98 protein-coding genes and 1 pseudogene (1 of these 99 running past the window's edge) are annotated in these 115343 nt (G+C 60.9%); 37 read left to right on the top strand and 62 right to left on the bottom strand.

Going from position 1 to position 115343, the window contains the following annotated elements:
• On the top strand, positions 1-1542 hold the 3' portion of the coding sequence (gene paaZ / locus L6963_RS09460) for a phenylacetic acid degradation bifunctional protein PaaZ (protein ID WP_237207456.1). Its footprint begins 540 nt before the window's first position; the window shows 1542 of its 2082 coding nt (coding positions 541-2082); the start codon falls outside the window, past its left edge; its stop codon occupies positions 1540-1542.
• Here paaZ and L6963_RS09455 read toward each other — a convergent pair.
• The 8 genes from L6963_RS09455 to L6963_RS09420 form a co-directional block, all read right to left on the bottom strand.
• On the bottom strand, positions 1539-2231 hold the full coding sequence (locus L6963_RS09455) for an MOSC domain-containing protein (protein ID WP_237207455.1): 693 nt from the start codon (positions 2229-2231) through the stop codon (positions 1539-1541). The genes paaZ and L6963_RS09455 overlap by 4 nt on opposite strands.
• Before the next feature lie 25 nt (positions 2232-2256).
• The gene (locus L6963_RS09450) at positions 2257-2871 is read right to left on the bottom strand and encodes a TetR/AcrR family transcriptional regulator (RefSeq protein WP_237186730.1); all 615 of its coding nucleotides are present in this window, start codon (positions 2869-2871) and stop codon (positions 2257-2259) included.
• An 84-nt stretch (positions 2872-2955) separates the two neighbouring features.
• Positions 2956-4329, bottom strand: coding sequence for a phenylacetate--CoA ligase family protein (locus L6963_RS09445; protein ID WP_237207454.1), 1374 nt, complete (start codon positions 4327-4329; stop codon positions 2956-2958).
• Positions 4326-4757 (bottom strand): PaaI family thioesterase, encoded by a 432-nt coding sequence (locus L6963_RS09440; RefSeq protein WP_237207453.1) that lies wholly within the window; start codon positions 4755-4757, stop codon positions 4326-4328. Before L6963_RS09440 ends, L6963_RS09445 begins: the two co-directional genes overlap by 4 nt.
• A gap of 83 nt (positions 4758-4840) precedes the next feature.
• Complete coding sequence (locus tag L6963_RS09435) at positions 4841-5620, bottom strand: enoyl-CoA hydratase (RefSeq protein WP_237205187.1); 780 nt, start codon at positions 5618-5620, stop codon at positions 4841-4843.
• Between the two features lie 25 nt (positions 5621-5645).
• Complete coding sequence (gene mmsB, locus L6963_RS09430; protein ID WP_237207452.1) at positions 5646-6575, bottom strand: 3-hydroxyisobutyrate dehydrogenase; 930 nt, start codon at positions 6573-6575, stop codon at positions 5646-5648.
• A 54-nt stretch (positions 6576-6629) separates the two neighbouring features.
• Positions 6630-7391, bottom strand: coding sequence for an SDR family oxidoreductase (locus L6963_RS09425; protein ID WP_237207451.1), 762 nt, complete (start codon positions 7389-7391; stop codon positions 6630-6632).
• A 31-nt stretch (positions 7392-7422) separates the two neighbouring features.
• Entirely contained in the window at positions 7423-8628 is a 1206-nt protein-coding gene (locus L6963_RS09420) for an acyl-CoA dehydrogenase family protein (RefSeq protein WP_237198308.1), read from the bottom strand.
• 288 nt (positions 8629-8916) lie between these two features.
• Here L6963_RS09420 and L6963_RS09415 point away from each other — a divergent pair, with 288 nt between their 5' ends.
• Positions 8917-10686, top strand: coding sequence for an AMP-binding protein (locus L6963_RS09415; RefSeq protein ID WP_237207450.1), 1770 nt, complete (start codon positions 8917-8919; stop codon positions 10684-10686).
• 107 nt (positions 10687-10793) lie between these two features.
• On the opposite strand, the gene L6963_RS09410 is transcribed toward L6963_RS09415, so the two are convergent.
• Both L6963_RS09410 and L6963_RS09405 read right to left on the bottom strand, forming a co-directional pair.
• Positions 10794-11879, bottom strand: coding sequence for an enoyl-CoA hydratase/isomerase family protein (locus tag L6963_RS09410; protein ID WP_237207449.1), 1086 nt, complete (start codon positions 11877-11879; stop codon positions 10794-10796).
• 12 nt (positions 11880-11891) lie between these two features.
• On the bottom strand, positions 11892-13391 hold the full coding sequence (locus tag L6963_RS09405; protein WP_237207448.1) for a CoA-acylating methylmalonate-semialdehyde dehydrogenase: 1500 nt from the start codon (positions 13389-13391) through the stop codon (positions 11892-11894).
• A gap of 202 nt (positions 13392-13593) precedes the next feature.
• On the opposite strand from L6963_RS09405, the gene paaA reads away from it, so the two are divergent.
• The 7 genes from paaA (at position 13594) to L6963_RS09370 (ending at position 19750) form a co-directional block, all read left to right on the top strand.
• The gene (gene paaA, locus L6963_RS09400; protein ID WP_237207447.1) at positions 13594-14616 is read left to right on the top strand and encodes a 1,2-phenylacetyl-CoA epoxidase subunit PaaA; all 1023 of its coding nucleotides are present in this window, start codon (positions 13594-13596) and stop codon (positions 14614-14616) included.
• Between the two features lie 2 nt (positions 14617-14618).
• On the top strand, positions 14619-14930 hold the full coding sequence (paaB, locus tag L6963_RS09395) for a 1,2-phenylacetyl-CoA epoxidase subunit PaaB (protein WP_135013116.1): 312 nt from the start codon (positions 14619-14621) through the stop codon (positions 14928-14930).
• A complete protein-coding gene (gene paaC / locus L6963_RS09390; RefSeq protein WP_237207446.1) occupies positions 14927-15754 on the top strand; it encodes a 1,2-phenylacetyl-CoA epoxidase subunit PaaC in 828 nt (275 codons plus the stop codon). The genes paaB and paaC overlap by 4 nt, the downstream gene beginning before the upstream one ends.
• A gap of 210 nt (positions 15755-15964) precedes the next feature.
• Positions 15965-16426 (top strand): 1,2-phenylacetyl-CoA epoxidase subunit PaaD, encoded by a 462-nt coding sequence (gene paaD, locus L6963_RS09385; protein WP_237241435.1) that lies wholly within the window; start codon positions 15965-15967, stop codon positions 16424-16426.
• A 16-nt stretch (positions 16427-16442) separates the two neighbouring features.
• Positions 16443-17594, top strand: coding sequence for a 1,2-phenylacetyl-CoA epoxidase subunit PaaE (gene paaE / locus L6963_RS09380; RefSeq protein WP_237207445.1), 1152 nt, complete (start codon positions 16443-16445; stop codon positions 17592-17594).
• A gap of 13 nt (positions 17595-17607) precedes the next feature.
• Positions 17608-18378 carry an enoyl-CoA hydratase/isomerase family protein gene (locus L6963_RS09375; RefSeq protein WP_237207444.1) on the top strand — a complete coding sequence of 257 codons (771 nt, stop codon included), beginning with the start codon at positions 17608-17610 and terminating at the stop codon, positions 18376-18378.
• Between the two features lie 301 nt (positions 18379-18679).
• Positions 18680-19750 carry an S-layer homology domain-containing protein gene (locus L6963_RS09370; protein WP_237207443.1) on the top strand — a complete coding sequence of 357 codons (1071 nt, stop codon included), beginning with the start codon at positions 18680-18682 and terminating at the stop codon, positions 19748-19750.
• Positions 19751-19940: 190 nt separating this feature from the next.
• On the opposite strand, the gene L6963_RS09365 is transcribed toward L6963_RS09370, so the two are convergent.
• The 6 genes from L6963_RS09365 to L6963_RS09340 all read right to left on the bottom strand — a co-directional run bounded on the left by L6963_RS09365 (position 19941) and on the right by L6963_RS09340 (position 26516).
• The gene (locus L6963_RS09365; RefSeq protein WP_237207442.1) at positions 19941-20747 is read right to left on the bottom strand and encodes an HpcH/HpaI aldolase family protein; all 807 of its coding nucleotides are present in this window, start codon (positions 20745-20747) and stop codon (positions 19941-19943) included.
• On the bottom strand, positions 20732-21517 hold the full coding sequence (gene hpaH / locus L6963_RS09360) for a 2-oxo-hept-4-ene-1,7-dioate hydratase (protein ID WP_237186708.1): 786 nt from the start codon (positions 21515-21517) through the stop codon (positions 20732-20734). Before hpaH ends, L6963_RS09365 begins: the two co-directional genes overlap by 16 nt.
• 9 nt (positions 21518-21526) lie before the next feature.
• Entirely contained in the window at positions 21527-22633 is a 1107-nt protein-coding gene (gene hpaD / locus L6963_RS09355) for a 3,4-dihydroxyphenylacetate 2,3-dioxygenase (RefSeq protein WP_237207441.1), read from the bottom strand.
• 77 nt (positions 22634-22710) lie between these two features.
• Positions 22711-24228: a 5-carboxymethyl-2-hydroxymuconate semialdehyde dehydrogenase gene (gene hpaE / locus L6963_RS09350; protein WP_237207440.1), complete on the bottom strand. Its 1518-nt coding sequence runs from the start codon at positions 24226-24228 to the stop codon at positions 22711-22713.
• A 46-nt stretch (positions 24229-24274) separates the two neighbouring features.
• Complete coding sequence (locus L6963_RS09345) at positions 24275-24949, bottom strand: GntR family transcriptional regulator (RefSeq protein WP_237207495.1); 675 nt, start codon at positions 24947-24949, stop codon at positions 24275-24277.
• Between the two features lie 46 nt (positions 24950-24995).
• Complete coding sequence (locus L6963_RS09340) at positions 24996-26516, bottom strand: fumarylacetoacetate hydrolase family protein (RefSeq protein ID WP_237207439.1); 1521 nt, start codon at positions 26514-26516, stop codon at positions 24996-24998.
• Positions 26517-26750: 234 nt separating this feature from the next.
• On the opposite strand from L6963_RS09340, the gene L6963_RS09335 reads away from it, so the two are divergent.
• Positions 26751-28646 (top strand): FAD-binding monooxygenase, encoded by a 1896-nt coding sequence (locus L6963_RS09335; RefSeq protein WP_237207438.1) that lies wholly within the window; start codon positions 26751-26753, stop codon positions 28644-28646.
• A 128-nt stretch (positions 28647-28774) separates the two neighbouring features.
• On the opposite strand, the gene L6963_RS09330 is transcribed toward L6963_RS09335, so the two are convergent.
• The 4 genes from L6963_RS09330 to L6963_RS09315 form a co-directional block, all read right to left on the bottom strand.
• Positions 28775-29170 (bottom strand): hypothetical protein, encoded by a 396-nt coding sequence (locus L6963_RS09330; protein WP_237186692.1) that lies wholly within the window; start codon positions 29168-29170, stop codon positions 28775-28777.
• Positions 29171-29238: 68 nt separating this feature from the next.
• Positions 29239-29889 (bottom strand): hypothetical protein, encoded by a 651-nt coding sequence (locus tag L6963_RS09325; protein ID WP_237207437.1) that lies wholly within the window; start codon positions 29887-29889, stop codon positions 29239-29241.
• Between the two features lie 58 nt (positions 29890-29947).
• On the bottom strand, positions 29948-31474 hold the full coding sequence (locus L6963_RS09320) for a PLP-dependent aminotransferase family protein (RefSeq protein WP_272878941.1): 1527 nt from the start codon (positions 31472-31474) through the stop codon (positions 29948-29950).
• A gap of 274 nt (positions 31475-31748) precedes the next feature.
• A complete protein-coding gene (locus tag L6963_RS09315; RefSeq protein ID WP_237207436.1) occupies positions 31749-33200 on the bottom strand; it encodes a glycoside hydrolase family 16 protein in 1452 nt (483 codons plus the stop codon).
• A 536-nt stretch (positions 33201-33736) separates the two neighbouring features.
• On the opposite strand from L6963_RS09315, the gene pdxS reads away from it, so the two are divergent.
• Together pdxS and pdxT are read left to right on the top strand one after the other, a co-directional pair.
• Positions 33737-34654, top strand: a complete 918-nt coding sequence (gene pdxS, locus L6963_RS09310) for a pyridoxal 5'-phosphate synthase lyase subunit PdxS (RefSeq protein WP_185173864.1) — start codon at positions 33737-33739, stop codon at positions 34652-34654.
• Positions 34654-35289 carry a pyridoxal 5'-phosphate synthase glutaminase subunit PdxT gene (gene pdxT / locus L6963_RS09305; RefSeq protein WP_237207435.1) on the top strand — a complete coding sequence of 212 codons (636 nt, stop codon included), beginning with the start codon at positions 34654-34656 and terminating at the stop codon, positions 35287-35289. Before pdxS ends, pdxT begins: the two co-directional genes overlap by 1 nt.
• A 104-nt stretch (positions 35290-35393) precedes the next feature.
• On the opposite strand, the gene L6963_RS09300 is transcribed toward pdxT, so the two are convergent.
• From L6963_RS09300 to L6963_RS09290, 3 genes are all read right to left on the bottom strand, one after another.
• Complete coding sequence (locus tag L6963_RS09300) at positions 35394-36407, bottom strand: TPM domain-containing protein (protein WP_237207434.1); 1014 nt, start codon at positions 36405-36407, stop codon at positions 35394-35396.
• A gap of 445 nt (positions 36408-36852) precedes the next feature.
• The gene (locus tag L6963_RS09295) at positions 36853-37314 is read right to left on the bottom strand and encodes a helix-turn-helix domain-containing protein (protein WP_237207433.1); all 462 of its coding nucleotides are present in this window, start codon (positions 37312-37314) and stop codon (positions 36853-36855) included.
• A gap of 118 nt (positions 37315-37432) precedes the next feature.
• Entirely contained in the window at positions 37433-38917 is a 1485-nt protein-coding gene (locus tag L6963_RS09290) for a phospholipase D-like domain-containing protein (protein ID WP_237207432.1), read from the bottom strand.
• A 113-nt stretch (positions 38918-39030) separates the two neighbouring features.
• Here L6963_RS09290 and L6963_RS09285 point away from each other — a divergent pair, with 113 nt between their 5' ends.
• Both L6963_RS09285 and L6963_RS09280 read left to right on the top strand, forming a co-directional pair.
• Positions 39031-39639 (top strand): TetR/AcrR family transcriptional regulator, encoded by a 609-nt coding sequence (locus L6963_RS09285; RefSeq protein WP_237207431.1) that lies wholly within the window; start codon positions 39031-39033, stop codon positions 39637-39639.
• Positions 39640-39691: 52 nt separating this feature from the next.
• Positions 39692-42277 carry a YhgE/Pip domain-containing protein gene (locus L6963_RS09280; RefSeq protein WP_237207430.1) on the top strand — a complete coding sequence of 862 codons (2586 nt, stop codon included), beginning with the start codon at positions 39692-39694 and terminating at the stop codon, positions 42275-42277.
• A gap of 109 nt (positions 42278-42386) precedes the next feature.
• Here L6963_RS09280 and L6963_RS09275 read toward each other — a convergent pair whose 3' ends face one another.
• Positions 42387-42860: a nucleotidyltransferase family protein gene (locus tag L6963_RS09275; protein ID WP_237207429.1), complete on the bottom strand. Its 474-nt coding sequence runs from the start codon at positions 42858-42860 to the stop codon at positions 42387-42389.
• Positions 42861-43012: 152 nt separating this feature from the next.
• Between L6963_RS09275 and L6963_RS09270 the strand changes: the two genes are divergently transcribed.
• The 4 genes from L6963_RS09270 (at position 43013) to L6963_RS09255 (ending at position 48872) form a co-directional block, all read left to right on the top strand.
• The gene (locus tag L6963_RS09270) at positions 43013-43480 is read left to right on the top strand and encodes a YbjN domain-containing protein (RefSeq protein ID WP_237207428.1); all 468 of its coding nucleotides are present in this window, start codon (positions 43013-43015) and stop codon (positions 43478-43480) included.
• 2 nt (positions 43481-43482) lie between these two features.
• Positions 43483-45315 carry an HSP90 family protein gene (locus L6963_RS09265; protein WP_237207427.1) on the top strand — a complete coding sequence of 611 codons (1833 nt, stop codon included), beginning with the start codon at positions 43483-43485 and terminating at the stop codon, positions 45313-45315.
• A 27-nt stretch (positions 45316-45342) separates the two neighbouring features.
• Positions 45343-47226 carry a hypothetical protein gene (locus tag L6963_RS09260; protein ID WP_237207426.1) on the top strand — a complete coding sequence of 628 codons (1884 nt, stop codon included), beginning with the start codon at positions 45343-45345 and terminating at the stop codon, positions 47224-47226.
• Between the two features lie 329 nt (positions 47227-47555).
• Positions 47556-48872, top strand: coding sequence for a hypothetical protein (locus L6963_RS09255; protein ID WP_237207425.1), 1317 nt, complete (start codon positions 47556-47558; stop codon positions 48870-48872).
• On the opposite strand, the gene L6963_RS09250 is transcribed toward L6963_RS09255, so the two are convergent.
• The 5 genes from L6963_RS09250 to L6963_RS09230 form a co-directional block, all read right to left on the bottom strand.
• A complete protein-coding gene (locus tag L6963_RS09250; protein ID WP_237207424.1) occupies positions 48869-50329 on the bottom strand; it encodes an MATE family efflux transporter in 1461 nt (486 codons plus the stop codon). The two genes, L6963_RS09255 and L6963_RS09250, sit on opposite strands and share 4 nt — an antisense overlap.
• Before the next feature lie 94 nt (positions 50330-50423).
• Complete coding sequence (locus tag L6963_RS09245) at positions 50424-51263, bottom strand: shikimate 5-dehydrogenase (protein ID WP_237207423.1); 840 nt, start codon at positions 51261-51263, stop codon at positions 50424-50426.
• A 186-nt stretch (positions 51264-51449) separates the two neighbouring features.
• A complete protein-coding gene (locus L6963_RS09240) occupies positions 51450-51962 on the bottom strand; it encodes a GNAT family N-acetyltransferase (RefSeq protein ID WP_237207422.1) in 513 nt (170 codons plus the stop codon).
• Positions 51963-52052: 90 nt separating this feature from the next.
• Positions 52053-52574: a GNAT family N-acetyltransferase gene (locus tag L6963_RS09235; RefSeq protein WP_237207421.1), complete on the bottom strand. Its 522-nt coding sequence runs from the start codon at positions 52572-52574 to the stop codon at positions 52053-52055.
• Positions 52575-52576: 2 nt separating this feature from the next.
• Positions 52577-52984, bottom strand: a complete 408-nt coding sequence (locus L6963_RS09230) for an RNA-binding S4 domain-containing protein (protein WP_237186591.1) — start codon at positions 52982-52984, stop codon at positions 52577-52579.
• A gap of 147 nt (positions 52985-53131) precedes the next feature.
• Here L6963_RS09230 and L6963_RS09225 point away from each other — a divergent pair, with 147 nt between their 5' ends.
• On the top strand, positions 53132-54082 hold the full coding sequence (locus L6963_RS09225; RefSeq protein ID WP_237207420.1) for a sucrase ferredoxin: 951 nt from the start codon (positions 53132-53134) through the stop codon (positions 54080-54082).
• Positions 54083-54185: 103 nt separating this feature from the next.
• Here L6963_RS09225 and L6963_RS09220 read toward each other — a convergent pair whose 3' ends face one another.
• Together L6963_RS09220 and L6963_RS09215 are read right to left on the bottom strand one after the other, a co-directional pair.
• Positions 54186-54932: a VIT1/CCC1 transporter family protein gene (locus L6963_RS09220; RefSeq protein ID WP_423816792.1), complete on the bottom strand. Its 747-nt coding sequence runs from the start codon at positions 54930-54932 to the stop codon at positions 54186-54188.
• 99 nt (positions 54933-55031) lie between these two features.
• Entirely contained in the window at positions 55032-56021 is a 990-nt protein-coding gene (locus tag L6963_RS09215; protein ID WP_237207419.1) for an alpha/beta hydrolase, read from the bottom strand.
• 129 nt (positions 56022-56150) lie between these two features.
• Between L6963_RS09215 and L6963_RS09210 the strand changes: the two genes are divergently transcribed.
• Positions 56151-57806 (top strand): alpha-keto acid decarboxylase family protein, encoded by a 1656-nt coding sequence (locus L6963_RS09210; RefSeq protein WP_237207418.1) that lies wholly within the window; start codon positions 56151-56153, stop codon positions 57804-57806.
• 22 nt (positions 57807-57828) lie between these two features.
• On the opposite strand, the gene L6963_RS09205 is transcribed toward L6963_RS09210, so the two are convergent.
• Positions 57829-59217, bottom strand: coding sequence for an MBL fold metallo-hydrolase (locus L6963_RS09205; RefSeq protein WP_237207417.1), 1389 nt, complete (start codon positions 59215-59217; stop codon positions 57829-57831).
• 128 nt (positions 59218-59345) lie between these two features.
• On the opposite strand from L6963_RS09205, the gene L6963_RS09200 reads away from it, so the two are divergent.
• The gene (locus tag L6963_RS09200; protein ID WP_237207416.1) at positions 59346-59603 is read left to right on the top strand and encodes a metal-sensitive transcriptional regulator; all 258 of its coding nucleotides are present in this window, start codon (positions 59346-59348) and stop codon (positions 59601-59603) included.
• A 111-nt stretch (positions 59604-59714) separates the two neighbouring features.
• Here the strand turns inward: L6963_RS09200 and L6963_RS09195 are convergent, their stop codons facing one another.
• From L6963_RS09195 to L6963_RS09170, 6 genes are all read right to left on the bottom strand, one after another.
• Positions 59715-60317, bottom strand: coding sequence for a rhodanese-like domain-containing protein (locus L6963_RS09195; RefSeq protein WP_237196072.1), 603 nt, complete (start codon positions 60315-60317; stop codon positions 59715-59717).
• Between the two features lie 13 nt (positions 60318-60330).
• The gene (locus L6963_RS09190) at positions 60331-61107 is read right to left on the bottom strand and encodes a sulfite exporter TauE/SafE family protein (protein WP_237207415.1); all 777 of its coding nucleotides are present in this window, start codon (positions 61105-61107) and stop codon (positions 60331-60333) included.
• A gap of 203 nt (positions 61108-61310) precedes the next feature.
• Positions 61311-62687, bottom strand: coding sequence for an NAD-dependent succinate-semialdehyde dehydrogenase (locus L6963_RS09185; protein ID WP_237207414.1), 1377 nt, complete (start codon positions 62685-62687; stop codon positions 61311-61313).
• A 331-nt stretch (positions 62688-63018) separates the two neighbouring features.
• Positions 63019-64365 carry a 4-aminobutyrate--2-oxoglutarate transaminase gene (gene gabT, locus L6963_RS09180; protein WP_237207413.1) on the bottom strand — a complete coding sequence of 449 codons (1347 nt, stop codon included), beginning with the start codon at positions 64363-64365 and terminating at the stop codon, positions 63019-63021.
• Positions 64366-64475: 110 nt separating this feature from the next.
• On the bottom strand, positions 64476-65963 hold the full coding sequence (locus L6963_RS09175) for an NAD-dependent succinate-semialdehyde dehydrogenase (protein WP_237207412.1): 1488 nt from the start codon (positions 65961-65963) through the stop codon (positions 64476-64478).
• A gap of 272 nt (positions 65964-66235) precedes the next feature.
• Positions 66236-66742, bottom strand: a complete 507-nt coding sequence (locus L6963_RS09170; RefSeq protein WP_237196063.1) for a hypothetical protein — start codon at positions 66740-66742, stop codon at positions 66236-66238.
• 305 nt (positions 66743-67047) lie between these two features.
• On the opposite strand from L6963_RS09170, the gene L6963_RS09165 reads away from it, so the two are divergent.
• The 3 genes from L6963_RS09165 (at position 67048) to L6963_RS09155 (ending at position 70001) form a co-directional block, all read left to right on the top strand.
• Positions 67048-68778, top strand: coding sequence for a hypothetical protein (locus tag L6963_RS09165; RefSeq protein ID WP_237207411.1), 1731 nt, complete (start codon positions 67048-67050; stop codon positions 68776-68778).
• 128 nt (positions 68779-68906) lie between these two features.
• Positions 68907-69503 carry an arsenic metallochaperone ArsD family protein gene (locus L6963_RS09160; protein ID WP_237207410.1) on the top strand — a complete coding sequence of 199 codons (597 nt, stop codon included), beginning with the start codon at positions 68907-68909 and terminating at the stop codon, positions 69501-69503.
• 36 nt (positions 69504-69539) lie between these two features.
• The gene (locus L6963_RS09155) at positions 69540-70001 is read left to right on the top strand and encodes a GyrI-like domain-containing protein (protein ID WP_237207409.1); all 462 of its coding nucleotides are present in this window, start codon (positions 69540-69542) and stop codon (positions 69999-70001) included.
• Here L6963_RS09155 and L6963_RS09150 read toward each other — a convergent pair.
• From L6963_RS09150 to L6963_RS09140, 3 genes are all read right to left on the bottom strand, one after another.
• Entirely contained in the window at positions 69998-71203 is a 1206-nt protein-coding gene (locus L6963_RS09150) for a type II toxin-antitoxin system HipA family toxin (RefSeq protein ID WP_237196055.1), read from the bottom strand. The genes L6963_RS09155 and L6963_RS09150 overlap by 4 nt on opposite strands.
• Positions 71200-71391: a helix-turn-helix transcriptional regulator gene (locus tag L6963_RS09145; protein ID WP_237196053.1), complete on the bottom strand. Its 192-nt coding sequence runs from the start codon at positions 71389-71391 to the stop codon at positions 71200-71202. The genes L6963_RS09150 and L6963_RS09145 overlap by 4 nt, the downstream gene beginning before the upstream one ends.
• A 218-nt stretch (positions 71392-71609) precedes the next feature.
• Complete coding sequence (locus L6963_RS09140; protein WP_237207408.1) at positions 71610-76511, bottom strand: NAD-glutamate dehydrogenase; 4902 nt, start codon at positions 76509-76511, stop codon at positions 71610-71612.
• 257 nt (positions 76512-76768) lie between these two features.
• On the opposite strand from L6963_RS09140, the gene L6963_RS09135 reads away from it, so the two are divergent.
• Positions 76769-79045, top strand: coding sequence for an NAD-glutamate dehydrogenase domain-containing protein (locus L6963_RS09135; RefSeq protein WP_237207407.1), 2277 nt, complete (start codon positions 76769-76771; stop codon positions 79043-79045).
• A gap of 124 nt (positions 79046-79169) precedes the next feature.
• Here L6963_RS09135 and L6963_RS09130 read toward each other — a convergent pair whose 3' ends face one another.
• Both L6963_RS09130 and L6963_RS09125 read right to left on the bottom strand, forming a co-directional pair.
• Entirely contained in the window at positions 79170-80492 is a 1323-nt protein-coding gene (locus L6963_RS09130; protein WP_237207406.1) for an MFS transporter, read from the bottom strand.
• 134 nt (positions 80493-80626) lie between these two features.
• Complete coding sequence (locus L6963_RS09125) at positions 80627-82792, bottom strand: acyltransferase family protein (RefSeq protein WP_272878940.1); 2166 nt, start codon at positions 82790-82792, stop codon at positions 80627-80629.
• A 286-nt stretch (positions 82793-83078) separates the two neighbouring features.
• Between L6963_RS09125 and L6963_RS09120 the strand changes: the two genes are divergently transcribed.
• Complete coding sequence (locus L6963_RS09120; RefSeq protein WP_237207405.1) at positions 83079-84371, top strand: hypothetical protein; 1293 nt, start codon at positions 83079-83081, stop codon at positions 84369-84371.
• 44 nt (positions 84372-84415) lie between these two features.
• Here L6963_RS09120 and L6963_RS09115 read toward each other — a convergent pair whose 3' ends face one another.
• From L6963_RS09115 to L6963_RS09095, 5 genes are all read right to left on the bottom strand, one after another.
• Positions 84416-85264, bottom strand: coding sequence for a glycosyltransferase (locus L6963_RS09115; protein ID WP_237198259.1), 849 nt, complete (start codon positions 85262-85264; stop codon positions 84416-84418).
• Positions 85264-86382: a glycosyltransferase family 4 protein gene (locus tag L6963_RS09110; protein WP_237207404.1), complete on the bottom strand. Its 1119-nt coding sequence runs from the start codon at positions 86380-86382 to the stop codon at positions 85264-85266. The genes L6963_RS09115 and L6963_RS09110 overlap by 1 nt, the downstream gene beginning before the upstream one ends.
• 10 nt (positions 86383-86392) lie before the next feature.
• Positions 86393-86788, bottom strand: a complete 396-nt coding sequence (locus tag L6963_RS09105) for a DUF2304 domain-containing protein (RefSeq protein ID WP_237207403.1) — start codon at positions 86786-86788, stop codon at positions 86393-86395.
• 3 nt (positions 86789-86791) lie between these two features.
• A complete protein-coding gene (locus tag L6963_RS09100) occupies positions 86792-87535 on the bottom strand; it encodes a glycosyltransferase family 2 protein (protein WP_237207402.1) in 744 nt (247 codons plus the stop codon).
• A gap of 123 nt (positions 87536-87658) precedes the next feature.
• Positions 87659-89689: a DUF6541 family protein gene (locus L6963_RS09095; protein ID WP_237207401.1), complete on the bottom strand. Its 2031-nt coding sequence runs from the start codon at positions 89687-89689 to the stop codon at positions 87659-87661.
• 294 nt (positions 89690-89983) lie between these two features.
• Between L6963_RS09095 and L6963_RS09090 the strand changes: the two genes are divergently transcribed.
• Complete coding sequence (locus tag L6963_RS09090) at positions 89984-91651, top strand: alpha-keto acid decarboxylase family protein (protein WP_237207400.1); 1668 nt, start codon at positions 89984-89986, stop codon at positions 91649-91651.
• 85 nt (positions 91652-91736) lie between these two features.
• On the opposite strand, the gene L6963_RS09085 is transcribed toward L6963_RS09090, so the two are convergent.
• Both L6963_RS09085 and L6963_RS09080 read right to left on the bottom strand, forming a co-directional pair.
• A complete protein-coding gene (locus tag L6963_RS09085) occupies positions 91737-93143 on the bottom strand; it encodes a GntP family permease (RefSeq protein ID WP_237207399.1) in 1407 nt (468 codons plus the stop codon).
• Between the two features lie 26 nt (positions 93144-93169).
• The gene (locus L6963_RS09080; RefSeq protein ID WP_336603543.1) at positions 93170-93682 is read right to left on the bottom strand and encodes a gluconokinase; all 513 of its coding nucleotides are present in this window, start codon (positions 93680-93682) and stop codon (positions 93170-93172) included.
• Between the two features lie 346 nt (positions 93683-94028).
• Between L6963_RS09080 and L6963_RS09075 the strand changes: the two genes are divergently transcribed.
• The 3 genes from L6963_RS09075 to L6963_RS09065 are packed head-to-tail and all read left to right on the top strand — an operon-like array spanning position 94029 to position 97548.
• On the top strand, positions 94029-94550 hold the full coding sequence (locus L6963_RS09075) for a flavin reductase family protein (protein ID WP_185173806.1): 522 nt from the start codon (positions 94029-94031) through the stop codon (positions 94548-94550).
• 39 nt (positions 94551-94589) lie between these two features.
• Positions 94590-96188: an acetylornithine deacetylase gene (locus L6963_RS09070; RefSeq protein ID WP_237207397.1), complete on the top strand. Its 1599-nt coding sequence runs from the start codon at positions 94590-94592 to the stop codon at positions 96186-96188.
• 34 nt (positions 96189-96222) lie between these two features.
• Complete coding sequence (locus L6963_RS09065) at positions 96223-97548, top strand: hypothetical protein (protein ID WP_237207396.1); 1326 nt, start codon at positions 96223-96225, stop codon at positions 97546-97548.
• Between the two features lie 4 nt (positions 97549-97552).
• On the opposite strand, the gene L6963_RS09060 is transcribed toward L6963_RS09065, so the two are convergent.
• From L6963_RS09060 to brnQ, 6 genes and pseudogenes are all read right to left on the bottom strand, one after another.
• A complete protein-coding gene (locus tag L6963_RS09060) occupies positions 97553-98515 on the bottom strand; it encodes an MIP/aquaporin family protein (protein ID WP_272878961.1) in 963 nt (320 codons plus the stop codon).
• Between the two features lie 267 nt (positions 98516-98782).
• A complete protein-coding gene (locus tag L6963_RS09055; RefSeq protein ID WP_237207395.1) occupies positions 98783-99406 on the bottom strand; it encodes a VanZ family protein in 624 nt (207 codons plus the stop codon).
• 90 nt (positions 99407-99496) lie between these two features.
• On the bottom strand, positions 99497-99898 hold the full coding sequence (locus L6963_RS09050; protein WP_237207394.1) for a fluoride efflux transporter FluC: 402 nt from the start codon (positions 99896-99898) through the stop codon (positions 99497-99499).
• Between the two features lie 3 nt (positions 99899-99901).
• Complete coding sequence (locus L6963_RS09045; protein ID WP_237207393.1) at positions 99902-100354, bottom strand: fluoride efflux transporter FluC; 453 nt, start codon at positions 100352-100354, stop codon at positions 99902-99904.
• Positions 100355-100411: 57 nt separating this feature from the next.
• Positions 100412-100670: pseudogene (locus L6963_RS09040) on the bottom strand (response regulator); the annotation flags it as partial.
• Positions 100671-101149: 479 nt separating this feature from the next.
• Entirely contained in the window at positions 101150-102487 is a 1338-nt protein-coding gene (brnQ, locus tag L6963_RS09035; protein ID WP_237207392.1) for a branched-chain amino acid transport system II carrier protein, read from the bottom strand.
• A 155-nt stretch (positions 102488-102642) separates the two neighbouring features.
• Here brnQ and L6963_RS09030 point away from each other — a divergent pair, with 155 nt between their 5' ends.
• Complete coding sequence (locus L6963_RS09030) at positions 102643-103494, top strand: PRD domain-containing protein (protein ID WP_237207391.1); 852 nt, start codon at positions 102643-102645, stop codon at positions 103492-103494.
• Between the two features lie 14 nt (positions 103495-103508).
• Here L6963_RS09030 and L6963_RS09025 read toward each other — a convergent pair whose 3' ends face one another.
• A complete protein-coding gene (locus L6963_RS09025; RefSeq protein WP_237207390.1) occupies positions 103509-104834 on the bottom strand; it encodes a hypothetical protein in 1326 nt (441 codons plus the stop codon).
• Between the two features lie 211 nt (positions 104835-105045).
• Between L6963_RS09025 and L6963_RS09020 the strand changes: the two genes are divergently transcribed.
• The 3 genes from L6963_RS09020 (at position 105046) to L6963_RS09010 (ending at position 107687) form a co-directional block, all read left to right on the top strand.
• Positions 105046-106131 carry an LLM class flavin-dependent oxidoreductase gene (locus tag L6963_RS09020; protein WP_237207389.1) on the top strand — a complete coding sequence of 362 codons (1086 nt, stop codon included), beginning with the start codon at positions 105046-105048 and terminating at the stop codon, positions 106129-106131.
• Positions 106132-106143: 12 nt separating this feature from the next.
• Positions 106144-106911 (top strand): CE1759 family FMN reductase, encoded by a 768-nt coding sequence (locus tag L6963_RS09015; protein WP_237207388.1) that lies wholly within the window; start codon positions 106144-106146, stop codon positions 106909-106911.
• 266 nt (positions 106912-107177) lie between these two features.
• Positions 107178-107687, top strand: a complete 510-nt coding sequence (locus tag L6963_RS09010) for a MarR family winged helix-turn-helix transcriptional regulator (protein WP_237207387.1) — start codon at positions 107178-107180, stop codon at positions 107685-107687.
• An 85-nt stretch (positions 107688-107772) separates the two neighbouring features.
• Here the strand turns inward: L6963_RS09010 and L6963_RS09005 are convergent, their stop codons facing one another.
• The 5 genes from L6963_RS09005 to L6963_RS08985 form a co-directional block, all read right to left on the bottom strand.
• Complete coding sequence (locus L6963_RS09005) at positions 107773-108009, bottom strand: hypothetical protein (RefSeq protein ID WP_237205136.1); 237 nt, start codon at positions 108007-108009, stop codon at positions 107773-107775.
• Between the two features lie 19 nt (positions 108010-108028).
• Positions 108029-108421 (bottom strand): hypothetical protein, encoded by a 393-nt coding sequence (locus tag L6963_RS09000; RefSeq protein ID WP_237207386.1) that lies wholly within the window; start codon positions 108419-108421, stop codon positions 108029-108031.
• Positions 108422-108614: 193 nt separating this feature from the next.
• Positions 108615-110384, bottom strand: coding sequence for a cation:proton antiporter (locus tag L6963_RS08995; RefSeq protein WP_237207385.1), 1770 nt, complete (start codon positions 110382-110384; stop codon positions 108615-108617).
• A gap of 103 nt (positions 110385-110487) precedes the next feature.
• Entirely contained in the window at positions 110488-111726 is a 1239-nt protein-coding gene (gene bioB, locus L6963_RS08990; protein WP_237207384.1) for a biotin synthase BioB, read from the bottom strand.
• Between the two features lie 146 nt (positions 111727-111872).
• Positions 111873-112574: a hypothetical protein gene (locus tag L6963_RS08985; protein ID WP_237207383.1), complete on the bottom strand. Its 702-nt coding sequence runs from the start codon at positions 112572-112574 to the stop codon at positions 111873-111875.
• Between the two features lie 81 nt (positions 112575-112655).
• Here L6963_RS08985 and L6963_RS11815 point away from each other — a divergent pair, with 81 nt between their 5' ends.
• The 3 genes from L6963_RS11815 to L6963_RS08970 all read left to right on the top strand — a co-directional run bounded on the left by L6963_RS11815 (position 112656) and on the right by L6963_RS08970 (position 115002).
• Positions 112656-113198, top strand: a complete 543-nt coding sequence (locus L6963_RS11815) for a TetR/AcrR family transcriptional regulator (protein WP_272878960.1) — start codon at positions 112656-112658, stop codon at positions 113196-113198.
• A 37-nt stretch (positions 113199-113235) separates the two neighbouring features.
• Entirely contained in the window at positions 113236-114609 is a 1374-nt protein-coding gene (locus L6963_RS08975; RefSeq protein WP_237207382.1) for a galactokinase, read from the top strand.
• 162 nt (positions 114610-114771) lie between these two features.
• On the top strand, positions 114772-115002 hold the full coding sequence (locus L6963_RS08970) for a CsbD family protein (protein WP_237198233.1): 231 nt from the start codon (positions 114772-114774) through the stop codon (positions 115000-115002).
• The last annotated feature ends 341 nt before the right edge of the window (positions 115003-115343 follow it).

Raw genomic sequence — 115343 nt, 5'->3', positions numbered from 1 at the left:
GGTATGCCCACTATCGTCAAGCCCGCTACTCCCACCGGCTACGTCGCCGAGGCGACCGTGCGTCTCATGTTGGATTCGGGTCTGCTGCCCGAGGGCGCCTTACAGCTGATTTCTGGCTCTGCCCGCGACCTGCTGGACTACCTGGACTACCGCGACCATGTAGCCTTTACCGGTTCGGCTGCCACCGCCCGCGCCCTGCGTCAGCACCCCAGCGTGCAGACCAAGGGCCTGCACTTTACCGCCGAAACTGACTCCCTGAACGCCGCTATTCTGGGCCCGGACGCCACCGCTGACACCCCCGAGTTTGAGGCCTTTATCAAGTCGGTCATGGTGGAGATTACCGCTAAGGCGGGCCAGAAGTGTACCGCTATCCGCCGCGTCCTGGTACCTGCCGGACGCTCCGCTGAGGTCGCCCAGGCCCTGGCGGGCAAGATTTCCGGACGGGTGGTGGTTGGCGACCCGCGCGAGGAGGGAGTGACCATGGGTTCACTGGCCTCCCCCGAGCAGAAGACCGAGGTTGAAAAGGCTGTGACCCGCCTGGTTGAGGCTGGCGGCACGATTGCCTTCCGCGGCGAGGCCCCCGAGGGCCCCTCTTTCTACCCGGTCACGGTGCTGACCTTTGAGGACGCCCGCACCCCCGAGGTTCATTCCGTTGAGGCTTTCGGCCCAGTGACCTCCGTACTGGAGTACACCGACCTGGCCGAAGCCGTTGAACTGACTGCCCTGGGCGAGGGCTCCCTGGTGGCTACGGTCTGCACCCACGATGACGCCACCGCCACCCAGCTGGCCCTGGGCATTGCCGCCCACCACGGCCGCGTCCTGGTGCTGGACCGCGAGGACGCCAAGACCTCAACCGGCCACGGCTCCCCCGTGCCCCACCTGGTACACGGTGGCCCCGGCCGTGCCGGTGGCGGTGAGGAGCTCGGTGGTGTGCGCGCCGTGAAGCACTACATGCAGCGCACCGCCATTCAGGGCTCCCCCAATAAGCTCACTGCCCTGACCGGGGTGTGGCACCCCGGGGCGGACGCCGCAACCGTCACCCGCGCCCAGGTAGAGTCGGGCGAGGGCGTGCACCCCTTCCGCAAGTCCCTGGCCGAGCTGGCCATCGGCGACCAGTTCGCTTCTGACCTGCGCGAGGTGAAACTGCAGGACATCACTGATTTCGCCCATGAGACCGGGGATATGTTCTACGCCCACACCGATGAGGAGGCTGCGGCAGCTAACCCCTTCTTCCCCCGTCGTGTGGCCCACGGCTACCTGTTGGTCTCGTGGGCTGCCGGGCTCTTCGTTGATCCAGCCCCGGGCCCGGTGCTGGCTAACTACGGCCTGGAGAACCTGCGCTTTATCACCCCGGTTACCTACGATGATTCGATTCGCGTGACGCTGACCGCTAAGAAGATTACCCCGCGCGTAACCGACGAGTACGGCGAGGTCACCTGGGACGCGGTGCTGCACAACCAGAAGGACGAAATCGTGGCCACCTACGATGTGCTGACACTGGTGGCCAAGACCTGGCCTATGGCCGAGGCTGACGCCAGCTAGCGCCCCAGCTTAGCCAGTAGCCGGTCGTGGTAGAAAGGCGGGTAGCAGCCTGCTTCTACCACGGCCTGCATGGAGGCACGATCACCCATAGCGGCCGCAAAGGCCTGCCCCATAGTCACCCCGTGGTCGGGGGCAGGCAGAAAAGTAATAGCATCCCCGGCTGTGATGGTGCCGGGGTGGATAACACGCAAGTAGGCACCGGCGTCCTGACGCTCAGTAAAGGTCTTTACCCAGCCTTTGTGGCCCAGCCAGTCGGCAAAGGTGCGGCAGGGCTGGCGCGGCACCGACACCTCAAGCACGGCCGTACCCACCGCCAGGCGCTGGTTGATAAGAACCCGGCTCCAGGTAATACCCTCGGTAGTTAGGTTCTCACCGAACTGCCCGTCAGCCAAGGGAGCACCTAAGCGCTCGGCCCAGTAATCCAATTCTTCCCGGGCAAAGGCATAGACCGCCTTGTCAGCACCGCCGTGGTGTTTGGCGTCCCCCACAAAATCCCCGCTCACGCCGGAGCCGTTGCCATAGCCGGGTGCCGGGGCAAAAACCTCCAGCGAAGCTACCGGCTGCTTATTGATACCGGTAGTGCCCCTACCGGTCGGGCTGGGCATTTCTGCCCCGCGATTGGTGGAGCGGACGCGCGCCCCCGCCGGGCTTAGGCCAGGAAAGGTAGGTGCGGAGTGGGTTTCAGTCATAAGTCTACGATACCCTGCACCACCTCTAGGGGCGGGGGCCTGCCGCAATCCCCCGAAAGGCCATATCAACGACCGTATCGGCCAGGGCCTCCACGTCGCCGCCGCGGGCTGGGTCGTACCAGACCGCCAGGGAGTTAATCATGCCGAAAATCAGGCGGGCCAGGGTGCGGGCGTCCGCGCTCTGCCGCACCTGCCCAGCCTGCTGGGCAGCATCCACCAAGGCCGCCAGGCGGCCGGTCAAGGCCCGGCGCTTATCGAGAGCAGCCTGCTGAGCCGGGGAATTACCGCGCAAACGCAGCAGCAGGGTCACATAGGGCAGGTGCTCAGCCAGCACAAACACGGTCTGGCGCACCACGAATTCAAGCCGCTCGCGGGCGTCCGCCTCTAAACTCTCGCCAGCCTCAAACACCTCGTCAAGGGCGTCGAGGGCACGGTCGAGGGCGATGCGTAAAATCTCTTCCTTGCTGGCCACGTGGTGGTAGATAGCACTCTTGGTCAGCCCCAGGCGCTTGGCGAGCATGTCCATGCTGGTGGCGTCGTAGCCGTGCTCGTTGAAGACCTCTACGGCCAGGCGCAGTACCTCTTGGCGGTCATAGCCGGGGCGACCGCGCTTGGCGGGCTGGGACTGGCGAGTGCTCACAGCATCTTCCTCTCACACACGGGTAGGGAGCCCCCGCACGGGAGCTCCCTACATGCTAACAAACCTGCCCGCAGGCGAGTAGGTTTATTCGTTGCCCTTGGGCTTGTTGCGGTAGTCGTAGATACGGCGAATCTTGCCGACGGAGCGGGGCAGGACGTCCGGGTCCAGTACCTCGATACGGCAGGTGGAGCCGATCTTGGTCTTGATGTCGTGTAGCAGGCGCTTACCGGCTTCTTCGGCGGCTTCTAGGGTGAACTCTTCGCGGCGTTCGATGCGCACGGTCATTTCGTCCATGCGGCCGGGGCGGGTCAGTTCCAGGGCGAAGTGGGGCGACAGCTCGGGCTGCTGCAGGGCCAGCTCTTCAACCTGGGAGGGGAAGAGGTTGACGCCACGCAGGATAATCATATCGTCGCTTCGGCCGGTAATACGGCCCAGACGGCGGTGGCCGGGGCGGGCGGTACCGGGCAGCAGGCGGGTCAGGTCGTGGGTGCGGTAGCGGATGATGGGCAGGGCTTCCTTGGTCAGGGAGGTAAAGACCAGTTCGCCGGGGCGGCCCAGATCGAGCACGGTATCGTCGAAGGGGTCGATAATTTCGGGACGGAAGTGGTCTTCCCAGATGTGGGAGCCGTCCTGGGATTCAAAGGATTCACCGGCCACACCGGGGCCCATAACCTCAGACAGACCGTAGATATCGCAGGCCTTGAGGGTGCCGAAGGTGAGCTCGATTTCGCGGCGCATTTCTTCGGTCCAGGGCTCGGCCCCTAGCACAGCTGTTTTGAGGGAGGTTTCTTTGGGGTCGATGCCCAGCTTGCGGAAGGCGTCGGCGATGGTTAGCAGGTAGGTGGGGGTGGAGAGAATCGCGTCGGGCTCAAAGTCACGGATGAGCTGCACCTGTTTTTCGGTCTGGCCGCCAGACATGGGAATGACAGCCGCGCCCAGGCGTTCAGCACCGTAGTGGGCGCCCAAGCCGCCGGTGAAGAGGCCGTAGCCGTAGGCGTTATGCACCTTGTAGCCGGGCTTGATACCTGAGAAGCGGAAGCAGCGGGCAACCAGGGCGCTCCAGGTGGCGATATCGTTTTCGGTATAGCCCACGACGGTGGGCTGGCCGGTGGTACCGGAGGACGCGTGGATGCGGCGGACGTCGCTCATGGGTACGGCAAAGGCCTTGAAGGGGTAGGCCTTACGCAGGAATTCTTTGTCGGTGTAGGGAAAGAGCTTGAGGTCGTCGAGCTCCTTGAAGTCACCGGGGTGCACGCCGTGCTCATCGTAGAGTTCCTTGTAGGCGGGCACGTTTTCGTAGGCGTAGTGCAGGGTCCAGCGCAGGCGCTCGAACTGGAGGGCCTCAATCTGGTCGCGACTCATCAGCTCCTCGGGGTCGGGAGCGCCGGGGTCAGTGGCTCGGGGGGCCGGGGTGTAGGGGTTTTCTACGCTGCAAGAGGGGGCCTTGTAGGTGCTCATGCCTGCTGTCCTTCCGTGGCTGTTGGGGGCTTGATGGAGCGGCCACGACCGCGGAACTCGGCGATGAGTTTATCTCCGCAGGTGACGGTCACATCAACGATGCTGTTGCGCCCATACTGTGCTGTGAGGTTCGCTTCAGCCCGGAGGGTTTGCCCTTCGTAGGCTGAGGCGATGTAGTTAACGTCAACGCCTGCCCCCACAGTGATGCTCTGGGCGTAGAGCTCAGGGTCACTGTGGTTGCAGGCGAGGGCGAAGGCGGTGTCTGCAAAGGCGAAGGTCATACCACCGTGGATGATGCCGAAGCCATTGACCATCTCATGCTTGATATCCATTTCAATGACGGCGTGGCCCAGCCGGGCGGTGAGCACGCGGATGCCCATCCAGTCGCTGGCGTGATCGCGTTCAAGCATGGGGTGGGTTGCGCTCACTCTGCCTCCAAAGTATTTAGTGACCGTTTGGTCAGTTATTCACTCACCCCAACTGTGTCACATTTTGGTGAGACACGCAACACTTAGCGGTGCTTAAAATCTGCCTCCCGCTTCTCCACGAAAGCAGCCATGCCCTCTTTCTGATCCTCGGTTGCAAAAAGAGCGTGGAAGGTGCGGCGCTCAAACTGGATACCCTGGGCCAGGGTGGTCTCAAAAGCGGCATTAACGGCCTCCTTGCAGACCTGGGCCACGAACTTTGACTTAGAGGCGATAGTTTCTGCCATCTCTAGGGCAGTGGGAAGGACGTCAGCGTCCTGCTCCACCAGGCGGGAGACCAGCCCCGCCCGTTCAGCCTCGTCCGCTCCCATAAAGCGCCCGGTCAGGCAGAGGTCCATGGCCTTGGCCTTGCCGACAGCGCGGGTCAGGCGCTGGGAGCCACCCATACCGGGAATGACCCCCAGGTTAATTTCGGGCTGGCCAAACTTGGTGGAAGGCCCAGCCACTAGCATGTCAGCCATCATGGCCAACTCGCAGCCACCACCCAGGGCATAGCCGTTCACGGCAGCCACGATGGGGGTGCGCAGGCGGGTGAGGTTATCCCAGTGGGCAAACCAGTCGGCTGCGTACATGCTGGCGTAGGTCTGGGACGACATTTCCTTAATGTCTGCCCCGGCGGCAAACGCTTTTTCGCTACCGGTGAGGACGATGGCCCCCACCTCGGGTGAGCGGTCGAAGTCGGTTGCGGCGGCAACAACCTCGCGCATGGTGGCATCGTTGAGGGCGTTCAGAGCCTTGGGGCGGTTGAGAGTAATCAGCCCAACCCGTCCGCGGGTTTCAACCAGAATATTCTCGTAAGTGGTCACGGTGTTCCTCCTTGCTGTGGGCGGGCTAGATGCCTGAGACGGGCGAGCCGTCGGCCTCACGAATAGCGTTGATGACGTCTGAGAAGTCCTTGGTGCCGCGCCCTTCTTCTACCAGGTGAGTATAGATATCTGCGGCGTGCTTGCCGAGTTCACCGTTGACCCCTGCGGTGTCGAGGGCGGCGACAGCTAGCCCCATGTCTTTGCTCATCAGGGCGGTGGCAAAGCCCGGTTCGTAGTCCCGGTTGGCGGGCGACCCGGGCACGGGGCCGGGTACCGGGCAGTTGACGTTGACCGCCCAGCAGTAGCCGGACGAAGTTGAGATAACGTCATAGAGCACCTGGGCGTCCAACCCCAGACGCTCACCCAATACAAAGGCTTCTGAAGCGCCCACCATGGTGATGCCCAGCAGCATGTTGTTGCAGATTTTGGCGGCCTGGCCGGTGCTATTGGTACCGCAGTGCACCACCTTCTTGCCCATCACCTCAAGCAGGGGGCGTACCTGCTCTACGTCCGCCTCAGTGCCACCCACCATGAAGGTGAGGGTGCCCTGCTCGGCCCCCACCATACCGCCGGAGACCGGGGCATCGACGGCCCGCATACCGGCCTGCACAGCTAAGTCGGCTGCCTGGCGGGCGTGCTCCACCTCGATGGTGGAGCAGTCCACGAAGAGGGTGCCGGGCTTAGCTGCAGCCAGCAGACCTCCCTGCCCCTCGCGTCCGCCGTAGGCTCCCAGAACGTGCTGGCCAGCGGGCAGCATGGTGATGACGATATCGGCCTGAGCTGCGGCTTCTTCACCGCTGGCAGCGACCTGGATTCCGCGGGCACGGGCGGCATCGAGCGCTGCGGGCACCAGGTCGAAGCCGTGCACGGTGTAGCCTGCAGAAACCAGGTTGGCTGCCATGTAGCCGCCCATGTGCCCCAGGCCGATAAAAGCGATAGTGGGTGTGGTGGTCATCTTCTTCTCCCTTATAAGGTGGGCTATTCTGTTTCGTCGGTTCCGGGGTGAGGCCTAGCGGGGGGCCATGCGCAGGGCGCCGTCCATGCGGATAGTTTCGCCGTTGATGTAGTCGTGCTCGGCGATGAAGACCGCTAGGTCGGCGTATTCGGCAGGAGCTGCAAGGCGCTGCGGAAAAGGCACGTTTTTAGCCAGCTCTTCACGGAACTCTTCGGTGATACCGGCCATGAGCGGGGTATCAACAATGCCCGGGGCAATGGTGTTCACGCGGATTCCCGAGCTGGCCAGGTCACGAGCGGCAGGCAGAGTGAGAGCAACGACCCCACCCTTAGAGGCCGCGTAGGCTATCTGACCAATCTGCCCCTCATAGGCGGCGATAGAGGCGGTGTTGATAATGACGCCCCGCCCGGCTGTGCCTTTCACCGGCTCCTGGGTGGCCATCAGGGCTGCCCCGGCTGTGAGCACATTGAACGTGCCATTGAGGTTAATGCTGACGGTTTTAGCGAAGAGGGCAGGGTCGTGCGGCCCCCTTTTGGAGAGGACGCGGGCCCCCGGGGCGATACCGGCGCAGTTGACTACGGTACGCAGGGGGCGCTCGTCCTGCCCCACCTGCTCGAAGGCAGCTTCAACGGCAGCGTAGTCGGTGACGTCGCCGGGCAGGAAGGTAACGCCATCAACCTCCCCGGCCTTCTCGATACCGGCGGGAAGGTCGAGGCCGTAGACGTGCACGCCGCGGGCAACCAGAGCGCGGGCGGTTGCTGCTCCGATACCCGAGGCTGCGCCCGTGACCAGGGCGGTGGTGTTGGTGAGATCCATGGTGCTCTCTTTCAGGTGGGAGGTGAGGGGTTTAGACGAAGGCTGAGTAGCCGGTCAGGGCCCGGCCCACGATAAGGGAGTTGATTTCGTAGGTGCCCTCGTAGGTGTAGAGGATTTCGGCGTCCCCAAAGAACTTGGCCATCTCGTAGTCGGTGGTCATGCCGTTGCCGCCCTGGATTTCCCGGCCCAGCCAGGCGCTCTGCCGGGCCAGCTTGGTGGTGGTGGCCTTGGCCATGGCGGCGTGAACCATGTCGAGGGTTCCGTTTTCTTGCATGCGGGCGCAGTTCATCATGAGCCCCAGGGCCGCCTGGGTGTTGCTCATAATTTCTGCGATGTTCTTCTGGATGAGCTGGAACTTAGCCAGGGGCTTGCCGAACTGCTGGCGGGTGATGGCGTAGTCGCGGGCGATATCGAAGATACCCAGCTGAATACCGTAGCCCTGCCAGCCCACCCAGGCGCGGGAGTTGCGCAGCATCTCGTTGGCGGCGTCGAAGTTGACGGCACCGGGCAGGTGGGCACTAGCGGGCACCTTCACGTCGGTGAGGGTGATGTGGGCGTTCTGCATGACGCGCAGGCCAATCTTGTTGCGAATCTTCTCGGCCTCATAGCCGGGGGCGTCGGTGGGTACGATGAAGGCCTTAATCTGCTGGTCGGCGGTATCACGGGCCCAGACCAGGGCGAAGTCGGCGATGGTACCCATGCCAATCCAGCGTTTTTCGCCGTTGATGACCCAGTTTTCGCCGTCAAAGGTGGCACTGGTTTCGAGGCCGCCAGCGATATCGGAGCCGTGGTCGGGCTCGGTCAGGGCAAAGGCACCGGTGAGTTCAAAGCTTTCGAGTTTCGAGAGCATCTCGGCTTTCTGCTCGTTGGAGCCGAGAATGTTGATCATACCGAGCACCAGCTCGTTGTGAATACCGACCAGGGCTGAGAGCGAGACATCTACCCGGGTTACTTCTGCGTAGACCAGGCCGCGGAAGAGCCAGGAGGTGCCGCTGGTTTCAAGGCGGGCCAGGCCCACTTCAGCCATGCCTTCAAGCAGATGCAGGGGGAATTCTTCGGTGTTCCAGTAGTCAACGATTTGGGGGCGTACTTCTTCTTGCAGGTAGGTGCGGATGCGCAAGAACCACTCTTTTTCGTGGTCGGGTAGCAGGTTGAGGACGCCGAAGGGGTCGATGTCGGGGAAGGGCAGGGGCTTTTCGGGTGGGTTTTTGACCATTCCGCGGATGTGGGTGTTCATAGGGTAGCTCTCCTGTGCAACGTCGTCGTGTGCAACTCACGGGCGGGGTTCACCCGCGCTTCTTGTGTGAGTCAAGCCATATTTAGCTCTGAATGTACTCCACCTTGGGGGCCGCCGGGTAGCTTTTGGGGGAATTAATTGGTTCGTTACGCGCAGACAGGCTCACTGTCGTTGATTTTTCCACAGGGTCTTGGCAGGGGCGCCACCCCTCCCCTATAGTGACTCACAGCACCCAATCGTGACCCATGCCACTATTTTTGTGTGGTTTATTGCCGAAAGAGGTTACTCATGAGCGTTACCGAAGAGTTCCGCACCATTCGCGATCAGCTTGTTGCCCTGCGCGAGGACTATGCCGCCGCGCGCGAACAGTTCACCTGGCCCCGGTTTGAGCATTTCAACTTCGCCCTCGACTGGTTTGATCAGGTAGCTGCTAGCGAGGAACGCAAGGACGCCCCCGCCCTGATTATCGCGGAGCAGGACGGTTCCAGCGTGAGCGTGAGCTATGCAGAAATGTCTCAGCGGTCATCGCAGGTGGCTAACTGGCTACGGTCGGTAGGCGTGAAACGCGGCGACCGTGTGATTCTCATGCTGGGCAACCAGGTAGAGCTCTGGGAGCTTATGCTCGCCGGCATTAAGCTGGGCGTTATTCTCATGCCCTCCACCGAGATGCTTGAGCCGGTTGACCTCGACGAACGCATCAGCCGTGGCACGGTCGAATGGGTCATTACCAACAGCAAGAACGTGCCCAAATTCGAGCGAGTTGAGGGCAACTTCACCGTGATCGAAACAGACGGTAAGACCGAGGGGGCCCTGACCAAGCACCCCCACCTGAACTACCTGGATGCGGCGTCCGCTCCCACCGATTTCACCCCGGATGCCCCCACCCGGGGCGACGAGCCCCTGCTCTGGTACTTCACCTCGGGCACCACCTCACGGGCCAAGATGGTGGAGCACACCCACACCTCCTACCCGGTGGGCCACCTTTCGACCATGTACTGGATTGGTATGGGCCCCGGTGACGTGCACCTGAATGTGGCTTCACCCGGCTGGGCCAAGCACGCCTGGTCCAACATTTTCACCCCCTGGATTGCTGAGGCAACCGTCTTTATCTACAACTACTCCCGTTTCGACGCTGCCGCCCTCATGCAGAACATGGAGAAGTTCGGGGTCACCAGCTTCTGCGCCCCGCCCACCGTCTGGCGCATGCTCATTCAGGCTGACCTGAGCCAGCTGGCAACCCCGCCCACCAAGGTCGTTGCTGCAGGTGAACCGCTGAACCCCGAAGTAATTTCCAAGGTGAAAACCGCCTGGGGTGTGGATATTCGAGACGGCTTTGGGCAGACCGAGTCCACCGTGCAGATTGCCAATACACCCGGCCAGCCCATCAAGATTGGTGCTATGGGCAAGCCCCTGCCCGGCTACGACATTGTGCTGATTGACCCGGCTACCGATGAGATTTCTGAAACCGAGGGTGAGATTTGCATCCGCCTGGGCGATGCCCGCCCACTGGGCCTCATGACCCAGTACAAGGGGGACCCCGAAAAAACCGAGGACACCATGCGCGGGGGCTTCTACCACACCGGCGATATTGCCGAGCGGGACGAGAACGGGGTGCTCACCTATGTAGGCCGTGCCGACGACGTCTTCAAGGCCTCCGACTACAAGCTCTCCCCCTTTGAGCTGGAGTCCGTGGTCATTGAGCACCCGGCTGTGGCTGAGGCTGCGGTGGTTCCCTCACCCGACGAGATCCGCCTGGCTGTGCCCAAGGCCTACATTGTGCTGGCCGCTGGGCACGAGCCAACGGCTGAGACCGCGAAGGATATTCTCAAGTACGCCCGCGACCACCTGGCCGCCTATAAGCGGGTGCGCCGCATCGAGTTCTACGAGCTACCCAAGACCATTTCGGGCAAGATTCGCCGCGTGGAACTGCGGGCCCGTGAGAACGAGTTCCACGGCCGCCACGGCGAGAAGACCGCCGCGGCCCTGGCCGCTCGCACCACTACCGAGGGCTACGGCCACGAGTTCGCCGACGCGGACTTCCCAGACCTCAAAGGCTAGGCGAGCTATCTTTCTCTACAACGAATGTGACTCATATTCCCAAGCGGGCGTTAAAACAACACCCTTTCGGGAATATGAGTCACATTCGTGGTGGGGTGACTGCATCTTTAGGCTAGGCCCAGTTCCCCCGCCTCCGTGGGGGTGAAGAAGGCCAGGACGTCCTCGCGCGAGACCTCAGCCAGGCTGGCAGGGGACCACTGCGGGTTGCGATCCTTATCCACCACCTGGGCCCGGATACCCTCCCGCATATCGTGATGAGCCAGGGCGTTACAGGAGGTCACAAAGTCCTGATTCAGGGTCTCAGCCAGGCTCTGCTCACCGGCCCGGCGCACAGCTTCCAGAGCCACCTTCATACCGGTCGGCCCGTTCTTCTGCAGAGCCGCCAGAACCGTACCGGCGAACTCGGCGCCGCCTGCCCCCGAATCAGCCACCGCCTGGACCTTCTCAAGGATTTCCTCAACGGTATCAGCGGCAAAAGCACCCTCAACCCAGTGGGCGTTCTCCACGAGCTGGGAGGCAGGTGCATCAGCCGCAAAGCCCTCAATGACGCGGGTGACGGCGTCCGCCCCCTCAACATTCTCAAGGGCAGCGACCAGGTCATCGAGCTTCTCAGACGGCACGAAATAATCAGCCATGCCAACGACGAGCGCGTCCGCCCCGGTCACATGCAGGCCGGTGACGGCCATGAGGGTGCCCAGGTTCTGCGGGGCGCGGGCCAGGATGTTGAGGCCCCCCACGTCGGGGCAGAAGCCGATGACGGTTTCGGGCATACCGGTGCGGGTGCGTTCGGTGACGATGCGGTGGGAGCTATGGGCTGAGACGCCCACGCCGCCACCCAGCACCAGGCCGTCCATGAGGGAGATGAAGGGCTTGGGGTAGCGGGCGATGCGCAGGTCGAGGGTGTATTCCACTCGGAAGAAGTCCACGCCCTGATCCGGGTTTTCGCCGGTGGCCTTGTAGAGGGCCACCACGTCACCACCCGCACAAAGACCCCGTTCACCGGCGCCGCGCAGCAGCACGGCGGTGATGCCGGCGTCCTGTTCGAAGTCGTCCAGGGCTGCATTCATCAGCTCCATCATCTCGGCGTTGAGGGCGTTGACCGCGCGCGGGCGGTTAAGGGTGATAACCCCCAGGCTGCCGCGTTTTTCGGTCAGGACGCTCTCGGTCGGCTGGGTGCCGGGCGTATCGGTCACGGTGGGCCTCCTTTAGTTGCCGGTGGGCATGACGAAGCTGGCGCCCTCTTTAATACCGGAGGGCCAGCGGGATGTTACCGTCTTGGTCTTGGTATAGAAGCGGAAGGCGTCGGGCCCGTGCTGGTTGAGGTCGCCGAAGCCGGAGGCCTTCCAGCCGCCGAAGGTGTAGTAGGCGATCGGCACGGGGATCGGCACATTCACACCTACCATACCCACATCGACGCGGCGGGCGAATTCGCGGGCGGTATCGCCGTCGCGGGTGTAGATAGCTACGCCGTTGCCGAACTCGTGGTTAGTGGGCAGGGCCAGGGCTTCTTCGAAGTCATCAACGCGCACTACCGACAGCACAGGACCGAAGATTTCTTCGCGATAGATAGACATATCGGTGGTGACCTTATCGAAGAGGGTAGCACCGACGTAGTAGCCGCCCTCGTGGCCTTCGACCTTGACTCCGCGGCCGTCCACCAGGAGCTTAGCGCCCTCCTTCTCACCGGCGGCGATGTAGCCCTCGATGCGTTCCAGGGCGCTGGCGGCTACCACGGGGCCGAAGTCAGCCTCGGGGTCAAGGGCGTGACCGACCTTGAGGGTCTTAGTGCGCTCGACCAGTTTTTCGACCAGGGCGTCGGCGGTTGCCTGGCCGACGGGAACGGCCACCGAGATAGCCATGCAGCGTTCACCGGCAGAGCCGAAGGCTGCACCGATCAGGGCATCGGCTGCCTGGTCGAGGTCGGCGTCGGGCATGATGATCAGGTGGTTCTTGGCACCGCCGAAGCACTGGGCGCGCTTGCCGGTGCGGGCTGCGTGCTCGTAGATGCTCTGGGCGATGGGGGTGGAGCCCACGAAGCCAACAGCCTTAATACGGGGGTCATCGAGCAGGGTGTCAACGGCCTCCTTATCGCCGTTGACCACGTTGAAGATGCCGTCGGGCAGGCCGGCCTCGGTCCAGAGCTCAGCCAGGCGCAGGGGCACGGAGGGGTCACGCTCTGAGGGCTTGAGGACGAAGGCGTTACCAGCTGCGATCGCAGGGCCGCACTTCCAAAGGGGAATCATGGCCGGGAAGTTAAAGGGGGTGATACCAGCGACCACACCCAGGGGCTGACGCATGGAGTACACGTCGATGCCGGTGCCTACGGAGTCGGAGTATTCGCCCTTGAGTAGGTGGGGGGCGGCGGTGGCAAATTCGACGACGTCAAGGCCGCGCTGGATATCGCCGTGGGCGTCGGCTACGGTCTTGCCATGTTCGAGCGAAAGCATCTCGGCCAGTTCGTCGGCATTCTGGTTGACCAGGTCCACGAAGCGGTGCAGAATACGGGCGCGCTTCTGGGGGTTGGTAGCAGCCCACTTGGCCTGGGCTTCTGCGGCGTTGGCGATAACATCGCGCACCTCATCAGCGGACGCCAGGGGCACCTGGGCCTGCACCTGGCCGGTGCTGGGGTTGTAGACATCGGCGAAACGACCTGAGGTTCCGGGGCGATGGGCGCCGCCGACGTAGTGGGTTAACTGCTTCGTCATCGAAGCCTCCTTCCGTGAGGGCGCACAGATTTCTGTGCATCAGCTCACACGATACAGAAAAAATAGACGGGTGCATAGAGGCCAATCCCAAGATTACGCTTGACCGTGATGTGCCCAAGACTATATTCTGAACGAACGGTCAGTAATTAGTGCAGATGGGGCTGCCTCGCCCCGAGCAGCCCGCACCCGCAAGGAGCCAGACATGACTTCAACGACGAAGAACCCCGACCTCTCCCCCGTCGCCGACGCCCCCGCCCAGGCGGGCAAAAACGTCCTCAACGAAGAAGCCGAGCAGGCCTACTTCGACAAGCTCATCGCCGACGACTCCCGCGTCGAACCCCGCGACTGGATGCCCGAAAAGTACCGCAAGACCCTCACCCGCCAGGTCTCCCAGCACGCCCACTCCGAAATCATCGGTATGCAGCCCGAAGCCAACTGGATTACCCGCGCCCCCTCCCTCAAGCGCAAGGCCATTCTCATGGCTAAGGTACAGGACGAAGCCGGCCACGGCCTCTACCTCTACTCCGCCGCCGAAACCCTCGGCACCCCCCGCCACATCCTCAACGAGCAGTTGCTCGAAGGCCGCGCTAAGTATTCCTCTATCTTTAACTACCCCGCCCGCACCTGGGCAGATATGGGCGCTATCGGCTGGCTGGTCGACGGGGCCGCTATCTGCAACCAGGTGCCCCTCTGCCGCGCCTCCTACGGCCCCTACGGCCGCGCCATGGTTCGTATCTGCAAGGAAGAATCCTTCCACCAGCGCCAGGGCTGGGAAATCCTCTACGAACTCTCCCACGGCACCCCTGCCCAGAAGAAAATGGCCCAGGACGCCGTCAACCGCTTCTACGGCCCCGCCCTACAGATGTTTGGCCCGCCGGACGCCGACTCCCCCAACTCCCAGCAGTCCATGGCCTGGAACATCAAGCGCTTCTCCAACGATGAGCTGCGCCAGCGCTTCATCGACATGCTAGTCCCCCAGGCAGAAGCCCTCGGCCTCACCCTGCCCGACCCCGACCTCAAATGGAACGAAGAACGCGGCCACTACGACTACGGGCCCCTGGACTGGGACGAGTTCAACTCCGTCATCTCTGGTAACGGCCCCTGCAACGTCCAGCGCATGCAGCGCCGCCGTGCCGCCCACGAAGAAGGCGCCTGGGTGCGCGAAGCCGCCGCCGAATACGCCCGCAAAACCGCAGAACAGCACTCCGAACTGCTAGGAGCCTAACCATGACCGAGAACATCGCCCACCTACCCGAATCCAACGAATGGCCCCTCTGGGAGGTCTTCGTCCGGTCCTCCCGCGGCCTCTCCCACGTACACGCAGGCTCCCTGCACGCCCCCGACGCCACCATGGCCCTGCGCAACGCCCGCGACCTCTACACCCGCCGCAACGAGGGCACCAGCGTCTGGGTTGTACCCGCCGAAGCTATCCTGGCATCCGACCCCGACTCCAAGGGCGGCTTCTTTGAATCATCCCAGGGCAAGAGCTACCGCCACGCCACCTACTACACCAAGAGCGAAGGGGTAAAGCACCTATGAGTTACGCATCCTTCGAATCAGCGACCCGCCACAGCGAGGGCGAATCCATCGTCGCCGAAGATATCGCAGCTTCCGGTGTGCAGGCCAGCGAAGAGGTAGCCCGCTACGCCCTGGCCCTGGGCGACGATGCCCTCATGCTGGGCCAGCGCCTGGCCCACTGGATTTCCCGGGCCCCCGAACTCGAAGAAGACATCGCCCTGGGCAACATCGCCCTCGACCTGATCGGCCACGCCCGCTTCTTCCTCACCTACGCGGGTACCGCCTGGGGTAAGACCGAGGACGATCTGGCCTACTTCCGCGACGAAGAAGAGTTCCGCTCAGCCCGTCTGGCAGAACAAGAAAACGGTGATTTTGGGCAGACCATCGCCCGCCAGCTCATCTTCAGCTACTACCAGTACGAGCTCTACTCAGCCCTGGTGAAGTCTGAAGACCCCACCCTGGCCGCCATCGCAGCCAAGGCCCTCAAAGAGGTCGCCTACCACCAGGACCACGCCACCGCCTGGGCTCTGCGACTGGGCATCGGCACCGAAGAATCTAACCGCCGCATGCAAGAGGGCCTCTACTACATGTGGCCCTACATCGACGAACTCTTCTACGACTTCGAGGACGCCGCAGCCCTCCCCGGAGTGGCCGTCCTGCCCTCCACCCTGCGCGAGAACTTCGAAAAGCGCCTGCACGCCATCATCGAAGAAGCCCAGCTGAAGGTACCCGACGTGCCCCAGGCCCGCGGCGGCGACCGCTCCGGCCAGTTCTCCGAAGCCCGCGGCCATATCCTCACCGAACTTCAGGTCCTCGCTCGCGCCCACCCCGGCGCCACCTGGTAGTTCCCAGCCGGCCCAGCACAAGGAGGTGCACCCGTGAACACCCGCAGCGAGCGTCCGCCCCGCCATTGCTCAGACAGCAGCGCCCTGACCAGCGAGCAGGCCAGCGCCGGAGTCGATTTCAGCTTCGGCTTCGACACCGACTCCGGCTACACCGCCCCCGCCCTAGAAACCGAGAGCTCCGTACCTGCCCCCGAGGGGTCGGACGCCGCCCTGTGGGAACTTGCCGCCCGAGTCGCCGACCCCGAAATTCCCGTTCTTTCCATTGCTGACCTTGGGATTCTTCGGGCCACCCGCTACGAGGGCGACCAGCCGGTTGTAGTTATTACCCCCACCTACTCCGGCTGCCCGGCCATGGACGCCATTACCACCAACGTCCGCCGGGTCTTCACCGACCACGGCTACCCGGCCCCGCGCGTCGAAACGGTGCTCTCCCCCGCCTGGAGCACCGACTGGATGAGCGAGGCCGGCAAGGCTCGCCTTGCCGAGTACGGCATCGCCCCGCCCACCGGCACAGCTGCCGCGGGCCCCGTGAGCCTGGGTCTGGCCGTCAAGTGCCCCCGCTGCCACTCCCTGGCCACCCGCGAACTCACCCGCTTCGGCTCCACCTCCTGCAAGGCCCTCTACCAGTGCCAGGCCTGCTCCGAGCCCTTCGACTACTTCAAGATTCACTAGACCCGAGGAAGACGCCATGACCGACACCAGCACCCGCCGCCGCGCCACCTTTAACACGCTGACCGTGGCGGGCGTCCGCAAACTCACCAAAGACTCAGTCGAAGTCACCTTCGCCGTGCCCGACGAGCTCGCTGCCGACTACGACTACCTGCCGGGCCAGTACGTCGCCCTGCGCGCCCAGATTGACGGGCAGGAAGTCCGCCGTTCCTACTCCATCTGCGCCGAACCCACCCCCGGCGAAATCCGCGTCGCCATCAAGCGCGACTTCGGTGGCCTCTTCTCCAACTGGGCCAACGACACCCTCAAACCCGGCTACCAGATCGACGTCATGAACCCCCAGGGTGCCTTCGTCTCCAAGAGCACCATCACCAGTCTGAATAACCCCGAAAAAATTGCTGAGGACGCCGCAGCAGCAGGTCGCGAGCACATGGTCGCCTTCGCCGCCGGTTCGGGTATCACCCCCATCATCGCCATCGCCCGCACCGTGCTCAAGGCCAGCCCCACCAGCACCTTTGACCTGGTCTACGCCAACAAGTCGGCCATGGACGTCATGTTCGCCGAAGAAATCGGCGACCTCAAGGACCGCTACCCCACCCGCTTCGCCGTGCACCACGTGCTCTCCCGCGAACAGCGCATCAACCCGCTCATGAGCGGCCGCATCGACGACGAGAAGCTCAACGCCATCTTGGACCACGTCATTCAGGTGGACAAGGCCGACGAGTGGTTCCTCTGCGGCCCCTTTGAACTGGTGCAGCTCTGCCGCGACACCCTCGCCGAGCGCGGTGTGCGCGAGGACGACGTCCGCTTCGAACTCTTCACCACCGGCAAGCCCGAAACCCCCGCAGGCCAGCAGGGCCGGGCCGTGGAAGCTGACCCGTCTGGTGCCAACTACACTATTTCCTTCAACCTGGACGGCACCTCCTCCTCCGTTGAATCCCCTATCTCTGCCAACGAAACCATCCTCAACGCCGCCCTGCGCGTACGCGCCGACGTGCCCTTCGCCTGCGCCGGTGGCGTCTGCGGAACCTGCCGCGCCAAAGTGGTTTCGGGTGGCGTCAAAATGGAGGAAAACTACGCCCTGGAAAAGGACGAGGTCGATGCCGGCTACATTCTCACCTGCCAGACCCGCCCCTGCTCCGACGCCGTAACCGTGGACTTCGACGCCTAGGAGGGGAAGAACCTTGATTGATCTGACCATTGAGGGCGCTGTCGCCGAGGTGGTGCTGAACGCCCCCGAAAAAATGAACGCCGTCAACGAGGCCGCCCTGGCCGAGCTCTCTGCCGCCTACGACGAGGCAGCTGCGGCGGGCGTCCGCGCCCTGCTTCTGCGCGGGGAGGGGCGCGGTTTCTGCGCCGGGCGCGATATCGCCGGTCTGGTACCTGCCGAGGACGACGCCTACGCCTACCTGGCCGGTCAGGTAACCCCGCTGCTGAAGAAGATGAGCGCCTTCCCTGCCCCGACCTTTGCGGCGGTGCAGGGTCCCTGCCTGGGTGTTGGGCTGGGTCTGGCTATTGCGACGGACGTGGTCTATGTGGCTGAGAACGCCAAGATTGGCTCCCCCTTTGCCAACCTGGGCGCCACCCTGGATTCTGGTGGGCACGCCCTCTTTGTGGAGCGGCTGGGTGCCCACCGGGCCCTGGACCTGATTTATACGGCTGATCTGATTTCTGGGGCTGAGGCGGTGGCTGCTGGGCTCTTTAGCCGGGCTGTTCCTGCTGAGGAGCTCCTAGACTTTACCCGCGAGAAGGTGGCCAAGGTGGCCGCCGGGGCGACCGGGGCTTTTGTTGCTTCGAAGCAGTTGGTGGCCCAGGTGCGAGACGCCCGGGTGGGCCTCTGGGAGTCTGTTGAAGCTGAGAACAAGGCCCAGGGGGAGCTGTGCTCCTCTGCGGACTATGCCGAAGGCTTCGCCGCTTTCACAGAGAAGCGGACGCCGGTGTTTCGGGGTAGGTAAGCGTCTGGAACGCGAAATGCGGGGTTTCCTTCTAACTGCGGTTCTTTCTGCTGCATCTCGAAGGAAACCCCGCATTTCGTGCGTCTGGGAGGTGGCATAAAAAGAAGGGGCATGGATAAAGGTAAAAGCGCTCCATCACCCAGCATCAAAGGGCTAGTAACCAGCATAAGCAAGGTAAATCCATATTTATCCCCCAGTATTTACTCAGCTTAAGGCCTCCACCTCGATAGAATGTAACCAGGCACACGGTACCGTCTGGCGCCCCTGCCTTTATTACTCACACCATTTCGTGGAGGTTCCCATGACACAACTGAATCGTCGTCATTTACTGACCATCGGCTTAGCCGGTGGCACCCTGGCAACCGCAAACGCATTAGTTAATGCCCCTGCAGCCCATGCTTCTTCCTACTTCGAAGACGTTCCCAGCACTCACCCCTTCCGTCGAGAGATTGATTGGATGTATTCCAATCGAATTTCAACAGGCTGGACTGATCCCGCCCGCAGGTATAGACACTACTACCGACCTTATGAGAACGTAGCCCGCGATGCCATGGCAGCCTTCCTCTACCGACTTTCCGGCAGCCCTGCCTACACGCCACCGACGCGTTCCCCCTTCCGTGATGTCCGTCCCGGTGATCAGTTCTATAAAGAAATGTGTTGGCTCCGTCAGACCGGTATCACTACTGGCTGGCCTGACGGTACTTTCCGCCCTCTGTGGTCCATTAACCGTGACGCCATGGCAGCCTTCCTCTACCGCCTGGCCGGTAGCCCCCGATACACCCCCTACAAGCGCTCACCTTTCCGAGATGTTCCAGCAAACTCCCAGTTCTATAAAGAGATTTGCTGGATGAGAGACACCGGTATCTCTACCGGTTATGACGATGGTACCTACCGTCCGTTAGAACCCGTTAAGCGTGACGCTATGGCCGCTTTCCTCTACCGTTACAGCGAGAATCATAACGTTTTGTGGCCGTGGAAGATTACCTATAGAGATGTTGACGGTAGCTCCACTTCCTTTAGGACTATTGTTACCAGCGGCGGGTACACCTATCGTGACTCACCTTACCTGCATATGAGTGTTGGTAACACCAGGACGGCCTCTTTTAAGGTGCCTAAGAATGCAGGTGTCTTCACTTGTGGCCTGGGGTTAGATGTCGACGAAAACGCTATCTTTGATGTCAAAATTATGGTTGATGGACGTGAAGTTTTTAAACGTACCGTTAACCATGGCAACAACGTCCCTGTGAACGTTAACGTCCGTGGGAAGTCTTCGGTGCACGTTGTTGCCACAGCTACCCGCAAGATTAACACTTCAAGCTACAACGGGTGGGGTAGCCTCGTCATGGGCAATGCCGCTTTCGATCGTGAATAGTAAGAAGGCGTGTTCAGGGTGAACATCAAACCAAGTAGTTGCTAGCTACTTGTGAAATGTGGAACCCTATCAGCTCTATAAAATGCGGGGTTTCTTTCGAACTGCGGTTCTTCCTACCGCATCTCGAAGGAAACCCCGCATTTCGTGTGCCTGGGAGGTGGCATCAGGGGCAGGACGCTGAGGCGCGGCCCTAGTAGCCCACATCGGCGGAGCCGGGGGTGGCGTCCTGAATGAAGCGGGCGGCCAGCTTCTTAGACTCCAGGGCCAGGAGCTGCACGTCGGCGGCCACCAGAATAAAATCAGCACCGGCAGCCAGGTAGTCCTCAGCCTGCGCCGGGTCAAAGGCATTCACGCCCACCTTCACCCCGGCGGCGCTAGCTACCTCAATCACCCGCTTCACAGCATCCACCACCTGCGGATGATTCTGCTGGCCCAACAACCCCATAGAGGCCGCCAAATCTGAGGGGCCAACAAAAACCCCAGCCAGGCCGTCCACCGCGCAAATCTCCTCAGCATTAGCCACGGCCGCCGCAGACTCAATCTGCACAAAAAGCGAAATGTACTTCTCAGCCTCGGTCAGGTAGCCAGGCACCCCGCCCCAACGGGCTGAACGGGATAGGGCAGAGCCCACCCCTCGCACCCCCGCCGGAGGATAACGGGTAGCAGCGACCGCGTCCTGGGCCATCTGGGCGGTATCGACCATGGGAATGAGCAGGTTCTGGGCACCGGCGTCCAAGAACTGCTTAACAGCGACAACGTCCAGGGAGGGCAGGCGCACCATGGTCTGAACCGGGTAGGCGGCCGTCACCTGCAGGAGCTGCTGCACCGTCTCAAGGCTGGCAACCCCGTGCTCCCCGTCAATGAGTAGCCAGTCCAGGCCGGAACCGGCGCAGATTTCAGCGGCCACCGGTGAACCTGAGCAGACCCACATGCCCACTGCGGGGCGTCCGAGGGTGTGCAGGTGCTGGCCGAAGGGCTTATCTAGACGAAGCGACATGTTACTGCCCCTAAGTCCCCGTAGTCGGCGTGGACGGTATCACCCGGGTGCACCCACATGGGCTTGGTGAAAGAACCGGCCAGAATAATCTCACCGGCTGTGAGGGAATCCCCGTGGGCAGCCAGCTTGTTGGCCAGCCAGGCAACACCGTTGGCCGGGTGGTTCAGGACGGCGGCGGCTACCCCGGTATCTTCAATCTGCTCGTTGCGGTAGAGCAGGGCTGAAACCCAGCGCAGGTCAATAGAGGCCGGGTCAACCGGGTTGCCCCCATAGACCATGGCACCCAGGGCAGCGTTATCGCTGATGGTGTCGACGATGGTGCGGCCCTCCATCTCAATGCGGGAGCTCAGAATCTCTAGGGCTGGAACCACATATTCGGTGGCCCGCAGCACGTCGAAAATGGTGACGTTGGGGCCGGTCAGGTCGTCCTTGAGCACGAAAGCCAGCTCAACCTCAATACGCACGTTGGAGTACTGGGAGTGCTCAATGACCGAGCCGTTTTCGTAAACCTGGTCGGCGAAGATCGCCCCGTAGTCGGGCTCGGTAATGCCGGTGGCCTCTTGCATGACTTTGGAGGTCAGCCCGATTTTGCGGCCGATAAGGCGGCGGCCAGCGGCCTCACCCCGGGCCCGCCACATGTTCTGCACCGCGTAGGAGTCCTCAACGGTCATGTCGGGGTAGGTGGCGGTCAGGCGCGGAATCATGGTGCGATTGGCCTCGGCCTCGGCCAGGTCATCGGCAATTTTGGTGAGCTGTTCTTTGGTGAGCATAGAAAACCCCTACAGCTGGTGCCCCAGCTTGTATTCGCCCTTCTTCCAGTCGGGCATGTCTTCTTCGCCGGCGCGGGTGTAGGAGAAGCCGTCGGCGCCGATGGTCTGTTCCATTTCGGAGTCGTCGGTGCGTTCAACCAGGGGCACGAGGTTGCCGTCGAGGTCGAGCACGCGGGAGGCGTCAGTGTACCAGGAGGGGACGACGGGGGTGCCCCACCAGTCGCGGCGCTGGTTGTCGTGGACATCCCAGGTGACGCGGGGGTTGTCGGGGTCGCCGGTGTAGTAGTCCTGGGTGTAGATTTCGACGCGGTGGCCGTCGGGGTCGCGTAGGTAGAGGTAGTAGGCGTTGGAGACGCCGTGGCGGCCGGGGCCGCGTTCGATGTGGTCGGAGAGACGCAGGGCGCCGAGCTTGTCGCAGATGGCGATGATGTTGTGCTTTTCGTGGGTGGCAAAGGCGACGTGGTGCATGCGGGGGCCGTCGCCGCCGGTCATGGCGGTGTCGTGGACGGTGGGCTTGCGGCGCATCCAGGCGGCGTAGGAAGTGCCGGCTTCGTCCTGGATGTCTTCGGTGACGCGGAAGCCCAGGTCTTCCATGTATTCGATGGCTTTGGGGACGTCGGGGGTGACCTGGTTGAAGTGGTCGAGACGGACGAGGGCGCCGGGGGTGTGGAGTTCGTAGCGCCAGGCCAGGCGTTCGACGTGCTCCACCTCGTAGAAGAATTCGTAGGGGAAGCCGAGGGGGTCGAGCACGCGCACGGAGTCGCCGAGGCCCTTGACGAAGCCGTCCTTCTTGCGGCGCACCTCGCAGCCGCGGGCGGTGTAGAACTTTTCTGCCTTATCGAGGTCTTCGGGGGTGCGGACGCGGTAGGAGAAGGCCGCCACAGCCGGAACGTCTCCCTTGCGCAGGATCAGGTTGTGGTGGATGAACTCTTCGAGGGAGCGCAGGTAGATGGTGTTCTCGTCTTCTTCGGTGACGACGAGGCCGAGCACGTCGACGTAGAAATTGCGGGAGCGTTCGAGGTCGGTGACAACCAGTTCCATGGAGGCGCAGCGGACGATGTCGGGTGCGTTCTGGTCGGGCACGATGACGGGGTAGTCAACAAAGGTAGGTGACATGGTTTTGCTTTCTTGGGTGGGGCGGTCGCCGGGAGGCTACGGTGCCTACCCAGCGTCCGCGGGTGTGTGGTGGGGTTTTAGTCGGCCTTGCCAAAGACGGGGTTGTGGACTTCGCCGAGGTTGATGTGGACGGCTTGCTGGTCGGTGTAGAAGTCGATGGAGCGGTAGCCGCCTTCGTGGCCGAGACCGGAGGCTTTGACGCCACCGAAGGGGGTTCGGAGGTCGCGGACGTTGTTGGAGTTGAGCCAGACCATGCCTGCTTCGACGGCCTGGGAGAAGTTGTGGGCGCGTTGCAGGTTGGAGGTCCAGATGTAGGCGGCGAGGCCGTACTTGGTGTTGTTGGCGAGTTCTAGGGCTTCTTCGTCGGTGTCGAAGGGGGTGATAGCGACGACGGGGCCGAAGATTTCTTCCTGGAAGATTCGGGCGTCGGGGGCGACGTCGGCGAAGACGGTGGGGAGGACGAAGTTGCCTTCGGGGAAGTCGGCGGGGCGTTCGCCTCCGGCGACGAGGCGGGCTTCGGTCTTACCGATTTCTACGTAGGACATGACCTTGTCGTAGTGTTCGGGGTGGACCAGGGCGCCGACTTCGGTGGCGGGGTCTGAGGGCAGGCCGACCTTGACGCGCTTGGCCTGGGCAGCATAGCGTTCGACGAATTCGTCGTAAATGCTGCGCTGGACCAGAATACGGGAGCCTGCGGTGCAGCGTTCGCCGTTGAGGGAGAAGACGCCGAAGATGGTGGCGTTGATGGCGGTTTCGAGGTCGGCGTCTTCAAAGACGACGGCCGGGGACTTGCCGCCCAGTTCCATGGAGAGGCCCTTGAGGTAGGGGGCTGCGTTGGCGAAGATGATTTGGCCGGTCTTGGATTCGCCGGTGAAGGAGATGAGGGGGACGTCGGGGTGCTTGACCAGGGCGTCGCCTGCGGTTTCACCGAAGCCGTTGACCAGGTTGAAGACGCCTGCGGGTAGGCCTGCTTCTTCGAAGATGCCGGCCCAGAGGGAGGCGGAAAGGGGGGTGAACTCAGCAGGCTTGAGGACGACGGTGTTGCCGGTTGCCAGGGCGGGGGCCAGCTTCCAGGATTCCAGCATGAAGGGGGTGTTCCAGGGGGTGATGAGGCCGGCGACGCCGATGGGCTTGCGGTTGACGTAGTTGACCTGGCGACCGGGGACCTTGAAGGCGTCGTCGGTCTGGGCGACGATGAGGTCGGCAAAGAAGCGGAAGTTTTCGGCGGCGCGACGGGCCTGGCCCTTGGCCTGGGTGATGGGCAGGCCGGAGTCGAAGGATTCCATCTGGGCAAGGGCGTCCTCGCGGGATTCGACGATGTCGGCAATCTTCATGAGCACGCGGGCGCGTTCGCGGGGAAGCATGCGGGGCCAGGGGCCTTCGGTGAAGGCGGTGCGGGCGGCGGCGACGGCAGCCTCAATGTCTTCCTTCTTGCCTGAGGCAGCCTGGATGTAGGGCTGGTTGGTGACGGGGTCGAGCACGTCGAAGGTTTCGCCGTCGATGGAGTCGACGAACTGGCCGTTGATGTAGTGCTGGATGCGCTCGGGGAGGCCGGCGGGCTTGGCGGGTGAGGGGGTGGTTTCAGTGGTGCTCACAGGTAACTCCTTTGTGTGGTGTGAGGGGCGGACGCCGGTGGGCTGGTTATACCGGCTCGGGGATGGTGCTGAGGTAGCTGGTGAGGGTCGCTTGGCGATGTTCTCTCACGGCCTGTTCAATGGCCTGGGCTGACTCGCCACGGTCGATGAGGTCAATGATTCGTTCGTGTTCTGCCACCGATTCGGCAGCTCGGCCGGGCACAAAAGAGAAGGTTGATTCGCGTAGGTTACCCAGGCGGTCCCACTCGCTGCCAACAAGATCGACAAGGTGCTGGTTGGGGCAGCGGTGGGTGAGAATCTGGTGAAAGCGGTGGTTGAGGTCGGTGAAGGTTTTGGGGTCAAAATCTTCAAGGAGGGTAGCAAGCTGGTGGTTGTAGTCGCGGGCAGCGGCGATATCTTCGGCGGTGAGGTGGGGTAAGGACAGGGCGGTAGCTGCTCCTTCCAAAATGCCAAGGGTTTGCATGCTCTCCACGTAGGCGGAGCTATCAACCATGGCGACCCTGGCACCTACGTTCCGTTCGAAGGTGACCAGGCCTTCTGCTTCAAGCTGGCGGATAGCCTCTCGCACAGGAACCACCGACATATCAAGTTCCCGGCCGATAGAGGCCAGCACCAGGCGGTGGCCTGCGGCAAAATCGCCGTTCACGATTTTTTCGCGCACCCAGGTGTAGGCAGTCTCGGCTTTAGATAGACCCTTCTCGTAGTTGAGGGTCACCTGCATGGGCTGCCCGGGGTAGAGATCGATGTTCACGGTGGTTCCTAGCGGGTTAGGGCTGAGCGGGTGGGTTCTGGGCCAGCCAGTCTTTGTACTTTTCTTTCCAGGCGCCGGTGGGTGGGAAGAGCCCGTCCACAGGGTGACCGGCTGCGACCTGTTCGGCGACCCAGGCGTCCTCCTGTTCTTTTTCGAAGGCGGCTTGGGCAACTTCGGCGGCGAGGGCCGGGGGGATGACGATGGCGCCGTCATCATCGCCAACGATGATATCGCCAGGCAGGACGGTGGCGTTTCCACAGGCCACAGCGACATCGACTTCCCAGGGCACATGCTTGCGCCCGAGGACGGCCGGGTGGGGGCCCTGGGTAAAGACGGGCAGGCCGATTTCTTTGACAGCCGCGTAGTCGCGCACCCCGCCGTCGGTGATGACGCCGGCGGCCCCGCGTCCTTTCGCCCTCAGTGCCAGGATGTCGCCCAGGGTGCCGGAGCCGGACTCCCCGCGGGCCTCAATGACGATAATTTCTCCTTCGGCCACCTCGTCAAAGCAGCGTTTTTGGGCGTTGTAGCCACCGCCGTGGGCCTTAAAGAGGTCTTCGCGGTTGGGCACAAAGCGCAGGGTTTTGGCGGTGCCGACAATTTTGGTGCCGGGGGTCTGGGGGTAGACGCCCTCAATAACGACGTTGTTGAGACCGCGAGCGCGGAGCTGGGCCGATAGACCGGCAGTGGGTACGGCCTGCAGGAGGCGGCGGAGTTCGGGGGGCAGAGCGGACGCGGCCTGCAAGTTTTCTTGTTCTTCCAGCGGGGGGAGCCCGGCAGCTTCGCGGGAGCCCCAGGCCTCTTCGGTCTGCTTTTCGTCAACGGCGGGTAGAGTGCCGATGGTCTCGTTGAAGTCGCCTCGACCTGCGATAACGGGGGTAACGAGACGGCCCGAGGTGGGGGCTTCGGGGGCGGTGGGGGCGTCTACTTCCACTTCGACGACGTCACCGGGGACGATGACGGAGGAGCCTGCGGGGGTGCCGGTCAGGATGACGTCGCCGGTTTCGAGGGTCATGTGCTGGGAGAGGTCAGCGACGAACCGGGAGAGGGGGAAGATCATGTTGGCTGGGGCAGTGTCGTCCTGCTGTACGAGTTCGCCGTTAACCCAGGTGCGGATGCGAAGCTGGTCTTCTGAAACCGCGCGGGCATCAATCAGGTGAGGGCCAAGAGGGGTGTAGCCGTCACGCCCCTTGGAGCGCAGGTTGGAGCCCTTATCGGCGGGCCGGTAATCGTAAATCCCCAGGTCGTTAGCGGCGGTCACGTAGGCTACATGATTCCAGGCTTCTTCGGGAGGAACGTGACGGGCGGGGGTACCAATGACCAGGGCAATTTCTCCCTCAAAGGCAAGGAGTTCGGTACCCTCCGGGCGTTCAACGGGGGCACCGGAGCCGGCCAGGGAGCTGGTGGGCTTGAAGAAGTAGGAGGGTTGAGACGGACGACGCCCGCGCTGGGCTGCGCGCGATTCGTAGGCTACGTGCACGGCGATAATCTTGCCGGGTGTGACGGGAAGGGAATCTCGGTTGGAGGGGGTAGCAGTCATGGAGTCTCCTCGTTGAGCTCTATCAACCTTGTCTGAAATCGTATATCATTTTCACACACTAGCAAGTAACTCACATCACAGCAAGGGGGTTTTACAAAAGCCTTACAGCTACCCCGCGATAGATTTCAGACAACCCTTGCCGCCCCTGCTGCACATCGTATATGATTCAGAGCAAGTGTTACCCATCACATCTTTGCTGGGGTGCAGCGCCGCACCCACTCCCTAAGGAGCACCATGCATTTCCACCACAACGGCTATATTTCCCGCGACCCACGCCTTGAAGACCCAGCAGGCTACGGCATTAACCGCGCAGATGAACTACCCGAGACCATGGACGTCCTCATCGTCGGATCCGGCCCCGCTGGCATGATTGCCGCCGCCCAGCTCTCCCAGTTCCCCCACATCAACACCCGCATCATCGAACGCAGGGCAGGCCGCCTCGAACTCGGCCAAGCCGACGGAATCCAGGCCCGTAGCGTCGAAACCTTCCAGGCCTTCCGCTTTGCCGAAGAAGTAATCCGCGAGGCCTACCACATCACCGAAACTAGCTTCTGGAAACCTGACCCTGCCAACCCCGACAACATCGTCCGCACCACCCGCACCCCCGACGACCCCCACAACATCAGCGAATTCCCCCACCTGATCATCAACCAGGCCCGCATTCTCGACTACTTCGCCGACTTCGCCCGCAATTCCCCCGGCAAAATCACCCCCGATTACGGCATTGAGTTTCTCGGGCTCACCATTGAAGAAGACCACGACTACCCCGTGAAAGTCACCGTCCGCCATACAACCGGCGAACACTACGGCGAAGAACGCACCGTCCGCGCCAAGTACGTCATCGGCTGCGACGGGGCCCGCTCCGGCGTCCGCAAGTCCATTGGCCGCACCCTCTCAGGCGACGCCGCCAACCACGCCTGGGGCGTCATGGACGTCGTCGTCAATACAGACTTCCCCGACTGGCGCATGAAGTGCGCTATCACCTCTACCAAGGGTTCTATCCTGCATATCCCTCGCGAAGGCGGCCACCTGGCCCGCGTCTACGTCGACCTGGGCGAAGTGCCCCTTGACGACAACCACGCCGTGCGATCAACCCCCATCGAAGACATCATCGACCGGGCCAATGCCATCTACCACCCCTACTCCATCGACGTGAAACACGTCGCCTGGCACTCGGTCTACGAAGTGGGCCACCGTCTCACCGACCACTTCGACGACATCGATACCTGTGACCGCGGCACCCGCACCCCCCGCGTCTTCATCACCGGCGACGCCTGCCACACCCACTCAGCCAAGGCAGGCCAGGGCATGAACGTCTCCATGCAGGACGGCTTCAACATCGCCTGGAAGCTTGGCCATGTGCTCTCAGGACGCGCCCCCGAAGCCCTGCTCGACACCTACTCCGGCGAACGTCAGGAAATCGCCCAGAACCTGATTGACTTCGATAAAGAGTGGTCCACCCTCATGGCCACCAAACCCGAGGACCTACCCAGCCCCGAATATCTTGAAGAGTTCTACGTGAAAACCGCCGAGTTCCCGGCCGGTTTCATGACCGAGTACAAGCCTTCCCTCATCACCGGCGGTACCGAGCACCAGCACCTGGCTGAGGGCTTCCCCGTGGGCAAGCGGTTCCGTTCAGCCCGTGTGAACCGCCGCGAGAACGCCTACCCCCGCCACCTGGGGCATGAGGCTATGGCCGACGGACGCTACCGCCTCTACGTTTTTGCGGACGCCGCCCACCCCGCGTCCGCTGACTCTAAGGTGCGGGCCCTGAGCGACTTCTTGACCCAGGACGCCACCTCCCCCTTCGTGCGCTACCGGGCTGAGGGTGTTGACTTTGATGCCCTGATTGAGCCGGTGGTGGTTTACCAGCAGAACTACACCGATTTTGAGGTCACAGACGTACCGGCGGCCTTCCGGCCCCTGGTGGGCACCTATCAGCTTGAGTACTGGGAGAACATCTACTGCGCCCTACCCGATGAAGATATCTTCGAGGAGCGCCAACTCTCCCGCGACGGCGTGATGGTGGTGGTCCGCCCCGACCAATATGTAGGCGCAGTTCTGCCCCTGGCCGATCATGCGGCTCTGGCCGCCTACTTCGACGGGGTCTTCATCGCCCCCGAGATTTAGGGGTGCCCCGAAGGCTAGGGAACCCCGAGGTTTAGGACGCCCGGCGCCTCAGAGCCTTATCCATAAAAGGGCCGGGGCAGGCACCACCACTGGTACCTGCCCCGGCCCTTCTGCCTTGCGGAACAGACTTACTGCTGGCCGTCCTGGGCAGCGTTCGCCTCGTCAATGCGCTTGGCCAAGCGCTCCTTTTCCTCAGCCTCACGGCGCTTGGTTTCAGCTTCACGGCGGGCCTTAGCCTCCGCGTATAGCTTGGCGGAGGACCGGTTGATGCCGGTACCCTCCCCCAGCTCGGGGTCGTTAGGACGTTCCACCAAAATCAGGGTTGCACACATGACCAGGGTGACCACGAAAACAGCACCCGCAACAGTCAGAGCCAAGACCACGTTCGGGGTGTTATTTGTACCGCCAGTTGCAAAAACCACGATGCCTAAGAAAGCCACCAGAGCCAAGACCGCCGCAATAATCAGCGGACCGCGCACCTGCGCCTTAAACCCACGATTGGGTGATTCACTCTTCTGAGCCAAGACCATTCCTCCTGAAAACAAACTCTCCACCAGTCTACGGGGTGAGCGCCACTTTTGCCCGACAGCTCCTAGCCGCGACGGGCGTCCGCACGCAGGGTCAGAGCCCCAACTACCAAGAAAATACCGGCCACCAGGGCGCCGCCACCGGCGGTACCCATAATGGCCTTATCGCCAATCTCAGAAACCACGGGCAGAGCAGCAGCTGAAAGCGTCACGATAGTTCCCTCTAGCTGCCAGTCGCGGGCCGCGGGGTTGCTGGCTTTAGTGCGCATACCGGCAAGTAGCTTGAGCACACCGGTCAAACCCAACACACAGGCGGCGATGAGGGTCAGCCAGAACTCCCCGCGGGGGGCCACAAAAGCTAGCACACCACCGGCGGCCTGCACCAGGGCAATAGAGGTAAAGGCCTGGGCGGTGCCGGAATCACCCACGCGGCGCAGGGTTTGCGCCGTCAGATAGGACGCCCCCGCATAGCCCAGCATATAGAGCCCCAACATGACGGTAATGACGCCCAGGGTCGGCTGCTGCCAAAAGACCGTGGTAAGACCAAAAGCTAGAAACACTAGAGCGTGCACCAAGGTGGGACCTGTCAGGGCAGCAGCAAGTGCCGGATCAGCCGGACGCTTGGGGGCAGCCTGCTGACCGGTGCTAGCCGGGTGAGGGGTGGAGGGCTTGGAATCGGATTGCTGGAAATCGGAGTGCTGAGAATCAAAAGTCACCCCACCAGTCTAACCAGCCAAGCTGACCGCCGCTGAGCTACCGGCAGCCTGTTACGCACTACTGGCCTGTTGGGGCACCTCCATCGAAAGAGTAGCCCTCAAGCACCTGCCGCAGACGCGCCAGACCCAGAGCCAGCTTACGGTCACTGACCGCACCAAAACCTAGAACCAACCCATAGAGGCCTTCACCGGTTTCTGCCCGGGCTGACCAGTAGTCCCCCAGCGGGGCCACCAGTACACCGGTTGAATGGGCAGTGGCAACCAGGTCCTGCTCAAGGCTTGTGCCCCGGGCAGGGTCGGCACCGGGGAGATAAATCACTGCATGCAGGCCTCCGTCCATGGGCAATACCTGCGGACCGGCTAGACCCTCCAAGGCTGTGAGCACTTGCTCCCGGCGTCCGCGGTAAACCCGACGCATACGCGCCGTATGGCGGCGCACTCCGCCTGCGGCAAGAAAGGCGGCCAGGGCGTCCTGCACTACCGAGGAGACCGGATTACCCAGGTCAGCACGCAATTCCAGCAGGTCTGCCTGTAGGTGTCGCGGGGCCACCACATAGCCCAGGTTGAGGCCGGGTGCCAGCATCTTGGCAAAGGATCCGAGAGTTACCACCCGGTCAGATGCCCACCGGGCCGGATGCGCTTCGGCCCCACCTGGCAGAGGTGAGCGGTCAAGAGAAGCTAGAGCCGGCAGGGGGTCGCCCACATAGCGCAGCTCAGAATCGTAGTCGTCTTCAACCAGCAGGGCGTCGTGGGTGCGCGCCCAGGCCAGCAGTTCCAGGCGGCGCGCCAGCGGCATGGAAGCTCCCAGAGGGTACTGGTGGCTAGGAGCTATCAGGACGAAGTCGGGCCGGTTAGGCCCCGTAGGCAGGTGGGCAGGGTTGAGCCCCTGTTCATCAACCTCGATAGGTAGGATTTCGTGACCAAAGGCCAGAGGAATGCGATGCAGGGAGGGGTAGCCGGGGTTCTCCACCGCAATACGAAGCGGACGGTTGCGCACCCTGCGCCGCAGGGCGGTAAGAATCAGTCGGAAGCCATCACGGGCACCGGCAGTTACCAAGAGGTCATCGGGGGTGCGTAGCACCGATCGCATGAGTCTCAGGTGCTCAGCCAGCTGCACCCTCAGCTCGTAGGACCCCGCCGGCGGGTGCGCAGTACCCGGATTGGCAGCGGCCTGCCGCCAGGCAGCCCGCCAGGTGGAGCTTGCCACCAGAGAGGTATCGGGACTACCGGGGCGAAGGTCGATGAGGTCACGGTTAGCCGTGTCAGCAGGAGAGGTGATCGGCACCCTCCTGTGCGCGGACGTCCGCCCCATTTCTCCGCTCCCAGCAGGGGGCTGGACGGGACCCGCTCCTCCCACGGAGGCGGGAACCCCAGGAAACTGCGGGGCACTCAGAGTGAGGTTTCCAGCCACGCGGGTGCCGCCGCGTCCGCTGGTTAAATAGCCCTCACCCACCAGTTGCTCATACGCAAAAACAACCGTTCCACGTGAAACATTCAGGCGCTCAGCCAGCGCGCGAGTAGAAGGCATCGGGTCCCCCGCCACCAGAAAACCACCCAGCACCAGAGCCCGAATCTGCTCAGCCACCTGCGACGGCAAAGAACCCGGCGCCGACCGCGACACGCTCACCGGCAACTGATCAAACCGCGAATACCCCGCCACGCCACACTCCCCTCACATCAAAGCCGCGCTCCCCCGATATTAACCCACCGGCGTCCGTACCCCACGACAAATGTCCACCACGAAAAATGCCCGCCGCGAAGCACACGCGGCGGGCATCTATCCCAAACATAACGAAAAGGGGCACCGGGCTGCTGGCGCCGGTACCCCTCTCGCATCAGATTCTTCCCAGGGAATCTGACTAGCCTACGTACTCCCAAACGCGTACGTAGTCAACCTCGATTGCGCAATCCGCGGTGGTCTCAGCGAGGCCACCCCAGTAGGCATTGCCTGCCTGCATGCACAAACGGATGTTGAACTTCTCACCAGCAGGCAGTGCGGCCTGGTAGCGAGGATCCTCTGACGAGACGAACAGGTATTCAACCCCGTCAAAGAAGAACTTGATACCGGCAGGAGTCTTCTCAACTGCCCAGGTGTGGTATTCATCGGCAAGGTTCTGGCCCAGTACGGGAATCAGGGCGTTCTTCTTAGCCTTGTTACCCTGCTGCTGGCCGTAGTGCACAGTGCCCTCGGAACGGTTGGAGATATCAACCTTCTGCTTGCCGGAAGCGTAGCCGTAGGACTCGGAGATGTCGATTTCACCGAGCAGAGCGGTGTTGTTGGGGCGCATCCAGATGCCGCCCCAGGCGCCGATGTGGGTGGGGTTTGAGGCGGGCTGCTTAGCGCGGTATTCCAGGCGGAAGCTCTCAGCGGAGAACTTGCCCATGGTGTCGATGTAGCCGGTGGCCCATTCGCGCAGCTTGCCGTCCTTGTAGGTGACGGGGGTAGCCAGCTTCTTCAGCCAGATCTTGGTGGAGGAGTCACCCATGGTGACGGCTTCCTTGAGGTTGACGCCGGAGTCGTAGCCTACGTAGGACTTATCGCGCACGCGCCACTTAGCGCCGTCGATCGCGCCGTTGTTGAAGTCATCTTCGAAGATGAGCTTGCCCCAGCCAGTAGCGGTCAGAGCGCCGCGGTGCTCGCCCCAGTTATCTGCCTTGGACTTCTCAACCTTGACCAGGTGGGTGGAGGGGACGGTGCGGCCTGCGTAGGCGCTGATACCGGTGCCAGTACCCTGGGGGGTTGCGTGGAAGGGGACCTGGTCGTCGTTGCATACCAGGTTCTCAACGGCCTGGCCGTTGATGATGACCTGAGCAACCAGACGGGTTGCGCGGACAGACAGAGCCAGCTCGTAGGAGAAAGCTGAGGTGGGGGCAGCGGTTGCAAGAACCTTCTGACCGAGTACAACGGTGCGGTGGTTGATCACACGCTCGATATGCAGGGTCATAGTGCCGCTGTGGGCGATGGAGAGCATCGCGGTGTAGTAGTCACGACCGGTGCTGTTGCGTCGTGCGATGACGCGGGTGTAAATGGTACCTGCTGCAGGACGCGAGGTGGTGTAGGTTGCTTCCACCAGGGCGTCTGAGTGCTTGGTGCCTACGGTAGTGAAGGCACGAGCGTCGGTGAATGCCTGAGCGAAGGGGGAGGTGTAGTTGATGTCTGCCAGGGGGGTAAAGCGCAGGACGCCTGATTTCAGGCCTTCACCGTTGAGTACCATACCGGTGTTTGCGTGCGCAGCCTGGGTGGTCAGCGCGGTTGCAACGGCGGTAGCGGCGGTCAGTGACAGGAAGTTGCGGCGGGATACAGAAAGCATGGCTTGGGTCTCTTTCGTGTGTACTTGTTTGGGATGGGAAGCTCTTGGGGAGAGCTGGGGTGGTTGAGATTCTTGGGGAATCTCGGGGTGAACCCTGGGTGGGTTCGTGTGGCTCCTGGGTGGAGCCTGTGGGCTTTGGGTTAGCCCTTTGTGCTTCGGTTGAAAACTTTATAGGACGTTTGGGGGACAAGACAAGGCGAGATGGGGACAAAAATGCCACTTTCCGCATCAAGTATTTTTGTTTTGCCTTGTAAAGTCTAGCTTGTCTGGTGAAAAAATTTTTTGGAAAAAATTTTCAGCCTGTCCCCAAGGTCGGGTTTTTTGGGCAAATCAGCTCATTTTTTCAAAGATTTTGCTGCAGTTTTGTCCCCCAAACCTCTTCACCCTTCGGCATGGAGGGGGCAAAATTTTAGCTTTTGGGGACAAATTGCCCCCTAAAACGTGCTGACGGGCGTCCGCCTCGCTACCTGTGGTCTAAAAACTTTGCTAGAAACTGGCCCTATTCTTAGGCCACATCGGCGGGCACAGTTGAAACCATGACTGAACACAACACCGCAGAAACCACCGTTACCGGCTCCCCCCTCGTCAAGCGCGGCCTAGCCGACATGCTCAAGGGCGGCGTCATCATGGACGTCGTCACCCCCGAACAGGCAAAAATCGCAGAGGATGCCGGCGCCGTAGCCGTCATGGCCCTCGAACGTGTACCCGCCGATATCCGCGCCCAGGGCGGCGTGGCCCGCATGAGCGACCCCGACATGATCGAGGGAATCATCGACGCCGTCTCTATTCCCGTTATGGCTAAGGCCCGTATCGGTCACTTCGTTGAGGCCCAGATTCTTGAGCACCTCAAGGTGGACTACATCGACGAGTCCGAGGTGCTTTCCCCCGCTGACTACGTCAATCACATCGACAAGCACGCCTTTAAGGTGCCCTTTGTCTGCGGCGCCACCAACCTGGGTGAGGCCCTGCGCCGTATCACCGAGGGCGCTGCCATGATCCGTTCCAAGGGTGAAGCTGGCACCGGTGACGTCTCTGAAGCCACCAAGCACATTCGCACCATCAAGACCCAGATTGCCGAGTTGCAGGCCCTGCACGCCACCGCCCCCGACCTGCTCTACGTCAAGGCCAAGGAGCTGGCTGCCCCCTACGAGCTGGTGCGCGAGGTGGCCGAGACCGGCAAGCTGCCGGTCGTCCTTTTCACTGCCGGTGGCGTGGCAACCCCGGCGGATGCAGCCATGATGATGCAACTGGGTGCGGACGGTGTCTTCGTCGGCTCCGGCATCTTCAAGTCGGGCAACCCCGAGGCGCGCGCCAAGGCGATCGTTAAGGCAACCGCCTTCTACAACGACCCTGCAGCGGTTGCGGACGCCTCCCGCGGCCTGGGCGAGGCCATGGTCGGTATCAACGTGGCAGACCTGCCCGCCCCCCACCGCCTGGCGGAGCGTGGCTGGTAGTGAATTTTCCCCCTGTTGTTGGCGTCCTTGCCCTGCAGGGCGGGGTCGCTGAGCACGCGTCCCTGCTGGAGAAGCTGGGGGCGCAGGTGGTTTTGGTCAAGCGCCCCGAGCAGTTGGAGGGGCTGGATGCCCTGGTTCTTCCCGGTGGGGAATCGACGACCATTGACCGGTTGACCAGGATTTTTGGCCTGCGCCAGCCCCTCATTGACGTTATCGCAGGTGGCCTGCCCACCCTGGGCACCTGCGCCGGGCTGATTCTTCTGGCTCAGGGGATTGAGGACCCGGCGGCAGCCCAGCAAACCCTGGGTCTGCTCGATGTGACCGTGCGCCGCAACGCCTTTGGCTCCCAGGTTGACTCGGCAGAAACCGAGCTGACCTGGGGCGCTACCGAGGCGGACGACTCCGGTCAGCTTACCGATACAGGCGGGCAGGTATCAGTGAAGGCCGCCTTCATCCGCGCACCCATTGTCACCCGGGTGGGGGCGGACGTCATCGTCCTGGCTCGTCACGCCGGGCAGGTTGTCGGCGTGCGGCAGGGGCACCTGCTGGGTATCTCCTTCCACCCGGAGCTCACCGGCGACACCACCGTGCACCGGGCCCTGCTGGGTCTGGCTAGCCGGGCGGAGGCGTCCTAGGCTCTCGCTTCTTGTGGGTAATCGAAAACTTCATCTGCGCGTTCAAAGAACATGCAGATGAAGTTTTCGATTACCTTCAGTACTAGCGAGCAGCGCCGCCGGGGCTAGAAGCGTCCGCCTCCACCGCCGCCGCTGAAGCCTCCGCCGCCGCCGAAGGATGAGCCGCCCGAGAAGCTACCCCCTGATGCTCCCGAATTTTCCGGCACGTGATTGCTGCCCGAGTAGAGGTGGGGCATGGTCGCGTAGAGGGGTAGCCAGGTGCTAAAGGTGGGGGCGTAGCGGGTGTAGGTGTCCTTGTTCTCCGCTTCCTGCTCAGCAAGCTCGGCCTCGCGCTGGTCGGGGTCTGCCGGGGCGGTGCGGTTGGCATAGCGGTATTTGATGTAGTCACGGCGCATATCGTCGGGAATGCTCAGGCCGGGGTTCTCCTCCTTGGCCCGGCGCATCTCGTCCTCGGCATCCCGCTTGACCTTGCGGTAGTCGCGGAAAACCCACCCAACAATAATCGCGGCAACGGCACCCAGGGTGCCCAGGACGCCCCAGAGAATCAGGTTGCTATCGGCGCTTTCGGTTTCTGCGGCGGCATAGATTTCGTCGATGGTGGTCTCTAGACCGGCGGCATAGTTGCCGTCGGTGAGGTAGGGGCCCAGGACGTCGTTGGCGATGGTTTCTGCCTCAGAATCGCTGATGTAGTCCCCGGCGCCGTCGGCGACCGCGATGAAGGTTTCACGGCCCTCCATATCGATGACCAACACAGCTCCGTTATCTTTACCCTGGTCGCCAACGCCCCAGGCGTTGCCCAGGTCAGTGGCGTAGTCGGGCAGGTCACCGGGGCTTTGGTCGGTGGTGTAGATAACGAAGCGGGCGCGGTCGGTACCCCGGTTTTTCTGGTCGATGAGGTCGTTGAGGGTGTTCTCTTCGGCGTCGGTGAGCAGGTTGGCGTCGTCGCGAATGTTGCCGGACGCCGGCGCAGCAGGTAGGTCTGCTGCTTCGGCCGCCGTCATGGTCAGGGGTGCAAGGGCGAGGACGCCCGCCGCCGCTAGCGCGGGCAGGGCGGCGAGCCGGCGGGGCGGCTTCTTGTTCTGGATCTGGGGGCTTGTGATGTCGGTCTGAGGGTTCACGGCTGCGTCCTTTCTGGCATCGGGTAGCAGGCTTCTTTACCCGCTCTTACCGCCAGCTTAGCAAGCCTGCTGATAAAAGAACTCCCCCGGCAGAATGAAATAAAGAAAAGACTCTTACCTCCTTAAACTCACCGACCAATCCCCGCAGGGCACCCAAAAGAGCAAGCCCTAAAGTTTTCAATCTGCCCCAAGAGACTCCGCATCATAAACGCGGAATTACCACTGTTTGGAGATAACGAGCAAAATTCAAAGCTCCTGCTTTTCGAAGCACGCTAGGCACGGTCGCACCAGAATTCCTACGTTTCTATACAGGTGAGAAAAATCCAGTCTCTCAACGTCTTGCTCATGAGTACGTTGGTGTCGAGAACTATCCGATAGATATCGCTGCTCATACCACCCCATCTTAAAGATATGGGTAGCATAAGCAGCGATATTTCTATTTTGTTTAGTCTAAAACTCCAAGCTCTTCGTCAAGTTTCATGAGCTCTTCGAAGGCAGCTTTCTGCTCGGCGGTTTTCGCAGCAAGTAGCTGCGCCCTGTAGGCATCAACATCAGCTGTGCGAACACGCCAGTGGGTGCCTACCTGATGGGCTGGTATCTTTCCCTCACGAATAAGTTTCATGAGGGTCGGGCGAGATACACCAATGCGTCGGGCAGCCACAGTCGTAGTAAGGTCTTTGGGCGCAGCAATCACTTGTGCATGCCCTCCCTGACTAATAATTGACAGAGTTGCTTTCAAAGCAGCGACCAGTTCCGCACCGAGCACTTCACTGGCCTCGCCAGATACAGTCAGCGACACAGACAGCTTGGGTGACTTCTCAAGGTGAGCAAGAAGGTTGTGGGCTTCCTGAGCCATAGCTTGGCTTGTTTCGATAGTCGCAGTATTTTTGAGAGCCTGCGCAGTCATAGTATTCCTCGGTAACAGTGATTCTTCGCTTGATGCACCCTCAGACTATCGGATTAAGTGAAATAAGTGCAAGAGTTTTCATTTATTGCACTTATTACAAACTTTGCATCATTCACATCTAGAAAGTACTCAGCCCCGTCGCCTCCTGGGCGCGGTAGGCCAGGGTTTGCAGGGTCGATTTTAGGACGCCCCCGCCCGCCTTGGCGGCGTAGGGCAGGGTGAAGGTGGTTTGGGCGCCGTCTACCGGTTCGTTATTCCAGATCAGGGACCAGTAGGCAGAGAACTCCTGGGCTAGGACTGAGTCGCCCGCGGCGCGCACCCGCAAACTGGTTTCTAGGTTGTAATTACAAATATTTCGACGGGTGAAATTACCCGACCCGCTCAGGAGCTCAAAGCCACCAGAATCTGCCGGGGCGGGAGCGTCCGCCCCTCGGTGAACCGCCAAATACTTGGGGTGGAACTGCTCGCCCCCTGTGGCGTACCAGCGCACCTGTACGCCGGCGTTCGTTAGCTCGCGAGCAACAGGCAGGGCAGGCAGACCGGTTTTTGTGCGGCCAAAAGCATCGATATTGAGGTCAAGCACCACCTGCACCGTTACCCCACGGGCCGCAGCAGCTTTGAGAGCAGCAACCACCTGCCGCTCCGCTAGGTAGAACATGCCCAGACAGGCCTTATCCCCTAAGCCGGTGTCGGCCAGCAGCTCCAGTACCGCATCGCGAATACCGCTCTCAGTCACCAGCTGGATCTCAGCCCCACTCCCCGAACCCACAGCAACCTCAGCAGCCCCGAGCCCCCTCAGGTCACGGGCAAGGTCAGGGGCAGAAAAGTCCAGCACGGCCAGTTCACTGGCCAGCACATCAGCAACCACAGGCCCCGTGACCCGCAGACCCAGGTTGGAGTTGGGGGCAGAGGCATCATGAGGGTTGGCCGAGCTAACCACGGCCTCAGCTTCAGACAGGGCGACCTTTCGGTGATTGGCCTTGAAGTTGAGCAGGTGGGCATAGGCGTTGGGTGAGACGCGCGGCCCGTCGGGGGCTAGAGCATTAGGCAGGACGGCGGGTAGCTCAGGTAGGTGTGCCAGAAACGCCCGGTAGAGGCCAGAGTAGACGGGGTTGGAGTCCCGCAGAGCCTCCAGCCGGGTTTCAATCACCTGCACCCCGGCTGCCCGCAACCGCTCTAGGTGGGGTAGCGGGTAGCTGCCGTAGAAGGTGTTGATAGGGTCGGTGATGAGCACAATGGGCAACTCGGGGGCAGCTGCCCGCTTGGTCAGCAAAGCGTCGGTAAGGCACTGAGAGAGGGCCGGGTAGGTACGCCCACCGGAGCGGTCGTAGTCGCTATTGAAGAGGAACATGTCGAGTATCAAAAAGCTCTCAGCTCGCTCAATCACGCCCTCAATCGCCCTAAAAATCTGCTGGTCAGTCTGGCTTTTACCCCCGGCACGGTAGGTCAGGTCAGCCAGTAGCTCCACCTGCCCGTTCCGCCAGGGTCCGGTAAGGCCCAGGCCAGCGGGTAGGGGCTTGTAGCGGTGGTAGAGGGCGGACGCCGCAGCGGCAGCACCGCAGGCCAGGGCGGCGACAGCAAAGGGGCGGGGTGACATGCTCATGCTTCTAATCTACCTAGACAGCTATTTCTTATCTCACATGCCCACCGCTTGCCGATATTTTTTACAGATGTAAACTTTACATTTGTAAGAAAACTGTTGGCAGAGGAAACCCCATGATCCCCACCCCGGCACCCGCCGCAGAGGACGCCCGCGCCGCCGACCCGCGTCCGGCCCGCTCCCGCGCAGCCCTCATCGAAGCTGCCACCGAGGCTCTCAGCACCAGCGACCCCGGCAACCTCAGCATCACCGTGCTCGTCAAGGCGGCAGGGGTCAGCCGCCCTACCTTCTACCAGCACTTCACCGACGTGCACGAACTCGTCCACACCGCGGCCCTCACCAAGCTCAGCGCCGCCTTCGACTCCCTACTCCCGGCTGACCCCGGTGCGTCCGTTGCGGTCTTCACCAGCGAGGTCAGCACCAACCTGCTCAAGCAGCTCCAGGCCGATGCCATCTTCTACCGCAGGGTGCTGGCGATTTCAGGCAACTCCTCCCTGGTCACCGAACTCATCGGCTTCCTCAGCCACCGTTTCCTCAGCCGCCCGGCTGTCACCGAACGCTTCACAGCCAAAACCCCCAGCCTGACCAACGACTACGCCCAGTTCGTTGCTGCCGGAGTCGCCTGGCTCGCCGTGCGCTGGCTGGCCACCGACTTCACCGGCGAGCACACCGCAGAAGCCACCGGCGAGCGCCTGGCCCAGATGATGCAGGCAGCTCTCTCCTAGCCCGCCCCTTATACTTTTACTGCCCCTACACCCTGAAAGCAGGTGGAATCCCGTGCCGTCAACGCGCGCTAAACGCCCCAAGCTCCACGACCGGTTCAGTCCCATGAAGTACCTGGTGCTGCTGGCCGTCATTATTATTCCCTCGATTTACTCAGGCATTTTGACCTGGTCGAACTATGACCCTACGGGCACGATTGATGCTGTTCCGGCGGCGATTGTGAATGAGGACGCCCCGGCCACCACCGCAACCGGCGACACCCTTAACCTGGGGCGGCAGCTGACCGATGAGCTGCTGAGTAACGACAGCTCGCAGAACTTTGACTGGTCTACTATGGGCGCTGATGAGGCTCAGGCCAAGCTCGAAAAGGGTGAGGTACAGGCGGTGCTGACCATTCCCGCCGACTTCTCTGCCAACGTCGCGTCAGTTTCTGAAAACGATGCAGCAGCAGCCCGGAGGGCCACACTGACCATCGCAACCAATGACGGCTCCAATATCATCTCGGGTAATATCGCCAGCTCCCTGGGCACAGCGGTCACCGATACCCTGGCTAGCCAGGTGTCCACCGAGTACCTCAATAACATCTACGCGGGCTTTACCGACATTCACGGTTCTTTAGGGCAGGCGGCAGACGGTGCCAGCCAGCTAGCTGACGGTTCCACCAGTGCTCAGGAAGGCTCCGACCAGCTGGTCGTGGGCCTGACCGATCTCAAGTCAGGTAGTAGCGAGTTGAGCTCGGGGGCGAGCACCCTTGCGGACGGAGCCACCCAGGTCAAGAGCGGTGCAGGTGAGCTGGCATCCGGCTCTGCTTCTCTCGCCGACGGCGCTAGCCAGGTGAACGACGGCGCTAGCTCCCTGGCGTCCGGGGCCACCGACCTGAACAGCGGGGCAAGCACTCTGGCAGATGGCGCTGATAGCGCTGCCAGCGGCGCAGCCTCCCTCTCGGACGGCTTGAACCAGATTAACTCTGAGGTATCTGCCCTGCCCGAGCAGCTGCCCGCCCTGACCGAGGGTACCGGTGCTCTGGTGTCCGGCGCGGACGGCCTGGCCAGCGGCGCGCAGAGCCTTGAGGACGCCGCCGGACAGCTTGCCAGCGGAGCCACCTCCCTCTCTGAGGGGGCGGACGCCGCCGTCACCGGTGCCCAGACCCTCGCCGATGGGGCCGGGCAGCTCCATACCGCTACAGGCACCCTAGCCGAGGGCACCCAGGAGCTCTCTACCAGCGCCCAGGCCCTCGTCGATAACTGGGGCAACCTCACCGACGAGCAGAAACTTGCTGCCCTGCAGCAGCTCAACGCGGGAGCGTCCACCCTTGCCAGTGGAGCGAGCGCGGTCGATACAGCCGCCGGGCAGCTTTCAACCGGGGCAGATGCCCTGGTGGGCACCGACTCAAGCGGCCTGACCAAGCTGGCGGCGGGAGCGTCCGCCCTGGACAGCGGCGCCAGCCAGCTAGCCAGCGGGGCCACCTCCCTCTCAGACGGGGCCGATACTCTCAGTGAGGGTGCCACCACCCTCAACAGCAAGGCAGGCACCCTGTCCACCAGCCTGAACTCCCTAGTCACCGCTATTTCTCAGGCCAACGACGGGGCCGCTTCGCTCGCCTCAGGCACCGGTGAACTGGCCAGCGGGGCGAACACCCTAGCTGAAGGCACCGGCACTCTATCCTCCGGCGCAAGCACCCTGGCTGAGGGCACCAGCTCCCTGGCCAGCGGGTCAGCCACCCTCAATGACGGTGCCCAGACCCTGGCCGAGGGCACTAGCAACCTGAGTGATGGAGCAAGCAGCCTAGCTGGCGGAGCTGCCAGCCTCGACGAGGGGGCAGGGTCAGCTGTAGACGGGGCCTCCTCCCTGGCCAGCGGCCTGAACGAGCTAAAGGACGGCAACACCCAGCTGGCGACCTCCCTGGGGGATGCTGTGGGGCAGGTCCCCAGCTATACCACCGACCAGGCTAGCGAACTGAGCGCGGTCACCAGCGACCCCGTCACCATTGAAAAGACCCGCCTGAACGAGGTACCCACCTACGGTCACGGCCTGGCCCCCTACTTCATGACCCTGGGCCTGTGGGTCGGCGCTATCGCCTACTTCATGATGTACCCGGCCATCTCCCGCAAGTTCGCCCGCGGCGGCCATTCCGGCCTGCGGACCCTGCGCGGGGCCCTGGTACCGGTGCTCCTCATGGGTATTGTTCAGGGCACCGTGATGTCTACCGTTATCCACTACTGGGTGGGCATTGAAGAGAGGAACTTCTGGGGTCTAACCGGCTTTGCCGTCCTGACCTCCATCACCTTCCTGGCCATCAACCAGGCCCTCATTGCCCTACTAGATGCCCCCGGCCGTTTCATCGCCCTGATTCTGACCGTGGTGCAGATCGGCGCGGCGGGAGGCACCTACCCGATTGAGACCGCCCCTGCCTTCCTGCAGGCTATCCACCCCTGGCTGCCACTGACCCATGCCCTAGAAGCCTTCCGATCCCTGATCGCTGGCGGTTCTATCGGCCTGGCTTCGGGTATCGCCTGGCTACTGGGCTGGATTGCCCTGGCTGTTGCGGGTACCGCCCTGAGCATCTGGATTCGCCACCGCCGCGAGGATAAGGCTGAGGCAGAACGCCAGGCCCGCCGCAGCGCCCTGGCGAGCGCCTAAAGAGTCAAGGCCTCTAACCTACGCCCCTTCGTTTCTGTCCCCGGTGTATCGCCCCGGAGGTAGGAGCGAAGGGGCGTAGAGGGTTAAAGGCTCCGTTCAATCGTTCTGCTCATAAGAGCACCGCTTCATTCACAATTCGGTCACGCACATCAGGGCGAATCGCGTGGTCAAAAACAATATCAACGGGGGCGCCCAGAATCTGTGTAGCTTCAGCCTGTAAACGGCTCTGTGCGAGTAAGCCGAGAGGCCTGTGCGCTGTGACAAGCAGGTCGATATCTGATGTGGGTTTATCTTGACCAGTTGCTACAGACCCAAAGACCCTCACGTTATCTACCCCGTGTTCTTCGAAATAGTCTATGAGCTCTGCCCGGTGCTCTCTGAGAACGCGGCCGTGAGGTGAGGTTCCATGAAAATGAATGATACGGGAGACCTCTGGTTGACTTCGCCCAACGACTTGAGCGATAGCCCGCTGTGACATGCCCGCCCGATAAGCCGAACGTACAGCGTTCACAAGCTGCTGGCGTCCTTCTTCTATCTTTTGCTGGGCGGTGTGAGCCGCCCGGGCCAACTGCACGGTATCCATAGTTTTAAGATAGCAAATGCTATCAGCAATCTGTAGGGCGGTCTCGACAGATCTCAGCGTCGGCTTCCATCCCCCACCCCAACCCCACCTTTGCCCGAACCTATAGGATAGAGAGAACCGTACCAGTATCTTCCACCGTTGAAAGAGGAACCATGGGGTACTTTGACTCCGTCCAGTCTGCCGCGCAGCTACTCACGCCGATTACTAACGAACGTATGCTGGCTGCCCTTGACCGCCTTGAGGTGGATTACGAGCTGGGCGATGACGGGGCCGCTGTGTTCCATTTTGAGCGGGGCTACTTCTACTACACCCTCTCCAGTAACGCCAGCCGCGACCTGCTGAGCGTGCGCGGCAGCTACCGGGGTACCTTCCCTCTCGAGGCGCTGCCCGCCCTCAACGAGTTCACCAACGCCTGGAACCAGCAGAACCTCTTCCCCAAGGTCTTCCCCTACCGGGTTGAAGAGGAGGGGCAGGGGTTTGTAGTGCTGCCGGTTGAGCTGAGCATGGTTTACGCGGGCGGGGTGACGGACGCCCAGATTGATGAGCACCTGCGCGCTGCCCTGCAGACTTCGCTGGAGTACTTCGAAACCGTGGCCTCCACCTTCGGCGGGGAGGAATAGCCTTGTCACAGCGTTTTAAAGTTGATTTGGGTGGCCTGGTTGAGCTGCTGTCGAAGAACCTGTATTCGGGCCCGCAGGTTTACCTGCGCGAGGCGATTCAGAACGGGGTTGACGCTATTACTGCCCGCCGCGAGCAGGACGTCGACGCTCCCGCCCGGGTGCTCCTGGAGCCCTGGGAGGACGGCACCGGCATCACCATTACCGACACCGGCGTGGGTCTGACGGCCGAGCAGGCTGAGGAGTTTCTGGCGACGATTGGCCGTACCTCTAAACGCGATGAGGTCTTTAACGAGGGCCGCGCCGAGTTTTTGGGCCAGTTCGGTATTGGCCTGCTGGCCTGTTTTTTGATTGCCGATACGGTTGAGGTCACCTCTCAGAGCGTGCTGCCGGGGGCTGCTCCGGTGCGCTGGCTGGGCCATGCGGACGGCACCTTTGAGGTGCTTCAGCTCGCTGGCGGTGAGGACGCCGCCGGGCAGGTTCCCGAGGTCGGTACAACGATTCGCCTTAAGGCGCGGGCGGACGCCGCCCACTGGGTTGCCGAGGAGACGGTGGTGACGCTGGCCAGCGACTACGCCGATATGCTGCCGGTTGAGGTGGCGGTTCGGGTGAGGGCTGCCGGCCAGCGGATCTGGCGCCGTATTTCCCTACCTGCCCTGCCCTGGGCGAAGGGGGAGGGCGAGCACCAGCCCAACCAGCACGAGCGAGCCCTGGCCCTGACTAACTACGCCGAGAAGACCCTGGGCTTCACGCCCCTGGCTGCTCTTGAGCTCGAGGTGCCCGCCACCGGCACGACCGGTGTGGCCTATGTGCTGCCGCAGGCTGTGTCACCGGGTTCAGGCCGCCACCGCGTCTACGTGAAGAACATGCTGGTGAACACCCGCGAAGACACTCTGCTGCCCGATTGGGCTTTCTTCGTGCGGGCCGTGGTGAACTCGGAGTCCCTGACCCCAACGGCCTCCCGCGAGCAGCTGCGCGAGGACGAGATTCTTCTGCTCACCCGCGAGGCGATCGGTGAACAGCTCAAGACCTGGATTACCGCTACCCTTTCTGAGCCCAGCGCCCTGCGCGACCGCTTTGTCGAAACCCATTCCCTGGCCCTGCGGGCAGTGGCCCTGGCTAGCGACGACATGCTCGATGTGGTGGCGTCCTCCCTGCCCTTTGAGACCACCGGCGGCATCGCCACGCTCGCCCAGGTCATTGAAGAGACCGGGCAGGTGCTCTACACCCCCACCACCGAGGCCTACCGCCGGGTGGCTCCGGTGGCGCGGGCCCAGGGGCTGTGGGTGGTCAACGGCGGCTACGTCTACGACGCCGACCTACTGGCTAAACTGGCTGACCGCCCCCGCTGGAAGGTCACAGAGCTGACCAGCAAGGACGTCACCCAGACCCTGGCAGCCGTTGAGATGGAACGCGAGTTCGAGGTGCTGCGCGGCCTAGAGCGCGCCCGGGCTGTGCTCGCCGCCCAGGACTGCGGCGTCCTGCTGCGCACCTTTGACCCCGCCGAGGTACCCGCGGTGCTGCTGCGCGATGCGGACGCCGAACGCGCCCGCGACCTGGCCCAGGAGGCCGAGGACGCCGGTGGGGCCTGGGGTGGGCTCCTCGGCTCCTTCACCGAGGCGGCAACCGAGCCGACCCGCACCCTGGTGCTCAACGACGCCAACGAAAATACCCGCCGCCTACTGCATCAGCCGGAGCACGCGTCCTTTGAGCCGGGTCTGACGACCCTCTACCTCTCAGCCCTCATGCTCGCCGGTGAGGGCCTGCGCGGGGCCGAAACCAACCTGCTCAGCGATAGCCTGGCCCAGCTGCTCGAAGCGGCCCTGCGCCAGCCCTAAAGATAGCTACCAACAAGGGAGAAGACTGTGTGGTCCACCCACGAAGCCGCCCAGAAAATTGCCGCAACCCGCGACCTGCCCTACGGTAGCGCCCGCACCGCCGCCATGGAGTACATCACCCGCACTCTTGAGCGGGAGGGCCCCGAATCCATGCTGCCCGAGGCCTACCTCAACCTGGTGGAGGCCTATGTTTTTGGGCAGCCGACCCCGGCGTCCTTTGCGGTGTTCTCTAAGCTGTTGCGTCTCTACGACGCCCACCCCGAGCACTTTGACGAGTTCACCGCCCGCACCCTCTTCTGGCAGTTCAAGTGGATTATCGGCGATATGACCGCCTACCCGCAGATCTCTAAGGAGCAGGCGCGCGAGCTGCTCGATGAGATGCGCCGCCGCTACCGCCTGGCGGGCATGGGCGAGATGGCCCCTGACCGGGCCGAATACATGTGGGCTGCCCATATCGGTGAGGACGAGGCCGCCGAGACCTGGCGCGCCCGCTGGCTGGCGCACGGTGAGGACGAGATGGACTGCGGCTCCTGCAGGCACGGCGGGATTCTGCGCGACCACGTGACCGACGGGGAGTTTGAGGCGGCCGTCCGCCTGGGTGCCCCCACCGAAGATTTGTGTAACCGGGAGCCTGCGGCTTCCCACCGGCAGCTGGCGCTTGCCTACCTGCACCTGGAGGACGGCGAAGCAGCCGGCCGTCACCTGATGCGGGCAGCGGCCAACCGCGACCAGTATGATCCGGACGACCTGGGCGTTGAGTTTGAGGTACTAGCCCGCGGCCAGAACCTTCAGGCGGCCTTTGACCTGCTGGCTGACCACGGCAAACGTGCTCTTGACCTGGCGGGGGATCCCGGCGATAACCGCAACTTCCTGCGCTATATCGTCGCTGGCCTGGCCTGGGCTTTAGAGGACCACGGGGATATGCCCACCGGCTTGCGGCCTGCCGGTCAGGTCGAACGGTCTACCTTGAAGGAGCTCTACGACTGGGCGCTGGCCGAGTCCCGGCCGCTGGCGCAGGCCTTTGACCGCCGGGCGGGTAATACCCGGTTCTCGGAGTCCCTGGAGGCCGCCACCGAACTGGACGCCCTGACACCCATTGTGCTGCCTACCGGGGCGGACGGGTCTGGTTCGACTAGTTCAGCCAGAGCGGACGCCGCCGCGGGCGCTCAGACCCAGGGTGAGGGCGTGGAGGGGGCTACTCCCCTGTCCTTCACCCCGGTGGAGTCCTACCTGGCGGTGGCCCGCGAGCATGAGACCGCAGGGGCTTCCCTGGAGGCAGGTCTGGCCTACGCCGAGGTTGCTTTCTTGGTGCTGGCCAGCGGTCCGATCACGGGTGCTCAGGCACTCGAGGCCCACGGATTCTTTGAGAAGGCCTGGCCCCTGCTGGCGGACGGCGGCGCCACCCCTGCCCTGCTGGCAGAGGTAGTGCGCGTGTGGGCACCGGTTGCCGAACGGGTCAATGAGCTTGAAGCCCTTCGCACTCCGGTGGGTGAGCTACAGGAGCTGGCCCAGCAGGCTCTTGCCCCAGCCCACGGTGACCAGGGCGGGGACGCCGCCCCGGGCGTCCGCCCCGACCTGATGGCTTTCCTGCTAGCTCAGGATTTCGCCGCCCGCCTTTCACTGGCGACCGGTAACTCTGCGAGCCAGCAGCTCGTGGATAAGCTGGTTGAGACCTACCGCGAGAACGAGTGCCTGGAGCGGGCAGCCCGCCTGCTGGTGGTCGCCGCTGAAGCTGCGACTGCCGCCGGGCAGAGTGAGCTGGCGATTGGCCGCTATGAGCTGGCGGCGGAGCTTTTTGAGCCGTTAAGGCTGAAGAAGTCCCGTGCTGCTGCCCTGGACGCCTGCATTGAGCTGCTGCGCGCTACCGGCCAGGAGCACCGCGTGGAAGCCCTGCTGGCTGAGCTTATGTAAAAAGAATCGCCCGTAAGAGTCGCGAAAGGATAGCTCCCATTGCGAATCTCTTACGGGCTATTGCTCAGTTCCTTGACACTCTCTCACACTTCTTCAACTAAGTGAGAGTAGCGACCATAGCAAGGGGCGGCCTGTCACGCGCCAACGTGGCGGGTTGCCCCATCTTTGTATCTCTACAAATCTACCTGTAAGCCCAGGCCTTGATAACGGAATCGTCTACGTCTGGCGCTCTACTTTCGGGGGAAAGCTACACACTCTGGCCACCCCTATCGACTCCACATCCCTAAATTTTTTTGTGTCTCTTGACACATTTTCACACAATGATTAGTTTGAAAATTGCAAACATTAGATTTGCGTCACAATATATCAACCGTCCCTCTCCACTTAAGGAGCAATCCTATGGAACCCAGAAAACTTACCTTCATATCATGGCAGCAGACCGAAAGATAACGCCGCAGAAAGCTGTGCGTGCGCTTATCGCAGGCCGCTTACTCACCAGCTTCGGCGAAGGTTTGGCAGGGTTTGCTGTCACCGTTATCGCTATCCAAAATCTCGGTGGGATTGACTCTGGAGTAGCCGTAGCCATTGCGTTTGCCACCGGAGCGCTTATAGGCAACATCGTTGGGTCACTTGCCGACTTCTACGCACCACCTCGAATTATTACCCTCTCTGCGTTTACAGCCACAGCAACATCACTTACCTTAACTATTAGCTCTCTCACTGATACTCTCACTCTCCCTATAGTAGTCATCATCAGCTTCATCATTACAACCTGCTCTTCAGCGCTCTCACGTGCAGACACTACTGCTTTCGTCCACATGCTAACCCCTGAAGATCTTCCTCAAACTTTTGGGTTTATTGCTGCAAGAACACAAGTAGCTGCTGCTATAGCTGGTATCTTTGCGGGAATCACGCTCAATGCCTGGCAATCTCTTCCCTTCATAATCAGTACTACCAGCTGGATTATCCTCATTGGGTTTACTATTGTTTTTGGTCGCACCTACATAGCTGCTAACTGCCGCCCGCAAGAAGTACCTGATTTCGGTTTTTTTACTCTCTTTGCAGGTTTCGCTTTTGCAATCAAAACTAGGCCTATTGCAGCCGTAATTATTATCAGCGCTACCGCTAATCTTTTCTTAGAAGGTGCGGGAACAATTATAGAAATAGACCTCATAGCATCCGGTGTGAGCGTTGTTCTCGTTGGAATGCTAGGAACTTTCACCAGTCTAGCTGCACTGGTTGGTAGCCTATTCAGCGGGACTATCAGTGCACGTTTTACACCACGACTTCTCTTCATTATGGTGTTTATGCTACTGAGCTCAGCTATGCTATTTTGTGCGCTCTCCCAAAACTACTGGATTATAGTAACTAGCCTTTCATGCGCTGTCATTCTCATACCTTCACTGGGCGTAAGTACCGCTGTAGCACTTGCTCAGTTGGCTCCCGATACAATGCAAGCCCGTGTATCAGGCGCTAGCGCGATAGTTTCGATCATTACATCAGCAATTTCTCCGGGACTATATGGGTTCTCCTACGCCCGGTTTTCCCGATTTGTCACACTGTTTGCAACAGCCTGCGCCTTAGGTACTTTAGCAGTTATTGCCCGTTACACAATTCCCCAGAAACTTCATCAGCAAAACCCCTAACGAATCCACACCCCACTGCGGGCGCGCAGACCCAGGGTGAGGGCGCGGGCGCCCATGTACCACAGGGCGTAGGAGCACCAGAGCAGCAGGTAGGCCAGGGTGGGGCCATCGAGCAGCCCACCCCAGCCCCAGGAGGTGCCCCCGGCAAGCGGGGCGGGAGCGTCCGCACCGGCACCGAACCAGAAATACAGCCCGGCCAATACCGGCAGGTAGGCCACCAGGGTGAAGAGCCCAGCCAGACCCAGATAGCGTACGTCCTGGGCGCCGATCAGCACGCCGTCCAGAATGAAAACGTAGGCCGCCAGGGGCTGTCCCACCGCCAGCACCAGCAAAGAGAGAGCAAAGAGGCGTTGCACCTCGGGGTCGGGGGTAAAGACCCAGGCCAGGCCAAACCCAACCGCCGGGCAAACCAGGGCCGTGACCAGACCAAAGGCCAGGCTCCACCGCACCAGGCGGTTTTTGAGCTGAACCACCGCGCTCTGCCCCTGCCGGGTTGAAAGATCCTGCGCGCCCATCTCCTTACCCAGCAGGGCCTGGGCGGCAATGGCCAGGGCGTCTAGGGCGAAGGCCAGCAGGTTAAAGAAAGCCATCGTCAACTGGTAGGCGGCCAGGTTTTTCTCCCCCTGGCTGGTCACCACAAAGACCGTAGCCAGCAGGGCAATCCGCAGGCAGGCAGCCCGCACCATCAGCCAGGCCCCCACCCTAAAGACAGCCTTAAGACCGGCGCGGTCGGGCAGCCAGCCGGGCACCCGCGTCCGCACCGATAAGCCGGAGGGTCGGGCAAGAGAGCCGGGCATCCGCGTCCGCGCAACCACCGCGCAGGTCAGGGCCAGGGCCATACCCCACTGCACCACAGCCGTCGCTACCGCAGAGCCTGCCACACCCCACCCTGCCGGGTAAACCAGGGCCCAGCTCAGCGGCACATTGAGAGCGGCACCAAGAGTGGCGACATAGAGGGGAGTCTTTGCGTCTTGAAAACCGCGCAGGGCACCGGTCGCCGCCAACACCAGGAGCATACCGGGCAGGCCCGCCAGGGAAGGCAGCAGGTAGGCGGTGGCGTGGGTCAGGACGTCCCCGCCCGCCCCCAGTGCACGCAGCAGGGGGCCGGCGGTCAGCGCCAACAGCACCGCGAAGAAAAGACCCAGGCCAGCAGCCACCCACAGGCCGTTGCGGGCGGCAGCAAACGCGCTGGGAGTATCGCCTGCCCCCACGGCTCGGGCCACCGCCGGGGTGGTGGAGTAGGCCAGAAAAACCATGAAGCCCACCAGGGTCTGCACCACGGTTGAACCCAGCGTCAGGCCAGCCAGCGGGGCACTGCCCAGGTGACCCACGATGGCAGAATCAGCCAGCACCAGCAGGGGCTCAGCAATGAGGGCACCAAAGGCGGGCACCGCCAGGGCAAGAATCTGGCGGTTGAGCGAAGGCTGCCGGGGCGAAGAAGACGGTGTAGAGGGCATAAAACCACCCTACCGGCGTCCGTATGGGTAAGCGAAACCTTCATCTGCGTGTGCAAAGAACGCGCAGATGAAGGTTTCGGTTACTTTCAAGAAGCTAGCTGGCCTGGGCTTCTGCCTCGGCCACATCGGCGTCGCTGACCTCAACCCCGGTGTAAAGCTTGAACTGTTCAGCAGCCTGCAGGGCGATGACCTCGCCGCCGGTAATCACTTCCTTGCCCGCAGCCCGTCCGGCCCGAATCAGCGGGGTTTCAACGGGCATGGCGACCACGTCAAAGACCACCTGGGCGGCCTCAATCGCGGGAGCGGGGTAGGCCAGGGTGTCTACCTCGGGGCCGCCCTCCATGCCGATGGGGGTGACGTTCACAATCACAGGGGCGATCAAATCGCCCACCTCAGCGGCCCAGGTGTAGCCGTAACGCTCAGCCAGGGCGCGGCCGGTCTCTTCATTGCGGGCGATGATGGTGCCGGTGCGGAAGCCCGCGTCATAGAAGGCCCCGGCCACAGCCGCCGCCATGCCGCCTGAACCGCGCAGCAGGAAGGGCAGGGCGGGATCTACCCGGTGGGAAGCCAGCAGGGAGGCCACCGCAATCACGTCGGTGTTATAGGCCTTAAGATAGCCGTCAGTGTTCACGATGGTGTTAACCGCGCCAATCACTTCAGCGGAATGGTCTATCTCGTTGACCAGGGGAATCACTGCCTGCTTGAAGGGCATCGATACCGAGCAGCCCCGAATGCCCAAGGCCCGCACACCGCCAATGGCGGCCTCAATGTCGGTGGTGGTCATGGCCTTATAGAGAAAGTCCAGGCCAAACTTTTCGTAGAGGTAGTTGTGGAACTTAATGCCGTGGTTTGAGGGGCGGCCCGAGAGGGAGATGCAGACGGTGGTGTCGCGATTCAGGGGCGGACGGCCAGGCGCGGCAGGTGAGCTAGTCATAGGGTGTTTTCCTTGGTGAGGGTTCGAGCCGGGCTCCTCACAGCGGGGCCAACCCGGCCTGACCCTTTCACCCTACCACCGGCGTCCGCGCACCGCTCCACCTCGGCTGAGTGTAACGATAAATGCCATGTGCGCGAATCGTTACCGCGCACATGGCATTTAGCGTTACAGTCAAAAGTGGGGCTGCTAGGGCCGGGTCATGATGTAGGTTTTACGGCCCGCAAACTCGTCAGAGCGGGCGATGGTGAAGCCTTCTTTTTCATAGAAACGAATCGCGCGGGCGTTGGTGGAAAGCACCTCAAGTTCGGCCGGGCCGGGGTCGAGAACCTCACCCAGCAGGGCCTGGGCAACTCCCGTGCCGAAGGCCTCGGGCAGCAGGTAGAGCATTTCAAGTTTCTGCACCTCATACGGCATCTGGGAGGCGAAGGCCAGACCCAGGAGTTTGCCCGCGACGTCCTTTTCTACCGCCACCAGGGCGCGGCGGTGCTGGCCCAGTTGCTGCTGAATATCTTCACCGGTGCCACCGGTGGAATCAAGCCACTCTGCAAATCCGGTGGCGCGGGCGTCCAGCTGCTCTTCCTGCTTAGCGAACATTTCGGGGGTAAATGTGCCTGCGTAGGCGTGACGCCAGGACGTCATGCGCAGCTCTTCCCACGCTCTGGCCTCTGCGGGCACAGGTGGGCGGATCTCAAAATTCATTATTCTCCTCGAGCCCTGCCGCTGCGAGCGAGTGGGGGAAGGCAGGGCGTAGAGTCATAATACCGTACCGACCTGCACAATCTTCAGGTTTTAAATAGACAGGTGGTAGATGTAGTCGTGGGCGACTTCGGTGGCAGTGAGCTGGAAGGTGCGCTCACCCACCCGGGTGAATCCCATCTTTTCGTAGAAGGCCTGGGCGCGGTGGTTGAGCTGATGGGTGCCAAGGTGCAGGCCGTCTTTACCGTCTGCGCGGGCGGCGGCGATAGCGGCGTCCATGAGTTCCCTAGCCAGACCGGTTCCACGGGTTTCTGCGGAGAGGTAGAACTTGCTCAGGTAGGCGGCGTTGCCGGGGATTTCAGCAGGCTGGGGCGCCTCGTGGTCGATGCCGAAATAGGCGATAATCTCGCCTGCTTCATTGACGGCCAGAGTGAAGCTGTAGGAGCCGGTTTCGATATAGCGGGTGAAGGACGCCTCATCTAGGTTTTCGCTCACAAAGGCCGCCACGAACTCGCGGGGCACCACGGGCGGGGCAGCGTCGGGGAAGTGCGCGCTAGCGAAGGCGGAGAGGGCGGGAACGTCGGCAAGGACGGCAGGGCGCAGGGTGTAGGGCATACTTATTCTTTCTCGTAGCCGCGGAGCTTGTTGAGGGCGCGGCGCTCAGTTTTGGTGGGTCGGCCTGCGCCCCGGTCGCGGCGGGGTAGGGCGCCGCTGGTGAGGTAGGCGGGTTTGGGGGCGGAGATGTCGTCGTAGCAGGTGACGGCCACGGGTGCACCGACGCGCTTGGAGATGGTTTTGCGCACGATGAGCACGCGTTCCCAGCCGGGGTAGCGCACGGTGACGGTGTCGCCGGGTTTGATTTTTTGGGAGGGCTTGGCGTGCTCGCTGTTGATGCGCACGTGCCCGGCTTTGACCTCGGAGGACGCCAGTGATCGGGTTTTGAAGACGCGCACCGACCAGAGCCAGGCGTCGATACGCACAGGTGGCTGCGGCTCTACGGGGGCTGAGTCTGCGGGTGAAGTCATGTATCTAGGCTACCCAATGAGCAGGCGAAGCCCTGACCTGCGCGAGCGTGCGTCATATCGCTGAGCGTGCAACAGTCATGCGCACTCTCGGCGATATGACGCACGCTCGCCGCCCCTTGGGGCCCGTGCTGGCGTACACTTATGCCCATGACTAGCCCTACCGCCCCCACTATTCCTGCCGATTCCTGCTCCCTGCCGGTTGATGAGAACCTACCGGGCACCGCTGCCCGCGAGACGCTCTGGGTTCTGCTGGAGCACCCCGGCGGCTGGGGCCGCGATATTCTCGATGGAACCGTCTTTGGGGCAGAACTCTCAGCCGCCCTTAAAGAGAAGATGGCGCAGGTGGGTGCCCGCCTGCTGCTAATTCGGCAGCCCGGTCGTGAGGGGCAGAAGGTTAAGGACGCCGGCGCCCGCCGCCGCGCCTTCCTTGCGGTTACCGGGGGTAGGGATTTTTCACCCGCCCGGCTCTACTCTTTTGAGGTAACCGGTGCGGAGGATTTGCTCTCCCTTCCCCTCGAAACCCCCGAAAATATACCCGGTGTGGTTGTTTCACGTGAAACACTGGCTCTTGTCTGCACCCACTCCAAGCGCGACCGCTGCTGCGCGGTACGCGGCCGACCCATTGCGTCCTTTGTATCCGAACAACTCGCGGACGGCAGCGTCTGGGAGTGCTCCCACACCGGCGGGCACCGCTTCGCCCCGGTCGCCATCAGCCTGCCCACCGGCTACACCTACGGGCGCCTAACCTTCGAACAGGCCCTGACCTTAGCCCAGGGTGCCCAGCAGGGCCGGGTAGAACTCACCGGGCTGCGCGGGCGCTCCTCCCACTCCCCCATCGAGCAGGTAGCCGAGGTAGCCGTCCGTACCCTCCTGGCGGACGCCGGTGAGCAGGCAGACCCCAACGACCTAAACCCCGGTGAAATGACCGTCACCGAACCCGACCTACACGCCGCCCATATCGCTCACCGCGACGGCCGTTTCTGGGTCGTGACCGCCCGCCGCACCGAGCTAGCACCGCGACCGGCGTCCTGCGGTAAGGACGCCGGCCCCGCCTTCAGCTGGGAGGTCGTCAGCCTGCACCCCGGCACGGCAGCCTAACTTTTATCAAGCCCCCGGGAAGCACACAGGCGGGCCTGCTCATGCAGACCCGCCTGGTGGCGTCCGCCCCGGTTCAAAGAATCAGGGGCTGAATCTCGACGTTTTAGACCACGCCGGTTGCACCCAGCAGGGAGCCCACGCCGAAGGTAACGGCCAGGGCTAGGGCGCCACCGACGACGACGCGCACAGCGGCCTTGCCGTAGTGCGGGGAGCCGCCCCACTTAGCGCCCAAGGTACCGGTAACAGCCAGGGCGATCAGCACACCGGCGAAGGTCACCGGAATACGAATCGACTCGGGGAAGAGCAGAATCAGCAGGGTAGGCAGCAGGGCGCCCATGAGGAAGGCACCGGCTGATGCAAGGGCAGCAGACCAGGGGGAGGGGATATCCTCATCGTCGATGCCCAGCTCGAAGTGCAGGTGGGTTTTGAGGGCGTTCTTCTCGGTCATTTCGATGGCCGCCTTGCGGGCGGTTTCCGGGGAGATGCCGCGCTCTTCTAGGATTTCGGTCAGCTCGTCCAGCTCTTGTTCGGGCAGGTCGCGCAGTTCAGCCTTTTCCTTGGCAATCTGGGCTTCCTGGCTGTCTACCTGGGAGGAAACCGAGACGTACTCACCCAGAGCCATAGAAATGGCACCACCGACCACGGCAGCCGCTGCGGCCACGCCAATAGCCGAGGTGCTAGTAGTTGCACCGGCAACGCCAACCACAGTTGCGGCCACCGAAACAATACCGTCGTTGGCACCCAGCACAGCTGCGCGCAGGCGGTTGAGCTTCTCCTGGTAGGCACCGCCCATGTTGTGGGCTTCACCGGTGTGGGAGTGGGGTGCGGTTTCGTTCAGCTGGTTCGTCATACTTTCACACTAGACCTGCTCTCGGGCACTTTCCAGCGAGCGCGCAGTTACCCCCTGTTCGGCGGTGCTTAACCGGCCGGTGAGGCTAGGCTGGGCTACCTAGAGGCGGTCGAGGAACTCGTCCATTGCCCGGTAGGTGGCGGTACGGGCGGGTTCGGGTGAGAGGACGAGGTCGTGGGTTCCACCGTCGATGACGCGGCTGGTGACGTCCCTACCCAGCCCCAGACCCCAGCGGCGGATTCCCTGCACGTTGAGCACGGCGTCGAAGTCGTGGCGGTCGGTGGGGTTTGTGAGTTTGCCGGAGCGGGCCGAGGTTAGCAGCAGAACGGGGGCCTGGATATCGAGGCCGCGCTGTAGCTGCCGGTGGGCCCGGCGCACAGCCGCCAGCCAGCCCGCGTAGACGGGTGGGAAGTTGAGGGTTTTCCAGTCGGTGTTGAACTGCCAGGTGCCTGCGTGCTCAGCGTGCAGGGAGCGGGCGTAGGCGTCCTCCTGCTCCTTCTGCACGATGGCGCGCGGCTTGAGGCGCGCGAGCGCCGCCACCGACCCGGTCATGAGGGTGCGCTCAAGCGGGTTGTTGAAGTGGTCGAGCCAGGGTGAGTTGAGGACGACGGCAGCCAGCTCGGGCGGGGCGGTTCGGCTGGCCCAGAGGGAGGCGATGAGGCCACCGGTGGAGTGGGCCATAAGAATGACCTGCCGGTGCCCGTCGCGGCCGGTGATGAGCTGCCAGGCGGCGGTGAGGTCTTCGAAGTAGTCGTCGAGGTTTTCGGTGTAGAAGGGGGTCTGCCCCGGCAGCAGGGAGCGCCCGTATTTGCGCAGGTCTAGGGCGTAGAAGTCATGGCCGCGCTCAGCCCACCAGTCGCCAAGGTCCTTCTGGAAGAAGTAGTCCACAAAGCCGTGCAGGTAGAGCACGGCGGGCTGCGCCGCCCCGCCCTTCCCCTGCGCGGACGCCGGTAGCTGGGGAGCCGCGTCCGCCCCGCCGGCATCTGCGGGCCGGTGGATGAGGGTGGCAACGATGGGGCCTTCTGCATCGCGGCCCAGGTCGATGGTTTCGGCGGTGTAGGGGGCGCCGAGAATGTCTGGCTGTGTCATGGCTCCCAGTCTACGCCTGTTGGGCTGGCGCCCTGTCTAGCGAAGCTAGCCTAGACACACCTATCATAGAGAGGATAATCAGTGACGCCCGCAACACCCCGCGGGCACCCACCAGTAAGGACACCACCCATGACCTACACCGTCAGCGACTACCTGCTTGACCGCCTTGTTTCCCTGGGCGCTACCGATATTTTCGGTGTGCCCGGCGATTTCAACCTGCAGTTCCTCGACCATGTGATTGCGCACGAGCAGCTGACCTGGGTGGGCAACGCAAATGAGCTCAACGCCGGGTACGCGGCGGACGGCTACGCCCGCGTGGGCGGTATCGGCGCCCTGGTGACCACCTACGGTGTGGGTGAGCTTTCAGCTATTAACGCGACGGCGGGCTCCTATGCCGAGCATGTGCCCGTCCTGCACATTGTGGGTGCCCCCTCCAAGGACGCCCAGGCCGCCCACCTGACCATGCACCACACCCTGGGGGATGGGGACTTCAGCCACTTTATCCGCATGGCCTCCGAGGTGTCCTGCGCGGTTGCTAACCTTGAGCACGCTACCGCCACTGCCGAGATCGACCGCGTGTTGCGGGAGATGATGATCCAGAAGCGCCCCGGCTACATTCTGCTGGCAACCGACGTTGCCCGGGTTGAGGTGGCCCCGCCGACCGGTCCGCTGGAGGTGCCCAAGGCTCTCTCGTCCCCCGGTGCTGTTGAAGCCTTCCGCGCTGACCTGGCTGAAGTGCTGGCGGGCAAGCAGACCACGGTGCTTGCTGACCTTTTGGTCCACCGCATGGGGGCCCAGGCCAACCTGACTGAGATGCTGGAGGCCACCGGCCTGCCCTATGCCACCCTCATGTGGGGTAAGACCCTGGTGGACGAGTCCAAGCCGGCTTTTGCGGGCATTTACGCCGGGGTGGTGTCGTCCGCCCGCACCAAGGACGCCGTGGAGCAGGCCCAAGCCCTGATCTGCGCGGGCGTGACCTTCACCGACACCACCACCGCAGGTTTCTCGCAGAACCTACCCGAGAACACCGTCTTTTTGGGGGCCCAGACCGCCAAGATTGGTCGCAAGACCTACGCCCCGCTCACCCTCGATACCGCCCTGGATATTGTGCGCGAGGTTGCCAGTGAGGTCGGGGCAACCCCCAAGGAGCTGCTGCCCTGGGATGAAGAAACCCACGAAGACATCGACATGACCGCCCCGCTGACCCAGGACGTCCTCTGGTCCCTGCTCTCCCGCGAACTGTCACCGGGCAACATTGTGGTGGCCGACCAGGGCACCTCCTTCTTCGGCATGGCCTCCCGCCGCTTCCCCGAGAACTCCATGTTCATCGGCCAGCCCCTGTGGGGTTCAATCGGCTATACCCTGCCGGCCATGCTGGGGGCTTCCATCGCAGACCGGGGTGCGCGCGGCGTCCTGCTCATTGGCGACGGCTCAGCCCAGCTGACCTTCCAGGAAATCGGCACCATGCTGGAGCAGAAGACCAACCCGGTAGTAGTGCTCATTAACAATGACGGCTACACGGTAGAGCGCGCCATTCACGGCCCCACCCAGCCCTACAACGATATTCGCCGCTATAACTGGCAGCTGATCCCGGCAGCGCTGGGCGCAACCAAGGACGATGTGCTCACGCTGCGCGTGACCACCGCCGCCGAGCTGCTGGAAGCAACCGCCCTAACCCAGGCCACACGCGACAAGCTGGTTTTCCTGGAGGTCATGATGGATAAGGACGACGTGCCCGCCCTGCTGGCCGACGTCGCCGCCGCGCTCACCCGCGCTAACTCCTAAGAGTAGGTGGGCCCGCACCCGGCTAGTTCTGCGCTGCCCAGGCGGCGTAGCTGCCTTCTAGCTCAAGCACGGTGTAACCGGCTCTGCGCAAGCCGCTAGCAACCACCGAGTTGCGAACACCGGACTGGCAGAAGGTCAGCAAGGTTGAGCCGGGAGCGGGCAGTTCATCAAGACGCCAGAGGGCTGAACCTCCCGAGAGTTGCTGGGCGCCGGGAATGGTGCCGGCGGCGTACTCGTTTTTAGCGCGTACATCGACCAGGGCGTCGCGGTTGGTGGCGTCCAGCTCGTCCACTGTGACCAGGGGCGGGGTGAAGTTCACCAGGGGTTCGATGTCGGTGGTGTAGTAGCGCACGGTATCGATACCTACCCGGTAGAGGGCATCGCGCAGGTGAGTCGCTTGGGCTTCAGTATCGGCCAGGACGACCAGGGGGCGGCTTTCGCGTTCGGGGTCTAGCACCCATGCTGCGAAGTTAGAGGCCTGGGGGCCTGCCGGAACATTCAGCGAGCCTTCCACAGTGCCGCTGTGCACGTCGTGCTGGTCGCGGGTATCAATGAAGATAGCCTCGTCAGCCTCAAGTTTTTCTGCCACCTGGGCAGCGGTGAGTTCAGCAGGTTCGAGGGCAGGGTAACCGGTGAGGGCAGGGCCGACCCGGTTTTCCTTCTTCATGCGGGCAAAGTAGGCGTGGGCGTCAGGCTGGCCGTTGAGCAGCTCGTCAATAAAGCCCTGTTCGTCGTTGTTGCGCACGTAGGGAGCCCACCAGGCATAGGCTTTTTCGTAGCCAACGGTGCTTGAGGGAACCGCGCCGAGAGCCTTGCCGCAGGGGGATCCTGCGCCGTGGGCGGGGTGCACCTGCACGTGGTCAGGTAGGGGCATGAATACATGTTTGAGGCTGGCAAAGAGGTCGCGAGCCCCGGCAAAGCGGGTGTCGATGCCGCCTGCTGCCTCGTCGAGTAGGTCGGGGCGGCCCAGGTCGCCCACGAAGACGAAGTCGCCGGTGAGCATGTAGCCGGGGGCATCGGCCACAGCACCATCGGTGATAAGGAATGAGAGATGCTCCGGGGTGTGGCCGGGGGTGTGCTGGGCGGTGACGGTAATCTTTCCGAGCTGGATGGTGTCGCCGTGGTAGAGGCGCGTGCCGTCGAAATCATACTGCCAGTCGTCCCCGCCTTCGCCGGAGAGGTATACGGTGGCGCCGGTTGCGGACGCCAGTTCGCGGGTTCCTGAGAGGTAGTCGGCGTGGATGTGAGTTTCGGTGGTCGCCACAATCTTCATGTTATTTTTGGCAGCCAGGTCGAGGTAGACCTGGATGTCGCGGCGGGCATCGACCACAATGGCCTCGCCCTTGCGCTGGCAGCCGATGAGGTAGCTGGCTTGGGCAAGGCCTTCTTCGTAGATGCGTTCAAAGAGCACGGTAGATCCTTTCAGTGCAACCAATATAAAAATACCCCCAGGGGTATTTAAAAGATAGCAGAATCCCAACCGGAAACAAACCCCCGGGGGTATACTAGAGAAAAAGTTTTTACAAGAAAGCAGAAGCCATGCAACTCAACCCCGAAGAGATGAAACCGGTCATCAACCGTCTCAAGCGTGCCCAAGGCCAACTCAACGGCATTATCCGTATGCTCGAAGAGGGCGATGACTGCCAAAAAATTGTCACCCAGCTCGCCGCCGCCTCTAAAGCGGTCGACCGCGCCAGCTTTGCCGTGGTCGCCAACGGGCTCCAGCAGTGCCTTACCTCAGATAAGCCCGAGATGACCCCCGAACAACTAGAGAAAATGTTCCTCTCGCTCGCCTAAGGCCCACACAGCACACCAAAACGCCGCGCCCCTCCCCCACCCCAGCACTGACAAGGCGCGGGGCAGGAGCCAGGGGGTGCGGCGTCCCTGTTTTAAAATTTAAGGCGGGGCCTAGCTAACCCGAGAGTCACCAGTAGCGGCCAGGCGGCGCTTTGCCTCGCGCAAGGTGACGTCGCCACCCTTGTTATAGGGCAACTTTGAAAGCGCCGCACCCATGGCGCAGGTATTACTGACCGCCGCAAAAGTCAGACCGCCGCCAATGGCACCAGCCAGGTACTTGGCCTTGGGGAAGATGGCACTAGCTGCCACCCCACCCAGCACCAGGGAACCTGCCACCAGGCGCACCTGGCGCTCGAGATCCCAGCGGGCTGGGCCCACATTGACGGGCTGATCAGCCTTCTTCCAGGCCTCCATACCGCCGGTGAGCACACTGGTGCGGGTAACACCAGCCCCAGCCAGGAGCTTCTGGGCGCGGGTAGCGCGAGCACCGGAACGACAGATAATGACAGCTTCATCATCAATGAAAGCACTCAGCTCTTCGGGGTGCTTTTCAATTAGAGCCAAGGGTACATTTACACTCCCGGGAATATGGGCACCCTCGTATTCCGCTGCGGTGCGCACATCGAGCAGCAGGGTCGTGTGGGAGTCTTTAATGTTCTGCGCCAGCTGCTGCACCTCAAGAGTTGAGGGGAGAGAGCTTGTAGTATCTGACATGTTTTTCCTTTCTTTATGCCATCAGTTCAATGAGGGTGGTAGCTGCCATGTAGGCTGCGACGACGTAGAGAAAAATTGCGAAGGCTAGCTGCAGGGAACGCTGGGGCACCCGCCTACCACCCCAGGTGCCGGCCAGGGTACCGACCACAGTTGTAGCCAGCAAGGGGGCAAGCGCCGACCAATCCAAGGACGGCAGGGCCCCAACTCCCAGGGCTAGGGCAACAAAGCTGTTGATGAGGATAACCAGTAGAGAGGTCCCCACGGCGGTTGCCATACTGAGCCCCAAGATTAGAGTCAGGGCGGGCACGATAGCAAAACCACCACCCACACCAAAGAAGCCGGTCAAAAAGCCAACCCCTGTAGCCGCACCCACCAGCGCAAGTCCCTGCCGAAAGGCAGAGGGGCGGGAGGCGGCGTCCGCACTTTGTGCCCGAATAGACCCCCTGCGCGCTGCACGCACCATCAGACTGGCAACCACCAGCAGCAGAACAGAGAAGGCCAGCAGGAGCAGCTGCCCATCGATGCCATGAGCCAGCACTCGACCGCCGTAGGCACCGGCTAAACCAAGGGCACCAAAAAGGGCGCCGCGTCGCCAGTCAACAGAGCGGGCCTGAGTCACCACACCCGTGCTAGCGCCGATTCCCACAACAACCAGGGAGGCCAGGGTCGCCTGGGTGGGTGTAAAGCCAAACCCATAGACCAGCAGGGGAATCGCCAAAATAGCTCCGCCCCCACCTAGGGCACCCATGAGCAGACCCACGGCCAGGCCGCCTGCAAGAGCTAACAGCACGGTTCTTCTTTCTCTTTCTTCACCCTAGAGATAATACCCCTAGGGGTATGTGAAAGACAAGGTTGCCCACCCCCACATAACACCAGTCCCACGGTTCGTCACGAGCCGGATGTATCGTCCGGGGTTTCATGACAAACCGTGGGGCTGGGCAATCTGCACTAGCGACAGCACACCCTACGCCTAAGCCTGCGGGTCAAACAGGCCTACTTCTGCACGAAGTAGAGGCGCTTGTTGACGAATTCGTCCATGCCGTAGGGGCCGAGTTCGCGGCCGTAGCCGGAGTTCTTGACGCCGCCGAAGGGGATTTCGGCGCCTTCGCCGGCGGGGGTGTTGATGTTGACCATGCCGGCGTCAATCTGCTGGGCCAGGCGGCGGGCGCGGGCCTCGTCCTGGGAGAATACGGCGCCGCCCAGGCCGTACTGGGTGTTGTTAGCCAGCTCGATGGCTTCCTCGTCGCTCTCGACCCGGTAGACGGTGGCGACGGGGCCGAAGAGTTCCTGGTAGTAGACCTCGGAGCCGACGGGCACATCGGTGAGGACGGCCGGGGAGAGGTAGGCGCTCTTATCGTCCAGCAGCTGCCCACCGACGCGCAGGGTGGCACCGGCGGCAACGGCCTCGTCGAGCTGCTTCTTGAGGCCTTCGGCTGCCGAGCGGGAGGAGAGGGCCATGTAGGTGGTCTCGTCCGCTTCGGAGGGCTTGCCCGGCTTCATGGCCTCGGCCAGCTTGACCAGTTCAGCGATAAACTCGTCGTAGATGTCAGCCATGACGATCATGCGCTTGTTGGAGTTGCAAGCCTGGCCGGTGTTGTACATGCGGAAACCCCAGGCGGTGGCGGCGGCTTCAGCGACGTTGTCGGTATCGAGCACGATGTAGGGGTCAGAGCCGCCCAGTTCGAGCACGGCCTTCTTGAGGTTGCGCCCGGCAATACCGGCAACGATAGCGCCAGCTCGTTCGGATCCGGTCAGTGAGACACCCTGGATGTGGCGGTGACCAATCATGGTTTCGATCTGGTCGTGGCTAGCGAAAACTGCCTCGTAGGCACCTTCGGGCAGCCCGGCGTCCTTCATAATCTCAGCGATTACGAGCGCTGATTTGGGGCAGATTTCGGCGTGCTTGAGCACGATGGTGTTGCCCAGCATGAGGTTGGGGGCAGCGAAGCGGGCGACCTGGTAGTAGGGGAAGTTCCAGGGCATGATACCCAGCAGGGCGCCCAGGGGCTTGCGCTGGATGTAGGCCTCGGAGTTTTCGGTCTCTGAGGGAATCGGCTCGTCTTTGAGATGGTCAGCAGCGATTCCGGCGTAGTAGGCAAAGATAGCGGAGGAGAATTCGGCTTCTTCGATACCTTCTGAGATGGGCTTACCCATTTCCTGGGAGATGATTTCGGCCAGCTCCTGCTTACGCTCTTCGAAGAGCTCGGCGATGCGGTTGACGATAGCGGCGCGCTCTTCGACGCTGGTGGTGCGCCAGGAAAGGTAGGCGGCATGGGCGCGCTCTACAGCCTCGACGGCCTGCTCGTCGGTGAGGGTGTCGAAGGTTTCGAGCACCTCGCCGGTGGTGGGGTCTTCAAGTCGGTAGCTCATGGGTTTAGCTCCTTTGTGTTTGTGGGTATGTGCGGTACGGACGCCCCTGCGCCGACTAACCTTCTCGCAGGCTCGCAAGCTCGCATGCGATTCATGCCAGCCCCAGCCAGTCGGCTTACGGGGCGTCCGTACCGCACCTAAATGCAACTCAACAAGCTGGATGCGGGGCCAGCTCTCGGGCGGGAAATACCCTCAAAGCCAGGCTGGCTGGGTCTGGCGTGAATCGTAGCGAGCCCCCAGGGCGAGCTACGAGAGGGTCAGCCTGGCGGAGGGTATTTCCTGCCCGTTTCCTGGCGCAGGGGCACCTGCCCTGCCCATACAAAACAGGTGATTAGTTCCCCGCGACCTTGCGGATTTCTTCCACGAAGATGTCCAGGGCCTGGCCCAGGAGCTCTTCGCTGATGGTCAGCGGGGGTAGCAGGCGCACGACGTTGCCGTAGGTGCCGCAGGTGAGGATCAGGACGCCGCGTTCGGCGCAGGCTGCTGCGATGTCTTTGGCTGCGGTGGCGTGGGGTTCCTTGGAGTCAGAATCTGCTACGAATTCGACGGCGAACATGGCGCCGCGGCCGCGGATTTCGCCGATGATGTCGAGTTCTTCAACCAGGGGGCCGAGCTTTTCGCGGGCGATCTCTTCGATGCGGGCGGCGCGGGCGTTGAGGTCCCACTCTTCCATGGTTTCGATGGTGGCAAGAGCTGCGGCACAGGCGACGGGGTTGCCACCGTAGGTGCCGCCGAGGCCGCCGGGCTGGACCTTATCGAAGAGTTCGGCGCGGCCGGTGACGGCGGAGAGGGGCATGCCGCCGGCGATGCCCTTGGCGGTGGTGATGAGGTCGGGTTCGATACCTTCGTGGTCGGAGGCGAACCAGGTGCCGGTGCGGCAGAAACCTGCCTGGACTTCGTCCGCGATAAAGACGATGCCTTTTTCGCGGGCCCAGGTGACGAGTTCGGGCAGGAAGCCTTCGGCAGGGACGATAAAGCCGCCTTCGCCCTGGATGGGTTCAATGAGGATTGCGGCGACGTATTCTGAGCCGATCTGCTTTTCAATCATGTCGATGACGCGGGCAGCTGCTTCTTTACCGCCGGTGTTGCCGTCGCGGTAGGGGTAGCTCATGGGGGCGCGGTAGACCTCGGGGGCGAAGGGGCCGAAGCCCTTCTTGTAGGGGGCGGCCTTGGCGGTGAGGGCCATGGTGAGGTTGGTGCGGCCGTGGTAGGCGTGGTCAAAGACGACGACGGCGTTGCGGCCGGTGGCTGCGCGGGCGATTTTGACGGCATTTTCTACGGCTTCGGCGCCGGAGTTGAAGAGTACGGTGCGCTTGTCGAAGTCGCCGGGAGTGAGCTGGTTGAGCTTTTCGGCGACGGCTACGTAGCCTTCGTAGGGGGTGACCATGAAGCAGGTGTGGGTGAAGTGGGTGGCTGCTTCGCGTACGGCATCTACGACTTTGGGGGCGGAGGCGCCGACGGAGGTGACGGCGATGCCGGAGCCGAGGTCGGCGAAGGAGTTGCCGTCGACGTCGACGATGACGCCACCGTCGGCGTCCGCTGCGTAGACAGGCAGGGTGGAGGCTACGCCGGCGGGAACGTTGGCGGCGCGGCGGGCGGCTAGTTCGGCGGATTTGGGGCCGGGGACGGTGCCGGTGAGGGTGATCTGCTGGGGTAGGCGGTAGGCAATCTCAGCCATGGTGGAGGTTCCTTAGTAATGGATTTTCTTGTAACTACAAAAAGGTGAGGGGTGCGGACGCCCGTGCTGGGGTGACGGTGCCGGGGCGGGCGTCCGCGGGGTTTGGGGTTTTAGTTGGCGTAGGGGTCGCGGATGCCGATGTACTGGATGGAGGAGTACTCGTCGATGCCTTCGGCTGCGCCTTCGCGGCCCATGCCGGACTGCTTGACACCACCGAAGGGGGCAGCCGCGTTGGATACCACACCAGCGTTGAAGCCCATGATGCCGAACTCTAGGTGGTCGCTAGCGCGGTAGAGACGGTCGATGGACTCGGTGTAGACATAGGAGGCCAGGCCGTATTCGGTATCGTTGGCCAGCTCGTAGGCCTCGTATTCGTCCTTGAAGGTGAAAATGGGGGCGATGGGGCCGAAGATTTCTTCGCGGGCGACGCGGGCATCGAGGGGTACATCAACGAGCACGGTGGGCTTGTAGAAGTAGCCTGCGCCTTCGCCCTTTTCACCGCCGATGAGTACGCGGGCACCCTTGGCGACGGCGTCCTCGACGAGGGCAACCATGGAGTCCTGGGCTTTCTTCTCGACGAGGGGGCCGCAGGTGACGCCTTCGTCCAGGCCGTTGCCGACCTTAAGTTCGCCCATTTTTTCGGCGAACTTCCGGGAGAACTCTTCGGCTAGGGATTCGTGCACGATGAAGCGGTTGGCGGCGGTGCAGGCTTCGCCGATGTTGCGCATTTTGGCGGCCATGGCTCCGGCGACGGCCTGATCGAGGTCGGCGTCTTCGAAGACGAGGAAGGGGGCGTTGCCGCCCAGTTCCATGGAGGTGCGCAGCACGTTGTCGGCTGCCTTTTTGAGTAGGTCCTTGCCGACGGGGGTGGAGCCGGTGAAGGAGACCTTGCGCAGGCGGGGGTCGCTCATGATGGGCTCGGAGATAGCTGCTGCCGACTTGGAGGAGACGACGTTGAGGACGCCGGCGGGCAGGCCAGCGTCGAGCATGGTCTGGGCGAAGTACTGGCTGGTGAGCGGGGTGAGGCGGGCGGGCTTGAGCACCATGGTGCAGCCTGCGGCGATGGCGGGGGCGACCTTGCGGGTGCCCATGGCCAGGGGGAAGTTCCAGGGGGTAATCAGCAGGCAGGGGCCGACGGGCTTGCGGCGGGTGATCATGCGCAGGGTGCCCTCGGGCATGTCGAGGGAGCGGCCGTAGTGGCGGGGGGTTTCTTCGGCAAACCAACGCAGGAACTCAGCGCCGTACTTGACCTCGCCGAGGGCTTCGGCGTAGGGCTTGCCCATCTCTAAGGTCATGAGGGTGGCGAACTCTTCAGCCCGTTCGGTGACGAGTTCGAAGGCGCGGCGCAGGATCTCTGCGCGTTCGCGCGGGGGTGTGGCGACCCAACCGTGCTCACCGGCTTCTTTTTCTGCCCGGCAGGCTGCATCGAGGGCGGCGAGGGCGTCTTCTTCGGTGGCGGAGGCCAGGGTTGCGATGACTTCACCGGTGGCGGGGTTTTCTACGTCGAAGGTTTCGCCGTTTGAGGCGTCTCGCCACTGGCCGCCGATGAGCAGGCCGGTAGGTACCTTTGCTAGGAGTTCTTTCACATCTACGGTCATAGCCGGTGTGCACCTTTCGTGAACTATCTGTGTGATGGGCACACCATCAGGCCCATCCTTCTGCTTATCTTACGCCCCCTACCCGCCAGGCAGGTAGCCTGTCTCACACGCCCCGGGGCGGACGCCCACCCCAGGGCGGAGCTTATTCGGGCAGGTCAATGTCACTTACATCCGTCGCAGGTTCCCCGGCATAGAGATAAACATAAAGGTAGGCAGCCCACACAGGGCTGCCTACCTTTTATTTAAATAATCATGCGACTGGCTTCAGGAGCTTACTCACGGATTTCTGCTGTTTTGGAGAAATCTGAGAAACCATCGGTAGTTGCACATTCACCATCAATAGTGAAATTCACAGAAACCGTGTAGCCACCGGTTGATTCTGCTTCTCTAACCTTGGTGGCGGGAACCTTAACATACACGTCAAAACCGAGCTCATCAAGAGCACCATCGTTGACTACAGTGATAGTACGGTTATCAGAATTGATGGTGTAATTCTGAGCATCGTATGACTGAAAAACCGATACTTCATCGCTCGCAACAAAGGTAATAGTGTTGTAGTTACTCGTTGAAGCAAAGGCATAAGAAAACAGAACAATGTAGTAACCATCTACAGTGTCTACAGATACTTCCTGGTCTATGACCGGGTTATTGAACATATAGTCAGTCGGGCAGACCAAGGAAGATGCCGCATAGGCAGGAACGGCGGCAGTGGCTACAACAACAGGAGCGGCCCATGCGCCGCCCTTGACCACGTTACGGCGCGACAGTGTGTGAGTCATGTTTTTAATTTCCCCTAAAAGTAATAAAAATCTTTTTCATGGTAGCACCCTGGCCGTACTGCGGCGACAAAAAACTGGAAGAAATTTTCGCCTGTCTAGACCTGAGTGCCACAGAGAAAACCCGATCACCCCAAATACCTATTAACACTAGCCAGAACCTGTATTTTTAAAACATACGCACTCTTGCATATACTCCCCAAAAATTAATACAGCCGCCCCACCATCTGCCCACCCCATCATTCTCAACCCACCAGCCACGCACGCCTTATCTTCCCCACCCGCTTAAGCATGCAAAAATAGAGTCTATGAGTTTTGATTCGCACTCCGAGCTCCCCCCGCATCTTTTAGCTCTCGCACACCTTACCCAGTGGCATTCAGAGGCCCATCAGCAGCCCCTGGAGGTCCGTTTTACCGTACACAACACCACGCTAGATAGTGTTGCTTGTGCCATCACGGGCTCTTTAGGCGCCCCACCTCCAGCTGATTATGCCCGCTCAGCCACCGTCGCCATCTACGAACTGGCTCGCAGTGGAACCTTCGAAGGTTCCTATAACGTGCGTATCAACTCATCGCCAGGTGGCCAGGTCATCGTCAAGCAGATGCCTCTCTCCCCTACATCTGAACATGAAACTGAACACATCGACACACCCGTCGAAGACTCAGGGGCCACTGTCTCAAATAATGGACTACGCCTGCGCTCCGCCTTACTTGCCCGCGGGCATAACTCTGGTTATTCTCCCACTGAGGTCACCGCCGAAGAGAAGCAGCGCGGGTTCACTTTCACCCCCGAGCTCAAGTTCTATCGGGCCCTAGTACGCAACGGTGTGGTTGCCGAAGTGGCCGGGCAGAAGGTCATTGCCTCTACCCCTCAGGCCGATTTTGGGGCGTCCACCCTGGATTCTGCCCCCTGGAAGGCACCGGAAAAGACGGACGGCACCGTCCAAGCCGTCCTGAACCACAGCCTCTGGCTTGAAATTGCCAACTCCCCCAGCCACCTCTACGCCATTGATTTGGCGCCCGGCGCCCAGGGCACCGTGGGGCAGGTTATTGCGCGCAAGCGGGGTGAGGCGTCAGTGCCAGTGCAGGTTGCCCTGTCATTGGCAGATTTTGTGACCGGCGAGCTGGTAGGTCAGGACGCCACGAGCAGCTCTCCCGTCGCAGCCGCCCCCACTGGCCCCCAGACTTCAGCAGGAGCATCGCCCCTAGCACAAACCATCGCCTGGGTAGGCACCGTTGAGCCTATCGCACTCCCCGGTTTCCTGGGCTGGACTTTAGCTCCCACTGAGGCTCGCTACCGTGCGGTTCTGGCTGAGGTTGACCCCGAATCAGCAGCAGAGCCTGAGCCCGCCGTGGCCCCAGGACCCGCCAAGGGTGACGAAGCACCTGCTTCTGAAGCAGTACCGACTCCCGCTCAGATGGATGATTCTGAGCCGGTCATCGCTCCCGCGGCGCCGGTGGTTATTAAGTCCACTACGACCTCAGAAAACGCTTCGAACCTCTTCGCAACCCAGGAGGCAGACGAGCCTGCCCCCGCGCCGTCCGCCACCCCCGACTCTGAAGCCTCCCCGGTGCCGTCCGCTGAAGAGCAGGGTGAGGCGGGCGTCCGCACTGATGGAGAACCTGCGGCCCCCACAGCAGACGGTCAGGGCTCTACCGACGAGGGCGCATCCAGCCCCCTCAGCCGGGCGGCAAGCGCCTACGCAGCAGCGGCTTTCCCCAATGACCTGCCCGTCACCACCGGTGAGAAGGCTCAGGATATCCGCGATATAGACCCGGGTGTAGCCCGCGTCCCGGCCTCCCCCGAGCAGAAAAATATCGCTAATACCATCGGCACCCTGGCTTTTGGCACCCCCGAGGAGCGCAAGGAGTATCAAAGCACTGATACCGATGCTGTTCCCAGCATCGCGGCCCGGGCTAAGAAGGTATCGCTGGCGACCGAACCGGCTGAACCCCAGCAGCCTGTAGATGAGACCGAGCAGAAGCAGAACGACCGCAGCCTGCGTTCAGCCCTGCGCAAGTTCTTTATCGGCGACTAGCCCACCTACATCGAACTGACAAGGAATAACAGGAGGTGCACCCCGACTGGGGTGTGCCGCCTGACCTTTTCTGCAGGCGTTTACGGGCGTAGGCTGGTAGGGCACACCAACCAACGAACGGAGCAGCAGTGGCACGCCCCTCTCAAGACACCCTGGGTAGCACCCCCCTTGAAGTTTTCATCCCGGCTGCCGGTGAAAATCCGGACGACCCCGGCGACACCCAGCGCGACGTCTTCCTCACCGCGGCCCAGGAGCTGCTCGATGAGGGCCTAGATATTGCCGTCTACTCCACCGATTCCTACCCTTCTGCTTTTACCGACTGTGAGCCGGTAGCCGATCAGCTTGCTATGGCCGGGGCTGAGGTTCTGCCCATCTTGCTGGTGGAGGGCCTGGTCAAGGTGTCGTATATGTACCCTACCGCTGAGCAGCTGCGCCGTTTTTCCCGTTTTGGTGAGGTAAAGCAGCCCAAGGTCAACGCCGCTGCGGCTGCCTGCGGCACAGGCGGTGCGGATGCCCCCACCACGGTTCCTGCCGCTGACCCGGCTGGATTTGCTGCGGTGCTGGCAGGAGTGACCCCTAAGCCTGCCGGGGGGCCCGACATCGGCAACCGGGTCAACCTGATGGGGGGTCACGATTCTGCACCGGCGTCGCAGGGGGCCGCTACCGAATCAGGGCAGCCTGCGAAGCAGGCCTCGTGTGGCTGTGGCTGCGGGTGTGGCGACTAAAATAGAGCAGACACACATTTTTCTAAGGAGTAGTCGATGATTGGTGCGCGCGTAGAGCATAAGGATGAGTTCTTTATTGCGGGCTTCCGCGAGACCGTGAAGCAGGGCGCCGGCATTGGCGAGCTTTGGAAGAAGCTCACCGCCCACGCCGAGACGCGGGGGGTGACCATGCCTGAGGTCCACTCTATGGGTGTGATTGTGGGTATGAACGCTGCCGGCGAGTTCGACTACATGGCGGGAATTCTGGTGGAGAACCTGGAAACCGCCCAAGCCCTGGGCCTCAATGCCCTTAAGGTGGACGGTGGCGAGTTCGCGGTGACGACCGTTGAGGGCCCGGTGCCCATGAGTACCATGGCCGGGGTGGACCACCTGATGGGCACCTTCCTGCCCGCGTCAGGTTTCAAGCCCAACGGGCCGGTCTTTGAGGCTTATGGACCGGGCGACCCGTCCGCTGATGACTTTCAGATGCAGGTCTGGGTGCCGGTGAAGGCTGCTTAGAGCCCTGCCGATAGAGATAGGCGACGGTTCTTCAGAATTTTGACTAGCTGCTTACGGCGAGCAGAGTCAAAAGGAAGGCCCGTCGCCCCTTCAACAAGCTCCTCTGTTTCATGAAGCATCTTACGTAGCAAGAGGGCGGTTGCGGCAGGACGCACCCCAAGTTCCTGTCCAAAATCGAGAAAAGTCTTTGCAGAAAGCCCTCGCTCTTTTCCAAGTAGCTTAAGTGCCATCGATTGGTCGCCGTAGGGTGCAGTTGAGGGAATGTCATATACCGGCGCTAGTCGATATTTTCCAGAAGACTCGATAATGGAAATATTTTTTGCATGAAGATCGCCGTTGCCAGTAAGCCATGCAAAAGCAAACTGTCTCACTAATTCTTGGGCCACTAGAATAGGCTGGCTTGTTTTCTCTACCACCGCCTGTGCTAACCGCAAGGCTGTGACTTCATATTTATCAGCAGGATAGAGATTAAGAAGCTGACAAGCGTCTTCTACCGCATAGCGAGCCAGATGGCCATTTCCATCTATCCCTCGATCAAATCGTTGTATCAAAAGGCCCGAGCGACCAGTAATATCACGCACTAGGTGAGAGCTAACAACACCGTTACGAAAAGATATCCGACGTGCGTACTCTAGGAAAAAATGTTCATTTTCTACGAGTAATGGGTATTCGGGAGGCGTGAGCTTCAACAGATAGAAATTGTGGTTGTGACGAAGGGGGATGGTCAGCATCTTGCCCGACACTTTATCCTGAACTCCCGGAAGGGCAGCGTAGTCCAGTAATCCCTGGGCAGAGAAAAAATCAGCAAATGAAATCGATGCTAGCTGAGTCGGGTCGAACTCCGTTATAGGTTCGGCATACTCGTTATCGGGTACAACTCCGGGCGGCAGTACCCTCACATCCCCCACGGTATCAGCACCCACCGCTAGTAGAAGAGAAAGCTCATCATCCTTCGACACCTTCAACACATTTCTCAAACTCGTCAGGCGGCGACCCTCAGGTAAAAGACCTGTGAAAAATGGAGGTAATGCGCCAGCTTGATACACAAAGGGTTCATCAGTAAGCGGCAAGGTGGTTGCTACAGGTGCATGATGAGAGTCAAGATAATCAGCAGAATAACGAAACTCAGTAGTATGAGGTGTTCTGAAAAAGTGCCCGGCAAGAGTATCTTGTTTGTACACATCAGCTTTGAGTGCGTTCATGCCTCAATCACCTGAATTTTCAGACCCAGCACATCGGCAACAGCTACAGCTTTCTCTAAAGAGACACTCAAACGCCCTTTCTCCAAATCACGTAGAGTGCGTTCAGAAATACCACTGAGTGCAGCTAACTCTTCCTGTGACATTTTGAGTTTTTTACGATAGGCACGCACAACTTTTCCTAGCTCCACAGCATCTCCTAACCGGCAAAATCTCGCCGATATACTCGATTTATCTATAATTCTAGGCCACCATCCCACAAAACGGCAGAATATTGCCTACTTAAGGGAGGTGGCTATAGGAGCCACTGCTGAGGCGAAGAAGCCCACTCCTTCCCTCTATAATTTCCTGCTACTCAACCACTGGAAATCATGAGAGAAGGCATGGGCTACTGTGTATAAACCGAGGCCTAGCTGACCGCGCCGCGCAGGGTGCGCAGGGCTACCTGCAGGACGGCCAGGCGGGGGCGGCCGTCGGCGCCGGGGGCGGCGTCCTGAATCTCAGCCAGCATGGAGTCCACACGGCCCATACGGACGGGGTGGTTCTCTACCCAACGGGCTACCGCGGTGTCGCCGCTCTCGGTTCCGGCGGCCACGCCCTCACCAACTTCCTGGACGACGTTGAGCGCCAGGGAGGCAGCAATCTCGTAGAGGTCATCGCGCAGGGAGGAACGAGCCAGGGTCTCCCAGCGGTCATTACGCGGCAGCTTGGAGATAGTGGTCAGCAGCAGGTCTACCTGGAAGCGGTCGTAAACCGAGTAGTAGACACGGGCAACCTGTTCGGTGGAGAGGCCGTGAGCTTCGGCAATGCGAACCACGTCCATGAGGGCGAAAGCTTCGAACTCGCGAATCCAGTTGACGATGAGTTCTTCAGGCAGACCCCACCCTTCAGCCTGGTCACGCATAGCGCGAACGCGAGCGCGGGTGTTCTCTGAGAAGTAGTCCTTGAGTGAAGGAATGAGCTCTGCAACGGGCTTGAAGCGCTCAACCATCTCGGCGATGGGGGTGCCCACGACGACTGAGCGTTCGGCCGCAAACCAGCGGGCCAGGCGGTCGAGCACACGCTGCCAGTCCTTGATGACGGCCTGCCAGCCTTCCAGGGGAACTGAGGCAGGAAGCTCGCGATGCAACCGCGCTGAGTTGCCAATGCCAAATGTTTCACGTGAAACGTAGAAGGCGCGTGCCAGGGCGTCTACCCCCACGCCGGTTTCTTCCACTGCGCGGAAGACGTGGGTGATACCGCCCAGGTTGACCATCTCGTTGGCTACGCGGGTGCAGATAATCTGCTTGCGCAGGGGGTGAGATTCTAGGTGCTCGCCGAAGCGTTCAACCAGGGCGGGCGGGAAGTACTCGGTAAGCACACGGGCCAGGTAGGGGTCGTCTGCCAGGTCAGTCTTCTCAAGCTCTGCGGTGAGGTGGATCTTCACGTAGGCAGCAAGAACAGCCAGCTCGGGCCCGTTAAGGGTTTCACCGGTAGCCTCGTAGCGTTCGCGGATTTCCTCGTCGGTGGGTAGGAATTCCACCTCGCGGTTAAGGCCGGCGTTCTCTTCCAGGTCGTGAATCAGACGGATGTAGGCCTCAACACCGGGCACCACACCGTGGCGCTCAGCCTGCAGCAGCACGTTCTGCTCAACGTTGGTGCGCAGCACCTGGGCGCCGACGTCCTCGCGCTGGGCTTCGATGAAGCCTGCGCGTTCTTCGGCAGAGAGCTCACCGGCGGTGACCAGGCGGTCTACCAGGATCTTGATGTTGACCTCGCGGTCTGAGGTCTCTACACCGGCGGAGTTATCGATGGCGTCGGTATTGATGAGGATGCCGGCGCGGGCAGCTTCGATACGACCCAGCTGGGTGAAGCCCAGGTTACCACCTTCGCCCACGATGCGAGCGCGCAGGTCGCGGCCGTTGACGCGGATGGCGTCGTTGGCCTTGTCGCCTACGGCGGCGTGGGTTTCGGTGAAGCCCTTGACGTAGGTGCCGATACCGCCGTTGTAGAGCAGGTCGACGGGGGCCTTGAGGATGGCGGAGAGCAGTTCGGGCGGGGCCATTTCGGTGACGCCTTCGTCGAGGCCTAGGGCCTGACGTACCTGCTCGGAGATTGGGATGGACTTAGCGCCGCGCGAGTAGACGCCACCACCGGCGGAGATGAGCTCGGGGTTGTAGTCCTGCCAGGAGGAGCGGGGCAGGTTGTAGAGGCGTACACGCTCGTCGAAGGCGACATCGGCCTTGGGGTTGGGGTCCAGGAAGATGTCGCGGTGGTCGAAGGCCGCAACCAGTCGGGTGGCGCGGGAGCGCATGAGGCCGTTGCCGAAGACGTCACCGCTCATGTCGCCAATGCCGACGGCGGTGAATTCTTCGGTCTGGCAGTCGATGCCCAGCTCAGCGAAGTGGCGCTTGACTGACTCCCAGGCGCCGCGGGCGGTAATGCCCATGGCCTTGTGGTCGTAGCCGACGGAGCCGCCGGAGGCGAAGGCGTCGCCCAGCCAGAAGCCGTAGTCTGCGCTGATGGCATTAGCGGTGTCTGAGAAGGATGCGGTGCCCTTGTCAGCGGCTACAACCAGGTAGTAGTCGTCGCCGTCGCGGGCGATAACGCGGGGGTTGTGTACGACGGTTTCGCTGCCGTCAGCCTCAATAGCCAGGTTGTCGGTGACGTCGAGCAGGGAGGCGATGAAGACCTTGTAGGACTCGCGACCTTCGGTAATCCAGGCGTCTCGGTCGAGGGCCGGGTTGGGGAGCTGCTTGGGGTAGAAGCCGCCCTTGGCACCGGTGGGGATAATGACGGCGTTCTTGACCATCTGAGCCTTGACCAGGCCCAGCACCTCGGTGCGGAAGTCTTCGCGGCGGTCAGACCAGCGCAGGCCACCGCGGGCAACGGAGCCGAAGCGCAGGTGCACACCCTCAACGCGGGGTGAGTAGACAAAGATTTCGAAGGTGGGGCGGGGCAGGGGCGCAAAATCAATCTGGCCGGGTGCCACCTTGAGGGCGAGGGCAGGACGATCCAGGTAGGCGTTGGTGCGCAGGGTCGCCTTCATGACGGCGGCCAAGGAGCGCATGAAGCGGTCCACGTCGAGGGTGGGGATGGCATCCAGGACGCCGCCCAGTTCACGCAAGACCTGCTCACGGGCGTCCTCGCGCTGCTCGTCGCTTGCGAACTCGGCATCGGGGTCGAAGCTAGCTGCGAAGTAGTCGGCGAGTAGGCGGGTAGCGGCAGGGTAGGCAAGCAGGGTATCAGACATGAACTCTGCGGTGTAGACCTGCCCCAGCTGCACCAGGTAGTGGGTGTAGGCGCGCAGCACGCGGACCTGCTCCCAGGTCAGCCCCTCTGCAAGAATCAGGCGGTCTAGGCTGTCGGACTCTCGCTTGCCCAGCAGGTAGGCGTTCAGGGCATCCTCGTAGAGAGCAGCGACCTTCTCCGCTTCGATACCTTCGGGCAGTTCAACACCGAAGTCATAGAGGGAGAAGCTGCGGCCGTCTGCCGGGGTGATGTCGTAGGGCTTCTGATCGATAACGACCAGACCCATATTCTGCATCACGGGTAGCAGCTCGGTGAGGGTGTGGGCACTAGCCAGGTAGGTCTTGATGCGGGTTCGACCCTGGCGCTCCCCCATGCGGATGGCGGCCGGCTGCTCGTCGCTGAGAGATTCGAAAATATTGATATCTTCAACGGCGTTTTCTACCTCGTAGTCGGCGCGGTAGGTCATGGGCACAGCCTCAGACCAAGCTGAGGCAGCTGCACGGCCGTCCTCGGCGCTCAAACCTTCGCCGGCAGCTGCTGTCTCAACGGCAGCCGCGGTTGCCTCGCCCCAGGATCGGGTAGCTTCCTGCAGACGGCGCTCAATCGCCTTGGCATCCAGGGCCGGAATGGTGTTAGGGGTTGTCAGGCGCAGACGGAAGAAGATACGAGCCAGGGACGAGGTGGAGAGGTAGACCTCGAAGTCTAGGCTTTCAATATCGATGAACTCGTGGAAGACAGCTTCCAGGCGCTGACGCACGTGGGTGTTGTAGCGGTCGCGGGGCAGGAAGACTGTGGCGGAGACAAAGCGGCCAAAGGCGTCCGGACGCAGGAAGAGGCGGGTGGTGCGACGCTCTTCCAGGCCCATGATGCCACGGAAGGTATCGGTAAGTTCCTGTAGGTCGGCGTGGAGAAGTTCGAGGCGGGGGTAGTCTTCGATAATGCCGGCCAGGGTCTTGTCGGAGTGGGAGCCTGGCTGGTAGCCCAGGTGGCGGCGCATGATAGCTACACGTTCACGCACGATGGGGGTTTCGACGGCGGGCAGAGAGTACGCCTGGCGGGAGAAGAGGCCCAGAATGACGTATTCACCCACAATCTTGCCGGAGCGGTCAAAGTCGCGCACACCGATGTAGTCCAGGTACTCGTGGCGGTGCACGGTGGAGCGGGAGTTGGCCTTGGTGATGTAGAGGGGCTTGGGGTCGCGGGCGTTTTCGAGGCCCAGACCGGTGAGGACGATGGGGTCACCTTCTCCGGTATCGGCAAGAATACCCAGGCCAGAGCCGTCACGGTCGGTCAGCAGCAGGTCACCGGAGCGGCCTGAAAGGTCGCGTTCCTTAATGCCCATGAAGAGGAAGTTGCCGCGGGTGAGCCAGCGCAAGAATTCCTGGACCGATTCAATGCGGGTCATGGGGTCGGCATCGGAGTTGATGGAACCGGTGTAGTGGGCAGCCCCGCCCAGGGTAACGTCGGTGAGTTCGCCCAGTTTTTCGGCGATGTCGAGGGTGCGGGCGGCCATGGCGTCGTTGTCACGGGCAGCGCGGCGCACGTCGATCAGGATGGAGCGAATTTCGTTTTCAAGGCGGGCGATGCTATCGCCCTCAACGCGAGAGGTAAGGCGGACGGCAATCCACGACTCGATGGTGGCACCGGCACCGATGTTGCCGGTAGCGGCATCGCGCAGAATAGGCATAGAAACGGTGTCACCGCTTGCCACAGGCTGCTTAAAACCGGTACCTGTGGCGTTGATGAGGTGCCCGCTCTCATCACGGTCCACCACAAAGGTGGGGTGAATCAGACCCGAGATACCGCCCCAGTTAGCGGCAATCTGAGCGGTAATAGATGAGACCAGGAAGCTGGTGTCATCCACAACGATAAAGAGGGTGCTACCGGCGTCGTCATTGCTCACTGAAATGAGGGCTTCACCAGCTTCACGCTGTTCTGCCAGAGCACGGTGGGCCTGGGCCAGGTTGGTGAGCTGCTGGTCGCTCAGACCTTCAAGCTCATCGGCTGAGCTGTGACGGTAGTATTCATTGATCCAATCTTCACTGCCGGACCAGTGGGCTGAACGATTGTTCGTAAGCAAGGGTTTGCCTTTCGCTGGGCGGATGTCACTCCGTTGTGATATCTGGGAACGCAGGTGTGTGTTCCACTTACATAGTAGTCGGGAAGGCGGCGGGGAGTGAACCGCAACACCCAGGAGGCAGCCTGCACCCAGCAGCTCTTCATATGCGAGACATACAGTCTCACATTGCAAAAATGGTATCGCCAGCTCGACCTTCGCCCTCTTATGCTGGAATTTCCACCAGGGCACTAAGGTGCCCTCCCCGACTAGAAGGGCAGATGATGTCAGCCACTACTACTTCAGCTCTCTCAGCCAAGGTTCTGCACGCTTATTCCCGCTATCTCCTGCAGCTCGGAGCCAACTTCAGCGAAGACTTCATGGCCCAGGCTCTTGCCGACAACCCCGGCGTCGCCGCAGGTATTGCCGATATCTTCAGCACCGGCTTCGACCCCGCCCTCGAAAAGGACGCGGACGCCCGCCGCGCCTCCCAGCGCGCAGCGGCTGAAGACGTGCGCGCCGATATCGAAAAGCTGGACGACGAAACCCAGGATTTCTTCACCAAGCTGCTTGAGGTCGTCCTCGCAACTGTTCGCACCAATGCCTATCAGGGTAAAGAAACCATCGCCCTAAAAATTTCAACCCGCGATATCTCTTTCGCGCCCCTCCCCAAGCCGCTCTTTGAAATTTTTGTCGAAGGTGAAGCTCTCGAAGGTGTGCATCTGCGCTTTGGCAAGGTTGCCCGCGGTGGTCTGCGCTGGAGCGACCGCCCCGAGGATTTCCGCACCGAGGTGCTCGGTCTGGTTAAAGCTCAGGTCACCAAGAACGCCGTTATCATCCCCACCGGCTCCAAGGGCGGTTTCGTCCCCAAGAACCTGCCCGACCGTGATGCCGAGCAGGACAAGTACAACGAGATGGGTGTTGCCGCCTACAAGCTCTTCATCCAGTCCCTGCTAGACGTCACCGACAACCTGGTTACCGACGAGCAGGGTGAACAGCAGATTGTCCGCCCCGAAAACGTCGTCGCCCTCGACGAGAACGACCACTACCTGGTCGTTGCAGCCGATAAGGGTACCGCAACCTTCTCTGACACCGCTAACGCTATCTCTATCGCTAACGGCTTCTGGCTGGGCGACGCCTTCGCCTCCGGCGGCTCCGTCGGCTTCGACCACAAGGAAATGGGTATTACCGCCCGCGGCGCCTGGGAATCTGTCAAGCGCCACTTCGCTGCCCTGGGGCACGATTCTCAGGCTGAAGACTTCACTATGGTGGGTATCGGCGGCATGGCCGGCGATGTGTTCGGCAATGGCGCCCTGCTCTCAGAGCATATCCGCCTGATTGGCGCCTTCGACTCCCGCCATATCTTCATCGACCCCAACCCCGATGCAGCTACTTCTTTTGCCGAACGTCAGCGCCTCTTCAACCTGCCCCGTGCCTACTGGACCGACTACAAGCCCGAACTGATTTCAGAGGGCGGCGGCGTTTACTCCCGTAAAGACAAGGCCATCGAGGTCACACCCCAGATGCGGGAGGCCCTGGGCCTTGATAGCGCCGTTGAAACCATGAGCGGCGACCAGCTCATTACCGCCCTGCTCAAGGCCCCCGTAGACCTGCTCTACACCGGCGGAACCGGCACCTACGTGCGCTCCACCGAAGAAAGCAACAGCCAGGTCGGCGACTCCACCAACGACAAGCTCCGCATCACCGCACCCGAGCTGCGGGTGCGCGTCATCTCCGAAGGTGGCAACCTGGGTCTCACTCAGCGAGCCCGCATCGAGGCAGCAGCGGGTGGCATCCTCGTCAACACCGATGCTATCGACAACTCTGCCGGCGTTGAGACCTCAGACCGCGAAGTCAACCTCAAGATTCTCATGGGTCGCGCTATCGAAGCGGGTCAGTTCAAGGAGGGCGACCGCGCCGACTTCATCGCTGAGCAGGTCGAAGAAGTAGGCCGCCGCGTGCTGCGCTCCAACCTGGAGCAGAACGTACTCTTGCAGGCAGAGCGCACCGAAGCTTTCAACACCAACGACATTGCGGGCGAGTTCATGGACTACCTGACCGAGACCGTACACCTGGACCGCGAGGTTGAGCTACTCCCCTCAGATGCCGAACTAGCAGACCGGGCCGAAGCCCACGTCCCCCTCACCAGCCCTGAGCTCTCAGTACTCACCGCCTATGCAAAGATCGACCTCACCGCGGCCCTTGTTGACAGCGGCTACGCCGACGAGCCCGACCTCGACCTCAGCGACGTCCTGGCTGACTACTTCCCGACTCCCGCTACCGAGAAGTTTGGCTCCTACTTCGACGAGCACCCCCTGCGCAGCGAAATCATCGCAACCCGCGCAGCTAACCGCATGATCAACCACGCGGGTATCACCTTCGTGTACGAGATGAAGAAGAAGCACGGAGCTTCGGTCAACGATATTGCCCGCGCCTTCCGCGCAGCCCGTCTCGAAGCTGGCGCCCTACCCGATATTGAGGGTAACGGCGACTTCGACGCCTGGGTCGAAGGAGCACAGGCCCTCCGCGAGGCCATCGACGCCAAGCTCTCCCGCTAGACCCGCGGCAGGTATCGGTAGCGCCCAGCAAGCGCTGGCTCTTCTACCGACTAGCACCTAAAACCAGGACGCCCGCCCCACCTGCGAATGGTGGGGCGGGCGTCCTTATCTCTTGCGAGAAAATCTAGTGGTCCTGCACCCGGTCAACCTCAGCCAGGGTCAGCTTTCCGGTCTCACGAGCGGTCAGCGCACACAGGCAGGCCAGAGCCGCCATACCCAGGGTGAAGGCGGCAGGGCCCACCCAGTTGGCAAAGTCGTCCCCGGCAAGCGCGGTAGCTGCTGCAGGAGCGATACCACCCGACAGGGCAAAACCAATCTGGGTGCCCAGGGCCAGGCCGGTCACCCGCACCCGAGTGGGGAACATTTCAGCGTAGAAGGACGGCCAGATGCCGTTGGCCATGGAGTAGAAGGCCCCGTGCATGAGCACACCAAACACGAACACGAGAACAATGTTGCCGCTTGTGATGGCGTGCAGGTAGGGGAACATGAGCCCACCAGCGACCAGGGCGCCGGTAGCAAAGATAGGTTTGCGGCCGATTCGGTCAGCGACCATAGCCCAGAGCGGGATAGCGAGCAGGCTCAGGCCGTTAGAGGCAATAGGAACCCAGAGCATAATGCCCGAATCAATTCCGTGACCCTTGGTGGCGAAAGAGATTGAGAAGGTTGTGAAGACCATGTTCACGGTATTGACCATGGCGCACAGGGCCACCACCGCCACCGCCCGCTTGTGGCGGGTGAAGACAAGAGCCAGCGGCGCCTTACGACGGGCCGGGTCAATCACCTGCTGGGCCTGGGTTTCAACGAAGGAGGGGGCCTCTTCAAGACGACGGCGAATCAGCCAGGCAGCTACCAGCACGAAAGCCGAAAGCCAGAAAGGCACGCGCCAACCCCAGCTGAGCAGGTCTTCTTCGGGCAGGGCCGCAAAGGGCAGGAATACCGCCGTTGCTAGCAGGGAACCGAACTGGGTACCGTGCAGGGTCCAGGAGGTGGTGAAGGCCCGCTGGTGGTCGTGGGCGTGTTCCAGCGACATTGAGATAGCGGACGCCTGCTCACCCGACGCCGATAACCCCTGGAAAACCCGGCAGAGCACCAGCAGGGCGGGGGCAAGCAGCCCCACCTGGTCGTAGGTGGGCAGGCAGCCAATGGCGAAGGTGGCCCCGCCCATCATGAAGAGGGTCAGCATGAGCACAAAACGGCGTCCGAACCTATCGCCCAGCGGGCCCATCAGCATAGCACCAAAGGGGCGAACTACATAGGCGACGCCCAGCACCATCATGGATTTGAGGATTCCAGCGGCATCCGAGTCTTCGGGGAAGAAGATGCGGTTGAGCACCAGGGCCGCGGCTGTACCGAAGACCGCGAAGTCGTAGTATTCCAGCGCTGAACCGATCCAGGAGGCCAGGGCGGCCTTGCGCGGGCGTTTGTGCGGGGTGGCGGGTGCGGTCATAGTTTTCCTGCGGGGTGCGGACGCCCGGCTCGGCTAGCCCTGCCCGGCGTGTGTGCGTACGGTAGTACCCTGAGCGTATGCGCGGGTGCCCCGGCTGGTCAAAGCCGGGGCACCCGTATTCCGTATGGTGGTTGCTAGCCTGTGGGGTTGACGGCTGAGGGGTCCCAGCCCTGGACTTCAAGTTGTTGTACCACTGCGCTCGAAAGGGTCTTACCATACTGCGCTGTGAGGTGGTTATTATCCATGTATAGTGCCACATTTCCTATTACAGGAACGCAGTATCCCTCAGGGCAAAAATAATTTGATAAATCCACTTCGTAGACGTTAGAGAAACGATCAAAAATGGGCTGGGCAGGATCCGTAGATGCTAATACCTGTGACCGTGGAACACTGCAACTCGAGGTATTTTCACGCTGAGAGCATTCAAACATATTCTGAACAAAACGAGGGTTATCACGAACAGATATGATTTTTCCTCCGTAGGATTCTACAAGACTTGCTACACCATCAATTCCTTTGACTGGCTGCTCATCAGGGATACCATCTTGAGGTCGAGTAGAGATTACTGCAAGATAGGTGGGCTTCAACTGTTGAATTTCTTCAAGAGCTCGGGCATTGTAGTTTTGGCAGGCAGCATCAGCTGCAGGTCCCGCAGTTGAGTAGCTTTCTTCTGGGACAGTCAAACGGCACCAAGGTTTAATCATTAGAATCACCGTGGCATCGTCAGGGATTACTTCTTCAAATAAGGGCAGTGACTGCTGGCTATGCGAATCACCTGCAAATACAAAAGTAGGTGCATCAGGGCTTCTCTTCGCTTGCATCACATAGCAGTACTCCTCAGCCTCTGGGTTGTTGAGGCTTGAGTTTTCCATACCGGGGTAGGAGTTGCACTGTTCACCGATAGAGGTATCGACCCACCCTTGATTACGGATAACAGGGATTGGAGGGTTCTGGTATCTTTTAGTCTCACCTATAGCCAGTGCACCAGGAAATTGGGAAGTCCCTGCAAGAGAAGCGTTATGCGCCCACACGTTGATTTGTGCATCCAACCATCGTGTAGCTCCTACAGCCAAGCCACCGACCAGAGTAAAACATACTGCGATGACAGCCACCGGGCGCTTCCAGTTGCCCCGGACATTCTGTTTTTTTCGACTCCACGGGGTACCGCTGAGCATTGCGTGGCGCAGGGCGTGGCGGCTGGGTTTCTTTTCCCAGGCTCGTAGAGGCTTTTCAACAAGGTTGTGCAGGAGCCACGCTACCGCGATAGAGGAGAGAATAACCAGGGTTCCGTCAAGCCAGCCAGCTTTAGGCTCCCCAATAGCGGTGGTGTACAGGATGAGAATGGGCCAGTGCACCAGGTAGAGGCAGTAGGAGATTGCCCCCATCTTCTGTAGAGGTTTAGCTGAGAGAAGGCGGTCTACGCCCAGGCGGGAGCCAGTTTGACCCGCTGCGATGACGAAAGCACCCGATAGCAGGGGCCAGAGGGCCAGGTAACCGGGGAAGGCACGCTCAACAGGCAGGAGCCAACCGCAGGTGACAAGGCCGATAACGCCCACCCAACCCATGGGTACCTTCAACCAGGACGGCACTCGCCAGACTAGTACGAGCATGGCGAGCAGGGTGCCGGCTGCGAACTCCCAGAGGCGGGTGCGGGTGTCGAAGTAGGCAAAGGACTGGTTGGTAGAGGTCTCGATAATGGAGAAGGTAAGAGAGGTAACGAAGACCGTACCAAAAACAAATAGGGCGGTGGGGAGAACCTTCAGACGCAGATAACCCACCAGGAAGGCTACGAAAGCAAACAGCAGGGGCCAGAGAATAAAGATTTGGCCCTGCATGGAGAGAGACCAGAAATGCTGGAAGGGGGTTTTGAGGGTGGCGTCTTGGGCGTAGTAGTCCACCGAGTTGAAAGCCAGGCGCCAGTTGAGGAAGTAGAAGAGCGCTGCTTTGGCGTCAGCTAAAAGGGATGCCCAGCGTGAGGGAGCAATGACGAAATAGGCGGCGACCAGGGTAGCCAGGATGACGGTTGCAGCCGCCGGCAGTAGGCGCTGGAAGACGTGGAGCCAGTAGCTGACGACCTTGAGGGGCTTGCCGTCCTGAATCTTACGTAAGGACGACAGCGAGAGCAGGAAGGCTGAGATGAAGAGGAAGACATCGACACCGCCAGACACTTTACCGAACCAGACGTGGTACATAACCACGAGAAGGACTGCCAGGGACCGGAGGCCTTGCACTTCTGGCCTGAATTTGGGTTGCTCAATGAAGCTGCCCAAGGGCTTGTGTCTGTGGCGAGTTCGGTTCATCTATGCTGCTTCTCTGTGGTGCGGTTGCTACCCGGTGGCTGGGCAACTTGGGCAGTCTACCACAGGCACCGATTAGGTCTCCGAAACGCTAACCGGTAAGGTAGCAACCTCCTCTTCCAAGCTATGCCTTCTCTTTAGACGCAATTGCAGCGATTGAGAGTACAGGGGTAACGGTGCAAAGCGTGTGGCACAAAACCATCATACGGCATGCCCTAGAATGCCCTCCGGAGTGGCAAGACCGATAAGCTAGAGATACTTTCCTTATCGTCATAGAAGAAGAGATTCCGTGAGCGAAGAACATACCGAAGCTGTGATTAGTCGCGGCCAGTCGCTTTTTATTACGGCTTCATCCATTATTAGCGCGGGTACTACTTTCTTGGTGACCTGGCTAGCTGCCCGATCTTTAACGGTCGAAGACAACAAAGATTTTTTGGTTTTTTGGTCTCTTACTTCTTTGGTGTTCGCGACTTTGCTGGGGGTTCAACAAGAGTCAGCGCGCCTCATCGGCTCCCATCATTTGAGCAAGGGTAATTCTGCTTCTGTCCCCAGTCAGAGAACCTACAACCCGCTCGTGGTAGCGACCTGGGTGGGTCTCACCTGTGCTCTCATTTTTGCAGCTCTTACACCGGTGTGGCTCGGCACCGTTCTACCAGCAGGGGACTGGAGAACAGTACTTCTGATTACCCTGGTGACGGCTGTATATGCCTGCCACGTCTACTGCATTGGGGCGATGGCCGGCACCCGTTCCTGGACAGAATATGCCCTGTTGATTTCAACCGGCGGTATTTTCTGTTTCCTGTGTACCCTGCTTGTATCTGTGGTTGGGGGCAGCCTGCTTGCCTTTCAGCTCTCTTTCTTGGCAACGGCCTTCCTCTGGCTCATTTTTGTGGCTTTCTCACCCCGGGTACGCTCAGCGACTCGTTTGCGTCTGGTAGGACGCCCAGGCGCGGCGTACCGGAGCATGCTTTTAGCTGTGGGGACCGCGGTAGCTATGGCTGCTATGTCTACAGGCTTTCCTATCTTCTTGGAAGCAACAAGTTCGAAGGCCGAAACAGAGTCCGATGCACTTCTGGCCGCGATTATTTTGGGTATCTCCATCACTCGCGCACCCATCATGATGCCCCTGCAAGCTTTTCAGGGTGTCGCGGTGTCTTATTTCCTGGCCCATGCCCAGCGCCCTACCGCTGCCCTGCTTAAACCTGTAGGGGCTTTGCTAGCTCTGGGGGCAGTAGGAGCCGGAGCAGCTTATCTGCTGGGTCCCTGGCTTTTCGATGAAATCTACGAGAAGTATGCCGGGCAGCTCGACGGGGCTTTCCTCGCGGCTCTCACTTTTGCCGCGGCCCTTCTAGCGGTGACAACACTGTCAGGCACGGCGGCCCTGGCGATGGGCGCCCACCGCATCTACCTTGCAGGCTGGGTAGTTACCGTTGTGGTTGCTTTTGGCTGTCTGCTGCTACCGTTAGATCTTGAAACTAAAACCATTGTGGCCTTGATGGCTAGCCCGGTCATCGGTGCGGCAGCGCACCTTGCCGGCATGGAGGTACTGAGCCGAACACAGACGTCCGCACAAGCCATCTAACAGTGCATACAACGTGAGGGGCAGCTGAGCTGCCCCTCGATGTTTTAAGAACGTTTGAAGTAGGTGAAGTACTCGTGCAGGGGGCGGATAAGCCCGGACGCCCGCACAAACTGGACACTGCGCCACAGCAAGTGCGGGGGTAATGCCAGAACAGCGGGGACGCCAAGAGTCTTCGCTAGCTGGCGGCGGCCACGAGTCACACAATCCACATGAGAGCCTCGAGGCGAAGCACCCTTGCTTAAATTGGAGGTATGGACTCTGTACAACACCAAGAAGTCAGGCAACACAGCAACTTTTCCCAAGGTACCAATTCTTAGGGTTAAATCGTAGTCTTCACACTGGTCTAGCCCGGGAGTATGCCCCCCAATCTTGTCATACGCGGATTTACGGAACATGACGGATGAATGAGGGATTGGATTAAACAAGAAGAGGCTCTTACGCACATCATCCGATACCACAGACTTCAAATCACCAATTTGCTGACCGTCCTCGTCAATTATACGAGCGCGTGCTCCCACTAGAACGCAGTCTGGGTGAGACTGAAGGTACTCTAGCTGTTTTGCAAAACGCTGGGGCAGAACAATATCATCACCGTCGAGATTAGCGATATATTCAGTGTTGACATATTTAATACCTTCAATAATTGAACCGCTCATCCCCAGATAATGGTTAAAGCGCAACACCAAGACTCTGCTATCAGTAAGCCACGGATACTGTTCTTCCTCAGACTGTATTTGCATAGCATCAAGGCTGATATTAGGTCCGTTCAGAACTAGAACAACTTTTAAATCAATACTGTCACTCTGGAGGGCAGACTTCATAGCTTCATCTACCCACCGATTAAGCTCCCCGCTACGAACGATAACGGCAAGGGTTCCCTCTATCTTTTCCACTACAACTCCTCGGGAATCTTATGCCTAAAAGTCTGAATAATTCGCTCATAGGTCTTACCCTGGCTAGCCCAGCCCCACCGCTGGAGGTCTTCTACAGGGTACGCCTGGGGGCCCTGCGCGAGCTCAGCACGTACGGCTGCTACCAACTGGGGTACGCCCTGCTGCCCGACAATGTGAACCCGAACCCCGGCGTCCTTAAGCACCCGGGCGCTCGATACATCGTAGGTAACGATTGCCGCCTGTGAAACGTAAGCATCGATGATGGTGGTTTGGAACCCTTCGGCTGCCACAGTGGGGTTAACCAAGGTCGCCCCGCGAAGCTCACGAGCTACAGTTGCGTGGTCGACAAAGCCCTTGAAATCTACTGCGTCAGCAATACCCAGCTCAGCGGCATAAGCTTTAGCCTTCTCCAAATCAGCCCCAGCGCCCAGCACTACACCGCTAATCTCAGTATCTTCTGCATGGAGTTGCTGGATAGTTTCGAGAAAAGCCCGCCAACCCTTCACCTCAACTACACGGGCTAAAAAGACAAGCTTTTTCCGCTGGAAGACAACATCTTTAGGGGCAGCCATAGGCAGGGGAGAAACGTTATAAAAAACCTCAGCATCTACGCCTGAAAGCTTTTTAACAAAATCGCAGGAGGGCTGAGAAACACCCAAAACCTTAGAAGCTGCACGGAGTGTCAGCACACCTAACGTACGGTCTACCAGCTGACTTGCTAGGCGAATAACGGCCTTCTCCGAGACCACAAAGCCCGAACCGTGCTCGGTATGGACTACGGGAATCTTCATCATTCGGCCTAAGGCAACCCCAAACCAGCTCATGCTAAAGAAGCGGGTATGAATCGAGATGACATCGATATTCTCGCGCTTCAGCACCTTAGCGAGGCGGGTAAGACCCACTAGAGATGGGAAACCGAGGATGCCGTCGACGGTGAGGTACTCCTTGAGCCGATAAACCTTGATACCGTTTTCAACGCTCACACCGGGTGTATCTGAGAGGGTCACGATAGTGACCTTATGCCCTAGCCTGTGCAGCTCGGCTGACAGAGCAGAAACATGCTGCTCAAGGCCACCAACCTTGGGGGGGTAGTTATTGATAACGAAGGCGATATTCATTTAACTGTCCCTAGAAAGAATCTGCGCTGCGGTCTCGAGTATCCTGCTTAGCCTCGGAATGCATCTGTTGCTGGTCAAATTGAGCCCTCAAAATCGCAATCTCTTCGGCAAGAACACGAACATCTTCGCCTGTTTTAGACAGGGCAACGGTCAGATGCAGACTCACGCCTATGAGCATGATGATTGAGAGAAGGAACAGCAGATTAACTGGGGACTCAATACCGATAAAATCTGCAAAGAAAAGAAGCAGCCGCGGGAAAATTACCAGAACAATGATAATTGCAGAAACAATTAACCAAAGTGCTGCATATTTTTCCTTCATATTTTGGTTCCGCACCTGAGCAAGGACCAGCAAGACAATAACAGCAGCAAATATTAGAAAAAATATATATGAATTTGTTGACATGTTTTATTTGCCTCCCACCATGGTCTTAGTGCGGGTCATTGACATTGCGAAGGAAAAGAAAGAACGGACGAGATAAATAGCCGATTTCCATGGGTTTGATGAAGGAGTGCCCGCCTGGCGCTCACGCATCTCCACAGGAACTTGCTTGACGCTCAAACCTGCACGAATTGCCATAACGCAAGCATCAATGCAGTCTCCCAGATACTCTGCAGGCAGGTGTTCACAGTACTGCTCAATAGCCCTACGGTTAGCAGCACGGAACCCACTTGTTGCATCAGTAAATTTCTCCCCAGAAATCCTGGTAAAGAGGAAAGCAAGGACGACCATAGCCCATTTTCGGGGGCCACGCACCTTATAGTTAGTTGCCTTAGCGAAACGAGAACCGATTGATATATCGGTTCCGTCGTCTAGACCAGCTAGCACAGTACGAATTCCCTTGGGATCGTGTTGCCCGTCGGCATCTACCTGAATCGCCCGGTCATAATTCATGCGACGGGCATACTTATAGCCTGTGCGAAGGGCACCACCAATCCCCATATTGTACGGAAGGTCGATGACAAAAGCACCAGCTTGACGGGCGATCTCTGAAGTGCGATCAGTCGACCCATCGTTGACGACCAACAAATCAACCTCAGGCATCATACGGTAGAGCTCCGTAATAGTGCCTCCAATAACCTCTTCTTCATTCCACGCTGGCATGATGATGAGTGTGCGCAGTTCTGCGTCAGGTGCCGGTGTTTGAGGCATAAAGTGATTGTCTCCTCGTCAAACAGTGCCCCACGGGTAAACCCCAAGGCTATATGCCTACCTAGTCTAACAGTTGCCTGGTTAGACCCGCTAAGAAGTGTTGCATCTTTGATAGTGAATCATCTAACCACAAGCTGTAATTCGGTATAGAGTAGCGCCACCTGAGCGGTAGATCACTTCAGCAACTCCACCCTGATCAATCACATCTGCATCGGCCAAATATTCTAAAGTTTTGTACTCTTTAGCGTGAATGCCTGTGATGTCCTGGTTGATTTCAACCTCACCAAAATAGATGGCGTAGTAAGCATTCTCTTCGGATGCCACCCGACAAAATTCAGGGTCCGTCGAAGCGTCAGGGAGTTCTCTCGTTAAAACTTCTTCCTCATATGTAAGCGTATGTGCCGTATGGTACCCCGTCACTTTTCGCCCGGATACCGCATACGCCAAACCCGCACCTGTCCAGGGGTTAGCAATGATAGTCGCGTCTTCAGGCACATACTGGTCGATAGCGTAAAGCACATTATATTCATCAGGAGTGAGGAGGGGAGATTTGAGGTCAGGAGCGTATCGCCAGAAAATGAAAGAAACATAGTTCTCTAGGCGATGAACGGTCTGAGTACTCCATCCTAGTGCCCCCACTAAAATCATCGGGGTTACTGCGACAAGAGCTACAGACTGCTTCCAGTTGAGTTTCTCTATATAAGCCGTGATGTAGCGGGCAAGAAAGTCAAACCCTACAAGAACTAAGGGAATAGAGGCTAAGGGAATAAGAACCACTAAGCGGTATGAGTCGTGGTACCAGACGCCTGTAACCCAATCCCGGCCGTCTTCCCAACTCATAGAGCGGGCTGCAATATAGAAGTAGGCTGTATATGCCCAGGTACCGATAACCCACAGCAACGTACGACGGGATTGCACGATGACGTAGGCTCCCACTAAAGCCAGGATAGACAGCACCCAGAGATTGCCAATACCCACAGCATTGTTCAAAATAACTTCGCCAATAGCGGTTGAATCACTTACCTCGGGTTCCCAGCCTCCAGCTGTTATAGGCGGGCGCACAACCCCCCAAAGGAACCAAATTAGTCCCAGAACAGCGGCGACCCCGACTATCTGAGCCAGTCCAAGCGATAGAGACGTGCGGCATTTTACCATCTCTACGCCAATCAAAATGCCCCTGAAAATAAAAACTGGAACAACCATGACCAGAAGCGACATCAAAGCATTGGGGTGGGCCAGCGCAATACCAAGAGCCACAACAACACCTAGAACAGCTGCCGTAGCAGTATCTAGTCTACGCACCTCAGCAACTCGGAAAAGCTGAATCACCAGAGCTAGACCAATTGGCATCAAAGCAACACCCAGGCTATTGGGGTAGAGCACACCAAAATCAATCAGGACCAGAGGAAAACCTACATAGCCTGCAGCAACCACGCCAGATGCCAAAATTGTGGAATGTGAGGCCGCAAGTAAGTGGCGTGCTAGATACACGATGGCTATAGGCCAAACTACAGCACCAACCACAACACTCATCGTGTTTGCGACAACAGGAACATCCGCGCCAGAAAGCATAAACGCTAAAGAGGCAATGTCATGCCAGGCTGCCGGGTAGAAAGAGACCTCATCTGGAGCAGCAGTCATAGAAGTTAGGGTGAGGGACGAACCGTTTGCAGTATCAGCAATATACCGTATGGCATTGAGGTGAAAGTTAACATCATAGGTCTGAGAAATCCAGTTAACGTTCCCAATGGCGTTTGTGATATTGCGGCCCAGCAGAAGAGCGCCCAGCATAACCGAAATATAGGCTAGTAGCTGCCCCCGGCTCCACCAACGCTGAGGTCGCAATACCGTTTCTGCTTCATGCCGTGACGTTCTTGGAACGTCCACAACCCCCAGAAAACGAGCACCTCGCAGTACTCCATAGACAAGTACTGCTAACAGAACTGCGAAGACTAGTGGGACCCATACAGACCAACCTATGCCCACTAAAGGAGCAACCATGGCGCTCAATGCCACAGTTGCCACTGAAAGAGCGGGTGAGATACCAAATGCGTCAAACCCCTTCTGCCCAGCAGCAAGAGCAATCAGAAAGCCAGGGACAATAAGCACCGTGATGGCGACGAGGGCAGGTAATACGGCGAGAGACCATTCCATAGTTGGCTACGTTCCATTCATGTTCAGGGGAAAGAAGTAGACCTCCCTCGGTGGGGGATTGCCTAAACTATGAATTCTAATAGAACAAAGCTCCAATGAAGCGCACATACTGAGACTCTTACACTTCTGCTTCAAACTCACACCCAGATACAAATAGATACATTATTTTCGATAGTGTGCACTATCGGCTAAAGCCCAGGCACTGAGAACCCATCCAGAGCATCTGAGCACCACACTAGACTAGATATAAATGGCGCAGGTCACACGGCCTGTTTTACCTAGTACAAGGAGTCAATGATGACCTATACCGTGGGTAACTATATTCTCGATCGTCTGGCTGAGCTGGGCGTAGATAAGGTCTTCGGTGTGCCCGGGGACTTTAACCTCTTCTTCCTCGACGATGTGCTGGCGCACGAGAAGCTGGATTGGGTGGGCAACGCGAATGAGCTCAACGCCGGATATGCGGCGGACGGCTACGCCCGCGTCAAGGGCCTGGGCGCCCTGGTGACCACCTACGGTGTGGGTGAGCTGTCAGCTATCAACGCAACTGCCGGCTCCTACGCTGAGAATGTGCCCGTGATTCACATTGTGGGTGCACCCAGCCTGTCGGCCCAGAATTCTCACCTGCGCATGCACCACACCCTGGGCGATGGGGATTTCAAGCATTTTATGCGTATGGCGTCCGAGGTATCTGCCGCCGTTGCGGCCCTGCACCCGGCGACCGCTGCGACCGATATCGACCGCGTCATCCGCACCGCCGTCATCCACCGTAAGCCCGGCTACCTGATGCTGCCGGTTGATGTATCGACCATGCCGGCCACTCCCCCGTCGCGTCCGCTCGATGTGGATAGCCACGTTTCCTCGCCCGATATTGAGGCCCTTTTCAAGGACGCCGTCGCCGACTTCATGCACGGCAAGAGCGTGACGGTGCTGGCAGATATCATGGCTGAGCGTCTGGGGGCGGTGCAGGACGTCCGCGCCCTGGTAACCGAGACCAAGTTCCCCTTTGCGTCCCTCATGTGGGGCAAGGCCGTGCTGAACGAGACCAAGCCCAATTTTGCGGGTATTTATGTGGGGGGGCTGTCGGCTGAACATACCCGTGCGGTTGTGGAAGATGCTGAGGTTTTGGTCTGCGCTGGCGTGGAATTTACAGATACCACGACCGGCATATACTCACATCAGATAGATTTTGGCCGGGTTATTAACATCGGTGCGGAGAGCACCAGCATCGCCGGGCGTCACTATGCCCCGCTGACCATGGCCAGCGCTTTGAACATCGTTAAAGAGGTGTCCCTAGAGTTAGGCCTCAAGGGCACTCCCTTTGAGGCTCCCACCAGCGAGGAACCTCTGCCCGAGATCACCGACGAGGCCCTGACCCAGGATGTGCTGTGGAAGGTACTCTCATCAAACCTGGATGAGAAGAACACCGTTGTGGTCGATATGGGTACCTCTTTCTTCGGTATGGCAACCCGTAAGTTCCCGCGCGATTCTCGCTTCATCGGCATGCCTCTGTGGGGTTCCATCGGCTACTCCATCCCGGCCCTGCTGGGTGCGGCTATGGCCGATACCGATTCCCGCGGTGTGCTGATGGTGGGGGACGGCTCAGCCCAGCTGACGATTCAGGAGATTGGCACCATCATCCGCGAGGGTGTGAACCCGGTGGTCTTCTTGATTAACAACGATGGCTACACGATTGAGCGGTCTATTCACGGCGTGGAGGCTGAGTACAACGACATCACCGCCTACGACTGGTCGAAGATTCCTGCGGCTTTTGGCGGTACGGACGCCAACACGCTAACTCTGCGGGCAGCTACGGTTCGCGAGTTTGACGAGGCCTGCCGCCTTGCCAAGGAAAACCGTGACAAGCTGGTCTTCATTGAGGTGGTCACCGCCCCCATGGATATGCCCGAGCTGCTTGAGAAGTTCGGTGCTCAGGCAGCCCAGCTCAACAAGAAGAAGTAGTACTACAAGAGCCCGCAAGGACGCGCCCGCCCCGCCTTCACGCACGAAGGCGGGGCGGGCGCGTCCGGCTATAGGCCACAGGCAACTAAAGCAGGCTAGCGACCCCAAACACGGCCACGGCACCGGCAAAACCTACGACACCAATGAGGGTTTCCATTACCGTCCAGGTTTTGAGGGTGGTCTTCTCGTCCATATTGAAGAAGCGGCTGACCAGCCAGAAACCTGAGTCGTTGAAGTGCGAGAGCACCACAGAGCCTGCGGCGACCGAAACGACAAGGGCAGCCAGCTGGATGGAGTTGAAATCTGCAGCCAGAACACCGGGGGTGATGAGACCTGCGGCGGTTGTCAGGGCTACGGTCGCTGACCCCTGGGCAACGCGCAGAATTGCGGCAATGAGGAAGCCCGCAACAATGAGGGGAACACCCAGGTCACCCAGCACATCGGCGAGAGCATCGCCGATTCCTGAGGATCGTAGCACGCCACCGAACATACCACCGGCGCCGGTAATCAGGATGACGGAGCAGACAGCGGGGAGAGCGCCGTCCATGGTCTGCTGGATGCCTAGGGCGTGGTCCTTGCGTTTGAAGCCGAGCAGGTACATGGCGACGAGGGAAGTGATAAGCAGGGCGACGGGGGTTTCACCGAGTAGGCGCAGGGTTTGGAACCAGGCTTCATCTGCTGCGCTTTCGGGTAGCACTCCGCCCTTAGCCAGGGTGTTAAGGCCGGTGTTGAGGAAGATGAGGACCATGGGGAGCAGCAGTACGAAGAGTACGGTGCCGAAGGAGGGCGGGTTGAGGGGTGAGTCCTGGGTTTCTTCGTGGCCCATGAGGGCAGGAACCGGCAGGTCAATGCGCTTACCGATGAACTGGGAGAAGAGGTAGACCGCTAGGTACCAGGTGGGTACCGCAATGATGAGGGAAACAAGCAGCAGAGTACCGACGTTGGCTTCAAAGAAGGAGGCGGCTGAGACGGGGCCGGGGTGCGGCGGTACGAAGACGTGCATAACGGAGAAGGCACCCACAGCGGGAATACCGTAGAGCAGGAGGGAGCCACCTACCCAGCGGGCGACAGAGAAGACGATGGGGAGCATGACGACCAGGCCGGCATCGAAGAAGATGGGGAAGCCAAAGAGCATGGAGGCCACACCGAGGGCGATGGGGGCGCGGTCTTCACCGAAGACCGAGATGAGCTTATGGGCAAGTACCTGGGCGCCGCCGGAGTATTGGATGAGGGCACCGAGCATGGCGCCGAGGCCAACGAGCAGAGCTACGGAGGCCAGGGTGGAGCCAAAGCCGCTGAGCATGACGGGTACGACACTGGCAATGGGGATTCCGGTGGCAACCGCGGTGAGCAGGCTGACGATGATGAGGGCTGGGAAGGCATGGAGTTTGAACTTGATGATGAGCAGGAGCAGGAGCAGAATCGCGCCGGCGGCGATGGCAAGGAGGGGCCCGGCGGTAAGGGTTTGGACCCAGTCTTCGGGAAGAGGCATGGTGATGTGCTTTCGTGTGGGGTGTTTTAGAGGGTGGGACGCAGAGCTGCCAGAGCAGTGGCGGCGACTTCTTCGGGGGTGCCGGAGATATCAACGAGTACGCCGGCTTCGTCAGCTTCGAGGGGTTCAAGGGTGGCGAACTGGGAGTCGAGCAGGGAGGTGGGCATGAAGTGGCCTTCGCGGTGCGTCATGCGGTCTGCAATGGTTTCGCGCGACCCCGTCAGGTGAACGAAAAGGACGCCGGGGGCGGCTTCGCGCAGCACGTCACGGTAGGTACGTTTGAGGGCGGAGCAGGTGACGATTGTGTGCTCGCCGCGGGCGTCCGCGCCCTTGATCCAGGTGGCGATGCGGGCAAGCCAGGGGGCGCGATCGTCGTCGGTGAGGGGAATCCCGGCGCTCATTTTCTGGATGTTTTCAGCAGGGTGCAGGTCGTCGCCTTCGACGAATGGCCACCCTAGCTGGTCGCGCAGGGCGTGGGCGATGCTGGTTTTGCCGGTACCGCTCACACCCATCACGACAATGTGATGTGTGTTTTCCATTGTCATGTCTATTATTGTGCACCCATTTAGTCTGTATGCCGAATAGACGGGGTACTCAAGACGTGCAGGTAAAGTAGGCACACAGCGAAGCTGCTGGCTGGGGCTGGCGTGAATCGTGACGAGCCCCCGGGCGAGGAGCGAGAGGGTCAGCTGCAAGCGTGTGCCTGCTTAACCTGTTACGGCCTCTACCCTTTGTTACAGCCTGCGCGCGTAACACTGTCACAGTTCTACTCATAGGGGCAATATGTGAGAAAGGCTAGGGTTTGGTGCACCTGAAGTCCTAGGCTGAAGACCAAGCGCTCCCGGCGCTGTAGTCCCCAAGCAGCCGCACAAAGGAAAACCGACCATGACCACCCAGGTAAATATCAGCGAGAAGACCGCCACCGAACTTTTCTGCGAGGCTTTCGGCGCCCAGGCAGCCGGCGTTGCCATCATCACCGCTGAGGGCTCCGACGGGCTGCCGGGTGGCCTGACCATCTCGTCCCTGTCGTCGGTTTCTGCTGAGCCTCCCATCGTGTCTTTTTCTTTCAAGGACCGCACCGGTTCGGCTGCCCGCATCATCGATGCTGACTCCTTCCTGATTCACCTGATTGGTGCCGATAACATCGAGATCGCCAAGCTCTTCTCGGTCAGCAAGGCCGATAAGTTTGGCGATACTTCTACCTGGGACCGCCTGCCCACCGGCGAGCCCCTGCTGCACGGGGTAAGCCGGGTGCTGCGCGTCCGCCCCCTGGGTACCCTCAATGCGGGCCCGGCCGTGGTCTTTACCGCTGAGGTCACCGACTTCATCCGCCACGACGCCAACGCCGCCCCCACCGTTTACCACGCCCGCCGTTTCCACGGTCTGGGCGACCACTCAGCCCTGTAATCTAGCGCCCCGGCAGGCCCGGGGTTTTAGACTGGTGCTATGACACTCCCTGCATCTCTTCCCTGGATTGAAAAGCTTATTGCCGCGCAGTCCATCAGCCAGACCAGCAACCGCCCCGTGCTCGACCTGCTGGCGGCTGAGTTTGAGGCTCACGGCCTGACCCCGCACTACACCTATAGCGAGGACGGCGAGCGCGCCAACCTGTTTGTAACCGTGCCCGCCGCTGATGGTGGTACGGACGGCGGTGTGGTGCTGTCGGGGCATACGGACGTGGTGCCGGTTGAGGGCCAGGCTTGGACGGTCACCGACCCTTTCACTCCCCTGGTGAAGGACGGCAAGCTTTACGGGCGCGGAGCGTCGGATATGAAGTCTTTTATTGGGTCGGCTATGTGGCTGCTGCCCCAGCTGCGTGAAGCGGAGCTGGCTAGGCCCGTTCATTTCGCTTTTTCCTACGATGAGGAAATTGGCTGTGTGGGTGCGCCTGCTATGGTCAGAGATTTTAAGGCCCGCGGTATTAACCCTGATTTTGCGGTGATTGGTGAGCCGTCCATGATGCAGGTTATTTCTGCCCATAAGGGTGCCCACCGCGGCCGGGTGACTTTCAAGGGTATCGCTAAGCATGCATCCTTGGGCCCGCACGGGGTTAATGCCCTGGCGCAGGCGGCGGAGTTTATTACTTTCTTTGAGCAGTTGGCCGGTACCTGGCGGGAGAACGGCCCCTTTGATGAGGGGTTTGTGGTGCCCTATTCCACCGGCGGTGTGAACTTTGCCCGCGGTGGTATTCAGTACAACATTGTGGGTGAGCACGTGGTGCTGGAGTATGACTTCCGCACGGTTCCCCAGATGACTACCGACGAGGTGCTGGCTCTGGTTGAGGCGAAGATTGCCGACGACCTGCTGCCTGCACTGAAGGCACGGGCGGCGGACGCTGAGGCCCTGGCTGGCGCTGCGCCCGGCGAGTTTGTGGATGCCGTGGGTATTACCCATGAGCTTCTGGCTGCCGTCCCTGCCCTGGGTACTGCTGACGGTGCTGAGATTATTGCCCTGGCCAACGAGTGGGCGGGGCGCCCCGGTTCTGTGGAGGCCCAGAAGGTTACCTACGGTACTGAGGCTGGCCAGTTCGCCCTCTACGGCGGGGTGCAGGCGGTGGTGTGCGGTCCCGGCGATATCGCCCAGGCTCACACCCCCAATGAGTGGATTGAGCTGGCCCAGATTGAGGCCTGCGACCGCTTCATGCTCAAGGTGCTGGAGTGGGCTAGCCAGGAACAGGAGAATACGATGACACCCCAGGACGCAGGTGCGCGACCCCGTCGGCGTATTCGGGTTTTTCCGGAATGGGGAATTGATTTCCCCCTGTGGGGTGCTCCCAGTGAGCTAGAGCAAGCCGGAGAGTACCCCTACCCTTATGACCCGGAAGATTTACCCCAGGTTCCGTCTGACCTGGTGGAAGAGCTTGCGGCTTGGTCACAGGCGTGGGTGACCCGGGCAGCTGAAGAGATGGGTGAGATTCCTCCCCGTCCCCTCACCCAGCAGGAGCGCCACCAGGAAGAACTGGAGTGGAAGAACCAAGGTAAGGCCCTGGTAGAGAACCTGCGGGCAGTTTTAGGGGATGACTTCGAGATTATCTATAAGGGCTAGCCAGGAATAGGGCCGGGTATCTAAACTGGGCTCTATGAGTGCCTCATATCACTTTATTCCCTACCCGTCGGCGCCAGGCCTGCACCCGGCCCTGGCCGGTATTCTGACGGTTCCCGTCAGCCTTGAGCGGGCGGGTGAACCCTCCCTCCTGGTCTATCTCCAGGGAGAGGTGGAACAGCACCTGCCCCAGCCGCCCGGCCGGGGGAAGATTACCGTCACCTACCGACCCGACACCGTGGCGGGGGTGCAGGTCAGTGCCCTCTATCGCGCTGGGCACGGAGAGTGCGCGGACGCCGGCACCTGGCAGATTACCGCCTCGTCGGCTCCCCTGCTCGGTGGGGAGGGGCTACCCGTCCTAACCGAAACCAGCCCGGGCGTCTTTCAACCTGCCGTTACGGGTGATGAACTCACCGAGGAGCTGGAGCTTCTCGCTGGCTTTTGCCGGGGCGTCCGAGCCCTGATTGACCGAGAACTGGGCAACCAGCCCTACCCGGCGACCTGGCCCCGGCTCACGCCCGGGGTGGTGACCCGCTGTAGCAACCTGCCCTATCTCACCTCTGCCACCCAGACGGTATCAGAGGTCGATCTAACCCTAGCCCTGCCCGCCTCTCCGCTGCGCTGGTGGGGTTTCGTACCCGTCCGCCCCTCCTGTGACAATGTGCGGGGCCTGGCAGCAGCCGCCAGCAGGGCACGGCCTGAGAGCCTGTGGCCCGAAGGGTTCTACAGGGACTACTCCCAGGCACAACAGGGCTACAGGCCCGCCACCCTGCGTCGTGCGGCCAGCACCGATACCGATTGCTGGGTGCTGAAGCTGAGTTGGCTCAACAGCATGACCCTGTATGTTCAGCGCAGCGGCAACTGGGATATTGTCTACGGCTTCCCGCTGGTAGGGGCCCAGGAAAACCTCCCCTTTACCAGGGGCAAGTACGAGGTGGCGGACATCCGCGCCGCCTCTTCCCTAGAACCCCTGGTACGGGCGATTCACAGGGATCTCTACGAAGAGCCCGGACTGCCCCCGGTAACGCAGTGGCGTATCGGGCCGCATTCAGAGACCGTGCACCTGGCCCTTGCCAATGACTGGGGAGAGTTCTTCCCCCTCTGGTACGCCGACGGAAAAGGTCTGGCCGAGGATCTTGAGCTGGCCCCGGAAACCCGGCAGTTGCTGGGCAATTGGGCCAGCCTCTGGGAAGACCTGGAAATGGACCCGGAAGACCCCGCCAACCCCAAAACCCGGGCCTGGCGGCAGCTGGGGGAGAGACTGCGCGAGACCCTCACCAGCGAACTGGGTGCGGGCTACACCGTCAAACTCTATCTGGTGAGCCGCACCCAGCCCTGGAGTGAGCTGCGAGACCGCGCCTAGCGACCTACTCCCAGAAGGCCCTCTTCTGCACGACCGGGATTTTACCGGTGGGCACGTAGGTGGCGGCGGCGGACGCGGCAGTAGCCTCGGTGTCCTCGCTCTGGGGTAGCACCTCAGCCGACTTAGACCGGTACATGTGCTTATTAGCCCACAGGCCAAACCCGAGCACAGCCAGGGCCAGCACGACGCCGATCACCTGGAAGATAGAGAACTGGCCGTCGTAGTAGAGATTGAAGAAGGACCCGCCCATCATGCCACCGGCAATGGGAGCGCACACCGGCACCCAGGCGTAGTACCAGCGGGAGCTACCCTTACCGTGAATAGGTAGCAGGGCGTGCATGAGGCGGGGGCCGAAGTCGCGGGCCGGGTTGAGGGCAAAGCCGGTCTGACCACCCAAACCAATCACCAGCACAGTGACCAGGAAGCCAAAAGCCAGGGGCTTGAGCACGTGATTCAGGTTGAGTGCCAGGGCTGAACCTTCGAGTACGGGGGTGAAGTTAACTCCCACGTAGAGGGCTGAGAAGACCAGCAGAAAGGTACCGATAATCTCAGACAGGGCGTTGGTGAAGTAGTTGTGAATGGCCGGCACAGTGGCAAAAACACCGAGCTTGATCTTGCGGTCGGCGGTTGCCTTCCAGTGGGGCAGGTAGTTGAGGAAGACGAAGCCCGCGCCCACCATGGCACCGGCGACCTGGGCGATGATGTAGCCGGGCACCATGGCCCAGTCGAACTCCCCGTAGGCGGCTAGGCCGATGGAAACAGCAGGGTTGAGATGCCCACCTGAGTAGGCGTGGGAGGCGTAGACACCGAAGGCAACGGCAAAGCCCCAGCCGAAGGCGATGGTGAAGAAGTTGTCGCCGTGGCCCTTGGAGCGGCGCAGTTCGACGGTGGCGATGACCCCGCAGCCGATGGTCACCATAATCATGGTGCCCAGGAATTCAGCGAGGTAGGGGCTGATGGTGTTCACGTGTTTCTCCGCAAGTGTCGGGGGCTAGTACGCCCAGGCAGGTGCCGGATCCTTCAGCCCATATTTTGCTTCACTTGGCTTTAAGTGTGAATGATTGGGTTTTGCGCGGCAAGGCTTAGGGGTAAAAGTGCCCTAACACTTAAGCGGTTTACCGCCCTCTTTTCCGAACGCTGTGACCAAGCACCCACCAGCCCCGCCCACCAGCTAAGACGGCTATGGGCGGGGCGGGCGTCCGCGCGGATCAAAAGGGCGGACGCACCCGCCCCACTAGCGCCCGAAGAGGCGGCGCAACTGCCCCGGCAGGGTATGGCGATACTGCCAGGCGGCAAGGGCGCCCCAGCCCAGTACGGCACCCAGGGTGTTATTGAAGATGTCTTCGGCGTCAAAGGTTCGGATAGCGCAGTCGTAGTAACCCCAGATACCGGTCAGCTGGGTCAACTCAATCGCGAGCGAAGTTCCAAAGGCAGCAAAGAGCACGGTGCGAAAACTGGCCCCCCAGCGCCAGCGGGCCAGCAGACCAAAGGGCACAAAAAGCAACACATTCAGCAGCATCTGCAGCACGTAGATTGAAAAAAGGGCGCCGAGCAAGCTGTCGTTGGCGGCAACGGCAAACTCTATGCTCCAGCCCAGGAAGAAGCGGGGGTAGGTGTTGCCCCAGCCGTCGGGGCAGACAAAGACGTCGTTATCGGGCAGGGGTAGGAAGGTGTAGGCGATGACCCCGGTAGCGTAGAGAACCAGGACGCCCGTGGCAGCTATGCGGCGCAGGAGCCTGCGGGTAGGCAGGTGGCGGCCAAACCACCAGAGGGCGGGCACGATAAACACCATGAGCAGGGCCCAGAGGGAAAGCGCCTGCTGGAGCACGGGAATCGAGAAGTAGAAGTAGTACCGCATAGCCTTGGAGATTGACAGGACTCTGAATGATTGAGTGTACCGACTCTAACTGGGTCTTTACAGAGAAAGAGGGAAAACTACACCGAGGCCCTAGATGAGAGCACCTAACGCCAGGCCCGCCAGGGCGGCAAGGGTTGAGGCCAGCAACTGGCCGAGAGTAAGGACGCCGGTGGCCAGTTTTCCGGGGGCGCGCAGGGCGTCGAGCATGGCGGTGGAGAAGGTGGTGTAGCCACCCAAGAAACCTACCCCCAGAACGAGGGTGAGATTTTCTGTAATTACAAAAGTTTCCACACCTGGCATAGGTGTCACCCCGCCAGCCAGGAGGCCCGTGAGAAGCCCTAAGAGAAATGATCCGGTGGCATTAATAAAAAATGTCCCTAAAGGCATAGATACTTGCCAGAGCTTTAAAATAAGGACTTTGATCCAGCTGTCGACCCAGAGGCGCAGGGCAGCGCCTGCGCCACCGGCCAGAAAGACTAAAAGATAAACCATACCCTAGCGCCCCGCTCCACGAGCTGGCGTACCGGCGTGGGGCGGGCGTCCGCTCATTCCCCGCCAAGCGCCTAACCGCCACCCCGCCCAGGCCAGCAGGTAGCCGCCAACCAGCGAGAGCAGGGCATACCCGGCAGCCGTCCACCAGTGACCGGCCAAGGTGAGCTGGGCTAGCGCCAGGGCAAAGGTGGAATAGGTGGTGAACCCACCCAGAAAGCCGGTGCCCAGCGTAAGACGGAGCTCCTCAGCACGAGCCGATACAACCCCTCCCGGGGCAGCGGCAAGCAGGGCACCCGTCAACAGAGCCAACAGGAAGGCCCCCACCCAGTTCACCACCAGCACGGTCACGGGTAGGGTGCCAGAGACGGGAAAGGTAGCCAGGAGCAAGGCCCGCACCAGGGCACCTACTCCACCACCCAGAAAGACGAGCCAGGTAGCGCGGAATGTAGGGATCATTCCCCCAGCCTACGCCGCCAGCAGGGGTAGACGCACCGTAAACTCGGTACGCCCCGGGCGGGAGAGCAGCTCGACGCCGTCGAAGCCGGGCATCATGATATCGAACGAGGACGTCGGGGCGCCGGTCGCGGGCGATAGCCAGGGCTGCGGGGCCCTCGCCCGCTGATTTAACCTCCCAGCCAATCATTTTGGGTGCCACGCTGACCAGCTCTTCGAGCATGCGCTCATCGTCTACCACGAGGGCACGGATCGGCGACCCGTCGGGGTGTTCAAGGGCCGGAAGGTTCTTGGCGATATCGGTTGCTGTGCTGCTCATACTTCTAAGGGTAGCCAACCGCGGGAGTTTAGGGGTCTCTTGACCCCTATTTGAGGGGATATGGGGGGGCTGTTTTCACAGGCGATTCTTATATGAGTGTGAGCGGGAGCAAACCGGGGTGGTGCTATCTTGTATGGGCAGGTGAGAGAACATTCGGTGACGGGTCGATGACACAGAGATGTAATGTTTCACAAAGACCTGCCTTTACGAGCACCGCGGGTTTATTTCCGTGGCTTCATCGGGTAGAGTTTTGAGCAGGCTGTCAATTGTTTATTTTTGAAGAAACTTTATGACGGGTTGCCTAGAGGCTTTCTAAGTTTGAGTTGAATGAACCACCTCGCAACTCGTTAGGCGGGCTCGCGTTGATGGTTGTGGTTCCCCTCAGCGCGAGCCTCTCTACAGCAAAGGGTCTTGCCCCGCAGATGCGGGAGCAAGACCCTTTCTTTTTGCCCTCCTAAGAGGCCGGTGCGGTGCCCGGCTTAGCGGGCGGACGCGCGGCGGTGCTGCACCAAGTCGATAGTTGCGCCGATGAGGGCGGCGACCAGGGTGGGTACGAACCAGCCCAGGTCGTAGGCGTGGGCGGGGGCCCAGCCGATGAGGGGCTCAATGACGTTTGAACCAAGACCCTGGGAGTTGAGGGTCATGAGCAGGGCCCAAATCACCGAGACCAGCAGGGCGAAGCGGTGGGTGAGGTTCATCCAGGGGGCGCGCAGGGCGGCCTCAAGGAGGGTGAGGACGACCAGGGTCAGGGCCGGAGGGTAGAGGGTGGTGATGATAGGAATGGCGAAGCTCATCAGCCCTTCAAGGCCGAAGGATGCCAGCACGAAGGCAATCAGGGTGAAGATGATAGCCCAGGTGCGGTAGGAGACCGAGGGCACCAGCTTGTTGAAGAAGGAGCTGGTTGCGCCGATGAGGCCCACCGAGGTGGTCAGGCAGGCCAGCAGCACGATGAGGCCGAAGACGACGGCGCCGGGGCCGCCCATGGTCTGAGCTGCGGCGTCGGTGAGCAGGGCTGCGCCGTCCTTGTATCCCTGGCCGTCCGCGATGTGCTCGCCAATGTAGCCCAGCCCCAGGTAGACCGCGCCCAGCAGCACGCCGGCAATACCGCCGGCCAAGGCGACGCTGCGGAGCATCTCGCTGCGTCCGGTCACCCCTTTTTCACGCAGGGAGGCAATCACGATGATGCCGAAGGCCAGAGCTGCCAGGGAATCCATGGTCATGTAGCCGTTGACGAAGCCGGTGGCAAAAGCGCCGGTGGCGTAGTCTTCAGTCGGTGCAGCCGAGGGAGTGCGCAGGGTAATAAAGCTCATCACGACCAGCACACCCAGCAGGATTACCAGGGCGGGGGTCAGGTACTTGCCCAGGGTGTCGACGATACCGGTGGGGTTCATGGCCAGCAGGTAGGAGATGCCAAAGAAGACGGCAGAGAAGATGAGGGTGGGCACCATGCCGTCCACCGACAGGTAGGGGTCTACGGCCATGGCATAGCTGACGGTGCCGGTGCGCGGCAGGGCGTAGAGGGCGCCGATGGAGAGGTAGACCAGGGGAGGGAAGATGAGGGCGAAGATTTTTCCGCCGCGGGCCGCCAAATCTTGCAGGTCGCGGCCGGTGACGGCGAGCGCGATAACAGCCAAGATGGGCATGAGGACGCCGGTCACCAGGAAGCCTGTGATGGCAGGGGTGAAGTTTTCACCGGCTTCTGCACCGAGCATGGCGGGGAAGATGAGGTTGCCTGCTCCGAAGAACATGGAGAACAGCATGAGGGCTGTGACCACGATGCTGATGAGCGGTGATGATTTAGTGGGTGCTGAGTTCATAAGTGTGGGGGGTAGTTCTCTATTCGTACGAAAGGGTTTAGTTTACTCCTGTTTATTGGGTAGGTTGCGGGCGCGTGGGGCCCGCGGGTGGCGGTGGGTCGGTAGACTGGTAAGGATATTCGCGCGTTTTGAACCTGAGGCGAAAGGGGGTCACGTTGCGCATTTCACGTATTTATAACAACAATGTGGCTCTGGCTCAGGCCTATACGGGCGAGCAGATGGTGGTTATCGGTCGCGGCTTAGCGTTTGGTAAGCGTAAGGGTGACATGGTTGATCCCACCCTCATTGAGCAGACCTTCGTGCCGGAGCACGGCACCCCCGATGAGCATTTGGCGGGGTCGCTGGCGAAGATTCCGTCTGAGATTTTGGGCTTGGCGACCGAGCTTGAGTTTTTGGTCAAGGCCGAGGGCATTACGATTTCTCATTCCTTTATCGTGCCGGTGGCTGACCATATCAGCTATGCGGTGGTGCGGGCCAGGGAGGGGCTGGCGGTGGATTACCCGCTGGCTCTTGAGGTGTCTCAGCTGTACCCCCAGGAGGTTCGGTTTGGGCGCCGTGCCCTGGAGCTGGTCAAGGAGCGGCTGGGGGTTGAGCTGCCTGAGATTGAGGCGATCCCCCTGGCTATGCACCTGGTGAATTCGCAGTTTGCCTCGGAAGATATGGGCGGCACCTACCGCATGACCGAGGTTTTTGCCCAGATTTTTGAGGTGATTGGGGCCGGCTTTGGCGGCCCGGTGGATCGGTCGCTGATGAGCGCTGCCCGTTTTGTCACGCACCTGCGCTATCTCTTTGTGCGCGCTGGCGCTGCCCAGACCGCGGACGCCGGCACGAGCGTCCCTCTACTCCTTGAGAGTTTGAAGGACGCCCACCCCCGCGCCTTTGCGGCGGCGGTGAAGGTGAAGCTGGTGCTTGAGATGCACCTGGAGCAGAACCTGACGGACGACGAGTTGACCTATCTGACCATTCATATTGCCCGCCTGGCCCGGGACCAGTACGGAACCTCCTAGCGGTGAGGGCTGCTTTAGATTTCGGCGGCAGTTTGACCGTCACGGGCGTAGAGGGAAAGGCCGTCTAGAGGCAGGGATCCAGCACGGTAGCGGACGGCGTCCGCCCCGGCACCCGTTGCGCGGACGGCGGTGGCAGCAAACGCCTTGACCGAGCCAGCCGATTCAATGGCAGGTACATTATCGCCACTGGTGGAAATTTCGCCGCCGACCTCGATGGAGTCGAGCTCGCCGCCGTCCTTGATGGACAGGGCGATGGCCTGCAGGGTGACCTGGACGCCGCGTACCAGGCTCAAACCCTCGCCGCCGACGGTGGTGAGGTCGCGCTTGACAGTCAATGACGGTAGGGGCTTAGAGACCTGAATGCCGATGGACCCGTCGCCGGTGGTAGCGATGGAGTCGAAAATTGCTTGCTTGAGATAGCCGTCGTAGAGGTTGAAGCCGCGAGCTCCCTTGCCGGTGGTAAGGATAGGCTGTCGAATATCGAGGGTGTCGATACCACCGAAGTTGACGAAGCCGATGCCGGAAGGCCCGTGGGAGGTGACTCGTCCCTCCGAGATCCATTCGGTGGCTTGGCCCCAGTTATCGAGCACCATGTCGTTCTGCCCGTAGGTGGTGGTGGAACCCCGATTGACGACCTTCTCAGCGATACCGCCGTAGATCAGGAAGACACCACCAGAGATCAGGTCGGGGGTGCCGGGGGCGATGCCGCCATCGGTGTAGATGTCACCGGTGGTCAGCTCTGAGATAACGAGGGTACCTCCTGCCGGGGTGCCGTCCTCGGTGCCTTGACCACCAACGAACACGCCGGAGCCGCGGACGGGGGTATCTTCGGTTCCCGCGGAGATGTTCAGCAGTTCTGCGGTGATAACGACATCCTCGTCCTTCTGCAGGTTCCAGGCGGTGAAGCCGCCCTGCAGGGCATCGACACCGTAGGCATGGGGGCGCAGGGTGCGTCCGCGCAGGTCAGCGGCGATGACGTGCACACCGTCAGCTTCGAAGCGGCCTGCCCGGTTAGAGCCAGCGGCGGTGAGGAAGACCTGCCCTACCGTGCGTACATCTTCTAGGCGTAGGGTTCCGAAGTCTTCCACGTCGTCGGAGTTGAAGATGGCGAGTTCTTGAACCGAGGTTGAGATTTTGAGGTGGGAGACGGTGTTGTTAGCGGTGAGTTGAAGCCCCTTGGCACCGAAAGCCAGCTCGGCATCGTCGGTGACGCCGCGCAGGGTGACTCCCTCGGGAAGTTTGAGGGAGGGCATGCCGGTGATACGGCCGGAGATATTAAGGACGCTGGTGCCGGCCGAGAGGGCGTCGGTTAGTTGCTGGGCGGTTGAGATGGTTGCCATGACTAAACCCTTCACATAATTCATTAATGTACTTCTTACACCCCTCACCCTACTCTCTTTTGCACAAAATACAAGCCAGAATAATTTACATAGAAAATTTTTTACACCCCCACCCGCGCAACACACCGACCGCAAGTTACTTTACAAGGAAAGTTTTTAGGGGTAGATTAAAACTATCAAAACAACAACACCACCCCGAAAGGTAACCACCATGCAGTTCGGTATCTTCTCCGTCGGCGACGTCACCATGGACCCCACCACCGGCAAGACCCCCAGCGAATACGAGCGCCAAAAGGCCATCGTTGAAATTGCCAAGAAAGCAGACGAAGTGGGCCTCGATGTCTTTGCCGTCGGCCAGCACCACAACCCGCCCTTCATCGCGTCCTCACCGACCACCACCCTGGCCTACATCGCAGCTCAGACCAAGAACATCCTGCTCTCCACCTCCACCACCCTGATTACCACCACCGACCCCGTGCGCATCGCCGAAGACTACGGCACCCTGCAGCACCTGACCGACGGCCGTATGGACCTCATGCTGGGCCGCGGCAACACCGGCCCCGTCTACCCCTGGTTCGGCAAAGACATCCGCCAGGGCGTCAACCTGGCCATCGAAAACTATGCCCTACTGCGCAAGCTCTGGAGCGAACAGGTGGTCAACTGGCAGGGCAACTTCCGCACCCCGCTCAACTCCTTCACCGTCACTCCGCAGCCCCTGGACGGCACCGCCCCCTTCGTCTGGCACGGCTCGATTCGCACCCCCGAGATCGCTGAGCAGGCCGCCTACTACGGGGATGGCTTCTTCCACAACAACATCTTCTGGAACAAGGAGCATACCCAGCAGATGATCAACCTCTACCGCGAGCGCTACGAACACTACGGCCACGGCAGCGCCGAGCAGGCCATTGTGGGCCTGGGCGGGCAGGTCTTCATGAGTAAGAACTCCCAGGACGCTGTCACCAAGTTCCGCCCCTACTTCGACAACGCTCCCGTCTATGGAGGCGGGCCCTCCCTGGAAGATTTTGCTGACCAGACCCCGCTGACCGTGGGCTCCCCCCAGCAGGTCATTGAGAAGACCCTCTCCTTCCGCGACTACGCTGGCGACTACCAGCGTCAGCTCTTCCTGGTAGACCATGCAGGCCTGCCCCTCAAGGAAGTTCTGAACCAGATTGACATGCTGGGTGAGCAGGTTGTGCCCGTCCTGCGCGAAGAGTTCGCTAAGCTGCGTCCTGCAGGTGTGCCAGAGGCCCCCGTCCACCCCCGCTACGCTGCCCACCTGGCTGAGCAGGGTAAGTAGGGAGCACGAACTATGAGCACTCCTTCTATCGTTGTTGTCACGGCGGGTTTGGGCGAGCCGTCCACCACTGCCCTGCTGGGTGAGAACCTGAGCGAGGCCACTGCCCAGGCCCTAGCCGCTGCTGGAGTTGAGGCGAGCTTCACCCAGATTTCGCTCCGCTCTCTAGCTACCGATATCACCAACCACTACCTGACCGGCTTCCCCATGGGCAAGCTGGCGACCGCTCTGGATCAGGTGCGGGAGGCTGACGCCCTCATCGTGGTGAGCCCGGTCTTTAAGGCCAGCTATTCGGGGCTCTTCAAGAGCTTCTGGGACCTCGTCGAGGACGGCTCCCTGGCAGGTAAGCCCGTGCTGATTGCCGCCACCGGCGGCACCGCCCGCCACTCCCTCATGCTGGAGACGGCCATGCGTCCGCTCTTTAGCTACCTCAAGGCAACCGTAGCCCCCTCGGGCGTCTTTGCCGCAACAGACGACTTCGGCACCGATGCAAACCTGGCTCCGCGCGTCACCAAGGCAGCTACCGAGTTTGCCCAGCTGGTGCTCTGGACGCTCGGGTCGGCAGCTACCGCAGGGCAGGTAGCCCAGCAGGCCGATGAAGACGGGGCTAGCAAGGCCAAGCAACAGGAAGTTCAGGACGCCAACGCCGGCTCCTTCTTCGGAATCCTTGAGAAAGAGCGGGGCGGGCAGGCACCTGCGGCAACCTATAAGGCACCGGGGCTAGAAGCCCTGACGGTCACCCCTTTTGAAGAATTACTGAAACGGAATACACCGGGTACCTAAGAGCGGGCCTACCGGTACAGCACTGGCGGGGAGGGTAGAAACCCTTCCCGCCATTCTTTAAGGTGTCTAAATTTTTGTATTTTTGTCTCGCAACTAAAACGGCGTCCTAACTGGTGAGCGCACGCAAACTCATTAACCCGTCTTAATATTTCCCACAGATATTCCATACAGGTAACTCTGCGCGTTAGGCTGGCACCAGATAGAGATTTTCTGAGAAAGTCTCCTGAACCACACCTGCCCACCAGGTAGAGAGGAGAGGAGGTTCTATGGGAACAGCCCCCACACCGGCTCGCTTCACCCAAGAACAGGAAAATCTATGGAAGATTTACACCAACACTTTAGAGACCCTCAACCTGCACCTTGATAGGTGCCTCAAAGAAGAGGTGAAAATCAAACTGGCAGACTACAGGATTCTGGCAGCAATCATAGATTCACCACAGACAGATTCCACCGATGCACACCCCGTGGTGCGCATGCGCGACCTTGCCCGCGCCACCAATGTCTCGGCATCACGGCTGACCTATCAGGTTGATGTGCTGGAGAAAAACGGCTGGGTCACCAAGGTCTCGGTGCCCAGCGACAAGCGGGGCAAGGGAGTGCTCATCACCCAGCAGGGGCGGCAGGTCTTCAGAGAAGCCACCCCGATCTATACCCGCGAGGTGCAGCGCACGGTTTTTGAGGGGCTAGACCCCGATATCGCCCGGGCCCTGGCCCACTTTTCGCGCGGGGTTCTCGGCAAGGTTACCCACCCCGAACGCAAGCGCGTAAGAGCCTAGATAGCATACAAGAGGGGCGGACGTTTATCAGCGTCCGCCCCCTCTTGCGTACTCTGCTGGCAAGCAGAGAAAAAGTTTTAGATTTTTACTGCTGGTCGGCCGAACCCTGCTTTTTAGCCTTGGGAATAACCCCAACCCGCTGGGCCTTGTAGAGCTGCTCGCGGTTAGCCAGCACCACCAGAGCCAGGGCGTTGAGAGCCAGGCCGATAATGAAAATAATCCAGCCAATCACCATCAGGGCTGTGCCGCTGAGGATTGCACCAACAATCAGGGCAGCAACCGACACCAGATAAGCGGGAGAAAGAAGAAAACGGGTATCCATGGGGGCCTCTCCTGTGGTTCTAGCGGACGTGCGGGCGTGGGGTGCGGGAGCGGAAGATACGATCATCGCTAGCGACATCACCGGCACTAGCAGCGGGCGCTGCGGCAGCTACCAGGGGCTGGGACTCAGTAATGGCCTCGGGCTCATAGAGGTAGGTATCGCCAGGCGCCTCTTCTTCCTCATACTCTACCTGGGCATCTGCGTCCGCACCGGCAATCATAGCGGGCAGAGGCCCACCCTTGAGGCGCTGTACCATCACCAGGGTGGCAAAGATGTTCAAGCCTAGACCCGTCAGCAGTACGACCCAACCCAGCACCGAAACCCAGGTGGAACTCGCACCCACCATTAAAGCGCCTGCAAAAAGGGCTGCCAGGGAGGTGAAGTATGCCGGGGAGAGGTCTTTGGTGTCCATTGATCCTGATTCTGTAAGAAAAATTTATATTCTTTATTGAGAATATACTGCCGAGTGTTGTGCCCTTCTTTTTGCCCTCCATCACCAGGGCATTAAGCCAGAGGCCCTATAGGCCTACAGCGGAATAAGCACTTACCCATAGTAGGTGATGATTCTGCAAATTTCTTGAGTATCACCTAGCCGGTGCCCGGAATCACTCCCGCTCGCGGGCGTCCGCACCCCCAACTACAGGCAGCTGACGGGTCGCCACCCGCAGGGCTTCATCGTCCAGCTCCTTTTGGGCCGAGATAATGCGCATCTCGGTGGTCTTAAAGAGCTGCTCTGCCTTCTCGCGATCCAGCTTGTGCTCGCCGTTGATGAAGGACTTAGGCAGTGACATGGTGAGCGCCCCGGGGCCCTGGTCCATGGCATCCTGGGCCTGCACCTGCACGTCAATCTGGTAGAGCACGTTGCTCACCACTTCGTAGTCGTACTTGTTGCGCACATCGAGCACCGCAGCCTGGGCGGCCAGCACCGATTTTTGCCGCACCAGGTTCATAAACTCGCGCTGACGCTGGCGTTCAGCCCAGCGCTCCTGGAAGTCACCGGTCTTCTGACCCTCCTCGATGCGGTCCATCATACTGGTGACCACGTGCTTGAGCTGCTCGAAGGACTGCAGATCCCCGCTCTCAGCAACGGTTTGATACATAGACTTCCACATAGCCTTCTGGGCGATCTGCAAGAGCTCCTGTTCCTCGTGGTCGTCCTTTTCAGCCGTGGCACTCACGCCCAGCACCCCCACCAGCCAGGGCAGGGTCAGGCCGGGGAAGACCATGGTGAAGAAGAGGACGGTCAGCACGATAAAGACAGCCTCGGTGCGCAGGCCGTCAGCCATCTCGGGCAGACTCAGCGCCAGGGCGAGGGTGACCAGGCCGCGCATACCGGCCCAGGTCATCACCAGCACCTCGGCAAAGGAGCGCGGGGTGGTGCGACGGGAGCCCCGCCAGCGTCCCCACAGCCACATGACGGTGAGCCAGGCCAGGCGGGTGCCAATCGCCACCGCGGAAATCAGCACGCCGTGCCACACCATGGTCAGCACATTGCGGTCTGCACTGTAGAGCAGTTCGCCGGCCTGTAGGCCGATGAGACCAAAGGCTAGGCCGGTCGCGAGCATTTCAAGCACGTTCCAGAAGGCGGTGTTAGCCAGGCGCTCTTCGGCGGTGAGATCGGCGCTGTAGCTGGCCATCTGAATTGCCGCAATCACCACGGCTACCACACCCGAGGCATGCAGCTCCTCGGCGATGATGTAAACACCGAAGGGAATGACCAGAGTTAGCGCACTGCGGGCCACGGTGTCGGAAAGGTTGCGGCGTAGCAGACTACCGCCCCAGCCCAGGGCTAACCCCAGGGCCACAGCAACGAGAGCACTATAGACGAAACTGCCGAGGGCAGACAGGGGCTGGGGATCGGTGCCAGCCGTCAGGGCAGCGAGAGCAATTTGAAAGAGCACCAGAGATACGGCGTCATTGAAGATACCCTCGGTCTGCAGATTCGAGATGACGCGGCGGGGAATGCCTACCGGCTCAGCCACAGCTTCTACCGCCACGGGGTCGGGCGGGGCGACGGCCGCACCGATAGCCAGCGCCAGGGCGATGCTGATGCCGGGCACAATCATCCAGGTAGCCCACCCCACCACCAGGGCAGAGACAGCGGTCAGGGCAATGGAATAAATCAGGACGCTACGCCAGCTTCTGCGCAGCATGCCCCACGAGACGCGTTGGCCAATAGCCCACAGCAGGGGCGGCAGGAAGATGGGCAGAATAATCTCGGGCTCAATGTGCAGGCTGGGCATCTGCGGAATCACAATGACCACGGCGGTCACCAGCGTCAGCAGCACGGGCCAGGGCAGGTTCAGCCTATCCCCCACACTTACCAGCACCACCGTTGCCAGCAACAGCATCACAATCACAATGAGGACTTCCACGCCCACTCCTTCGTCACCAACCTGATGTACCAGCTTTTAACTCTAGTACCTCAACCTAGGGGGACCCTGTGCCGCAGGTGCGATTTTGAGACGCCCGCTGGGGCTAGAAGTTGGGGGTGGCGTCCGTCCCGACCCCGCGGCGGCGGATCTCGGGTACCAGGACCTCGGGAGCCCGCTGCTCGCTAACGGGGCGGACGCCGGCGTCCGCCTCCCCTGCGGACGGGTGGGTCCCGCAGGCCCCGGAGCTGCACCCACCGCAGCCACCGGACGCCCCGCAGGGCGCGGGCGCAACAGCAGTTTCCTGGGCAAGGTCTACGCCGTGGGCGCGCAGGTAGTCCTCGTGTTCGGCGACCAGGTCGCGGTCTTCGGCGCCGAGCACCACGAACCCGCCGTCCCGAATCATTTTCAGGTCATCGAGGGCTGACTGGCCGGTTGAGGTGAGATAGTCACCCAGGAAGAGGGAGTTGACCACGTGCAGGGCTAGGGGTTGCAGGGTGCGCAGGTGCATTTCGCGCCCGCCCGCCATACGGAGCTCTTTCTCGGGGGCGACCAGGCGCACGGTTGCCAGGATGCGCAGGCAGCGCATGGGGGTGAGCTCCCAGGTGCCAGCTAGCGGAGTGCCTTCAAAGGGCATGAGGAAGTTGACGGGGATGGAGTCGCCGCCCAGGTCGCGCAGGGCAAAGATTGCATCGACTAGCTGCTCGTCGGTTTCTTTCATACCGACAATCAGGCCGGAGCAGGCTGAGAGCCCGGCACTCTGGGCCTTATCGACGGTAGCGAGGCGGTCAGCGTAGGTGTGGGTGGTGCAGATGTCAGCGTAGTGGTCTTCACTGGTGTTGAGGTTGTGGTTGTAGGCGTCCACCCCGGCTTCTTTCAGGCGGGTGGCTTGGCCGTCCTTGAGAATGCCCAGGCAGGCGCAGACTTCCACCTGGGGGTGTTCTTCTTTAAGCCCCTCGACCATGGTGGCAACGCGCTCGACGTCGCGGTCGGTAGGCCCTTTACCCGAGGCGACCATGCAGACGCGGGAGGCTCCACCCGCGATGCCGTAGCCGGCCTGTTTGACGGCTTCGTCGGTTTTGATCCAGGAGTATTTGAGCACTTCAGCTTCGGAACCAAGGCGCTGGGAGCAGTAGGTGCAGTCTTCGGGGCAGAGGCCGGATTTGAGGTTGACCAGGTAGTTCACCTTGACGGTGTTCCCGAAGTAGTGGCGGCGCAGGCGGGAGGCAGCGTCGACGAGGGCGAAGGTTTCGGCGTCGCTGGCGGTCAGGGCGGCAAGCGCTTCGTCGCGACTTGCGGGCTGTCCGGCCAGGGCGCGGTCGGCGATGGCAGAGAAGTCAATCATGGAACCAGTCAACACCGATTTTGAACGGTGTTCAAATTATTACTTTTCTCCACACAACCCCCACCACCCAAAGGGACCGCAAAACTTGAAAGGGACCTCGTGTTTTGCGGTCCCTTTTAAGTTTTGCGGTCCCCTTGCGGAAAGCGTTAGGCGCCACAGCCTCCAGAGCCACAGGCACAGTTACCACCGCAGCCACCGCCGGACGCCGCACCCTCCAGCGCGACCTGGGCGTAGGCGTCCGCATCCTCCACCCCGGCAGCACGCAGGTGCTCTACATACTCAGCTACCAGGTCGCGGTCGCCCGCATCGGCAATGGTGAGGCCGGCACCCACGATGAGCTTGAGGTCCTCAAAAATCAGACGGGGCTGGGCGGGGTCTACGGTCAGCACCAGCGAATCCAGGGCACCGACCGCCAAAGGCTGCAGGGAACGCAAAGTCATTTCGCGACTCTCCCCCAGGTGCAGGCTTTTTGCGGGTGCGGCCAGGCGGGCGGCAGCCAGCACGCGCAGGGCCTCCATGGGGGCCAGGGCGGGTACGCCCACAAAGTCCACGTCGATGCGCTCCACCGCGGGGTCGGCGGCCAGGTCAGCCAGGGTAGCCGCCAGGGCGTCGGCGTCGAGCGGGGCGGTCACTTCCAGGCGGACGGACGCCACCTGCCGCGCGGGTGCGCCCAGCAGGTTGGTGGCGGTGATGGTTGAGCCGAAGTGGGTGGCACGTAGTTCTGCAGCCAGGTCCATGAGGGCGAAGGTGGCGGCAGGGCTGGCGGTCAGCACGTTGTGAAGGTCGGCCGGTGAGGCAGTTTCGCCTGCGCGCAGGCGGGCGGCAAGATCTGAAAAGTTGAGGGTCATGGGTTCAAATCTACTCCTCTTCGAGGGAACAGTGCCCACTGCCAGCTGTTGCCGGGAGCGAAAGTAGGTCACAATGAGGGGGTGGCTTTATCCCGTGAGAAGATTCTTGACACCGCTTTTGATGTACTGCGCCAGTTTGGCTTAGCTGACCTTTCGATGCGTCGGCTAGCTACTGAACTGGGCGTGGCTCCCGGTGCTCTCTACTATCACGTGAAAAATAAGCAGGAGCTCCTTGCATCTCTCGCTTCCCGCATGCTGGCAACGGTAGAAGGACCCAGCACTCCGGCAAGCCCCGATACCCTGCTCATCACCGGGGAAAACACCTACCGGCAACTTATTCCAGTTAAGGAATGTTCCGAAGTCATCCGCCTAGCCCTGGCCCTTCACCCCGCAACGCTCACCCCCGATAGGCTAGCGCTGCTCGACGCCCTTGAAACTGACTTTGCAGCCGCCACCGGAACCCCGCAGCCGGCCCAGGCCGCCGAAATTTTCATGCATACCTGTCTGAGCCTCATTGAGCAGGAGCAGACCCGAGCCCTACTCGCAGGTAGCACCCCGCCAGCTGAACCACCGGCGTCCTACACCGCCGCGCTCACAGCTCTTATTAAGGGCTTTACCGCCTAAGCCCCCGACATCCAACCGACCGAAAAGAAGAAAAACCGTGACCCTCCGTGTTGAGCCCGCCTGGGCTACCCTGCCAGACCACCGCGCCGAAGTTGAGGCAGCCCGCGCTGCTTTTGTTGAAAAGTACGGGGTGGAGCCCGACGGGGTGTGGTCAGCGCCCGGTCGTCTCAACCTGCTGGGTGAGTACATCGACTTCCTCGGCGGCTCCTGCATGCCCATGCCCCTGCCCTACCGCACCTATGTGGCGGGTAGGTTGCGCACCGACGGGGTACTGCGGGCGGCGTCCTTACAGATGCCGGGGGACGACCGCACGGTCGTGATTCGCGAGATCACCCCGGGCACCTTTAAGGGCTGGTTCACCTATGTGGCGGGCGTAGCCTGGGCCATGAACCGGGAAGGTGGTAAAGATATCGCCCTGCCCCATAACTTTGGGGCTGACCTGCTGATTACCTCCCAGGTGCCGGTGGGCGGGGGCCTGTCGTCCTCTGCCGCCCTGGAGTGCTCCACAGCCCTGGCCCTGCTGGATCTTTCCTGCCCCCTACGCAAGGGGTGCGACTGTACCGAGGCGCTACCTTCTGACCTCTCCCCTACCAATGATGCCCTGCGTGCCCGCCTAGCCCAGGTCTGCATGCGCGCCGAAAACGAGGTGGCGGGGGCTCGGACCGGCGGTCTTGACCAGACCGCTGCGCTGCGCTCGTCCCCGGGCAAGGCTCTGGTGGTGGACTTCCGCGATTTTTCTATCAACCCGCTAACCGTTGATGTGGCCAGCGCTGATTTGGGCTGGCTGGTCATCAATACGAATACCCCGCACGAGCTGGCGGGGGGTGAGTTTGCGGCACGGCGTGAGGCCAACGAGGCGGTTACTGAGGCCATGGGTCTGGACTACCTGCGCAATGCCCTGCCCGAGGATCTTACCTGTGCCGGTATGAGTGAGCGCGAGGCTAAACAGTGCCGCCTGGATCTAGTGGACCAGACCGTCAACCGTGCCCTGGTTGCCCTGGAAGAGACCGGCCAGCCCCGCACCTTCCCGCGCGGCTGGGTGCGCCACACCCTGCACGATATGACCCTGGTGGAGCGGGCTGCCTATCTTCTGGGCCGCAAGGACGCCGGTGAGCAGGTTGACTGGGAGGAGCTGGGCAGGCTCTTTACCGAGAGCTTCGTGTCGATGCGCGATGAACTGCGTGTTTCCCGGCCCGAAATTGATCTGGCGGTTGATACTTGCCTGGCAGCTGGCGCTTTGGGAGCGCGTATTGTGGGTGGCGGTTTTGGTGGGGCCGTGATGGCTCTGCTCCCGCTGCACCTGGTGGAGTCGGCGGCCGAGCAGGTGGCCCTGGCCTATGCCCAGCACGGTTATGCCGACCCCGAGTTCCTGCCGATGGTAGCGGGTTTCCCAGCAGATCGGGATATCTAGACCTTTCTTTCTCTTCTGGCCAGTTCAGGGCTAGTCGTCAGAATTTTCTCAGCTTACTGGGTTCCCTTTTATAGGACTAGTGCGTAAACTTATCAATAAGGGAAGTCTACGAACTATCCCTGTATTCCAGGCTCGCACAGGCGAGAGATGAAAGGAGCCACCATGGCTGCAGAAGACAAGATTGAAAACGGCCTCGACAACCTGGCTGGCAAGGCCAAGGAAGCCGGCGGCAAGCTGACCGGCGACGACCGCCTCGAATCTGAGGGCAAGGCCGACCAGGTTCAGGCCCAGGCTAAGGACAAGGTCGATGAAGCCAAGCAGACCATCTCAGACGGTGTCGATAAGGCTAAGGACGCCATCAGCGGCATCAAGGATTCCCTGAAGAAGGACTAGTCTCACCCCATTGAGGCACTACATCGCCGGGTTCTCACGATAATCGTGGGGCCCGGCGATACTTGTATCTAGGCCCGGGCGTGAGTGTTCCGCCCAAGTAGCCGCAGCGGGAATATCTGCCCTCGTAGTGCGTTATATCGGGCACTAGGCCATATTTTTCACAAAAGGAGCATTGCATGCCGAGCACATCTTCCACCCACGCTGCCGCCGAAACCGGCTCTGTTGCAAAGATTGGCGGCAGTCAGAGGTAGGCTGTCGCTCTGCGCCGATCAGGCGGCTGCTGCGAAATGGTGGTTGAGCATGCCCATGGCCTCCGTCAGCGCCGAGGGCCCAATGCCAAA

Source organism: Rothia nasimurium (genome assembly GCF_928392795.1).
In the GTDB taxonomy this organism is placed as follows: domain Bacteria; phylum Actinomycetota; class Actinomycetes; order Actinomycetales; family Micrococcaceae; genus Rothia; species Rothia nasimurium_F.
The sequence above is the reverse complement of the archived record's forward strand: the minus strand, read 5'-3'. Positions and strand labels throughout refer to the sequence as shown.

Coding starts and splice junctions, on each gene's coding strand:
- L6963_RS09090 (WP_237207400.1), top strand. CDS start 89,984: ATGATGACCTATACCGTGGGTAACTATATTCTCGATCGTCTGGCTGAG.
- L6963_RS09050 (WP_237207394.1), bottom strand. CDS start 99,898: ATGGTTTATCTTTTAGTCTTTCTGGCCGGTGGCGCAGGCGCTGCCCTG.
- paaA (WP_237207447.1), top strand. CDS start 13,594: ATGACTTCAACGACGAAGAACCCCGACCTCTCCCCCGTCGCCGACGCC.
- L6963_RS09335 (WP_237207438.1), top strand. CDS start 26,751: ATGCATTTCCACCACAACGGCTATATTTCCCGCGACCCACGCCTTGAA.
- L6963_RS09100 (WP_237207402.1), bottom strand. CDS start 87,535: ATGCCTCAAACACCGGCACCTGACGCAGAACTGCGCACACTCATCATC.
- L6963_RS09000 (WP_237207386.1), bottom strand. CDS start 108,421: ATGGACACCAAAGACCTCTCCCCGGCATACTTCACCTCCCTGGCAGCC.
- L6963_RS09295 (WP_237207433.1), bottom strand. CDS start 37,314: ATGACTGCGCAGGCTCTCAAAAATACTGCGACTATCGAAACAAGCCAA.
- L6963_RS09025 (WP_237207390.1), bottom strand. CDS start 104,834: ATGGCAACCATCTCAACCGCCCAGCAACTAACCGACGCCCTCTCGGCC.
- L6963_RS09225 (WP_237207420.1), top strand. CDS start 53,132: ATGACTAGCCCTACCGCCCCCACTATTCCTGCCGATTCCTGCTCCCTG.
- L6963_RS09110 (WP_237207404.1), bottom strand. CDS start 86,382: ATGAATATCGCCTTCGTTATCAATAACTACCCCCCCAAGGTTGGTGGC.
- L6963_RS09165 (WP_237207411.1), top strand. CDS start 67,048: ATGAGTTTTGATTCGCACTCCGAGCTCCCCCCGCATCTTTTAGCTCTC.
- L6963_RS09270 (WP_237207428.1), top strand. CDS start 43,013: ATGGGGTACTTTGACTCCGTCCAGTCTGCCGCGCAGCTACTCACGCCG.
- hpaD (WP_237207441.1), bottom strand. CDS start 22,633: ATGTCACCTACCTTTGTTGACTACCCCGTCATCGTGCCCGACCAGAAC.
- L6963_RS09135 (WP_237207407.1), top strand. CDS start 76,769: ATGATGTCAGCCACTACTACTTCAGCTCTCTCAGCCAAGGTTCTGCAC.
- L6963_RS09170 (WP_237196063.1), bottom strand. CDS start 66,742: ATGACTCACACACTGTCGCGCCGTAACGTGGTCAAGGGCGGCGCATGG.
- L6963_RS09220 (WP_423816792.1), bottom strand. CDS start 54,932: ATGACGAACCAGCTGAACGAAACCGCACCCCACTCCCACACCGGTGAA.
- L6963_RS09235 (WP_237207421.1), bottom strand. CDS start 52,574: ATGCCCTACACCCTGCGCCCTGCCGTCCTTGCCGACGTTCCCGCCCTC.
- L6963_RS09425 (WP_237207451.1), bottom strand. CDS start 7,391: ATGGATCTCACCAACACCACCGCCCTGGTCACGGGCGCAGCCTCGGGT.
- bioB (WP_237207384.1), bottom strand. CDS start 111,726: ATGATTGACTTCTCTGCCATCGCCGACCGCGCCCTGGCCGGACAGCCC.
- L6963_RS09095 (WP_237207401.1), bottom strand. CDS start 89,689: ATGGAATGGTCTCTCGCCGTATTACCTGCCCTCGTCGCCATCACGGTG.
- L6963_RS09215 (WP_237207419.1), bottom strand. CDS start 56,021: ATGACACAGCCAGACATTCTCGGCGCCCCCTACACCGCCGAAACCATC.
- mmsB (WP_237207452.1), bottom strand. CDS start 6,575: ATGACCACCACACCCACTATCGCTTTTATCGGCCTGGGGCACATGGGC.
- L6963_RS09125 (WP_272878940.1), bottom strand. CDS start 82,792: ATGAACCGAACTCGCCACAGACACAAGCCCTTGGGCAGCTTCATTGAG.
- L6963_RS09370 (WP_237207443.1), top strand. CDS start 18,680: ATGACACAACTGAATCGTCGTCATTTACTGACCATCGGCTTAGCCGGT.
- L6963_RS09010 (WP_237207387.1), top strand. CDS start 107,178: ATGGGAACAGCCCCCACACCGGCTCGCTTCACCCAAGAACAGGAAAAT.
- L6963_RS09175 (WP_237207412.1), bottom strand. CDS start 65,963: ATGACCGTAGATGTGAAAGAACTCCTAGCAAAGGTACCTACCGGCCTG.
- brnQ (WP_237207392.1), bottom strand. CDS start 102,487: ATGAACTCAGCACCCACTAAATCATCACCGCTCATCAGCATCGTGGTC.
- hpaH (WP_237186708.1), bottom strand. CDS start 21,517: ATGCTCACCAAAGAACAGCTCACCAAAATTGCCGATGACCTGGCCGAG.
- L6963_RS09075 (WP_185173806.1), top strand. CDS start 94,029: ATGACCACCCAGGTAAATATCAGCGAGAAGACCGCCACCGAACTTTTC.
- L6963_RS09290 (WP_237207432.1), bottom strand. CDS start 38,917: ATGAGCATGTCACCCCGCCCCTTTGCTGTCGCCGCCCTGGCCTGCGGT.
- L6963_RS09250 (WP_237207424.1), bottom strand. CDS start 50,329: ATGCCCTCTACACCGTCTTCTTCGCCCCGGCAGCCTTCGCTCAACCGC.
- pdxS (WP_185173864.1), top strand. CDS start 33,737: ATGACTGAACACAACACCGCAGAAACCACCGTTACCGGCTCCCCCCTC.
- L6963_RS09150 (WP_237196055.1), bottom strand. CDS start 71,203: ATGAACGCACTCAAAGCTGATGTGTACAAACAAGATACTCTTGCCGGG.
- L6963_RS09200 (WP_237207416.1), top strand. CDS start 59,346: ATGCAACTCAACCCCGAAGAGATGAAACCGGTCATCAACCGTCTCAAG.
- L6963_RS08970 (WP_237198233.1), top strand. CDS start 114,772: ATGGCTGCAGAAGACAAGATTGAAAACGGCCTCGACAACCTGGCTGGC.
- L6963_RS09345 (WP_237207495.1), bottom strand. CDS start 24,949: ATGCAGGTGACCCTCAACTACGAGAAGGGTCTATCTAAAGCCGAGACT.
- L6963_RS09405 (WP_237207448.1), bottom strand. CDS start 13,391: ATGACGAAGCAGTTAACCCACTACGTCGGCGGCGCCCATCGCCCCGGA.
- L6963_RS09365 (WP_237207442.1), bottom strand. CDS start 20,747: ATGTCGCTTCGTCTAGATAAGCCCTTCGGCCAGCACCTGCACACCCTC.
- L6963_RS09185 (WP_237207414.1), bottom strand. CDS start 62,687: ATGAGCTACCGACTTGAAGACCCCACCACCGGCGAGGTGCTCGAAACC.
- L6963_RS09445 (WP_237207454.1), bottom strand. CDS start 4,329: ATGAGCACCTACAAGGCCCCCTCTTGCAGCGTAGAAAACCCCTACACC.
- paaE (WP_237207445.1), top strand. CDS start 16,443: ATGACCGACACCAGCACCCGCCGCCGCGCCACCTTTAACACGCTGACC.
- L6963_RS09210 (WP_237207418.1), top strand. CDS start 56,151: ATGACCTACACCGTCAGCGACTACCTGCTTGACCGCCTTGTTTCCCTG.
- L6963_RS09240 (WP_237207422.1), bottom strand. CDS start 51,962: ATGAATTTTGAGATCCGCCCACCTGTGCCCGCAGAGGCCAGAGCGTGG.
- L6963_RS09065 (WP_237207396.1), top strand. CDS start 96,223: ATGAGTGCCTCATATCACTTTATTCCCTACCCGTCGGCGCCAGGCCTG.
- L6963_RS09085 (WP_237207399.1), bottom strand. CDS start 93,143: ATGCCTCTTCCCGAAGACTGGGTCCAAACCCTTACCGCCGGGCCCCTC.
- L6963_RS09155 (WP_237207409.1), top strand. CDS start 69,540: ATGATTGGTGCGCGCGTAGAGCATAAGGATGAGTTCTTTATTGCGGGC.
- L6963_RS09015 (WP_237207388.1), top strand. CDS start 106,144: ATGAGCACTCCTTCTATCGTTGTTGTCACGGCGGGTTTGGGCGAGCCG.
- L6963_RS09340 (WP_237207439.1), bottom strand. CDS start 26,516: ATGACTGCTACCCCCTCCAACCGAGATTCCCTTCCCGTCACACCCGGC.
- L6963_RS09245 (WP_237207423.1), bottom strand. CDS start 51,263: ATGACTAGCTCACCTGCCGCGCCTGGCCGTCCGCCCCTGAATCGCGAC.
- L6963_RS09195 (WP_237196072.1), bottom strand. CDS start 60,317: ATGTCAGATACTACAAGCTCTCTCCCCTCAACTCTTGAGGTGCAGCAG.
- L6963_RS09455 (WP_237207455.1), bottom strand. CDS start 2,231: ATGACTGAAACCCACTCCGCACCTACCTTTCCTGGCCTAAGCCCGGCG.
- L6963_RS09055 (WP_237207395.1), bottom strand. CDS start 99,406: ATGCGGTACTACTTCTACTTCTCGATTCCCGTGCTCCAGCAGGCGCTT.
- gabT (WP_237207413.1), bottom strand. CDS start 64,365: ATGGCTGAGATTGCCTACCGCCTACCCCAGCAGATCACCCTCACCGGC.
- L6963_RS09105 (WP_237207403.1), bottom strand. CDS start 86,788: ATGTCAACAAATTCATATATATTTTTTCTAATATTTGCTGCTGTTATT.
- L6963_RS09230 (WP_237186591.1), bottom strand. CDS start 52,984: ATGACTTCACCCGCAGACTCAGCCCCCGTAGAGCCGCAGCCACCTGTG.
- L6963_RS08985 (WP_237207383.1), bottom strand. CDS start 112,574: ATGACCCTCAACTTTTCAGATCTTGCCGCCCGCCTGCGCGCAGGCGAA.
- L6963_RS09285 (WP_237207431.1), top strand. CDS start 39,031: ATGATCCCCACCCCGGCACCCGCCGCAGAGGACGCCCGCGCCGCCGAC.
- L6963_RS09070 (WP_237207397.1), top strand. CDS start 94,590: ATGACACTCCCTGCATCTCTTCCCTGGATTGAAAAGCTTATTGCCGCG.
- L6963_RS09130 (WP_237207406.1), bottom strand. CDS start 80,492: ATGACCGCACCCGCCACCCCGCACAAACGCCCGCGCAAGGCCGCCCTG.
- L6963_RS09420 (WP_237198308.1), bottom strand. CDS start 8,628: ATGAACACCCACATCCGCGGAATGGTCAAAAACCCACCCGAAAAGCCC.
- L6963_RS09080 (WP_336603543.1), bottom strand. CDS start 93,682: ATGGAAAACACACATCACATTGTCGTGATGGGTGTGAGCGGTACCGGC.
- L6963_RS09005 (WP_237205136.1), bottom strand. CDS start 108,009: ATGGATACCCGTTTTCTTCTTTCTCCCGCTTATCTGGTGTCGGTTGCT.
- L6963_RS09315 (WP_237207436.1), bottom strand. CDS start 33,200: ATGCTTTCTGTATCCCGCCGCAACTTCCTGTCACTGACCGCCGCTACC.
- L6963_RS09415 (WP_237207450.1), top strand. CDS start 8,917: ATGAGCGTTACCGAAGAGTTCCGCACCATTCGCGATCAGCTTGTTGCC.
- paaC (WP_237207446.1), top strand. CDS start 14,927: ATGAGTTACGCATCCTTCGAATCAGCGACCCGCCACAGCGAGGGCGAA.
- L6963_RS09275 (WP_237207429.1), bottom strand. CDS start 42,860: ATGGATACCGTGCAGTTGGCCCGGGCGGCTCACACCGCCCAGCAAAAG.
- L6963_RS09020 (WP_237207389.1), top strand. CDS start 105,046: ATGCAGTTCGGTATCTTCTCCGTCGGCGACGTCACCATGGACCCCACC.
- L6963_RS09045 (WP_237207393.1), bottom strand. CDS start 100,354: ATGATCCCTACATTCCGCGCTACCTGGCTCGTCTTTCTGGGTGGTGGA.
- paaB (WP_135013116.1), top strand. CDS start 14,619: ATGACCGAGAACATCGCCCACCTACCCGAATCCAACGAATGGCCCCTC.